The organism is Kribbella sp. NPDC026611, assembly GCF_040638345.1.
In the GTDB taxonomy this organism is placed as follows: domain Bacteria; phylum Actinomycetota; class Actinomycetes; order Propionibacteriales; family Kribbellaceae; genus Kribbella.
Genome location: NZ_JBEZYC010000001.1, coordinates 837,437 through 948,899, shown reverse-complemented (window position 1 = coordinate 948,899; position 111,463 = coordinate 837,437). Strand labels below are relative to the sequence as shown.

Genomic DNA, 111,463 nt, shown 5'->3' with positions numbered 1-111,463 from the left:
GGCGCCGCGAACGTGCTGCCGATCGATTCCGACTACAGCAAGGCGAACGGCTGGCACACCGACGTCACGTTCGTCGACCGGATCCCGTCGATCAGCCTGCTCCGGGCCGTCACGCTGCCGGCGTACGGCGGTGCAACGACGTGGGCCAACACGGTGACGGCGTACGCGAAGTTGCCACCGGCACTGCAGTCGCTCGTGGACCGGCTGTGGGCGGTGCACAGCAACGTGTACGACTACGCCGGGCACGCGGACCAGGGGCGGATCGGTGGGGTCGACGTGAAGTACGAAGAGCACCACCAGCAGTTCGAGTCCAAGCGGTTCGAGATCGAGCACCCCGTGGTCCGCGTGCACCCGGAGACGGGCGAGCGGTCGCTGGTGCTCGGGCACTTCGTCCGGCGCTTCGTCGGCTTCAGCTCCGCCGAGACGACCGCGCTGTTCCAGCTCCTGCAGAACCGGATCACCAATCTCGACAACACGGTCCGCTGGCAGTGGCAGCCGGGCGACCTCGCGATCTGGGACAACCGCGCGACCCAGCACTACGGCGTTGCGGACTACGACGACCAGCCGCGTCGGCTGCACCGGATCACGCTCGCCGGCGAGATCCCGGTCAGCGTCGACGGCGTCCGGAGTACTCCGCGCACCGGTGACGCGTCACACTTCTCGTCACTTGACAACTGATCTTTGACTGTCTGAACAGTTGACATCTGGAGCAAATCTGTAAACCATCGTGCCCATGGACTCGTTCGCCGATCGGACCAAGCGGCGGTTGCGCGACGAGCTGCTGGACGCCGCGCAGCAGGCGATCGAGTCCGGTGGGTACGACGGCCTGCGGATGGCGGACGTGGCTCGGCGCACCGGGGTTTCGCGGCAGACGGTCTACAACGAGTTCGGCGACAAGTGGGGCGTGCTCGAGGCCGTCGCGGCGCGCGAGACCGAGCGGTTCCTGCTGGATGTGAACGCGGCGCTCGCCGAGCAGCCGCACCCGATCGACGGCCTGCGGGCCGCAGTCGAGCGGGCCCTGACACTGGCGGGCGAGAACCCGCTGGTGAAGGCGGCGCTGAGCCAGCCGGGGTCGGACCAGGCCAGTCAGCTGCTGACCACACGGGGGCAGCAGGTGCTGGAGCTGGCCCACCTCCGCCTGGACGCCCACGTCCGGGAGCACTGGCCGGAGGTGCCGGCGGAGGACGCGACCAGCTGCGTCGACGTCGCGCTACGCGTCGTCCTGAGCCACATCGTCACGCCGGGCCCTCCACCGGCGGCCGTGGCCGCGCAGCTGGCTCGCGTCCTGTCACCCTTCCTCACCGAGAGCAGGAGGCAGCACGCATGAACGAGCTCCACCGCACCGGCTTCAACTCGCTCAAGTCCGGCGGCTTCAACTGGGACGCGCTGCCGCTGCGGCTCTTCGACAAGGGGAACCGCAAGTTCTGGAACCCGCGCGATATCGACTTCAGCCAGGACACCAAGGACTGGCAGGAGCTGAGCGACAACGACAAGGACAACGCGTTGATGCTCTGCTCCCAGTTCATCGCCGGCGAGGAGGCGGTGACCGAGGACCTGCAGCCGTTCCTGCAGGCGATGGCGGCCGAGGGCCGGTTCGGCGACGAGATGTATCTCACCCAGTTCTGCTTCGAGGAGGCAAAGCACACCGCGGTCTTCCGGCTCTGGCTGGACGCGGTCGGCGTCACCGAGGACCTGCACCGGTACGTCGAGAACAACCCGGGGTACCGCGCGATCTTCTACGAGGCGCTGCCTGTCTCGCTCAAGTCGCTGGCCGACGACCCGTCACCGGCGAACCAGGTGCGCGCCTCGGTCACCTACAACCACGTGGTGGAAGGGACGTTGGCGCTGACCGGGTACCACGCGTGGAACCTGCTCTGCACGTCCCGCGGCGTACTGCCCGGCATGCAGGAGCTGATCCGGCGGATCGGGGACGACGAGCGCCGGCACATGGCCTGGGGCACGTTCACCTGCCGCCGGCACGTCGCCGCGGACGCGTCGAACTGGAAAGTCGTTACCGACACGATGGAGGAGCTCCTCCCGCACGCGCTGGTGCAGATCCAGTGGGCGCTGGACAATTCCCCCGCCCTCCCGCCGGAGATCAACCCGACCGCACTGATGACGTACGCCGGCGACCGCGCCACGCGGCGACTCGGGGCGATCGAGTCGGCGGTCGGCGCTGACGTGGCCGGGATCGATCTGGACTACTCGCCGGAGCAGCTCGAGGACACCTTCGGCGACGAGGACTCAGCTGCGCTGGCGGCGGTTCGCTAGCAGCACGACCAGAGCCGCAGTCGCCAGTACTGCGGGAAGCCAGGTGACGGTCGTCGTACCGAGGTGGTCGGCGACCTGGCCGCCGGTGAAGGCACCCAGTGCGATGGATCCGTTGTAGACACCAACGAGTACGGCGGATGACGCTTCGGGGGCACTGGGTGCCGCGGCGCGTCCCCAGGCTTGCGTGCTGACGCTGGTGCCGCCGTACGCGAGGCCCCAGAGCAGCAGGAGGACCAGGGCGCTGGCGAGATTGGTGGCGAGCGGCATGGCTGCGGTGGCGACGGCTATGCCGCCCGCGATGAGCATGAGGGCTTTGGACGGTCGCAGAGCGCCGGTCAGGAAGTTGCCGAGGATGCCGGCCACGCCGTACGCGAGGAGCATTGCACCGATCAGCAGTGGGCCGGTGGTCGGCTCCAGCAGCGGGCGGATGTAGGTGTACGCCGCGAAGTGGCCGGTCACGATCAACGCGATCAGGGCGAGGCCGACGCGGAGCTGCTTGAGCTTGAGGACCTGCGCGACGTCTTCGAGGCGCACTGGTTGCTCGGCGGCGAGCGGAGGTAGGTGGAAGGCGACAGCTGCAACTAGTCCGGTTGAAACTAGTCCGATGGTGACAAACGCCCAGCGCCAACCGATGGCCTCGCTGATGTAGACGCCGGCCGGGATGCCAAGCACAGAAGCGATTCCGATGCCGCTGAAGATGAGGCTCGTGGCCGGGCCGGCCGCGTGCTCCGGCACAACGCGACGGGCGAGGCTGACGGTGAAGAGCCAGACGCCGCCGATCGAGATGCCCATCAAGATCCGGGCCAGAAGCAAGATGGTGAAGGACGGGGTGACAGCGGCAACGAACGACGCCACGGCGAGCAGAACCAGCAGTCCGCCCAGGACTGTCCGCCGATCGGTTCGGCCCAGGACCAACGGAAGCACTGGGGCAGCCAGGGCTGAGACGACGCCCGTGGTTGTCAGCGCCAGGCCCGCGGTGCCTTCTGTTACCCGAAGGGATTCGCTCATCGGGGTGAGCAGGCCCACCGGAAGCATCTCAGCAGTCACCACGGTGAAGACTGTTGCGGCCATGGTCAGAGCGGGCGCCCAGCTCCGGGTGCGGACTGCGTAGGTCGTCGTCATACCTCCAGTGAGCGGCACCGCAAGGGTGCGGAACAACGACGATGTGGTCATGCTTGGATTAGCTGAGCTCATCGATCGGAGGTACGCCGTGACGCTCGAGATCCGCGAGCTGGAGTGCTTCCTGGTGCTGGCCGACGAGCTGCACTTCGGGCGTACGGCGGAGCGCCTCTACCTCTCGCAGAGCCGCGTCAGCCAGCTGCTCCAGTCGCTGGAACGCCGGATCGGCGGACCGCTGTTCGACCGCACGAGCCGCCGCGTCGCATTGACGCCGCTCGGCAAGGAGCTGCTCACCGCGGTACGCCCGGCGTACGCGGCGCTGGAGCGAGCGGTGGAGAGCACCCGCGAGTACGCGACCTGTCTGAAGGGCAAGCTCCGGGTCGGGTTCCAGGGTGCGCCGAGCGACGAGTTCCTGACCGCGGTCTCGGTGTTCCAGGCTGCGAATCCCGACTGCCTGATCGAGGTCGCCGAGCTCCCGCTCAACGACCCGTTCGGCGCCCTCCGCCGGGACGAGCTCGACGCGGCGGTCGTGCTGCTGCCGGTCGCCGAGGACGACCTGGTGGTCGGTCCGATCTTCTCGCGGCATCCGCAGACGCTGACCATCTCCACTCGCCACCACCTGGCCGAGCAGGCATCGCTCGACGTCGAGGAGCTGGCCGGCGAGACCCTGATCGCCATCGCCGGACCAGCCCCTGGCTATTGGCGGCACGCACAGGCGCCTACGCAGACTCCAGGCGGCGCGCTCATCCACCGCGGTCCCGAAGTACGCACGCGTCAGGAAGGCCTGTCCCTGGTAGCCGCCGACCGCGGCGGGCTGCTGGTCTGCCGGGCCACGGCCGAGAGCAACCCCCGCGCCGACATCGTCAGCATCCCGATCACCGGTCTCCCCGAGTCAGCACTGGCCCTGGTCTGGCGCCGCAGCGAGGACACCGCGGCACTGAAGGCGTTCGCCGGGCACCTGATCGACACGCCCTAGCAGTTGACGGTGATCGAGAAGCTGCCGGCTACCGGCGGATCCCAGCCCTGGATGTAGAGCGCCACGTCGAGCTCGTTCGTCGGCAGACCGAAGCTGCTGACCGCGCCGTACGAGTCGCCCACCGGGGTGACCTGCGCCGCACACTGGTCGACCGGCCGGTCGAACGTCACCCGGTAGTGGAAGTCCCCTCGGATGAGGGCGCCGGTCACGTGGCGCTGACTGGCGACGGTCACCGTGTACCAGTCGTTGTCGCCGTCCCGTGTCTGTACCTTCCCCCACAACACGTCGTCACCTCCAGCAGGTCCCGCAGGTCCAGCGGGACCGACTGCACCAGCAGGACCGGCTGGACCGACCGGACCGGCTGGACCAGCAACCCCCGCAGGTCCAGCAGGACCGGCAGCCCCCGCGGGGCCTGGGACGCCACGCTGGTTCCAGGTGAGCGGTTTCTCCAGTGTGGTGCAGGTCTGGTTCTTCGTGGGATCGATGACCCGGACCAGCCCGGTCAGCTTGCCGACGCAGGCGCTGATGGTCGGTTCCGGCGCAGCCGCCGACGCCACCGCGCCGATCGTGACGATGGACGCGGCCAGCACACCGACGCCCGTAGCTTTCTTGACGATTGATCGCATGCCGTCGAGCGTGCGGATCGCCCTTCAGAATTCCTTAAAGCGGCGTACTCACGACAGCCCCAGCAACTCCACGGACCGCTCCCGCATCTCGACCTTGCGGATCTTGCCGGTGACCGTCATCGGGAAGTCGTCCACCAGCAGCACGTACTTCGGGATCTTGAAGTGCGCCAGCTTCCCGGTCGCGAACTCGCGGACCGCGGCCGCGTCCAGCGGATCCGCGCCGGCCTTGAGCTTGATCCACGCGCAGAGCTCCTCGCCGTACCGCTCGTCCGGTACGCCGACCACCTGCACGTCGGCGATCGACGGGTGCGTGTAGAGGAACTCCTCGATCTCCCGCGGGTACACGTTCTCGCCGCCGCGGATCACCATGTCCTTGATCCGGCCGACGATGTTCACGTACCCGTCGTCGCGCATGGTCGCGAGATCGCCGGTGTGCATCCAGCGCGCCTGGTCGATCGCCTCGGCGGTCTTCTCCGGCTCGTCCCAGTAGCCGAGCATCACGGAGTACCCACGGGTGCACAGCTCCCCCGGCTCACCCCTCTCGACCACGAGCCCGGTCACCGGGTCGACCAGCTTCACCTCGACATGCGGCATCACCCGGCCGACGGTCGACGTACGCCGGTCGAGGTCGTCGTCGCGGCGCGTCTGCGTGGACACCGGCGACGTCTCCGTCATGCCGTAGCAGATCGCGACCTCGGCCATGTGCATGTCGGCGACGCACCGCTTCATCACCTCGACCGGGCACGGCGATCCGGCCATCACGCCGGTACGCAACGACGTCAGGTCGTACTCGGCGAAATCCGGCAACCCGAGCTCGGCGATGAACATCGTCGGTACGCCGTACAGCCCGGTGCACCGCTCGTCCTGCACCGCCTTCAGCGTCGCCGCCGGGTCGAACGCCGGGCCCGGGATCACCATGCAGGCACCGTGCGTCGTACAGCCGAGGTTGCCCATCACCATGCCGAAGCAGTGGTAGAAGGGCACCGGGATGCAGAGCCGGTCGTCGGCAGTGAACGCGATCGTCTCGGTGACGAAGAAGCCGTTGTTCAGGATGTTGTGGTGGCTGAGGGTCGCCCCCTTCGGGAAGCCCGTTGTACCGCTGGTGTACTGGATGTTGATCGGGTCGTCGAAGGACAGCTCGGCCTCGCGGGCGCTGAGATCCGCGGCGCTGATCCGCGCAGCGTCGTCGCGCAGCGCGTCCCAGTCGCCGGTGCCGAGGTAGACGGTCTCCTCCAGCGCCGGGCAGTCCTTGCGTACCTCGTCGACCATCGCGCGGTAGTTGCTGGTCTTGAACTCGGTCGCGGAGACGAGCATGCGGACGCCGGACTGGTTCAGCGCGTAGGACAGCTCGTGGGTGCGGTACGCCGGGTTGATGTTCACCAGGATCGCGCCGATCAACGCGGTCGCGTACTGCGTGATCGTCCACTCGGCCTGGTTCGGCGCCCAGATGCCGACCCGGTCGCCCTTCGCGATTCCCCGTGCCAGCAGGCCGCGCGCGACCAGTTCGACCTCGGCGCCGAACTCGTCGTACGTCCAGCGCCTTCCGGTCTGGACCTCCACCAGGGCTTCGTGATCGCCGTACGTCGCGATCGTGCGTCTGAGGTTCTGGCCGATCGTTTCGCCCAGCAACGGAACCTCGGACACACCGGACGCGTACGACGGTTGGCTCATGGAAGTCATCGTCACCTCAGGTCCGTAGTGCTGCAAGTCCCTACGTGCTGGGCGGTTCAGCGGTGTGTGCAGGTGCACGTGCGGCAGGAAACAGGGGGTGGACGGCAAGCAATGTCCTTACCAACTCTCCGTCATATCGGTCGCACAGCGTGGTTGGACCGTTACATTGGTTCGGAGAGGTGTGAGGCGATGGGCCGAGCTGTCGAAGGTCACGCGCGCAGCGACCGTCCGCCCGGGCGAACCGCCGAGGCGGCACAACGTACCGCTGCGGTGCAGGAGCGCGTCCGTGTCCTGGGCAACATCCTGGCCGACGCGCTGGCTGTCGATGTCCACGGCACCGATCTGCAGACCCTGAAACGCGCGCCGCGACGGGCGCCACCGACCGGGTCGCCGGCCGATCTCGACGCGCATCCCGGACCTGTCTGGGATGCGTTCGTGCCCCAGCCGCCGGGTCATTTCCGCTGGTGGGGCGCCGAGCGCCGGTTCGCGCGTCGACTCGCCGACGCGGAGGACCGGTTCGCCGAGGCGATCGAGCGGCACCGAGCCGCCGAGGAGACCCGCCGCGAGCGGGTCTCCCGGGCGCTGCGGGAGCAGGTCGAGCACCAGCGCCGGCTGAACGAGGCGACCGCGGAGCAGCACGCGCGGATCGACGCGTACGAACGCGCGGTGGAGAGTCGCGACCGTGCCGCGGTGACGCGGTACTTCACCAAAGCGCTGGACCGGTTGCCGGGGCCGCTCGACTTCCCACAGCGGCGCCGCGTCGGGTACGTGCCCGAGTCGACGTTGCTGGCGGTCGAGTGGGACCTGCCGGACGTGAGCGTCGTACCGGCCGAGGCGTCGTACCGCTATGACCGGTCGGTGGATGCAGTGCTCGCCGTACCGCGGGTTCCGTTGGAGCTGCGGCGGCTCTACCAGCAACTGGTGGCGCAGTTGGCGTTGCGGGCTTTGCATCTGCTGTTCGGCAGCGACCGGTACGGCGTGGTCGACACGGTGGTGTTCAACGGGATGGTCGAGTCGGTGGATCTGACCACCGGGCAGACGGTCCGGCCGTGTCTGATCACGTTGCGGGCAACGCGGGAACAGTTCCAGGCGCTCGTGCTGGACCAGTTGGATCCGGTGGCTTGTGTGCGTCACTACTTCGCCGCGGAGGTGTCGCGGCACCCGGAGGAGCTGCAGCCGGTGGAGCCGGTGCTCGAGTTCGACCTCACCGACCCGCGCACGATCGAGGCGGTCGACGTGATCAGCGAGATCGACGCCCGGCCCAACCTGCTGGAGCTCAGCCCCGAGTCCTTCGAGCACCTGGTCCACAACCTGCTGACCAGGATGGGCCTGGAAACCCGCCTGTTCCGCCGCGGCACCGACGGCGGCATCGACTGCGTCGCCTACGACCCCAGGCCCATCACCGGCGGCAAGTTCGTGGTCCAAGCCAAACTCTGGACCCGCACCGTCCCACCCTCAGCCGTCCGGGACCTCTTCGGCACCGTGGTCGACGCCGGCGCCACCAAAGGCATCCTCATCACCACCAGCGGCTTCGGCCCCACCAGCTACCAGTTCGCCACCGGCAAACCCCTCCAACTCATCGACGGCACCGCCCTCCTCTCCCTCTGCCACCTCCACAACATCCCCGCGCGAATAATCCGCCGCGCTAGCTGAGCGGGGCCTCGTAGGTCTGGAGTTCGGTGCCGCCGGGGTTTTCGCCGTCGTCGGGGGCGGTGAGGAGGCGGAGGGTGGTGGGGGTGGTTTCGAGGTGGACGGGGTTGCGGGTGGCGCTGTGGTTGGTGGTGGGGGAGAAGTAGGGGAAGGGGATCTCGTGCAGGATGCGGTTGGTGTGGAGGTCCAGGAGGGCCAGGCCGCCTAGGTCGTAGGTGGTGTTGTTGGGGCCGGGGAGGGTCGTGACGCCGCCGCAGAGTTGCTTGCCGCGGGCGGCGTAGTCGCAGTCCTGGTAGTCGAGGAGGTGCGACTCGTTGGCTGCCTTCTCCACCTGGCGGCCGGTGGGGGTCCACGCGTACAGGGTGCGGGAGCCCCAACTGACGCCGTGGACCAGGCCGGTGGTGCGGTCGCGGACCAGGCCGCCGACGTGGTCCCGCACCCGGAAGCGCTCGGTGACCTTGAAGGTGTGCGGGTCGACCGTGTAGACCACTGCCCGCGAGTTCGGCCGGTACTCCGCGACCGGGACCCACAGGTCCTTCCCGTCGAAGTCCAGCCCGCCCGGGTGGTACGCCGTACCGTCAGCGAGCCGGATGTCCTTCTTCAGATGCCCCTGGCGGTCCAGCACGAACAGGTGGCCGATCCCCTTGCCAGGGGTCCGGTCGTACCCGTCCACCGGCACCGGGTACTTCGCCGGCGCCTCCAGCACCTCCACGCTGGTCAGGAAGATCAGGTCCCCCACCACCGCGATCCCCTGGGGGTGGTATGTCGGGAACTGCAACGGCACGCGCTCCACCAGTGACCACGGCGTACTGCGGTCAGTGGCCTGGAACGCCCGCGTGACGTCGGAGTCCCGGCCGGCGGCCTCGGCGGTGGTCAGTCCGGTCAGCAACAGACCGGCCAGGGCGGTGGTGATCAGCACTCGACTGCGCATCTGGGTCTCCTCGCGACTAGGTCGTGTCTGGTGATTCCGCGCCGTAGCGAGCATGTGCTCGGTGCGGTAGCTCGGCGTGCTGGGGCGAAGGGTTAGATGCGGAGCATCTTGCCCTTTGCACCAGTGCGCCGAGGTGCCGTGCCGAGTGCAGCGCAGTAGGCGGGGAATCACCAGACACGACCTAAGAATCGACGCTGCAGTCTGCGTTACCCAGGTGACGCCCAGGTGATGTCAGACTGACCAGCATGGACACTGGGGTGAGCGTGGTCGGGTCAGGACAGGTCAGTGCGGCACCGGACGTACTGCGGGTGACGTTCGGCGTCGAGCGGACGGCACCGGACGTGGCGGCGGCTGTCGCCCATGTCGGTGAGCACATGGACGCGGTGATCGCGGCGCTGCAGGCCCAGGGCGTCGAGCGGTCGCAGCTGGGGACCAGTGCGGTCAACGTCTACCAGGAGTACCGGGAGCCGGGCGCGAGCGAGCCGGCGTACCGCGCCTCGCACACGATCACGATCGAGACCAAGGACCTGACCGGGTTCGGCCGGATGCTGAACGCCGCGGTCGATGCCGCCGGCAACAGCCTGTCCCTGCAGGGTCTCCAGTTCGACATCGAGGACAAGACCGCCCTGCTCACCCAGGCCCGCGAACTCGCCTTCCAGCAAGCCCGCGAGAAGGCCGCCGAGCTCGCCGCCCTGGCCGGCTTCTCCCTCGGCTCCGTCAGCGCGATCGAGGAAACCCAAGGCCATTTCCCCATCCGGCTCCAGGCTTCGTCGGCCGGCAAGGGCGCCTACGACTCCGCCCTCAACCTCGCCCCCGGCGACAACACGGTCGAGGTCTCCCTGCAGGTTCACTTCGCCTGGGCCTGACGCGCCGTTGCACGAAAGTTACTCGTCACCGGGCGAAAGCGCCCGTATCCTCCTAGCAGGTGCGCCGGGAAGTCTGGTCGGCAATTTGCCCTGCTATGCCCACTTCCTGGGGAGGAAACCACCATGCGTCCCTTCATCGCTGCTGCCATCACTGCTGGGCTCGCGCTCACTCTGACCGCCTGCAACGGATCCAAGCCGAGCGCCTCCAACAGCCCGAGCTCCACACCTTCGAGTACGCCGGCCACCACGCCGACTCCGAGCACCCCGCCGAGCAGCAGCACGCCAGTGGTCACGCCTTCGCCCGCGCCCAAGGTGCGGACCAAGGCGGAGCTGACCAAGGCGCTGCTCGCGCTGGCAGACCTCCCGCCCGGCTTGGCCATCGACCCGGACAACAGCGACGACGGCAGCCGGCTGTCCTGGTCGAACTCGCGCTGCAAGACGCTGGTCACACTGTTCAACGCGCAGACCCCACCGGGCGCCAAGGCGAGCGTGACCCGGCTGTTCTCGGGTGGCCAGCAGGGACCGTTCGTCGAGGAAGATCTCGCCGCGATGGCGTCACCGGCCGAGGTGACCAAGCTGCTGGCGACGACCAAGGCCGCGATCCGGGCCTGCCACCAGGTCAAGCTGACAATCCCCGGGGAGGGGACCTCGCCGATGCAGGTGGCCGAGGTGTCGGCGCCGGCTGCCGGTACCACGCCCGTCGCCGTCCGCTTCTCGGCGACCAGTGGGCCGCTCGAGGGCCTGGAGGTCACCTTCGCGGTGACCGGACTCGACGACGTCGTACTCGCGGTCAACGTCGACGACCCGTCCGGCCTCGAGGGCGCCACGACGGCCGCGGCCGAGAAGGCGCAGAAGGTGCTGGGGACCGCCAAGGCCGGCGCCTGAGTCTCAAAACCAGAACAGGGCTTGCGTTGTCGGTGCGGTCGTAGAGACTTCTCTCATGTACGCACCGGCACCGCTCAGGCGGCAACTGAACCGGTCCGGGCTGTTACTGCTCGGACCGGCCTTTGTTGCAGCAGTTGCGTACGTCGATCCGGGCAACTTCGCGACCAACATCGCCGCCGGGGCTACCTACGGTTACCTGCTGTGCTGGGTGGTCGTCGGCGCCAACCTGATGGCGGTCCTGGTGCAGTACCTCGCAGCGAAGGCCAGCATCGCCACCGGACGCACGCTGCCGCAGCTGTGCCGCGACCACTTCAAGCCGTCGACCTCAACCGGTCTCTGGGCCCAGGCCGAGCTCGTAGCGGTGGCAACCGACCTCGCTGAGGTCGTTGGTGGTGCGATCGCGCTGAACCTGCTGTTCGACCTCCCGCTGCTGCTAGGCGGTGTGGTCACCGGTGCGGTGTCGTTCGCACTCCTCATCTACCAGTCAAAGCGCGGGCAGCGGCCGTTCGAAGCAGCGATCATCGGACTGCTCGCGGTCGTACTGCTCGGCTTCGTCGTGTCCACGGTGAAGTCCGACCCGTCCGGGAGCGATGTGGTCGCCGGGCTGGTGCCTCGCCTCGACGGGACGCAGTCGCTGGTCCTCGCCGCCGGCATGCTCGGCGCGACCGTCATGCCGCACGCCATCTGGCTGCACGGCGCCCTGGTGACCGACCGTCATTGGAAGACCATCCGCTCCCAGGACGGCAAGTCGCGGGTACTGCGTGCCACCCGCGTGGACGTCGCCGTCGCCATGGCCCTGGCCGGAGCCGTCAACCTGGCCATGGTCGTGCTGGCTGCCGCAGCGCTGAACGGCACCGGCGCTGACTCGCTGGACGCCGCACACGTTGCCATCGGCGACCGGCTCGGCCAGCTCCCCGCCCTGCTGTTCGCGCTCGCCTTGCTGGCCAGCGGGTTCGCCTCGTCCTCCGTGGGGACGTACGCCGGTTCCGTCATCCTGGAAGGGTTCTGGCACCGCCACGTACCGCTTTCGGTCCGCCGGCTGGTCACGCTCGTACCCGCTCTCGTCGTGCTGGCGATCGGTATCGACCCGAGCCGGGCGCTGGTGGTTTCCCAGGTTGTGCTGAGTTTCGGGATCCCGTGTGCGCTGTGGCCGCTGGTGAGATTGACCTCGTCCCGGCGCGTCATGGGCAGCTTCGTCAACCGTGCTGCGACTACTCTCGCGGCATGTCTGGTCGCCACCGCCGTCACGGCCCTGAACGTCGTACTGATCGTGCTGACCGTGCGGGGATGACGTGACCCGGGTGTTCGCCGTGAGCGACATCCACGGCCACCTGGAGAAGCTGGTCCCCGCACTGCACACGGCTGGACTGACCGATGCTGACGGCAACTGGACCGCCGACGACACCCGCCTGTGGTTCCTCGGCGACTTCTTCGACCGCGGCCCGGACGGCATCGGCGTACTGCGCTACGTCCGCGGCCTGTTCGAGCAGGCGCCGGACGACGCGGTCCGGATGCTGCTCGGCAACCATGAGATCCTCGCGCTCGGGATGCACAAGTTCGGCGACGACTTCGTCCCGCACGACGGCATCAGCCTGCGCAGCTTCGAGCGCTCCTGGGCGCTCAACGGTGGCCAGGACCGCGACCAGGAGCTGCTCACCGACGACGACGTCGCCTGGTTGATCGAGCAACCGGTGCTAGGGGCGGACGCCGGCCACCTGCTGATGCACTCCGACACCACGGAGTACGTCGAGTGGGGTGACACGCTCGACGAGATCAACGCCGCGGCGTACGCGGAGCTGCACACCGACGACATCGAGGTGTGGTGGGAGATCTGGCGCCGGATGACGTCCCGCTACGCGTTCCGCGGCGCGAGCGGCCCCGAGGTCGCGCGCAGCCTGCTGCACCACCTCGGCGGCCGCCGCATCGTCCACGGCCACAGCATCGTGGCCGACCAACTGGGGATCGACCCGCGGTTCCTCACCGGCCCGCACCTGTACGCCGACGACCTGGTCCTCGGCATCGACGGCGGCGCCTTCGACGGCGGCCCCTGCCTGGTGGTCGAGCTCGAGCCGTTGAGCTGACTACTTGTCGGCGGTGAGCGTGCCACCCACCGCCCAGCTCTCCGGTGGGGTCTCCTGGATCCAGACCTGGACGCTCTCGGCCGGTACGCCGAGGCTGTCGACGAAGGCGTCGGTGACGCGCTGGACCAGCTCGCGCTTCAGCTCCGGGGTCCGCGGGCCTTGCAGAACGGTGACGACGGGCATCGGATCTTTCCTTTCGCTCGGTGGCTTGTGCCTCCATTCCAGTCGTGCCGGCCGCTGCGAACGAGACAGAGATCCGATGCGGAGCTATCACTCGAACTGATCGGACGCCTTGGCACAGGCGTCGAGCAGTACGGCGAGGTCGCCGCCGATCGTCGTACCGGCGGGCACGGCCAGGCTGGTCGTCAGGCTGAGCGCCGGCCGGGACCTGCGGTAGACCACGCGGCCCTCGCGAAGCAGGCGGGCGTGGGACTCGTAGATGACGGTCCAGCTCGGTGCACCGGCACCGATCGCGGCATGGGTGTCCTGGAGGCTGCTGGAGCGTGGGCCGAGGACCGGCTCGAAGCCTTCCGCGGCGCAGGCGGACATGACCAGGTCGACCAGGGGTGGGTTGGTGCGGCGATCGGTGATGCGGAGCGGGAGGTCGCGCAGGTCGGTCAGTGCGACCTCCTCGGTGGCTACCGAAGCAGGTAGGGCGATGAGGAGCTGGTCATCCCAGACCGGGACGAACTCGAGGCCGGCGGCTTCGTCGATGCCCCGGACGAAGGCTGCGTCCAGCTGGCCGGCTCTGACTCGGTCCAGGCGGCTGCGGGTGGAGGTGCTGACCAGGTCGACGTGCAGTCCCTTTGACGAAAGCTCCGCGACCACGGTCTCCAGTCGCTCCCCCAGTCCGGTGCTGGTGCCTAGGCGGAGGGTTCGACGGGCCGTGCCGGTGGCTGCGGCGCGGGCCTCGTCTGCGGCGCACAGTACCGCGCGGGCTGCGGGGAGGAAGCGTTGGCCGGCTTCGGTGAGGCGGACGGCTCGGGCCGAGCGGTCGAAGAGGAGGACGTCGAGCTCCCGTTCGAGCCGTGCGATCTGCTGGCTGACGCCGGGCTGGCCGATGCCGAGCTGCTCGGCGGCGCGGCCGAAGTTCAGCGCCTCGGCGACGGCGACGAAGTACTGGATCTGCCGTAGCTCCATCTGATGATCATGGCCGATCCGGGGAATGGGTCCGGGCGGCCCCGGGTTGTTGATCGTTATGGCGGACAAGACTGTGAAGATTCCCGGCCCGGACCACCCGATCACCGTCGGGAAGAACCCGGACCGCGTAGTGGTGAAGCTCGGCGACCAGGTGATCGCGGACACCCGGGACGCGCTGTCGCTGCAGGAGGCGAACTATCCGGCGGTGCAGTACATCCCGCGCAAGGACGTCGACTTCACGCAGCTCGAGCGCACGTCCCACGAGACCTACTGCCCCTACAAGGGCGACGCGTCCTACTACAGCCTCCTCCCCGCCGGGGCGGACGGAGAGAACGCGGTGTGGACCTACGAGCAGCCGTACGACGCGGTCGCGGACATCCGCGAGCACGTCGCGTTCTACCCGGACAAGGTGACGATCGAGATCGTCACCGACTGAGGAAGTCCTTGATGACCGGGGCCAGGAGCTCCGGTGGTACTACGTGGTGCTGGTCCGGGAGGTCGGCGTAGCGGGCCGTGGGCAGGATGCTCACGATCCGGTGCGCGGCGTCGACCATGAACGGTGCTGAGGCCGTCCCGGCCAGCACGAGGGTCTCCGGCTTGACGGTCGCGAGCAGCTCGACCGGGGTGCCACCGCCGTTAGTGCCGTGCGCCATGACGGCGAAGTCGTAGGCCAGGGTCGGTGCCAGCTCAGCCACGCCCGGCAGCGCCGCAGTGGCGAGCGCGTCGGGCTTCGGTAAGCCCGTCATCATCAGGAACAGCTCCACGGCCTCCCGGTTGTGGCCCTGCTCGATCAGCTCGAGCACGCGACCGCCGTCCTCGGAGGAGTCGACGTCGTCCGGTCCGTACGGCGGCTCGTGCAGCACGACCTTGCTGAACGGCAGTCCGGTGCTCGCAGCGATCGCAGCGAGCCCTGCACCGGACGAGTGGCCGTAGACGGCCGCCGTACCGCCCACGGCGTCGAGCAGGGCCGCTATGTCGTCCACCTCGCGCTGCACGGAGTACGGCGTGCCGTTGCCGGAGTCGCCGCGGCCGCGGCGGTCGTAGGTGATCGCGGTGAAGTCCGGCGCGAGCTGCTCGGCCAGTGGCCGCAGTGCGCCGCGGTCGCAGAGGGCGCCGCCGGTGAGGATGACCGGCTGCCCGCTGCCGAGGCGCTCGTACGCGATCGTCGTACCGTCGGCCGAGGTGACCTTCTGCATCTGTGGCTCCTTGTTGTCGATGCTGACGGAGGTACGTCGGAGCCGTCGCGGCCGGTTCGACATATCCGCTGGCCGATGAGCCGGTCGGGGTGATTCACTGCGTCGCGATGATCAGCACAGTCGACACCTACCTCCACACGGTCCCGCTGTCCGGTTCTGTTGCCGAGCAGGTCGGTCCGTTCACGTTGTTCCGCAGTACGACGATCTGGCCGTACTACGCGCGCCCGGTCCCCGGCTCCGGGGTCACGATCACTCCTGACGACGTTGCGCTGGTTCGCGACCGGTGTGCCGAGCTGGAGATCCCCTGCAGCTTCGAGTGGGTCGTGGAGACCTGTCCGTCGCTCGGACCGGCCGCTGCGGCAGCCGGCCTGAGCGTGGTCGAGCACCCGCTGCTGGTGCTCGAGCGGGACGACTTCCGCCCGGTCACTGCCGACGCGCGCTGCGAGATCCTCCCTGCCACCGCCGACGCCGTCCGCCAGGCCCGTGCGGTCGCCAACCTGGGCTTCAGCAGCCCGGGCACAGCCATCGGCGAGGCAGGTCCTGCCGAGCGCGACGCTGCCGCGGCCGAGACCTCGGCGGACATGGTGACCGGCCTGCTCGACCGAGCCCAGCGCGGCGTGACCGTCACCGCGGCCGCCTTCACCGAAGACGGCATGGTCGCCAGCGGCTCCCACCAGCCGGTCGACAAGGCCACCGAGGTGGTGGGCGTTGCCACGCTTCCGACCCACCGCCGCCGCGGCCTGGCCGCTGCCGTCACCTCCACCCTGGTCCAGCACGCCTTCGACCACGGCGTAGACCTGGTCCTCCTCAGCGCCGAGTCAGACGCCGTAGCAGCCGTCTACGAACGCGTCGGCTTCCACCGCATAGGCCACGCCGGCGCCGCAGAATGACCGGTAGCCCGACCCCCGCCTGATAGTCCTGCGCGGCAACTCGGGCTCCGGCAAGACCACGACGGCCCGGGCTCTGCGGGAACGCCTGGGCCGCGGCACGGCCTGGGTCGAGCAGGACCACCTCCGCCGCGTCGTGCTGTGGGAGAAGGACGTCGCCGACGGCGTGAACATCGGCTTGATCGACACCAACGTCCGCTACATCCTCGACCGCGGGTACGACGTAGTGCTGGAGGGGATCCTCAACGCGCAGCGGTACGGCGACACGTTGCGTCGGCTGACTGCCGACCATGCCGGGCTGACCCTGCACTACTACTTCGACATCCCCTTCGAGGAGACCGTCCGGCGGCACGGGACTCGGGACATGCCAGGGGTGTCTGCAGGCATGATGCGGGAGTGGTATCGGGAGCGGGATCTGCTGGTTGGGGTGGAGCAGCAGGTGGTCGGTGTGGGTAGCAGTGTGGGGGAGACGGTTGGGCGGATTGTGGGTGATCTTGGGGTGATGGGCTGTGGGGCCGTACCTTTGGAAGGATGAGCACGAGCGAGCAGAACCGCCCACGCACCCTCGCTGAGGCGTTGCGGACCTGGGACGATGCTGCTCTCGGTGAGCTGCTCCGGCGCCGGCCGGACCTGGGCATGCCGATTCCGTCCGACACGAGTCAGCTGGCAGCGCGGGCGACGAGCAATGCGTCGGCTGCGCGGGCGGTGAACCGGCTGGACGAGTTCGGGGTGGACCTGCTCGAGTCGCTGTCCGCACTGCCCGAGCCGGTCGACCTGGAGGCGCTCGCTCGAGGTGTGGACCAACCGGTAGAGGTCGTGCGGCCACGGGTGGCTCAGTTGCTGGACCTCGCGCTCGTGTGGGGCGACGAGGACGACCTGCGCCCGATCCGCGCCGTCCACGAGCTGCTCGGTCCGACCCCGGCCGGGCTCGGTCCGGTGACCACCCGGCACTTCGGCGATCTGGACAAGCTGATCGACGAGGCCGGCCCGGATGCGCGCGCTGTGCTCGAGAAACTGACCTGGGGTCCGCCGACCGGCTCGGTGGAGAAGGCCGAGCGACCGGTGACGATCGCGTCCGCGCGGACGCCGGTGGAACGGTTGCTCGCGCGCGGTCTCGTCGTACCGAAGGATCCGAACACCGTCGTGCTGCCGCGGCAGATCGGTCTGCACCTGCGTGGCGGGCGCGTGCTGGCGTCGACTCGGCCGGTGCCTCCTCCGTTGGACGGCAAGAAGGTGTCGATCGCGGACCGCGCCGCCGCCGGCGCTGCGATCGACCTGCTGGGGCTGGTGGATCGCGGGCTCGAGCAGCTCGGCACCGAGCCTCCACCCGTGCTGCGCACCGGTGGTTTGGGCGTGCGTGAGCTGCGCAGCCTCGCCGGGAAGATCGGGGCCGAAGAGCAGACCGCTGCTGCGGTGCTGGAGCTCGCGTACGCGGCCGGCCTGGTTGCGACGGTCGAGGTCGGGACCAGCGAGGTCTGGTCGCCGACGTCGACGTACGACGACTGGCTCGAGCTGGACCTGGCGCACCGGTGGGCGCAGCTCGTCATCGCGTGGTTCTCCGGACTGCGCGCGATCGGTCTGATCGGTCGCCGCGACAGCGGCGGCGGTACTGCGGCTGCTCGCGAGCGGCTGATCAACGCGCTGGCCCCGGATCTGGAGCGTTTGCTCGCACCAGAGATTCGCACGCTGACGTTGCGGGCGCTGGACGAGGCTGGCGCCGGGACTGCGCCGGCAGCGCAAGCCGTGGTGACCTGGGTGGCGTGGCACCGGCCGCGGCGCGGTGGCCAGTTCCGCGACGACCTAGTCGAGTGGACGCTCACTGAGGCGGCCCTGCTCGGGCTGACTGGCCTTGGGGCGTTGGCGACGCACGCACACCCCTTGCTGAGCGCAGAGCCGGCGGCCGACGACCTGGCCGAGGCGATCGGTCCACTGATGCCGGAGCCCGTGTCTGAGGTACTGCTGCAGGCCGACCTGACTGCGGTCGCTCCTGGTCCGTTGGTGCGGGCAGTGCAGGACGAGCTGTCAGCGATGGCCAACGTCGAGTCACACGGTGGCGCTGCGGTCTACCGGTTCAGCGAGAGCTCGGTGCGACGCGCTTTCGACCTCGGACGGACCGCCTCGCAGCTGCACGCGTGGCTGGCCGAGCACTCGCGTACTCCGGTGCCGCAGCCGCTGACGTACCTGATCGACGACGTTGCCCGACGCCACGGAGTACTGCGGCTCGGTACGGCGTCGACGTACCTGCGCTGTGACGACGAGACCGTGCTGACGGAGCTCCTCAGCTCTAACCTGCCCGGTGTGCGGTTCCAGCGGTTGGCGCCGACGGTCGTGGTGTCGCCGTCGCCACCGGACATCGTGCTGAGCCGGTTGCGTGATGCCGGCCTGGCACCGCTGGCGGAGACCTTCGAGGGTGCCCTGCACGTGACTGGTTCGGCGCGACGTAGCAAGGCAACCCGACGCCGTACTAGCCGGGACTTCTCCGAGAGCGCGTTCGACCTGACGGACGACCAGGTGAAGGCGGTCATCGAACGGGTCCGCGCCGGCGACCGAGTAGCCGCCGACCGCCCCGACGACGAGCCCCTGACCACCCCGTCCGAAACCATCGCGGTCCTCACCAACGCGGCCGAGTCGCACTCCCGCACGTGGATCTCCTACGTGGACCACAACGGCACGGCGTACGAACGCTTCGTCGAACCGGTCCGGGTCGCCGACGGCTGGCTCACCGCCTACGACGAGGCCACCGACCAACCCCGCACCTACGCCCTGCACCGCATCTCCGCAGCCCGCCCCGTCGAGTAGCCGGCTAGGGCCGCCCCGGGGCACGCTTGGTGTTTGGCGGGAGCAGGCACAATGGAGGGTCGGGGCGAGGATTGGAGTGCGGGTGACGGACGGGCCGTTGATCGTTCAGTCGGACAAGACTTTGTTGTTGGAGACCGCGCATGCGGATGCGGGTGACTGCCGGAAGGCGATCGCACCGTTCGCGGAGCTGGAGCGGGCGCCGGAGCATGTGCACACCTACCGGCTGACGCCGCTGGGGTTGTGGAACGCCCGGGCCGCGGGGCACGACGCCGAGCAGGTGATCGACGTGCTGCTGCGCTACAGCCGCTACCCGGTCCCGCACTCGTTGCTGGTGGACATCGCGGAGACGCTGGACCGCTACGGGCGGCTGCGGCTGGAGAAGCACCCGCAGCACGGTCTAGTGCTGGTCACGACCGACCGGCCGGTGCTGGAGGAGGTGCTGCGCAGCAACAAGGTCAAACCGATGCTGGGTGAGCGGCTCGACGACGACACGGTCGTGGTGCACCCGTCCGAGCGCGGCCACCTCAAGCAGACGCTGCTGAAGCTCGGCTGGCCCGCTGAGGACCTGGCTGGGTACGTCGACGGCGAGGCGCACAAGATCGAGCTGAACCATGACGGCTGGGACCTGCGCCCGTACCAGCAGCAGGCGGCCGAGTCGTTCTGGCACGGCGGCTCCGGTGTCGTCGTACTGCCCTGTGGTGCCGGCAAGACGATTGTTGGCGCGGCGGCGATGGCGGAGGCGTCCGCGACGACGCTGATCCTCGTCACGAACACCGTGTCCGCGCGGCAGTGGAAGGACGAGCTGCTCAAGCGGACCACCCTGACCGAGGACGAGATCGGCGAGTACTCCGGTGCGCGCAAGGAGATCCGGCCGGTGACGATCGCGACGTACCAGGTGATGACAACGCGCCGGAAGGGTGTCTACACGCACCTGGAGCTGTTCGACGCCCGCGACTGGGGCCTGATCGTGTACGACGAGGTACACCTGCTGCCCGCGCCGATCTTCCGGATGACCGCGGACCTGCAGACCCGTCGGCGGCTCGGTCTGACCGCGACGCTGGTCCGCGAGGACGGGCGCGAGGGCGACGTGTTCTCGCTGATCGGTCCGAAGCGGTACGACGCACCGTGGAAGGACATCGAGTCGCAGGGCTGGATCGCGCCCGCCGACTGCATCGAGGTGCGGGTGGACCTGGAGCAGACCGAGCGGTTCGTGTACGCGACCGCCGAGCCCGAGGACCGCTATCGGCTGGCCGCGTCCACGCCGGCGAAGTCCCGGCTGGTACGGCGGATCGCCGAGCACCACGCGGGTGAGCCGTTGCTCGTCATCGGCCAGTACATCGACCAGCTGGACGAGCTGGGCGAGCGCCTCGAGTGCCCGGTGATCAAGGGCGAGACCACGGTCCGCGAACGGCAGCGACTGTTCAGTGCGTTCCGCGAGGGCGAGATCGACCGCCTGGTCGTCAGCAAGGTCGCCAACTTCTCCATCGACCTTCCGGAGGCGTCGGTCGCCATCCAGGTCTCCGGCACGTTCGGCTCCCGCCAGGAAGAAGCCCAGCGCCTGGGCCGCGTCCTCCGCCCGAAGAACGACGGCCGCACCGCCCGCTTCTACTCCATCGTCGCCCGCGACACAGTAGACGCCGAATTCGCCGCCCACCGCCAACGCTTCCTCGCCGAACAGGGCTACGCGTACACGATTGTGGACGCCGAAAACCTCTTCGCCTAAAGAAGAAAAGAAGCAGAGGGGTGATCACCAGCGTACGAGCCGGTGATCACCTCCGACCGTCAGCGCTGCACCTCGCCGCCATCGCGGCGACCCTGGTGGCGCGCGTCGTGGCGCTCACCTCGGCCTTCGTCCGCCAAGGCACGGTTACCAGTGTTCTTGCCGTCATCGACCTTCTGCTGTGCCGCCTTGGCTGCGGCGTCGGTCTGGTCACGGTGCAGCCGGGCTGCGTGGTGCGCCTGCTCGTCGTTGTCCGCCATGTCTGGCTGCCGTCCTCTCGTTCGTTCTCCCGTCGTTCCACGGTAGGACGCACGAGGTTGACCGGCCGTTGCCTGCCACAACCTTTTGGTCTGGGTCGAAAGGTGTCAGCTGTCGAGGCGGGTGTGGATGCCTTGGAAGTGGGACTTCATGGAGTGGGCGAAGGCGGCGGGGTCGCCGGATTCGAGGGCTTGCAGGAGGTCTCGGTGCCAGGTGGCGGCGTCGGTGGGGGTGTAGCGGGCGCCGGGGAGGCGGGCGTCGACCTGGGCGAAGGTTCGCCAGAAGACGGACAGTAGGTCGATCACCAGGGCGTTGCCCAACGGCTCGTAGAGCGCCTGGTGGAACGCCCAGTCCTCTTCGGGGAAGTAGTTGCCTTCGGCAGCCTTCGCTTCCATCCGTTGGACGATGGGTTCGAGCGTGTCGTAGCCGTGCTGCTCGAAGTGGCGGACGACCTCGTCGGCCAGGCCGACCTCGATGGCCTGGCGGACCTCCAGGACGTTCTGGACGTCGCGGAGATCGCCGGCCATCGACTGGGACATGCGGAAGGCGAGGCCGTCCTCCAGCGACTGCAGCGAGACCTCGCCGACGTACGTGCCGTACCCGTGCCGGATCTCGATGATCCCAACGGCCTGCAGCGCCTTCATCGCCTCCCGCAGCGGGTGCCGGCCGACTCCCAGCTGCGCCATCAACTCCTGCTCGTTGGGCAGCGGGTCACCCGCCTTCAGCCCGCGCTCGAGGATGTACGACTTCATCGCGTCCCGGATGAAGGTCTGATTCCCCGCCGCACCGCGTGCCCGGCCGAGCCCACCCGTTGTCACGCCGGCCCCTCCCCTTTGACGATGGATCGCTCAGTGTAATCCGGCGCGGTCCAGGTATGGCCGGACGCCGTCGATCTCCGCCTCGCTCAACGGGATACAGGGGTACGCCGTCAGCGGGCAGTCGATCACGCCCAGCAGGTAGAGCCCGGCCTTGAACGCACCGAGCGCCGCCGAGCTCGCACCCATCCGCGACCGGTCCGCGACGTCGATGATCTCGAACAACCTGAACAGCCGGTCCTGCTCGGATCGCGCGGTCGCCGCGTCGCCCGAGGCGGCCGCGTGGAACAACCGCACATAACCGGCCGGGTCGACGTTGCCGAGACCTGGTACGACGCCGTCGACGCCGAAGGCCAGCGCTGAGTCGACCGTGACCTCGGAGCCGGTCATGATCGCGAAATCCAAGCCGGCCTCACGGCGCGACAGCACCAACTCCCGCAACGACGTTTCCTGGCCGGACGAGTCTTTTACTCCAGCGATCACGCCCTGCTCACCCAGAGCTGTGAGGAGAGATGCGGGCAGTTTGGTGCCTACACGCGACGGGATGTCGTAGGCGTAGAGGGGCGTGTCGCCGGCTAGCTCCGACAGGCGGGTGAAGTGGCGTTCGATCTCGGTGGAGTGCGTGGCTGCGTAGAAAGGTGCGGTGGCGACTAAGCCGTCCACGCCGGCCTTCAGTGCTGCAGAAACATGCGGAGCGACCCGGTTGGTGGATGTGTCGATGACGCCGGCCAGCACAGGCACCTGGCCGGCCACCTCTGCCACAGTCGTCTCCAGCACCAGCTGGCGTTGTTCGTCGGTCAGGAAGGTGCCTTCGCCGGAGGTGCCGAGCACGAACACCCCGTCCACACCCCCGGTCAGTTGGTACTCGATCAACCTGGCCAGCGAGGCAGTGTCGATGTCGTACGAAGGGGTGAGCGGCGTGACCAGCGGCGGTACGACGCCGGTCAGCTGGGCGGATGCGGTCAAGGGTTCTCCCAACCTCAAAGGGCGAATGTGGCAAAGCGCAAAGTCGCGAACGACGAGGTCGCACCGGCCTCGTAGAAGATGCCGACCGTCCCGTCATCCATCAGGACCAGGTCCGAGTAACCCGCCATCCCTTCGTGGACGACGAGAGCCGGCTTCCACGTAGCACCGGCGTCGGGGCTCACGAAGACGGTCAGCTCGCGCCGCACCGAAGGATCCACCGGCGTCGACAGCAGCAACCGCCCGTCCGGCAGGCACAGCACGCTCCCCTGGATCCCCGGTGCGGTGACCTCCGGGATCCCGGCGTACGGCGCGTCGAGCGTCAGCCCACCGTTCGACGACCACGCGTGCACGCGCGCCGGACCGGTCCCCTGGTGGTTGCGAGCGTTGAAGTACAACCGCCCGTCCGGCAGCTCGGCCACGGCCGTCTCGTTGGCGTTGATCTCACCACCGTCGTTCCGGTCGACGAAGCCCACGGACCAGCTCACGCCACCGTCGTCGCTGTAGATGCAGTGCCCGCCGTTGAGCCGCACCAGGTCCTCAACAGGCTCGACAGGCACAGACGAGTGGTTCGCAGGTACGACGATCCGTCCGGACCGCAGCGCGATCCCGTGACCAGGACCGGTCGCATACCAGCCCCACTCCCCCGGCTTCACCTTCGCCGTGATCTCCACGGTCGGCGACCAAGTCGCGCCGTCGTCGGACGATCGCTGCACGAACACTCGCCGTCCGTCGACTGGATCGGTACCGCGAGCCAACGACAACTCGTCCGCGTCAGCGCCGTTCTCCACCGAGACCAGCACGATGTCGCCGCTGACCGGGTCGATCACCGGCGACGGATTGCCGCACGTCTTCCCGGCGACCGCGGACACCACCTGCAGCGGCAGCCACGAAGCGCCGCCGTCCAGCGAGCGCCGCAGCACGACCTCGATCTCCCCCGCGTCGCCGGCGCCGTGCAGCCGTCCCTCGCAGAACGCCAGGACCAGCTGTCCCCGGCTCACGACCGCCGGAATGCGGAACGTGTGATAGCCGCCGCCACCGGATTCGAAGACGCCGACCCTTGATGACATAGGACGTACTATGTCATGGTGTGGGCCTCCGACGGAAGTGAGGCCTCATGCCAGTCAGCAGAAGATCATTCCTCGGCGGTGGCCTGGCCGCCGCCGCTGTCGCGGTCACGGGTACGCCGCTGCTGGCGGGGTGCGCGTCGGACAAGAAGAACACCGCCGCGGCGAACGCGGCGGTCAAGCTGCCGACGTACACGAAGTACGGCGAGATCACGCCGGACCTGCCCGGCACCGACGTCGTGCTGGACGGCTTCCTGAAGTACCCGGCGAACCCGGTGCGGGCGATCGCCGAGGCCCCCGGCGACGGCAAGCCGATCACGTTCCTGACCAACATCCCCGGCGCGATCCCACCGGGCGTGGACCGGAACCAGTTCTGGCAGCAGCTGAACCAGCGCCTCGGCTCCGAACTGCAGATCAGCATGGCGTCGAACGACGAGTACAAGGACAAGTTCGCGACCCGGATCGCCGGCGGCGACCTGCCGGACCTCCTGAACATCCCGACCGACACCCCGCAGATCCCCGGCCTGGTGAAGGCCAAGTGCCTGGATCTGACCGAGCACCTGGCCGGCGACGCGGTCAAGAAGTACCCGTTCCTGGCCAACATCCCGGCGGAGTACTGGAAGGGCTGTGTCTTCAACGGCGCGATCTACGGCGTCCCCGTCCCGCGCGGCATGTCGCGTACCTCGCTCGCGCTCTACCGGGAGGACCTGCTCGCCGCGAAGGGCATCAAGAACCCGGCGCCGAAGAACTTCCAGGAGTTCTTCGACCTGGCCAAGGAGCTGACCGCGGCCAAGCAGAACAAGTGGGCGTGGACCCGGGTGCCGATGTCGACGATCCGGATGATGCTGGCCATCCCCAATGTCTGGAAGGAGGAGGGCGGCAAGTTCACCTCGATGTACGAGCACGAGGCACAGCTCGACGCACTCGAGGCCGGACGCAAGATGGTCGCCGCCGGCGTGGTCAACCCGGACGCGTTCAACGACAAGGCCAGCGCGCGCAAGCAGTGGTTCAACGGCGGCATCGCGGCGTTCGACTACGACAGCTTCGTCGCCTGGAACCAGTACTACTCCGACAACACCGCCGGCGACGCGTTCGCGGTCAACATGCTCGACGTACCCGGCTTCGACGGCGGCGAAGGCAGGCCGTGGATGGGCTCGGCGCTGAACAACGTCACGGCGTTCAGCAAGAACAGCCAGCATTCGGCCGAGACGCTGCTGAAGGTCGCCAACTGGATGGCAGCGCCGTTCGGCACCGACGAGTACTTGTTCCGCAAGTACGGCGTGGCCGGCCGGCACTACACCTTGAAGGGCACCGACCCGGTGCCGACCAAGGTCGGTGTCGCGGAGACCGGCATCGGGCTGCAGTACATCAGCGACTCGCCGCTGGCGCTGTACTGGGCCGGCAAGCCGGACGTACCCACCAAGCAGCACGCGATCCAGGAGAAGGTGGCGAAGCGGCTCGTGTACGACGCGTCGTACGGGCTGTACTCCGACACGCTGTCCAAGAAGCAGACCCAGCTGAAGAAGTCGATGGACGACCTGGAGAACCAGATCGTGCAGGGCAAGAAGCCGGTGTCGGACTGGACCGCCGCGGTGCAGACGTGGAAGTCCTCCGGCGGCGACAAGATGCGGTCGGAGCTCGAGCAGGCCCTCGCCGACACGGCAGGGAAGTAGATGTTGCAGAGAACCGCCAGGCGACGCCCGCAGCTGAGCCTCGGGCAACGGTTGCTGCGGGACCGTGTGCTACTGCTGTTCGCGCTGCCCGGTACCGCGTTGATCGTTGGCTTCCACTACGTGCCGCTGCTCGGCAACGTGATCGCGTTCAAGGACTACCAGCCGTTCCTCGGCATCGCCGGCAGCGACTGGTCCGGCTGGGAGAACTTCAGCGTCATCTTCACCGGCGACCCCGCGTTCCTGCGGGCGCTGAAGAACACGCTGATCCTGACCAGCCTGCAGTCGGTGTTCGTGTTCCCGGCGCCGATCCTGCTCGCGCTGCTGCTGAACTCGCTGTTCTCCGAGCGAATCAAACGGATCGCGCAGAGCATCCTCTACCTGCCGCACTTCATGTCGTGGGTGATCGTGGTCGCGCTGTTCCAGCAGATGCTGGGCGGCAGCGGCCTGCTGAACAACTACCTGCGCTCGCACGACCTGGCGACGATCAGCATCATCGGGAACTCCGAGCTGTTCCACGTGCTGCTGACGTCGCAGATCATCTGGAAGGACACCGGCTGGGCGACGATCCTGTTCCTGGCCGCGCTGTCTCAGATCGACGCGCAGCTCTACGAGGCCGCGAGCGTCGACGGCGCGACCCGGATGCGGCAGCTCTGGCACGTCACGCTGCCCGGGCTGCGCGGGATCATCATCCTGCTGTTCATCCTGCGGCTCGGTGACTCGCTGACCGTCGGGTTCGAGCAGATCATCCTGCAGCAACAGGCGGTCGGCCGGGACGTCAGCGAAGTACTCGACACGTACGTCTACAACAACGGTGTGCTCGGCGGCGCCTGGGGCGTTGCCGCGGCCGTGGGCCTGGTCAAGGGCCTCGTCGGCGTTGCCCTCGTGCTGACCGCGAACAAGGTCGCGCACATCTTCGGAGAGCAGGGGGTGTACCAGCGATGAGCCGGAAGATCATCCAGGGCGTGCCGATGCCGTCCTGGCCGATGCGGGCCTTCAAGGGCCTGGTGCTGCTCGTCTTCAGCGCGGTCGTGATCGTCCCGTTCGTCGGGGTGATCTCGACCAGCGTGGCGCCGAACCAGCAGATCAACGAGTCCGGCGGGCTGGTGCTGTTCCCGAAGTCGGTCAACTTCGCGGCGTACGAGTCGCTGTTCGCCGGTGGCGTGGTGACGCAGGCGCTGTTCGTCAGCATCTTCGTGACGGTCGTCGGGACGCTGCTCAGCCTGTTCGTGTCGTGCCTGCTCGCGTACGCGTTGTCGCGACCCGGGTTCGCGGCCGGGCGTCCGATCCTGCTGGTGGTGCTGTTCAGCATGCTGTTCTCGCCCGGCATCATCCCGACGTACCTCACGGTCAAGGGGGTCGGGCTGCTGGACAGCATCTGGGCGCTGATCGTGCCGACGATGGTCAGCGCGTTCAACGTCGTGGTCCTCCGGGCGTTCTTCATGAACCTGCCGGACGAGCTCACCGAGAGCGCGCGGATCGACGGCGCGAGTGAGTTCCGGACGTTCACGCAGATCGTGCTGCCGCTGTCCAAGGCGGTGCTCTCGGTGATCGGCCTGTTCTACGCGGTCGCGTACTGGAACGCGTTCTTCTCCGCGCTGCTCTACCTCAACGACTCCAAACTCTGGCCGCTGCAGCTGGTACTGCGGACCTACGTGATCAACGACACCCAGCTCGGCAGCGCGGAGCTCGGCACCGAACTGCTCCCGCCGCAGGCGTCGATCCAGATGGCGATCCTGGTCGTCTCGATCGTGCCGATCCTGCTCGTCTACCCGTTCCTGCAGCGGCACTTCGCGAAGGGCGTGCTCACCGGCGCTGTGAAGGGCTGATCGCGGCGGCGTTCCAGGTCCGTCTCAAAGGTCACCTCGGGGGTTGCCCAGGGCAACGCCAGGGTTGCGCCTGGGCAAACCCTGTGCGAACGCCAGGTACCTTCGAAGACATGGGGACTCAGGCGCTGGAGCGGGTGGGGCTGGGCGGGGAGACAGAGCAGCAGCGAAGGACACAGACCTTCTGGAGGGTGGTACGGGAAGCAGTCCTGTTGGCCACCCTCTTCCTGGTCTACAGCCTGGGCCGGCAGATCGCCGCCCGGCACACCGGGTCGGCGTTCGGGCACGCGCACCAGGTGCTCTCGTTCCAGAACTGGTTGCACCTGCCGAACGAGGCATCGATCCAGCACTGGGTGCTGCGGTTCCCGGCCATGATCAAGGGCGCCAACCTGTACTACGCGAGTGTGCACGCACCGCTGACCGGTGCCGTCCTGCTCTGGCTGAGCATCTGGCGGCCGCAGGCATACGCACACGTGCGGTGGACGATGGTGTCGCTCACCGGGCTGGCCCTGGCTGGTCACATCGCGTTCCCGCTGGCACCGCCGCGGATGATGCCCGGCTTCGTCGACACCGGGCTGCGCTTCGGTCAGTCCGTGTACGGTCCGGACCACTCCGGCGGTCCGGTGAACCAGTTCGCCGCCATGCCGAGCTTGCATGTCGGTTGGGCCGCCCTGATCGCGCTGTCGATGATCCTCATCACCCGCTCGCGCTGGCGCTGGCTGTGGCTGCTGCACCCGATCATCACGTTCACGGTGGTCGTGGTAACCGCGAACCACTACTGGCTCGACGGACTGGTCGCGCTGGCCCTGCTCGGCATCAGCCTGCCGTTCCTCCTCCGACCAGGCCTGCACGCCGACCGACCACGCCCCCGTAATTCGGTACCGCTGAACAGGGTGCTCAAGTAACGTAGCTAGGCTCCCCACCCTGCTCCGGAGGTTTCAGCATGCCGTCAGACACGTCCGACATCCTCCAGGCCGAGAAGGACTACCTGAAGAGCTCGCGGGCCGCGCTGGCGGTGATGCGGGAGAAGACGGGGGCGCTGGAGATCCACAGCGCCGACCGGGTGAACCAGGAGTTCCTGCAGGCCGCCATCTTCCGGCGGATGAAGGAGCTCGAGGACGACCCCGACGTACCGCTGTTCTTCGGCCGGCTGGACTACCTGGAGCCGACCGACGAGACGTTCCACATCGGCCGCCGGCACGTGAACGACGCCATGGGCGAGCCACTGGTGGTGGACTGGCGAGCAGACATCTCGGTGCCGTTCTACCGGGCCAGCAAGACCGAGCCGATGGGCGTCGGGGTACGGCGCCGATTCGGCTTCACGCACGGCGAGATGACCGCGTTCGAGGATGAGGACCTGACCGCCGGCGGTGCGGCCGACCAGCACAGCGACATCCTGGACGCCGAGATCGAGCGACCCCGCTCCGGTCCGATGCGCGACATCGTGGCGACCATCCAGCCGGAGCAGGACGTAATCGTCCGCGCAGGCGTCGAGGACACCATCTGCGTGCAGGGAGCGCCCGGCACCGGGAAGACCGCGGTCGGGCTGCACCGGGCGGCGTACCTGCTCTATGCGTACCGCGACCAGCTCAGCCGGGCCGGTGTGCTGGTCGTCGGTCCTAACGCGAGCTTCCTGCGCTACATCGGCGACGTCCTCCCCGCGCTGGGTGAGATCGAGGCCAAGCAGACCACGGTCGAGGAGATGGTCGCGCGGGTGAAGGTGGCCGGGCCGGGACCGGCGCTGGTCGACGTACTCAAGGGCGACGCACGGATGGCCGAGGTACTGCACCGGGCCGTCTGGTCGCATGTCAGGCTGCCCGAGGAGTCACTGGTGGTACCGCGCGGCGCCCACCGCTGGCGAGTGGCGGCGTACCAGGCCGAGGAGCTGATCACCGAGCTGCGCAACCGCGGCATCAGGTACGGCGCCGGCCGCGCGATGCTGCCGCAGCGACTCGCCCACGCCGTACTGCTGCGGATGGAAGCGGCAGGTGACTCCCCCGATGACCGCGTGCAGGACTCGGTCGCGCGCAGCCGTCCGGTGAAGCAGTACGCCGACGCGCTCTGGCCGACTGTCGACCCGGCGAAGCTGCTGTTCCGGCTCTTCACCGACCCCGAGTTTCTGGCCGAGCACGCCGACGGCATCCTCAGTGCCGAGGAGCAGGCGCTGCTGATCTGGGACAAGGTGCCCCGGTCGGCCGGTGCGGCCAAGTGGTCCGTTGCCGACGCCACCCTGATCGACGAGATCGCCGATCTGGTCGACCGGACGCCGTCGCTCGGACACGTGGTGCTGGACGAGGCACAGGACCTGTCAGCCATGCAGCTGCGTGCAGTGGGCCGGCGTTGCTCGACCGGCTCGATGACCGTGCTCGGCGACATCGCCCAGGGCACCACACCATGGGCTACGCCGTCCTGGGACGACGCACTGAAACACCTGGGCAAGTCGGGCGCCCACACCGAGGAGCTGACCGCCGGCTTCCGCGTCCCCGGCCAGGTGATCGAGTACGCCGCTCAGCTGCTGCCGTTGATCGCCCCACACCTCAAGCCGCCGACCGCGGTACGACGAGCCCGTGGTGAGCTCGCCATCACCCGCGTGCCGGACAGCCTGGCCGCCGCGATCGACACCGTGGCCGAGGTGTCCGAGCGGCTCGGCTCGATCGGCCTGATCGTGCCCGACGTGCTCGTACCGTCGACCCGCAAGGCGCTGCAGGCTCAGGGCATCGCCTTCTCGGTGCTGGGAGACGAGGACGACGTCGACGCCCACCTGGACGTCGTACCGGCGTCGCTGGCCAAGGGCCTCGAGTTCGACCACGTCGTACTGGTCGAACCGGCCGGCATCGTGGCGGGTGAGGCCGACGAGCGCACCGGACTCCGCCGGTTGTACGTCTGCCTCACCCGTGCCGTCACGTCACTTGCGGTGCTGCACAGCGAAGACCTGCCTGACGTTCTTCAGGCCGTGAGGTAGATGTCCTCCTCGCGCTCGAGCTCCTCGACCCGCTGCAGGTTGGCGTCTCGCCAGAGCACGCAGACCAGGCCGACGACGACCAGGGAGAGTACGGCGGACAGCAGCGGCAGGTAGGCCACGCCGAGGGTGCTGATGACCAGACCGCCGACCACTGCGGACAGTCCGGCGCCCAGGTAGATCGCTGAGGCGTTGAGGGAGATCAGCAGCCCGCCGCCCAGCTCGAGCAGCAGGTTCTGGATCGGTGGGTTGAACGCCCAGGTGAACATGCCCCAGACGAGCAGGGCGGCACCCGCACCGACCGTCGTGGTCAGGGTGACGTCCAGCGTGCCGACCAGCAGGGTGATGCCGATCATCAGCACGATCAGGGTCCGCAGGCTGCCGAAGCGGTCGGTGACCCGGCCGCCGGCGAAGTTGCCGATCACCGCGCCCACGCCGTACAGCAGGAGCAGGATGCCGGTGATGTTGCCGCTCAGACCAGCGGTGTGCTTGAGCAGCGGCACGATGTAGATGTAGACGCTGAACGCGGAGAGCACGGCGAGGACGGTCAGCGCCAGGATGATCTGCACCCGGCGATCGGTCAGGCCGGAGAAGCGCTCGCGCAGGCTGACGACAGGCGGCGCCTCCAGCTTCGGAAGTGCTCCGCGCTCGACGATTGCGACCAGGACCGTGATGGCGGCGAGCAGCGCGAAGACGCCCTTGTAGCCGAGCGTCGGGCCGAGGAACGTGCCGGCCGGTACGCCGAGGACGAGCGCGAAGGTGAGACCGCTGAACACGATAGCGACGGCTTGCCCGCGTTCCTCCGGGCGTTTCAGCGTGGTGGCGAACAGCGTGGCGGCCGGGGTGTAGACGGCGGCACCGAAGGCCGCGACGATCCGGCCGACGATCAGGACCGAGTAGTCGGTGGCGAGCCCGGCGATGAGGTTGCCGAGCGCGGCGAGAACGAGGGCGGCGATCAGCAGGGTACGGCGCTCCCAGCGGCCGGTCAGCGTCGCCAGGATCGGCGCGCCGACGGCGTACGAGAGGGAGAACGCGGTGGCGAGCTGGCCGGCGGCGGTCAGCGAGACGTGCAGCTCGGAGCTGACGTCGGGCAACACACCGGACACGACGTACGAGCTGGTGCCGACCGCGAACGCACCGGCGCCGAGCAGGTAGATCCGTGCGGACATCAGGGGCCTTCCGGACGAGGATTAGTAATTCGACGGTCATCGTACTACGAAGTTCATCGAACTTCGATAGGCGTCGTACTATGAACTCATGGCCACCAAAGTTCTGCCGCAGCCGGCGCCGGAGGAGATCCGGGTCGAGTCCGTGCTGCAGGCGCTGGGCGAGCCGGTCCGGCTGACGATCGTCCGCGCGCTGGCCGCCAACCCGGCGGGCGTCTGCTGCGGCGAGATCGAGCTGCCCGTCACCGCCTCGACCCGGGCGCACCACCTGAAGATCCTCCGCGAGGCCGGCGTGCTCTCCACGCACACCGACGGCACCAAGCGGATCAGCATCCTGCGCAAGGACGACCTGGAGAGCCTGTACCCGGGCCTGCTCAGCGGCGTCCTCGCCGCCAAGCAGTAACCACCCGCGCACTCCTGGTGAACCCGCGCCGCAACCGCAAGCTCGCGGTGGGGTGATCGTGGGCTGGTTGTAGATGTCGGGCTGGCAGACTGTGGCGGTGGTGGAGTTGCGGGCGCGGTGGGGCGACTTGGTGCCCGGCGCTGCCCGGTTGGCGGACGAGCTGATCGCGCGGTACGTCGAGCGCAACCGGCGCGCGTACCGGGACCACTACCTCGACATCGTCCTCACCGCTTTGGACTCACTGATCCAGCTGTCGACCGATCCGACCAGTGTCCGGCTCGCGGCGTGGTTCCACCGAGCGGTCCACGAGCCCGGCGGTACTCCGGTCGACGACGCCGAGGCCTCGGCCCAGTTGGCGGAACGCCTCCTCCCCCAGTACGCCGTACCGCCGATCCGGATCGCCGAGGTGGCCCGGCTGATCCGGCTGACCGGACGGCTCGCCGCACCACCGCCGGACTCGTACGCACCACCCCGCCGGGACGCGAACGGCGACGTACTGCTCGACGCCGTCAACGCGATCCTCGGCTCCGACCCCAGCCGGTACGTCGTCCACACTGCCGAGGTACGCCGCGACGCCACCGACCGTCGGGCCGCACTGGAGCAGCGGTACGACGAAGTCCGCGAGCTGCTCGACGGCCACCTGTACCGCACCCAGCTGGCCCGTCAGCGGCTCGGACCGATCGCCCGCCTCAACCTGGAGACAGAGCTCGCCGGCCTCGACAGCGAACTGCCCGCACCGTGGCGTGGTTGGCAGCAAGCCGCCCTGTCCGCTACCGCCACCTTCACTGCGATCGCCTCCGCAGTGGCCGCGGTCGCAGCGTCTGGAGCGTCCTGGCAGATCCCGACCGCACAGGACGAAGCCGGCTGGCCGCCTGTCGCATTGGCCATCGTGGCGTTCTTCAGCGCACCCGTGCTGTTCCGGTGTGCGCGTAGGGCGAGTCAGACGGCTCGACTGATCGCAGGTGGAGTTGTTGCGGTCGCCGTGACCGGTCTGCTCATCGCCTGGGCCCAGACCCCACGGACCAGCGCAGTAGTAGGGGTAGGCCTCCGAGTGCCGCTGATGATCTCCGCACTGCTCCTCCTGCTCGTGGCCGGTACCGCCGGACTGACCGCAACGCTGCTGCGCACCCGCACCGCCCGCTACCTTCCGACGCGCAACCTGGGCCAGCAGCTCGCATGGCTCGCAGCGCCGGTCGCTGTCGCGCTTGTCCTCCTGCTGATCGTGCAGCCGCTCTCCCGCAACTACGTGCTCAGCTCCAACGAGCGCGTGGACGGGCCGGCGCGCGAGGCCGGCAAGTCCTCGCCGTCAGTCCTCGACGGCAACGTCGCGTGGGTCAGCAAGTCCGTGGCCGGCTCCGGCGCCGAGGAGGCGATCGGCACCCGTTACGGCATCGCCATCCCCCGCCCGAGCGGCGTCGTGGAGATGCTCGACGCGGCCACCGGCGTACTGCGCTGGCGGTACAGCCGGTCCGACTCCGATGAGAAGCCGGTGATCACGGCGACCGGGAACGGCGAGTACGTGCTCGCCCAGTTCGCCGACGTGGGCTACCTGCTGCTCGACGCGAACACTGGCCGGCGCAAAGCAGCCTGGCCCGGCCGCTCGCGCGACCACTTCATCCAGCAGGCCCAGCCGCTGCTGACCGGCGAACGCTCCGGCAAGCTGCACGGTGTCGACCCGGACGGCCACGAGCGCTGGACCTACGAGCCGGGCGGCTGCACCGACGTCGGCGCGATCTCCACCGCGGAGACAGTGGTCGCGTTCATCAGCCACACCTGCACCGACGAGCCGGACCAGATGGCCGCGCTGGACGCACAGTCCGGCAAGAAGCTGTGGACGAAGACCTCCTCCGACACGTACCGCCGTCCGGTTGTGGTGGCCGGCCTGGTCGTGGTGGCCGAGCCCGGCGGCGACTCCGACGTACCGGTCGCGCTGACCGCGATCGAACCGAGCACGGGCGACATCCGGTGGCGGTGGCCGGTGCCGAAGGCTTGGGCGTGCCGGACCCTGCTCAACGCGGCTGGTAAGTACCTGATCGTCGTGGACTGCCCAGGTCCGAGCACGCTGGAGAACCGCAAGACGGTGGTCACCGCGATCGACGCCAACACCGGACAGACCGCCTGGCAGACGCTGGCCCCGATCAGCCCGCGCATGAAGGTCACAGTCACCGCTGACGGCCGGGTGGTCTCGCTCGGCCAGGGCTCCACCGGCTGCGTCGCCACCGTCATCAACCGCGCCGGCTTCCGTCAGGTGGCACTGCCGACCGGCATCGTCTGCGGCCGCGATCCCCGGGCCATCGGCAACCTGGTGCTGACGTCCGGCTCGGACACGGTCATCGCGCTGCGCTGAGCTGCTCCTGCGCAGACGCGAGCAGCTCCACGATCCGGGTACCGAAGGCGACGTCGACCGGGTGCGACTCTCCGGACTCGGCTGCCACGACCAGCTCCTCCGCAGCAAGGCGCAGTGCGTCAGCCGGAGCAGTCTCGCGCGGTGGCAGGAGCGCCGTACCCGCCTCGCCCCACACGCCGGTCTCGAAGCTACTGCCGGCCGGTGGGGCGGACAGGGTGATGCTGGCCGTACTGGTCGCACCGGACTCATGCGTGAGGACCAGGTGGATCAGACCATCGGCTCCACCTACGGCCGTGAGTTCGCCGATCGGGCCGAGCATCGCGGAGAGGTTCGACAGTGCATGCGGGCCGACGTCCCACAGCGAGCCCCACTGCTCGCGCCGCCACGGCGAGTCGGCCCTCGGGTTGCCCGGCCGGTCCAGCGCGGCCAGCATGCGGCTCCAGCCGCCTTTCCACCCGCCGGTCTCCTCCAGCTCGGCGAAGAACCTGCGCATCGGCGGCTCGAACCGCTGGGTGAGGAACACGACCGACGCGATGCCCTCGTCCGCGACCTCCTCGACCACCGCACGGGCGTCGTCGAGCGAGTCGGCCACCGGTTTGTCGAGCAGCAGGTGCTTCCCGATCGCGGCCGCCTCGAGCGCCATCGCCGCCTGCACCTTCGGCGGTACGGCGAACGCGACCGCGTCGACGGACTCGAGTAACTCGGCGTAGTCGTCGTACCCGGGAACGCCCAGGTCACCCGCGAAGACGGCGGTTTTCTCCGGGTGCCGGCCCCAGACGCCCACCAGCTCGACGCCGTCCGCCGCCGTGAGCCCGGGCCCGTGCGTCCGCACCGCCCACGGTCCCGTCCCCACCAACCCGAACCGCATCGCGCCCTCCAGAGCCCGAACTGTGATCTGTACCGCAATTCCACTGGTGGAATTCGATGCTCGGCGCATCCATCGAACCGGTCAGGTGACGAGCCGATATCGCTTTGGCCACGACCCTATCCGGGAACCCCGGATCGGTCGGTGCAGGCTCCCAACCGGTGCCAGACTCATTGGCCATGGACCTGCGCGACCAGTGGAATCGCCTGCTGCCGCACGCGCAGCCGTTGGGCGACGACCTGCTGGCTCGTTACGCAGAGCAACATCGCTCCTATCACAACCAGTTGCACCTGACCGAGGTCCTGCAGACCATCGACGAGCTGGCCGACTACGCCGAGGACGCGGACACCGTCCGGCTGGCGGCCTGGTTCCACGACGCGATCTACGACCCGCAGGCCGATCCCGGTGAGAACGAAGAGGTCTCGGCCCAGCTGGCCGAGCTCGAGCTGGCGGCGTACGGCGTGGAGCCGGAGCGGGTCGAGGAGATCGGCCGGCTGGTCCGGCTGACCGCCAAGCACGACTGCGCGCCGGACGACCGGAACGGCGCGGTCCTCTGCGACGCCGACCTGCGCATCCTCAGCCTGCCGGCAGCGCGGTACGACGACTACGCCGCCGGTATCCGGCAGGAGTACGGGCACATCGCCGACCGGGACTTTTCCCGCGGCCGGATGTCCTTCCTGCAGAGCCTGAGCGAGACCGACCTGTATGCCACCCCAAGGGGACATGCGGAGTGGGAACGGCAGGCCCGGGACAACCTGGCCCGGGAGGTCGACGCGCTGGGCCCTAGAGCGGCCCGACCGATCGGCGGGCTGATCCCGATCATCTACTTCGGTGCTGCCCTCGGCGCGGTCGTCGCTGCCTCGGTCCTCCTGGGCCGCGGGCTCGGTGCAGCCCCCAAGTGGCCTGCTGTGGCTGACGAGGTCAACGGCTTCCCAGCGTGGACGCCAGTGGCTGGTACTGCGCTGGCGGCCGGGCTGGCCTGCGCCTGGTTCCGACGGGCGCAGCAGCGGCTGCTCACGATCCCGGCGATCGTGTTCGGCGTGGTCGGTGCGGTCGCTATCGGCGTCTGCTGGTGGCGCTGGCCGGCTGCACAGCCCGGCGCGGCGATGTCGGAGCGCTGGCCGTACCTGATGCTCGCTTCGGTGGCTCTGGTGCTTGCCGGCGCGTTGCTGGCGTTGGCCAGGCGCCTCCGGCTCGCACCGCCGTACGCGCAGGCTCCGCCGCGGTTGCTGGGTCTCGGAGCGACCGTGGTTTGCGGTGCGCTGCTGGCTTGGGTCGTGGTGTCGGCTGGTGAGCCGTTCGTACAGGCCCGGCTGGAGACCGCCAACACCGTCAGTACGACGACCACCATCGAGCCGAACCAGCTACCGGTCCAGCTCGACGGGACGCTGGCCTGGAGCCGTGAGGTGCCGGCGACCGGTGCGATTGCCGGTACGGCTGGTGGCGTGGCCGAGCTGCGGTCGGACGGGGTGGTGATGTCCGACGCGACCACTGGTCAGATCCGCTGGCGGTACTCGCGGGCCGACGTACAGGACGCCGCGTCGAGTGGTTCCAAGGGGCTGCTGGTGTCTGCGGACGGGCGGACCATTGCCGCGCACCTGCCCGCGTCGTACCGCGAGCCGGCCGGGATCGACCTGCCGACGTACGCCGTACTGGACGCGAAGACCGGCAACATCCTGACCGAGGTGCACACCGACGGCACCGCGCTGGCTGTCGACGACAACCAGCTGCTGGTGGCCGAGGGGAACTACGTCGTGGCGCACGGCGTGAGCAGTCCGACGCACTGGCGGGCACAGCTGCGGTGCACTGTGACGCAGGGCGAGCTGATCGGCGACCAGGCGGTCGTCGTGGACGCGTGTGGTGGCAGCGGTGCCGTAGTACGGGGGCTGGACACCAAGACCGGCGACCAGAAGTGGGAGGTCGACCTTGCCGGCAAGTTCGACCTGAGCGCCCAGCTCGAGCCGACGACGTGGGTGGGCGACCTGGTCGCCGTACCGGACACGCAGGAGGTGTCGGGGCTCATCTGGACCGGCGCTGCGGGCGGGACGCTGTACCAGTGGGCGGTGGACGTCGGCGAGGGGCGCATCCTCTGGACGACGCCGGTGCCGGGTACGCCGCGGCCGCGGCTCGGCTCGTCGTCGTGTGACGCACAGGTGGCTGCGACGCACGCGTCGCTGGTACTGATCACCTGCCGGAGCGCTACCGACCCAGGACAGGCCCAGACGTACGACGTGTCGTCGGTGAACCCGTCGGACGGGACACCGCAGTGGCACCACTTGTTGGCGGTACCACCGAAGCTGCAGCAGCCGGAGTACCCGCGGGACGGGTTCGGACTGCTGCCGGACGGGCGTGTGGTGACACTCATGCCGCAGCCGAACGGCAGCTGCTCGCCGGTGATGATCGGCACCACCGGTGTCCAGCCGCGACCGATCCTGGCCAGCACCCGGGCCGCCCCGGTCGTCCAGTCCGAGGAAGTCACCTGCAACAAGCCCGCGGTCACGGTCGCCTCCGCCCGCCCCGTCTTCTCCGACGGCACCCGCCTCTTCGCGCTGAACTAGACCCTCGGGAATTACGTTGCCGGGGGCAGCGTTGACCCCTACCGTGATCCGCATGTACCGCGTGGTTTTCTTCGAGCACGACCTGTCAGGCACCGGCCTGACGGGCGCTCCCACGTGGGCTGCTTCAGTCGATTGCACCGGCGCGCGACGCTGACCCTCCTCCTGCTCAGCAGGACCCGCGGAGGAGGGTGGCCCGCACCGGCCCCCTCCGCGTGGTGACAGCGCCGCGAGGGCTTGCCGGAGGGTCCTGGCTCGTCAATCCTCTGAACAGCAAGGAAAAACTCATGGCCAAGAGCCAGTTCGTGCGGACCAAGCCGCACCTCAACATCGGCACGATGGGACACGTCGACCACGGCAAGACGACCCTGACCGCCGCGATCACCAAGGTGCTCGCCGAGCGCGACCCGAGCGTCAACCGCTTCGTCGCGTTCGACGGGATCGACCGCGCGCCGGAGGAGATCCAGCGCGGGATCACGATCAACATCTCGCACGTCGAGTACGAGACCGCGACCCGCCACTACGCGCACGTCGACATGCCCGGGCACGCCGACTACGTGAAGAACATGATCACCGGCGCCGCGCAGGTCGACGCCGCGATCCTGGTCGTCTCCGCGCAGGACGGCGCCATGCCGCAGACGCGCGAGCATGTGCTGCTCGCGCGCCGGGTGGGTGTGCCGTACCTGGTGGTCGCGCTGAACAAGGCGGACACCGTCGACGACCCCGAGCTGCTCGACCTGGTCGAGCTGGAGGTTCGCGAGCTCCTGTCGGAGTACGGCTTCCCGGGTGACGACGTACCGGTCGTGCGGGTCTCCGGACTTCGCGCGCTCGAGGGTGACCCGGCCTGGACAGCCGCGATCGGTGAGCTGCTCGACGCGGTCGACAGCTACGTGCCGGTGCCGGACCGGGAGCTCGGGCAGCCGTTCCTGATGCCGATCGAGAACGTGTACACGATCAGTGGACGCGGGACGGTCGTCACGGGTGCGGTCGAGCGCGGTTCGCTCAAGCTCGGGGACGCGGTCGAGGTCGTCGGCCTCGGTCCGACCGTCGTGAGTACGGCGATCGGTCTGGAGACGTTCGGCAAGTCGCTGGAGTCTGCGGACGCGGGCGACAACGCGGCGGTGCTGCTGCGGGGCATCAAGCGCGACGAGGTACGTCGCGGCCAGGTCGTCGCGCTGCCGGGCAGTGTGCGGCCGCACCGGAAGTTCCGGGCCACGCTGCACGCGCTGTCCACGGCCGAGGGCGGTCGGCACACCCCCTTCGCCGCGGACTACCGCCCGCAGTTCTACTTCCGCACCACGGACGTCTCCGGCGGCATCGACCTGGGCGACCTCGCCCTGGTCGTCCCCGGCGACACCATCGAGCTGACGGTCACCCTGGAGAAGCCCATCGCCATGAACACCGGCCTCGGCTTTGCCGTCCGCGAAGGCGGCCACACCGTAGCCGCCGGCACGGTCACCGAACTGCTCGACTGAACAGCGGCCCCCGACCTAACCTGTCGGGGGCCGTTTTCATTGGTAGCTGATCCGGTGCCGTCCACCGGACGCGTGCTGGACGGCCAGGTCGAGCTCGTGCAGCGAAACAACGAGCGTCTCGGGCATCACCTCGATGCCAGTCGATCCGGTCAGCCTGGACATCCGGCAGACCGGGTCTGCCGGCTCGTTCACCCCGAGCGTGCAGCCCGGCCCTGGGGTGACGGTCAGGCAGGCCGTGCCGCGGGCGCCGGTCCAGAAACGTAGTCCCTGCAGGGTGTCCCAGGTGTACGTCGTACCGGCCAGCGGATCCCCTCCGGCCAGCCAGAGACCTCTGGTGGTGACTCGGATGGCGACCGGCGGCGTCGCCCAGGCCTCGGCCCAGTCCGCTGGGCGGCCGTCACCGCGAAGGCCGACGACCACTCCGCCGACGCTGAGCGTCAGCAGCGCCAGCATGACGAGACCGAGGACGACCGCCGCAGCAGGCTCGCTCCACACCGTCGCCAAGAGGCCGATAGTTGCCACGAGCAGGAAGAGGGTCAGGGCGCCGAACGCCACCGCCGCGAACCGGTACGTCGTACGTTGGGCCTTCCGCCGTCGGGACAGCGCGGCCGCATTGAACGGTACGTCGAGGATCACACCGGTCACGTCCGGAATGGTTCCACCTGGTCGGGTCAGGTGCCCTTGCGGTGGCGGAGACCTGCGGCGATCAGGCGGCGGACGAGTTCGCGGCTGGGGACGGGGGTGGCGCCGGCTTTGATGAGGTCTTCGTAGCGGTCGCTGGGGACGTCGTAGTGGTCGCGGTCGAAGCCTCGGGTGGGGATGTTGTTGGCCTTGGCGAAGGCGTGCAGCTCTTCGAGGGACTCGTCGCTGACGAGGTGGGACCAGACTCGGTCCCAGGCCGGCCAGGCGGGCGGGTCGATGAGGATCATCCCGCGTCCTGGGTGCCTTCGCGGGCGTCCTGGGCGTCGAGGAGGTTGCGCCAGGCGCGGACGAAGCGGGAGTTGACGTACGCCTTCGTCCACGAGCCGTCCTGACGCACCGACGAGCCGACGTGGAAGCGCCGTACGCCGGCCTGGTACAGCCACGGCACGTGCTCCGCCTGCAGCCCACCGCCGGCCATCATCACGCCAGCGATCGCCGGGTCGTCCTTGGCCAGCCTGCACAGGTCGTCGAGGCCGTGGCTCACACCGATCGACGAGCCGGCGGTCAGCACGCAGTCCAGACCGGGTAGTGCTTTGAGAGCCCGCCAGGCCGACCGCTGCTCGAGTACGGCGTCGATCGCGCGGTGGAACGTCCACGGCGTACCCGCGAACGTGCTGACCAGTGCCGCCACCGACTCCGTGTCCACCACGTTGTCCGGCGTGAGGAACCCGAGCACGAACCCGTCCGCGCCGGCCGCCAGATAGGACTGCGCGGTCGCGGTCATCCGGTTCAGCTCGGCGCCGTTGGTGGTGAACGAGTCGGACAGCCGCAGCATCACCCGCAACGGCAGGTCGGTCACCCGCCGGATCGCACTGACCGTCGACACCGACGGTGACAGCCCGTCCGCCTCCATCGCCGCGCACAGCTCGAGCCGATCGGCCCCACCCTCCTGCGCCGCCTCCGCATCCGCCGGATGCAACGCGATGACCTCCAGCAGCGAACCCATGGGCACTATCTTCCCTCACTCTTCCTTCACTGCCGGATATTTGGTGTTGCACTCGCCGTCGAGCTTCTGTATCGTTTTTCTAGAACGATCTAGTAGAACGATGCAGAGAAGGTGGTGAGAACGATGGCAGGGGTCACACTGAAGACCGTGGCGAAGGCCGTGGGCGTCTCGCCGTCGACCGTCTCCAACGCGTACAACAAGCCCGACCAGCTCTCCGCGGCACTGCGCGAGCGCATCATGGCAACCGCCCAGGAGCTCGGGTACGCCGGACCTGACGCGTCGGCGCGCGCCCTGCGCAGCGGGAAGGCCGGGGCGATCGGGGTGCTGTTCACCGACAAGCTGGCGTACGCCTTCTCGGACCCCTACGCGGTCGGCTTCCTGGCCGGTCTGGCGGAGGTCGCGGAGGAGTTCACCACCAGCCTGCTGCTGATGCCGCTGAGCTCGACCGACATCGCCGGCGGCAGCAACGCGGTCCAGCAAGCCGCAATCGACGGCGCCGCGATCTTCTGCGTACCGGGCGACCACCCCGGCCTCGAGATTCTCGCCAACCGGGGGATCCCGGCGGTCTCCACCGACCGCGGCGACCACCCGGACCTGTCCTGGGTCGCGATCGACGAGGTCGAGGCGGCCTCCAAGCTGGGCGAGCACCTGGCCCGGCTCGGTCACCGCGAGGTCGTCGTACTGGTCGACAACGCGCAGGCCGCCGGTGGCCGGCCGGTGGAGCTCACGCTGGACGAGGTCGGGTACACCGACTGTGAGCTGCGGATCCGCGGCCTGCAGAAGTCGATGCCGGACGCCCGGCTGCGCATCGTGTCCGGCGGGCACAACGCGTTCGCTTCCGGGGTGAAGGGCGCGGAGTACGTGCTCGACTCGCAGGACCGGCCCACCGCGATCGTCGGGCTGAGCGACGTCCAGGCACTCGGCGCGATGGAGGCGATGAAGGTCCGCGGACTGACACCAGGACGCGATCTGACCGTCTGCGGCTTCGACGACATCCCCGCGGCGGCGACCGCCGGACTGACGACGGTCCGCCAACCGATCAAGGACAAGGGTCGCGCGGTCGGTCGCGTGCTGCTCGACCCCGCCACCACCGAACGCCAACTACTGATGCCGACCGAGCTCGTCGTCCGCTCGAGCAGCGGGCCCGCGCCCAAGCACTGACAACTCCACTCACCAACCGTCCAGGACCGTCCGGTCCCTGGGTTACTACCGCACGCTCTCAGGAGGGAGCAGCACCATGACGTACTTCATCGCCGGCAACACCGCAGTAGAGAACGCCCGCACCCTGTCCCAGTCAGCCCTCCCCAACGCTCCCCAGCAACTGGACGAGGAGCCGCCCCCCCGCACGTTCGCCCTCCGGACCCGCTTCAGCGCCGTACTCCGGTCTGCTGCCGAACGCGAACTGCGCCTGGCCAACCGCCTAGACCCAACCTGCACCGCCAGCTAACCCCAAACCCCACGTCCGCATCGGGCGTGGGGTTTGTACGTCTGACGCAGGCGCCCGTGGGAAGTCGAGCCCACGCGCCCTCCGCGGCCGCTACGTTCGTCGCTGCGCTCCTCACCGCACCCGCTCCAGGCGGCTCCCACCCACCCCCGGCTTAACGCCGTACCTGCCGGCTGGCGCCGGCGAACTGCTCGCTACCGCTCGCGTGCGACCACCGGAAGCTGGTGCCGCCAACTGCTCCTACCCGCGCGAACCGCACACGCGCCAGCGTGCTGCTCGCTGCCGCTCGCGGGTACTACCGGGGGTGGTGACGCGACTGGTGCTACCCCGAGCGAACCGCACATGCGCCGGCTTAGCGCCGTACCAACCGCCCACCGCCGGTGAGCTGCTCGCTGCCGCTCGCGGGCGACTACCGAAGCGTTGTGAGGCCGACCGACGCTGCCCGAGCAGACTGCTGACGCGTCGGCTCGCGTGCTCCTCCGTCGCCCGCTTCCGGCCCTTTCTGAGAGCAGATCGCTGGGCCGACCGCCTGCTTGAACTCGCCGGACAGTCGAACGCTGCTATGCCCCGCGTGTGTTGCTCGCTTGCCTAGGTGAGATGGCCGAGGGGGGCGACTGTGATGCCGGCTCTTTCGCAGACCCAGTGGGGGTTTGGGCCTAGTTCTGGTTCTATGCGGAGCTCGTGGTCGTGGAGGTCGTCGCAGGCGGTGCAGCGGGGCCAGCGGACTCCGGAGTCGACGAGGCGGTCTTGGACATCCTGAGCGACCAGACCGGCGATGTGTTCGGCTCCGTCCGGCCACTGGTCCAGCCACCACTGTCGACCGGCCACGGCGTCCTCCAGCAACGACACCATCACCGCGTCGTCGAATCCCCGCGCGGCCAGGTCGTGCAGGACCATGGCTCGCGCAGTCAGCAACACCCCTGGCTCACTCATCGTCCTTCAGAGTGCCAGACAACACCGACAAAACCCCATCCACAGGTCGGCTCGCGCGTCAGGATGCTTCGAGCACGAAGAAGATGAAGCTGATGAACCGTCTGCGGTCCTTCAGCTCCTCCGGTAGCAGTTCGCTGGGCGTGTCGGGGTCGATCGGCGGCTCACTGATGGACGAGATCCGGAAACCCGCCGCCGTGAAGGCGTCGCTCATCGCCTGCAGCGGGCGGTGCCAGTTCGTGTAGACGACTGTGCGTCCGGCGTGCTCGGCGTCGTACGAGAACTCGACGACGTCGAAGTACTCGCCGTCGGGGTTCAGCGCCTTGTAGAGGAGCGGGTGGTTCACCGACAGGATGAGGCGTCCGCCCGGTTTCAGTACCCGGCGGAGTTCGGCGAGCGGCTCGGTCCAGTCCTCCAGGTAGTGCAGGACAAGTGAGGCGACGACGTCATCGAACGCGGCGTCGCCGTACGGGAGCGGCTTGGCCAGGTCGCCAACGGCCAGGTCGGCGTCCTCGCCCAACCGTCGGCGGGCCAGCTCGATCATCGCCGCGCTGAGGTCGAAACCGGTCATGATCGCGCCCCTGTCACGCAGCGCCGCCGACAGCGGCCCGGCACCACAGCCGACGTCGAGAATGCGCCGACCGGCCACGTCACCAGCAAGGTTGAGCATCGCCGGCCGTTCGTAGTGGCCGTTGAGCAGGTTGCCCTCGTTGTCCGCGGCGTACGCCTCGGCGAACTCGTCGTAATCCATCTTCGGCACCGAGCACTCCTTCGGGTCGGCAGGTACGCACCCGTTGGTGCGACTGGTCAACCACCCGATCACGACAGCGGGTCAGCTGCTGCCGGACTCACAGAAAGCTGGCCGACTGACTAGTCGGTTGCGGCCTGGACGGCGCTGAGGATGCTCGACAGGCTGGCCGGGTGCGCCAGCGTCAGGTCTGCGAGCTCACTGGGCCGGAACCAGCGAAGGTCGTCATGCTCGTCGGGCGCGGCGTTGACAGGTTCCCCATCCCAGCGCGTGACGAGGAACGCCTGCATGTCGAGGGTCGGGTCGCTGATCGTCATGGGGAAGGGCCGAGGGTCGTGGACGTGGACCTTGAGTTCCTCGAGGCATTCCCGGCTGACGGCCTGGTGAGGCAGCTCGCCCGACTCGACATGACCGCCGACGAGATCCCAGCAGTCGGGATACCACCGACGCGACGGATGCCGATGCACCAGAAGCACAAGACCGTCCCGCACAAGCGCAGCGACGGAGATCGGAATCGGGGCGGCCATCACGACACCCTAGTTGCGAACCCACGCTCATGCCGCACCATCCCGTGAGCGCGGCGGTTAGGGTCACGCCGTGACGTTCGAGTTCGATCTTGTCGCAGGAGGCAGCGAGCTTCGGTTCACAGAGCGCGGATTCGAGCAGATTCGATTCCTCTTGTCGGAGTTTCAGCCGGCCACGCGCGTAACCGTGGAAGGCGAGCCTCCGACCCGGATCAGAGTGCAGGCTCAAGGCCGGCCCACGATCATGGCCCCAGGGCTGCTGGCCCAGGTCGAGAAACTCGCCGGCACGACGCTGCGGTTCGAGCTGCGCACCTGACTCGCGGCGATTGCCTATGCCACGATCTTGTGCCTTCTCGCTCCTAACTCGTCGCGGTGCAACACGTCGGGAGGCCAGTTCGAGGCCCTGACATGACGGGAGGGAGACTGCTTCTGAGGACGCGGCGCGAGCGGAATTCCAGGGTGCCGCGTGTTGCCGGACCACGTGCGGCGAGTGAGTGGCGCGCTCCAACTGGCCGGAGGTCAGGTCGTCGTCGACTCACGTCCTGTTCTGGAAATTGCTTGATTCCGCTGGCTGCGGAGTCATGACATTTCCCGAACACTCGCCGGAAGGCCGAGTTCGCGTCGAAGCCCCACCGGGCCCCGATCGGTCCCAGTACGGCGGCCTCCCCCCAGCGAAACACCCGAAGCGCACCCGGAGCGGTCCCGCGGGTTAAGGAACGCAGCGACTAGAGCGGTTGCGTACTGCCCGCAGCTCGACAGCGCGGGAGCACCGGCGTAGCGGGCGACGAAGGAGCTCGCGGAGCCGGCGCGTCTGCGGTCTGCTCGGGTGGTAGCCGTCGGCCTCACCACGCTCCGGTAATCGCCCGCGAGCGGCAGCGAGCAGTTCGCCGGCGCCAGCCGGCAAGTGCGGCGTTAAGCCGGGGGTGGGTGGGAGCGCCTGGAGTGGGCGCGGTGAGGAGCGCAGCGACGAACGTAGCGGCCGCGGAGGCGCGTGGGCTGCAGGTCCCCGGGAGCACCGGCGTAGCGGGCGACGGAGGAGCTCGCGGAGCCGGCGCGTCAGCAGTCCGGGCGGGTCGCAGGAGTCGGCCTCACCACGCTCCGGTAGTCGCCCGCGAGCGGCAGCGAGCAATTCGCCGGCGGCAGCCGGCAGAGTACGGCGCTAAGCCGGGGGTGGGTGGGAGCGCGCGGAGTGGGCGCGGTGAGGAGCGCAGCGACGAACGTAGCAGCCGCGGAGGGCGCGTGGGCTCGACTTCCCGCGGGCGCGTGGGCTCGACTCAGGGAGATACCTGATTGCGCTACATGTAGACAGCCTACTATTGTCTGTCTACATGAAGTCTTTGTGGGTGTTGCGGGTGGTGGCGGTGGTGCATGCCGTGGCGATCTGTCTGCAGCCGGTGTTCATGGGGATCTACCTCGACGGGACGCCGGCCGGGCTCGGGATGCATGAGACCACCGGGTTGAGCCTGGTGTTCGTCGGGTTGACCCAGTTGCTGGTGGCAACGGTTTGGTGGCGGTCCGGGGGCCGGGTCGCGGGGCCACTGGTCAGCCTGATTGTCACCACGGCCGAGGTGTTCCAGGCCGTCTTCGGTTACAGCCGAAGCCTCGCGATTCACATCCCGCTCGGGATCACGCTCGTCGGTACCACGATCGGCTTCGCGCTCTGGACGACACGCCAGCGCCCCACGCCCAAACGCCGTACCAAGAAGCGTCGTACCAAGGAAGAGGCGGTGACCGCATGACCGCGACCACCGAGGAGCAGCAGACCGTACGGCGACCACGCGCAAGCCTCATCGGTCTGCGTATCACCGGCGTGCTCCACACAGCACTCGTGATCGCGCAGCCGATTGCCGCCGGCTACTTCCTGGCCGGCAACGTCGACGCGATGACGAATGTCCACGGTCCGATCGGTGGGTCGATCTGGATGGTCGGGTTGCTCCAGACCGTCGTCGCCGCCGTCTACTGGCTCGTCGGCCGCGGCCGCGCCTGGCCGACGCTCGTCTCGGCCGGTCTGGTGATCGCGGAGTTCGTCCAGCTCACCTACGGCTACCAGCAGAACTTCGCCGTTCATGTACCCCTCGGCGTGGCCATCGTGCTCACCATCATCTGGTTCACGATCTGGTCGTTCCGTCCGACCGCCCGCCTGACTCGCCAGGAGGCCAAGCGATGAAGATCTCCCGCAGAGCAGTCCTGGCCGCCACCGGAGGCGTCGCGCTCCTCACCGCCTGCGGCGAAGAAGCGAAACCGGCGCAAGCCGGCGAACTCCTCCGCAGCAAGGCGCCGCTCCCCCAGCCGTTCCAGGTCCCGCTCCCGATCCCCCCGGTCAAGAAGCCGGTCCGCTCAGACGCGACAGCCGACTACTACCGCGTCGTGCAGCGCAAGGCGAGCCTGGAGATCCTCCCCGGCCTCAAGACCGAGGTGATGGGGTACGACGGGCTTCTGCCCGGCCCCACCTTCGACGTACGCAGCGGCCGCACCACCGTCATCGAACAGGTCAACGAGCTCGACGTCTCAACCGTCGTACACCTGCACGGCGGCCACACGCCCGCTCCGAGCGACGGCTGGCCACTGGACCTGCTCATGCCCCTGCAGGGGGGCCACGGCGAGCACCATATGGGCACCGGCGACATGAAGATGGGCAGCCGCACCTACACCTATCCCAACACCCAGCGCGCAGCCATGCTCTGGTACCACGACCACACGATGGACTACACCGCCCCACAGCTCTACCGAGGCCTGTTCGGCGTCCACCTCATCCGCGACGAGGAAGAGGCGAAGCTCCCGCTCCCCGACGGCGACCGCGAGCTCCCGCTGGTCATCGCGGACCGTGCGTTCAACGCCGACGGCTCGTTCCTCTACCCAGTCGCCAAGGACGGCCACGGCGTCGAGACGAAGTACATGGAAGGCGTTATCGCCGATGTGACGCTGGTGAACGGCGCTCCGTGGCCCGTGCACGAGGTGGACGCCGTCCGCTATCGCCTGCGCATCCTCAACGCCAGCAACGCACGCCGCTACGGGCTGGCCTTCGACAAGGGACCGGCCAAGTTCGTCCAGATCGGTAGCGACGGTGGGTTGCTGGCCGCGCCGGTCGAGCACGACACGTTGGCGATCGCGCCGGCCGAGCGGTTCGACGTGATCGTGGACTTCTCCAAGTACCAGGTCGGCGATGAGGTCACAGTGGTCAACAAGCTCGACAACAACGCCAACGTGATGCGGTTCAAGGTGGCCCGGAAGGCGAACGACGAGAGCAGCATCCCGGCGAAGCTCTCGTCGTACGCCGTCCTCCCACGGCCGACCGGGGTCGTCAAGCGGACCTGGCGGTTCCGCCGCGGCACCGCCGGGGACCACCAGGGCTGGACGATCAACGGCAAGGCCTTCGACCCCAACGTCATGCAGGCGCAGGTGAAGCTGGACCAGCCCGAGATCTGGACCTTCGTCACCGACGTCCATCACCCGGTGCACGTGCACCTCGCGCCGTTCCAGGTACTCAGCCGCGGCGGCAAGGAGAAGCCCGGCGACTACGACCAGGGCTGGAAGGACACGGTCGACATCAGACCCGCCGAGGTGGTCGAGGTGCTGGTCAGATTCACCGCCCACAAGGGCAAGTACCTGATCCACTGCCACAACCTCGAGCACGAGGACATGGCCATGATGGCCGCGTTCGAAACGATCTAAGCGGTACGGCGCAACCGGACGGCGAGCGCCACGGTCCAGCCCCAGCCGACCACCACGGCCAGCCGCTGGAACAGACCACCGACCGCGACCAGTCCCGCAGTCTGGTTGAAACCCGCGCTGGCCAGGAAGAAGCAGGCAACAAATACCATTGCGCTGAGCAACGAATAGACGAACCACCGACGACCGGCACCGCGGGACAGGACGACCTGGGCAGCCGCCAGCGCCAGGAACCCCGGCAACGAGAAGCCGTCGTGCAGCGCGCCGGACGTGGTGTAGTCGACGACCGCCGGCGTACCGAGCGGGAAGCCGCTGACTGGGTCAGTCGTGAACAGACCCGCACCGAGCAGCGCAACTCCCCACACCCCAAGGAGTACGGCGCCGGCCCGGAAGCCGGACCGCCATACGCCGGCGGCGAAGGCGAGGGAGAGCACGCCGGCGACGAGGAAGTTCACGACCTGGATCCAGCCGTTGGCGCCGAGTTCGAGTGAGCTCACGGGATGGCGGAGGGCGTCGTACCCCGAGCCTTTGAAGACGCCTTCGAGGAGGAAGACGACGACGAACAGGGGTCCCGCGACCAGACCACAGGCGACCAAGCGACTGGTCCGCGTGGCGCGGTCGGCCACGGTGGTCATCAGTGGATCCCTTGCGCGAGTGCCTCGAGCGCTCGGTCGCGCAGTGCGAGACGGTCTACACCGGCCGTCTTCAGGGCGCGGGCGACGCGGCTGCGGTCGGAGTCCAGGATGCCGATCAGCAAGCGGGTCGGGCCGATCCGGCCGACGCTCTGCTTCGGCGGTGCGTCCAAGGCTCGGCGGAGGATCGTGATCGCGGACTCGCCGACCTTCGGCGTCCGGCCGTGATCTGGAGTTGCCGTGGGCAACAGTCCGATCTTGACCGCGATACCGGCGACGGCCAGGCTCTGCTCCCACTCCTGGTCCAGCGCCGCGCGGATCGCGTCGACGGTCAGGCCGGCCTCGGCCAGCATCCGGGCCGCTGGGGTGTCGGTCGCGGCCAGCGCAAGCAGCACGTGCTCCGCTTCGACCGTCCGGGATCCGTCCCGCCGGGCCTCGTCTCGCGCCTCGTGCACGAGCAACGTGCGCAGGTCCTTCAGTTCGGTCGACATCAACGCCTCCTCAGGGCAACGCCGGCGGCGACCAGCCGCCGGGCATGTTTCTTGTGCACGGCCTGCCGGGTGACCCCCAGCACCTCGGCCACGTCGGACCAGCTCCAGCCGGCCCGCATCGCGCGCTCCACCTCGCTGTCCTCCAGGCGGTCGGCCAGCCGGCGCAGCGCCACAACCGCAGCCAGCCCGGCCGCGGGGTCCTCGGGATCCACCAACTCCGTCATATAAGCAACTTAGGTTGACACTGCCAGTTTGTCAACCAAAGTTGCTACACCTGGGCCTTGACGACACGCGTCAGGCCTTCCTATAGTCAACACATCGGTTGATCAAGGGAATGGTTGATAAACATGACGGTTGATGACGATCAGTTGGACCGGGCGTTCGCGGCACTCGCCGACCCGGTCCGGCGGGCGATGGTCGCGCGGCTGTCGCGTGGCCCGGCCGGGCTGAACGAGCTGGCCGAACCGTTCCCGATCACCAAGCAGGCGGTGTCGCGGCACATCCAGGTGCTCGAGGCCGCCGGACTGATCACCCGGACCCGCGAGGGTCAGCGCCGGCCGTGCCACCTGGTACCGGCCGTCCTCGAAGCACTGACGAGCTGGATCGACGAGTACCGGCTCGAGACCGAGCGCCGCTTCCGGCGCATGGATGCGGTGCTGGACACCGTGAAGGAGCAGGAGAAATGAACGCGACCACCATCAACACGCCCGCCGGCACCCCGTTCGTCGAGGTCATCCGCGAGTTCGACGCCACGCCGGCGCAGCTGTACCGGATCCTGTCCGACCGCGACCTGGTCGCGCAGTGGCTGGGTCCGCGGGATCTGGACGCGACCGTCGAGGAGTACGACGTACGGCCCGGTGGCAGCTACCGCTACATCCACCGCGACGAGAACAGCGACTACGCCTTCCGCGGGGTCTTCCACACCGTCGAGCCGGAGAAGCTGATCATCCAGACCTTCGAGTGGGAGGGCGCGCCGGGCGAGGTCTGCCTGGAGAAGCTGACCCTCGAGCCGACCGCGAAGGGCGTCCGGCTGCACCAGCAGTCGGTGTTCCCGTCGGTCGAGACGCGGGACCAGTCGATCGAGCACGGGATGGCGTACGGGATCAACGACTCGATGGACCGGCTGGCCGAGCTGCTCGCCAAGGAGGCCTGAGATGAGCCGGGTCGTGGTCGACATCTCGGTGTCGGTGGACGGGTTCGTCACCGGTCCCAACGTTGGTCTCACCAACGGACTCGGGGACGGCGGGATGGCGTTGCACGACTGGGTCTTCCACGGGACCGAGGCGGATCAGGCCGTGCTGGACGCGGCGTTCGAGGCGACCGGCGCGGTGGTCCAGGGGCGCAACCTCTTCGACATCATCGACGGGCCGGACGGCTGGGACGACAACCTCGGGTACGGCGCGAAACCGACCGGTGAGGTGAATCCGCCGATCTTCGTGGTCACGCACACACCGCCGGCGAAGACCCGGCTGGGTGACCGCTTCACCTTCGTCGGCAGTCCGGCGGAAGCAGTCGAGCGGGCGTTGGAAGTTGCCGGGGACAAGGACGTGTGCGTGATGGGTGGCGGGGACATCTGCCACCAGGTGCTCGCGGCCGGGCTGGCCGACGTACTGCGGTTGCACGTGGCAAGCGTCGTACTCGGCGACGGGACGCGGCTGTTCCCAGCCTCGCCCGCGGCGGGGTTCGGGCTGGAATTGGTCGAGGCTGTGTCGACGCCGTCGGCGCAGCACCTTACTTACAAGGTGGTGAAGTAATGATGGGCAAGGTCATTGCGAGCGCGGCGGTATCCCTGGACGGGTTCGTCGCGGACAACGAGGACGCGGTCGGGCCGCTGTTCGACTGGTACAACAACGGCCCGGTGGAGGTGTTCGGGACGGACCAGGGCCGCCCGTTCCACGTCAGCCAGGCGAGCGCGGAATACATGCAGGCGACGTGGCCGAACATCAAGTCGTGCGTGATCGGTCGCCACCTCTTCGACATCACGAACGGCTGGCACGGCGTCCCGTCGGTCGGCGACCATGTCTTCGTCGTCACCCACGAGCCGCCGGACTGGCCCTTCCCCGACGCCCCCTTTACCTTCGTCAACGGCATCGAGGAAGCCATCGCCCAGGCCAAGGCCCACGCCGGCGACCAGGACGTCGTCCTCACCGGCGGCGACCTCACCGGCCAGGCACTCGCCGCCGGCCTGGTCGACGAGATCGCGTACAACTTGGTCCCCGTCGTCTTCGGCACCGGCAAGAAGTTCTTCGGCGACTACGCCGGCCCCCAGGTCCTCCTCACCGACCCCCAGATCGTCCAAGGCGACCGCGTCACCCACCTCCACTACCAGGTCATCCGGTAGAAATGCCCCCATGGGAGCCAAGGACTGGATGCTGCTGTACGCCGACACGGACGCCGCCGCCGTACTCCGCAGCCGACCAGAACCGGACCGCGACGCCACCCATGCACTGGTCGACCGCCTCCATCCCGCCACCACGCTGACTCCCCTCTCTGAGCAGTCTCTGGAGGCGAAGGCAAACCCACCTGACGGCGAGTTCTACGCCGGGGTGTTTCCGGGGCTCACCGTGATCACCAGCGGTCAAGTGGCGTTGGACTATCCCTCGGCCTTGCCGGAGCGGTTCATCGAGGAGGGGCGCGGGCGGACGCTCTACCTGCACGCGATGCACAGCGTCGTCGACTGGTTTGCCTTCGGTGTGTGGGAGGACGGGGTGCTGCGGCGGGCGTTGAGTTTGTCGCCGGACGACGGGGTGCTGGAGAACCTCGGGGAGCCGCTGGAGTTCGAGCGGCCGTACTGGGCGGGTGAGCGGCGGCTGGAGGACGACGGGGACGGAGATGCCTACCCGCTCGACTTCCACCCGTTGGAGCTCGGCGAGGACGCCCTCCGGAACTTGTTCGGCTTCAACTGGGAAGGGGCTGTGCAGGACGACGACCCCGAGTTGGGTGAGGTTATGTTGCTTGGTTATCGCCTGAGCTGAGGGTGGTCGGCGACGACGGTTCGCGATCCCGGCTCGACCTCGGTGAAGCCTGCGTCCTGCACGACAGGCAGCCTGCTGGACAGCAGTTCCTTCCACTGTGCGGCGCTTGCGGTGCGGACTGCCAGCGCGAAGTCGTTCGCCTCCCACTCCTTGCGCGCTTGTGACGAGAGCGCCCACCACGCCAGCTGGGCCGCGTGACCGCACTGCGCCATCGCCTTCCCGCTGGACATCTCGAGCGCCGGGTTGACCCACAGCACCGGTACGCCGGGCAACAGCGCAGGCAACTCGTCGACGTCCTCGAAGTCGGTGCCGGTGACCTGGAGGTTCGCGAGCTCGACCGGTACGGCGTCGACCGCGGTCGGCGGGAAGACCCGGACCTCCGCCGTACCGCCAACCACGGTGATCCCCGGAACGGACTCCGTACGCCGCCACTCCACACCCCGAGCCCGCTTCACGATCTTGCGGATCCGGTTGTCCTGCCACGCACTCATCGCCGCCGCCCACTCGCCGTCACCACCCGACCGCTCGTCGGCAAGGATCGCGAGCACCGCCCGAGCCGCCGTCTCGAGCGCGTCCGTCTGCGCCGGCCGCGCGTTCTTCTCGACGCGCACGACCAGGGTGAGCACCTGTTCCACGCCGCGAGTCTGCCAGGGCGGTAGGTTGAACTCATGCAGCAGTACCTGGATCTCTTGCGGCACGTACTGGACAACGGGGTCGAGAAGGGTGACCGGACCGGGACGGGCACTTTGAGTGTGTTCGGGTACCAGTCGCGCTACGACCTCCGGGACGGGTTCCCGGCGGTGACGACGAAGAAGCTGCACCTGCGGTCCGTGATCGGGGAACTGATCTGGTTCCTCTCCGGGTCGACCAACGTCAAGTGGCTGCACGAGAACAACATTTCGATCTGGGACGAGTGGGCCGACGCCGACGGCGAGCTGGGTCCGGTCTACGGCTACCAGTGGCGCTCCTGGCCGACTCCTGACGGCCGGCACGTCGACCAGATCACGAACGTGATCGACTCGATCAAGACCAACCCGAACTCGCGCCGCCACATCGTCAACGCGTGGAACGTCGCGGACGTGGACGACATGGCGTTGCCGCCGTGTCACACCATGTTCCAGTTCTACGTCGCGGAGGGCCGGCTCTCCTGCCAGCTGTACCAGCGCTCGGCCGACATCTTCCTCGGCGTCCCGTTCAACATCGCGTCGTACGCGCTGCTCACGCACATGGTCGCGCAGCAGACCGGGCTGGAGGTGGGCGACTTCGTCCACACCCTCGGCGACGCGCACCTGTACCTGAACCACCTCGACCAGGCCCGCGTGCAACTCACCCGCGAGCCGCGGCCGCTCCCGACGCTCCGGCTCGCGCACCGCGATTCGATCGACAGCTACGAGATCGCCGACGTCGAACTGGTCGGCTACGACCCCCACCCCGGCATCAAGGCGCCCATTGCCGTCTGATCGTTTCTCTCGTAGCTAACAACGAGTAGCTAACGACTGGGCCAGGGAGACCTGGAACCGCGTAGATTGTGTGCGCGTCACGGAGGTACCAGGGGCCTCTCGGAGGGGAAGACGACGATGACTGAAGCTGACAACACCGCAGCTGGTGCTGCCGCCGCGCAGCCGGCGATGGCACCGCTGCAGCCGCCGACCGCGACTGCGCCGGGGCTGATACTGACCGCTCCACCGCCGTCACAGCCTGTTGCCGCCACCGCGGCGCCGAGCCTCGCGCCGGCCGTCGACCCGGCCGCGCTGCCGGGGCTCGACTCGAAGGTGGACACCTTCCTCAGCTCGCTGATGGCGGCCGAGCCGCGGTCGCCGGAGTTCGCGGCCAAGGCGAGCGACGTCCGCAGCATGGGCGACGTCGACATCCGCGCCGCCGCCGACAGCTCCAACCGGCTGCTCAAGTCGCCGGTCCGCGCGCTCCAGGAGGGCGGGCTGTCCGAGGGGTCGACGGTCGGCAAGACGCTGCTCGAGCTCCGCCGTACGGTCGAGAACCTCGACCCGAAGGACGCGACCGGCCCGCGCAAGCTGCTCGGGATGATCCCGTTCGGCGACAAGATCGAGGACTACTTCCGCAAGTACCAGAGCGCGCAGAGCCACCTCGAGGGCATCCTGCACGCGCTGCGCAACGGCCAGGACGAGCTCGGCAAGGACAACGCCGCGCTCAACCTGGAGAAGCAGCAGCTCTGGGACGCGATGACACGGCTGAACCAGTACGTGTACGTCGCCGAGCGGCTGGACGCCCGGCTGTCCGCGGCGATCTCCGAGCTCGAGGCGACGAACCCGGACAAGGCGAAGGCGTTCCGCGAGGACGTGCTGTTCTACGTCCGGCAGAAGCACCAGGACCTGCTCACCCAGCTCGCCGTGTCGATCCAGAACTACCTGGCCATCGACATCGTGATCAAGAACAACATCGAGCTGATCAAGGGCGTCGACCGGGCGTCGACGACCACGGTGTCCGCGCTGCGTACGGCGGTCATCGTCGCGCAGGCGCTGAGCAACCAGAAGCTCGTGCTGGACCAGATCAGCGCGCTGAACACCACCACCAGCAACATGATCGAGCGGACCTCGCAGATGATGCGGGACAACTCGGTGGCGATCCAGCAGCAGGCCGCGTCCGCGACGATCGGGCTGCCGCAACTGCAGGCCGCGTTCGCGAACATCTACGCGACCATGGACGCGATCGACACGTTCAAGGTGGAGGCGCTGGACAACATGGCCGCGACCATCGGCACGCTGGAGACCGAGGTGACCAAGTCCCGGGCGTACCTGGACCGCGTCGCGCAGCAGAACCAGCAGGTGGTCCACGGCAGCCTCGACCTCGACCTGGGTCGCTGACAAACACCACTAGCTGGGGGGACGGGGTACTGCATGGCGCTCGGTGACTTCTTCGCGCGGCTGACCGGTCGCAAGGAGGAGCCCGAGCCTGCCCCGATCCCCCGAGCACCGACGAACGAGGACCTGCTCGCCGCGCTCGTCCGCGTCGAGCAGCTGGTCGCGGAGGGCGCCGTACCGGCTGTCGTCGCGTCGCGGGTCGGACGGGTCGTGCGGGTGGTCCGGGAGACGATCCCGCGGCTCGGGAACGTGGCCGGCAGCCTGCAGGCGTACTCCGTGATGGCTACGGCGACGGACTACTTGCCGGAGGCGATCGGCGGGTACCTGCGGCTGCCGCGGCAGTGGGCGGACACGCGTCCGGTGGACCGGGGCAAGACGTCGCTGATGATCCTGATCGATCAGTTGGACCTCTTGGCCGCGACGATGGACAAGGTCTTCGACGCGGTGAACCGGGCGGACGCGGCGGCGCTGATCGCGCACGGGCGGTTCCTGCAGGAGAAGTTCGGCACCGGATCCACCGGTGGGGGTCTGGCGCTCGGTCCGACCGAGTCCACGCCACCACCGGACACCGGCCCGCTGCAACCACCACCAGGCCGAGGAGGGTCATGAGCGGCACGGGGGGCCTCGAAGAAGCACTGGCTGCGCTCGCAGCGGTCGCCTCGCGTGCTGGGGTAGCCGAGGACAGGGCCCGTACGGAGGCGCTGTCCCTTGCCGCTGCACTGGCTGAGTCCGCACCGGGCGCACCGGCCGCTTGGTCGGAGGCAGTCAAGGGCGCAACGACGCAGGACTTCTTCGACGCCGCCGTCCGCGGTCGTCGCTGGCGGGGCGCTCCTACTGGCGTCCTGACCGAGCTGGTAGCAGCTGGCTCGAGCGAGAAGGGCGCGTATGCCGAAGCACTCGCCGAGGTCGCATCCGCCGCCTGCACGCTGGGCGAGCCGACCATGCGGGTCGTAGGAAACGCATCCGTGGCAGCCGCCGCACAACTGCAGGCGGCCGGCGCTCGTCCGCTTCCAACGACGCCAACCCCTCAACCTGCTGAGCCGGCAGTTGAGTCCGCACCCCAGCCCGAGCCAGAGCCAGAGAAGTCGGTTGAGGAGTTGCTGGCCGAGCTGGATGAGTTGACCGGGTTGAGTCGGGTCAAGCGGGAGGTGCACCGGCAGGTCGCAGTACTGCGGGTGGAGAAGCTGCGGAGTGAGGCGGGGTTGAAGAGCCCGACCATTACTCGGCACCTGGTGTTCGTGGGCAACCCCGGCACTGGCAAGACGACCGTGGCTCGGTTGGTGAGCGGGATCTACAAGGCGCTCGGGTTGCTGTCCAAGGGGCAGCTGGTCGAGGTGGACCGGTCGGAGCTGGTGGCTGGGTACCTCGGGCAGACGGCGACCAAGACCGCTGAGGTGGTGGCGTCGGCGGCCGGTGGCGTGCTGTTCATCGACGAGGCCTACAGCCTGACCGCGGGTGACAACGGCGCCGACCAGTACGGGCGGGAAGCCGTGGACACGCTGGTGAAGGAGATGGAGGACCGGCGCGACGACCTGGTCGTGATCGTCGCCGGATACCCTGCGCCGATGGCGGACTTCATCGCCGCGAACCCGGGCCTGGCCAGTCGGTTCCGGACCACGATCGAGTTCGAGAACTACACCGACGACGAGCTCACCGACATCCTCACCGGCCTCGCCGCGGCCGCCGACTACGAGCTGGTCCCGGAGGCGATGGACCGCTTCCAGGAGATCCTCACGGCGACGCCGCGGAACAGCTCGTTCGGCAACGGCCGGTTCGCCCGCAACGTGCTCGAGGCCGCCATCGGCCGGCACGCCTGGCGGCTCCGCGACGTCACGGCACCGACCACCGACCAACTGCGTCAGATCCTCGCCACCGACCTCGACGACGAACCAGAAGAACCAGAACACTCAGAAGACCCAGAACAGTCCGAAGCTGAGGGTGCGCCCGAGGACCGGTCCGAGCAAGGAGGAGAGGCGTGACCCAAACCCAGAGTGCGCCCCCAGCAACCTGGTCGCCCCCGGCCGCACCCGTCGGTACGACGCAACCCGCGCCGCCGGCCCAGAGCCGCCGGAACGCGATCGCCGGCTGGTTCGAAGGCACGCCCGGCCGGATGCGCGCCTTCCTGATCCTCGGCGCCGCACTGAGCGTGGTCTTCGGCGTCGCTGCGGCCCAGGGCTTCCAGCAGTCCGACGGCTCCCTGAACCGCGCCCAGGCCAACGCCGCCCAGCTCGTCCGCATCCAGGCGATCCACACCAACCTGGTCAGCGCGAACGCCGACGCCACCAACGCCTTCCTCGTCGGCGGCCTGGAGCCACCGCAGGAACGCCAGCACTTCGTCGACTCGATGGCCGCAGCGGCAGGCCTGATCGCCGAGGCCAGCACCGCGCAGCCCGCAGACCGCGACGCGCTCGGTGCACTCAACAAGACCCTGATCACGTACAGCGGCCTCATCGAGCAGGCCCGCGCCAACAACCGCCAGGGCCTCCCGATCGGCTCGCAGTACCTGAAAGACGCGAACTCTGTTCTCCAGGACGACTCGCTGCCGTTGGTCACGAAGCTGGTGCAGGCGAACGAGTCCCGCGTCGACACCGAGTTCGACGGCATCAAGTACGGCACGATCTGGGTGCTGGTCGGCGGCCTGCTCGCACTGGTCGTGCTCGTCTTCACCCTTCGCTGGCTGGCCAGACGCACCCACCGCTATCTGAACCTGCCGATCGCGGCCGGGGCTGCGCTGGTCCTGCTGACCACAATCGTCGGCGGCGTCGCGCTGTCGTCCGCCTCCGGTAGCGCGAACGACACGCGCGGCTTCGAGTACGACCGGACACTCGCGCTGTCCCGGGCCCGGATCGCGGCGTACGACGCCCGCTCGAACGAGAGCCTGACGCTGATCGCGCGCGGCTCGGGCGACGCGTTCGACCAGGCGTACACCAAGGCGGCACAAGAGGTCGACAACCAGCTCGGCAAGCTCGGCACGACCGACCTCGCACTGCACAACGCCTGGGCCAACTACGAAGCGGTGCATGCCAAGGTGCGCGACGCCGATGCGAAGAAGGGCGACTGGGACAGCGCGGTCGCGATGGCGGTCGGCGCCAACCAGACCTCCAGCTCGGTCGCGGCCTTCGACCAGTTCGACCAGGCATCGAGCCAGCAGCTGAACGACACGAGCGGCGCCGTCCAGACCAAGCTCCAGGACGCCCGCGACGGGCTGCCGCCGATCGGCTGGCTCGGTATCCCGCTCGGCATCGTGGCCGCCCTGCTCGTCGCCTGGGGCTTCTCCCAGCGTCTGGAGGAGTACCGATGAAGAAGCTCGTTCCCGCGGTCGTAGCCGCCGCGCTTCTCCTCACCGCCTGCGGTTCCGGCAACTACGCCGCCACGCAACTCCCGGCCGCGCCCCAGCCGGCCCAGTCCTCGGCGGCCCCGGCTGCCCCCGCGCAGTGCGACGAGTCGACCGCCCTGCAGTCCTATGCGCCGCTCAACCCACTCCCCGCGCCGGGCGGCGCGATGCCGGCGGGTATGGCGACGATTGTCCAGCGCGGCCGGCTGATCGCCGGTGTCTCCGCGGACAGCCTGCACCTCGGTGCGCGGAACCCGCTGACCGGCGCGATCGAAGGCTTCGACATCGACATGGTCAAGGCCGTCGCGACCGCGATCTTCGGCACCTGGAAGGGGCACCTCGAACTGCGGGTGATCTCCAGCCCGGCCCGGATCCCGTCGCTGCAGAACAACTCGGTCGACATCGTCGCCCGGAACATGACCATCAACTGTGCTCGCTGGCAGAAGATCGCGTTCTCCGCCGAGTACTACCACTCGGGCCAGAAGACGCTCGTCCAGCGCCAGCCGGACTCCACGCCGAAGTACACGAGTCTCGCGCAGATGTCCGGCAAGACGGTCTGCGCACCGGCCGGATCGACCAGCCTGGACAACCTCAAGAAGAAGAACCCGGCGATCAAGACGGTCACCGCCGACAGCGACACCGGGTGCCTGGTGCTCTTCCAGCAGGGGAAGGCGGACGGGATCAGCGGCGACGACACCGTGCTGGCCGGCGACGCCGCGCAGGACCCGTACGCCAAGGTGATCACGGAGCGGATCAGCGAGGAGCCGTACGGTCTCGGCATCAACCAGGACAACATCGACTTCGTGAAGTTCGTCAACGGGGTGCTCGCGCAGATGAAGGCCCCCGCCCCCGGTGGTGGACCGTCGGCGTGGCAGGTCTCCTACGGCAAATGGCTCCAGCCTGACCTCGGGCCGGCGACCCCACCGACTCCGCAGTACGGCCGCAAATGACCGTTCGTACGCCGACCGTCTCGGCACCGCCGCCGCCGGGGAAGATGGGGAGCAGCGTTCCGGCGACGGAGCTGCTCTCCTTCCTCAACCTGCTCGGCGAGTGGCGGGATCGGCGGAAGGCGGAGCTCGACGAGCTGGACCAGGCTGCCCTGCACTCCCCCGACGCGGACGAGCTGAGCGCGGACGTCGTGCTCTGCATGGCAGTTTGGAAGGCCGTCTCGGATCGCTACGAACTGATCCTGGTCACCTGGGACTCCGGGCGGGTCGGCCAGCAGGAGACCGAGCGGATCTCCAGCCTGATCTGGGGTGGCCTGAACACCGGCGGCGCTGGTGGCTCGCTCGCGGTATCGTTGCCTGAGGCATGCAAGCTGTCGGACGCGCTGGCGTCCAGCCTGCGCGCCAAGCTCGCGATCGACCCCGACGACGCCGACCTCGTCGCCCGGCTGCGACAGCTCCGAGCGCAGGTCGAGCGGATCAGCGACCTGGTCAAGCAAGAGCCGGCCAACGCCCGCAACAAGGCGCTGGCCGAGCACCACGACCTGGACCGGCGGCTCACCGACCTTGCCGACCGCAACAAACGCGGCGCGGACATCGGCGGCCTGATCGGCCCGCTCGAGCAGGACGCGGCGAACGCCGAACGCGACCTGATCGTCGGCGCCGCCACCCGCAAGGAACGCGCCGCCGACGTGGCCCGGGCCCGGTCCCTGCGCGGCGAGCTCGAGGCGCAAGGTACGGCGGTCCGCGCACTGGCCGACAAGACGGTCGCGGCCGTGTCGCCGGCGCCGCGTCTCGCCGTACCCGATGTGACCGCGCTCGGACCGGTGCCGAACACGCCGGCGGAGCTGGCGCACTACCTGACCCGGCTGGACGCCGTACGGCGGGCGCTCGGTCAGGCGCAGGCGGCGTACGGCGCCGCGCTGGCGCGCCGGGACGAGCTGTCCGCTCTGCTCGACGCGTACCAGGTGAAGGCGGCAACGATTGCCGCAGGCAACGAAGATCTCGCGGAGCTGTACCGCCGGGGACACGCCACGCTCGAGGCGGAACCGGTGGACCTGCTGCGGCTCGGTTCGCTGGTCGCGGCGTACCAGGCTTACCTGGAAGGGGCGAAATGACGACCTGCACCCAGCCCGGCTGCACGGGCACCTATGTGGACGGGTACTGCGACGTGTGCGGCTCCCCGGAGACCGCGGCGGCACCAGCAGCCACGGCGACCGGCGCCTGCACCCAGCCCGGCTGCACCGGCACCTACGTCGACGGGTACTGCGACGTCTGCGGCTCCCCCGCCGGCACCACCAGCTCGGCGAGCCATGACCCCGACCCGATCAGCACCCCGTCGACCGTCTCCCGCGCGTCCAACCGGCTGGCCTCCACGCCGCTCGGCTCGGCCCGCGCCGGCGCCGCCGGTTCGAAGCTGACCCGCAAGCTCGGTACGTCGTCCACCCGCCTGCGTGGTGCGCGGCTCGGCGCCGGTCTGACCCACGTCCCGTCGATCCCCGCGATCGACGCGAGCAAGGCGATCCTGGCCAACCCGATGGTCCCGGAGGACCGCCGGAACTGCCCCAGCTGCGGCAACCCGGTCGGCCGCTCCCGGAACGGACAGCCCGGCCGGATGGAAGGCTTCTGCCCGAAGTGCCGCAACCGGTTCTCGTTCTCGCCGAAGCTGCAGGCCGGTGACCTGGTCGGCGGGCAGTACCTGGTCCGCGGTTGCCTGGCACACGGTGGTTTCGGCTGGATCTACCTGGCCCAGGACCAGAACGTGTCCGACCGCTGGGTCGTCCTCAAGGGCCTGCTGAACTCCGAGGACCCGGACGCGGTCGCCGCCGCGATCGCCGAGCAGCAGTTCCTGGCCCGCGTCGAGCACCCGCTGATCGTCGAGATCTACAACTTTGTCACCCACGACGGCGCCGGCTACATCGTGATGGAGTACGTCGGCGGCACCTCGCTGAAGACGCTGCTCAAGCAGCGGATGGCGGACAACCACGGCCAGTACAACGCGCTGCCGATCGACCAGGCGATCGCGTACCTGCTGGAGATCCTGCCCGCGTTCTCGTACCTGCACGACCTCGGTCTGGTGTACTGCGACTTCAAGCCGGACAACATCATCCAGGTCGGCGACGCGGTCAAGCTGATCGACCTCGGCGGCGTCCGCCGGATCGACGACCTGGACTCGGCGATCTACGGCACGGTCGGGTTCCAGGCCCCCGAGGTGGCCGAGGTCGGCCCGTCGGTGGCCTCCGACATCTACACGCTCGGCCGGACGCTGTGCGTGCTCGCGATGGAGTTCCGCGGGTACCAGTCGAAGTACGTCGCCTCGCTGCCGCCGGTGGGCGAGGTACCGCTGTTCCAGAAGTACGACTCGGTGTACCGCCTGCTGGCCAAGGCATGCGCGCCGGACCCGGCCGACCGGTTCCAGTCGGCGGATGAGTTCCGCGTGCAGCTGCTCGGCGTACTGCGGGAGATCGTCGCCGACAAGCAGGGCGTCAAGGCAGCCCAGCACTCGGCCTCGTCGTTGCTGTTCGGTACTCCGGGCGACAAGTCGGTCGGACTGGGGGACGCGGCCGCTCCGTGGCAGCAGCTGCCGTCGCTGGCAGCAGACGACGGCGACAAGATGGCGGGCTGGCTGAAGACGGTCAGCGTGCCGGACGCGGCCAAGCGGATCGAGCTGCTCGTCGACGCGCCCGAGCAGTCGCCGCAGACGCTCCTGGAGATCGCGGAGGCCGCGCTGGAGGTCGGCCCGGAGCGGTACGACATGGTTGACACCGCGGTGTCCGACCTGCTCAACGACGACCCGTGGGAGTGGCGCGCGGTCTGGATGGCCGGACTGGTCGCGCTCGCTCGCGGCGACTCGAAGGGCGCGCAGTCCGCGTTCAACGCCGTCTACGGCCAGGTGCCGGGCGAGCTGGGCCCGAAGCTGGCCCTGGCGATCGCCTGTGAGCAGAGCGGCGAGTACGACGTTGCCGAGGGCCTCTACCTGACCTGTGCCCGGACCGACGCCAACTACATCGCCCCCTCCGCATTCGGCCTGGCGGCGATCCGGACCGCGCGGAAAGACCTCGACGGAGCGCTCGACGCGCTCGACCTGGTCCCGCGGACCAGCGGCGCGTACGTGCGGGCTCGTCGCCAGCGAGCCGGACTCCTGGCAGGATCGGGGCGTGGCCTCCCCGCGCTCGCCCAGGCGATGGACAGTATCGAGACCCTGACCATCGACCCGGTCGACCGGGCCAACCTGGCCGCGGACGTGTTCCGGACAGCGCTGGCGGAGGTTCAGCGGTCCGGTCCGCAGGAAACGCTCCGGATCGACGGGCGGGCAGCGACCGAGCCGGCCCTGCGGGACGGGCTCGAGGCCACCTATCGGCTGCTCGCCGACCAGGCCGCGACCCGGCCGGAGCGGATCGCCCTGGTCGACCAGGCCAACGAGGTTCGAGGATGGACGTTGCGATGACGAGTACGACCGAGACGGTCTGCCCCAGCTGTGGTGGGCCGGTGTCCGAGGCCGACCGCTTCTGCGAGGCCTGCGGCGCCGAGCTGAGCCCTGGCAACTCCACCAACCCCAGCACGCCCGCCTTGGACACCGACACCGAGCCGACAGTGGAGATCGCTGCGGCTGCAATGGACCAGGCCGGTCCCTGCCAGTCCTGCGGCGGCACGATCGGCCCAGAGGGGTACTGCGACACCTGTGGCGCCAAGGCCGCCAAACCGCGCGACCACTTCGAGGAGCAGCCCGCACCGTGGGTCGCTGGGGTCTGCGACCGCGGTATCCGGCACAGCCGCAACGAAGACGCCATGGCGATCGCCGCTGAGGCGGAGCCGGGCAGCAGGGCGCTCCTGGTCGTCTGCGACGGCGTCAGCTCGTCACTCGACTCCGACGTCGCGTCGCTTGCGGCCGCTCGGGCTGCGTGCCAGGTGCTGTCGGCCGGTCACGCCCAGGGCCTCGGCACCGAGTCGTCACACAGCGCCGCGGTCGCCAACCGGCTGAAGGCGGCGGCCGACGCCGCGAACGACGCCGTACTGGACAGCACGAGCCCTGACAGTCCGAACCCGGCCTCGTGCACGTTTGTCGCCGCGGTCCTGGAGGACGGGCTGCTGGTGGCCGGCAACGTCGGCGACAGCCGCGCGTACTGGTTACCCGACAACGAGGAGGCCGTCCCGCTGACGGTCGACGACTCATGGGCGGCCGAGCTGATCGCGACCGGGATCTCCCGCGCGGAGGCCGAGTCCGGCCCGCACGCGCACGCGATCACCCGGTGGCTCGGCAAGGACGCACCGGACCACACCCCGCGGACGACCACCCTCCGCGTCACCGGCCCGGGCTGGCTGCTGGTCTGCTCGGACGGCCTGTGGAACTACTGCTCCGAGGCGGCACCGCTGGCCGACCTCGTACGTCAGACCGCAGCGGGCTGTGGTGGCGAGCCGAAGGCCACCGCGTCCGCCCTGGTCGACTGGGCCAACGCCCAGGGCGGCCAGGACAACATCACCGTAGCTCTCGCGCGCATCTGAGACTGCGCCTATCTGAGAAGAGGACCAGAGATGGCCGACTTCACCGCCACCGTCTACCAGAACGAGTTCCTGCCGGACGGCGGGACCGACGTGCACGCCATCGTCACGGTGAACTGCACCGGGGCCGGTGCCGCCGGGCAGTCCGGCAGCGGTGACGCGGGCGAGATCATCATCGTCGACACCTCCGGCTCGATGGGCAAGGACGGCGTCCGGGCCGCCGCGTTCGCGGCGCAGACCGCGCTCGACCAGATCCTCGACGGGGTCTGGTTCGCGGTCATCTCCGGCAACGACCGGGCCCAGCTCGCGTTCCCGCCGTCGGCCGAGCCGGTGATGGTCAAGATGGACCCGTACACCCGGCAGGCCGCCAAGGACGCCGTCGCCCGCTTCTACGCCGACGGCGGTACGGCGATGGGCACCTGGCTGCGGCTGGCCGGACGCGTGTTCGCGACCGTCCCGTCGCTGTCGCAGAAGCACGCGATCCTGCTCACCGACGGCGAGAACCAGCACGAGACGCCGGAGGCGCTGACCCAGGCGATCACCTCGGTGACGGGTCAGTTCCAGTGCGACACCCGCGGTGTCGGCGTCGCCTGGCAGGTCGACGAGGTACGGCGGATCGCGCAGGCGCTGCTCGGTACCGTCGACATCATCCCGGCGCCGGACCAGCTGGCCGCCGAGTTCTCCAAGCTGATCCAGAACGCGATGAGCCGGGGCGTCGCCCAGGCCGATCTGCGGGTCTGGGCGCCGCAGGGTGCCGAGGTGCTGTTCGTCCGGCAGGTCGCGCCGACGGTCGAGGACCTGACGTCCCGCCGCGCGGCGATCAACCCGCTGACCGGCTCGTACCCGACCGGCTCGTGGGGCGACGAGTCCCGTGACTACCACGTGGCGATTCGACTGGCCGCGAAGGGCGTCGGCCAGGAGCAGCTGGCCGCGCGCGTGCAGCTGGTGATCGGCGACAACGTGGTCGCCCAGGGTCTGGTCAAGGCGCTCTGGTCGGCCGACGAGGCGCTGACCACACGGATCAGCCCGGAGGTCGCGCACTACACCGGCCAGACCGAGCTGGCGCAGGCGATCCAGGACGGTCTGGCCGCCAAGGCCGCCGGCGACACCGCGACCGCGACCACCAAGCTCGGCCGCGCGGTCCAGCTCGCTGCCCAGACCGGCAACGAGGAGGCGACCACCCGGCTGCGGAAGGTCGTGGAGATCGACGACCAGGAAACGGGTACGGTGCGACTCAAGCGCACGGTCGAAAAGGCCGACGAGATGGCGCTGGACACGGCCTCCACAAAGACCACCCGGGTGAAGAAATGACCGTCAACTGTCCGAGTGGGCACCCGTCCACCTCGACCGACTACTGCGACGTCTGCGGCCTCCCGATCGGCGCCGCCGCGACCCCCGCGGGCGCGGCGGTTCCGGCCCCGGGCGTACCGGCCCCAGGCCCGGCCACTCCGGGCACACCGGATGGCCCAACACCCGGCGCGCCGGACGCCGCTGTACCCGCGCCCGGCGGTCAGATCTGTCCCAACTGCCAGGATGCGGCGTCGGTCGACGCCCTCTTCTGCGAGAACTGCGGCTACGACTTCACGACCGGCACCATGCCGCGCGCTGCCTCGGCGCTCGACCTGCCCGGCACCCCGGTCCCGCCACCTCCGGCGGCGATCGCCGAGTGGGTGGTCGAGCGCTGGGTCGACCCCGACTGGTACGCCGTACAGCAGAGCGACGACCCGTGTCCGTCACCGGGACTCCCGGCCGTCATCCCGCTGGTCGAGAAGAGCGTGCTGATCGGCCGGCCGTCCCGCAGCCGCGGCATCTCCCCGGAGGTCGACTGCGGCGACGACACCGGCGTCAGCCGCCGCCAGGCCCAGCTGACCACGGACGGCCAGCGCTGGTGGGTCGAGGACCTGCAGTCCTCCAACGGCACGTACGTCGCGAACGCGGCCGGCCCGCTCCCCGAAGACCCGATCGTCCCCGGCCAGCGCCAAGAGCTGAACCCGGACGACCGCATCTACGTCGGAGCCTGGACCCGCTTGGTCGTCCGCAAGGCAACGCCCGAGGAGCAGGCCGGACAGGCTTGAGCCGGCACGTCTGTCAGGCGTGCGGGAGCAGGACAAGCTTGCCGCCGGCTCCACCCGTAGCCAGCAGGTCGAGCGCCTGCTGCGCATCGGTGAGCGGGAACGTCTTGGCCACCGCAGTGGTCAGCTCGCCGGCCGCGGCTGCCCGGCTGAGGATGCTCAGCCGGGCACCACTGGGCTCGGCCCGAACGAGCTGCGGCGTGATCCCGCGAGCCGCGGTGAACTGGCCACCAGGCACCCAAAACTCCGGGACCGTGGTGACATAGGAACCTCCGTCGCGCACAGCCGCAAAGGCAGCGAGAGCCCGTGCCCCACCGACCACGTCCAGCGCGCCATCTACCGGCCCGAGGACCGAGGCGCCGGCGTCCTGCACGTCTTTGGCACCGGCGAAGGCGTCGCGGCCGGCTTCGATGACGGTGAGGCCGGCTGCGCGGGCCAGTTGGATCGCGAAGCGGCCGACCGCGCTGCGGGGGCTGTTGACGAGCAGGGACTGGCCCGGTTGTAGGGCCAGTGCCTCCAGCGCCTGGTGGGCGGTGAGACCGGCGAGCGGCAGAGTGGCGGCGTGAGTCCAATCCAGGTTCGCCGGTGCGGGAGCGACGTACGACGCGGGCAGTGTGACGTACTCGGCGTACCCGCCGACCTGGGTCCGCGAGTGGCCGGTGCTGGCGATCACCGCCGTACCGGTCGGCCAAGCGCCCGCCTCCACGACGCCGGCCACGTCGTACCCGGGGACGAGCGGCAGTCGGAGCTCGTCGTACCAGCGGTAGCGTCCGGCGACCATGCCGAGGTCGGCGGGGTTGACCGCCACCGCCATCACTTTGATCAGGACCTCATCGGCATCAGGCTCCCGCACCGGCAGGCTGTGCGGCCGCAGAGTTGCCTCAGGCCCGACTACCTCGGTCGCCATTGCGCGCATTGTCGTCATGCCCAGCACGGTAGGCGGGCGCGGTGGCACCGTCGTTGATCGAGATCAATCGGCGCCGGATCCGGCTCAGCGCCTCGGGTGTCACCCCGACGTACGACGCGATCTGCCGCTGCGTGAGCCGCGCGGCGAGCGCCGGGTGCTCGGTGACGAACCTGGTGTACCGGTCCGCGGCGTCGGTGAGCAACAAGTCGCTCTGCCGGCGTTCGAGCGCCAGGTACAGCGCCTCGGTGAGCCGTCCGACCAGCTGCTGCCAGCCCGGGTTCGCCGCGACCATCGCGTCGTACTCCGGCCGCTGCGCCACCATCAGCCACGATGGCTCGAGGGCCTCGATCGCAATCCTGGAAGGCTCCCGGCGCAGCGCCGCGCTGTACGCGCAGACCAGCTCGCCCTCGGCCCGGAACGCCAGCGTCCGCTCGGTGCCGGCGTCGTCGGTCCCGTACAGCCGGAACAGTCCCTGCTCGACGAAGGCGACCCGATCGGGTGGATCGCCGACGCGCACGACCAGCTCGCCACGATCCACCCGCCGGCGCCTGAACACCTGCCGGCCGCGCTCCGCGTCCTGGTCCGGCAGTTGCCGCAGGAACCGCTCGAACTCCGTCACCGCTCAATCCTCGCACCGCCGCCCACAGCGACCTCAGAGGTACTTCGCCAGCCAGTCCCGGACGGCGGTGTGCCACAGGCGGGAGTTGGCCGGCTTGAGGACGTGGTGGCCTTCGTCCGGGAAGGACAGGAACGCGGACTCGACGCCCTTGCGCTGGAGGTCGTTGAAGAGGTGGAGTCCCTCCCCGACCGGCACGCGGTGGTCGGCGCTGCCGTGGACGACCAGCATCGGCGTGGTGATGTTCGCCAGGCCGCGGACGGGTGAGCGGTCGGCGTACCGCTCCGGCCGCTCCTCGGGGTAGCCGAACTGGCGGCCGAAGTACCCGGGGTAGTCCGCGATCGAGTTCTGGCTGACGAACGACCAGATGCCGGCATGGCTGACCAGGCAGCGGAAACGGTCGGTCTGACCGGCGATCCAGTTGACCAGGTAGCCCCCGAACGAGCCACCGACCGCTGCGGTCCGGTCGGCGTCGATGTCCGGACGCTGCACGACCGCATCGGTGATCGCCATCAGGTCGTCGTACGCGGTGGCGCCCCAGCCCTCCCAGCCACGCTCGATGAACGCGCGGCCGTAGCCGACGGACAGCGAGTAGTCCGGCTGCAGGACGGCGTACCCGGCGTCGAGGAAGACCGTGTTGTTCCATCGCCAGTTCCAGCTGCCGGCGCTCAGGTGTGGGCCGCCGTGGATGCTGACGACGAGCGGCGCCGGCTCCGTGGTGTCTGGAAGCAGCAGCCAGCCCTCGACCCGCACACCGTCGGCCATGGTGACGCCAACTCGCTCCAGCTTGCCCACTGTGGTCTGCGGCAGCAGGTGGACGACCTGACCGGTGCTGAGGTCGACCCGGACCGGGCTGGGCGGTGAGTCGACGCGGTGCCGCACTGCGTTGATCGCATCAGCTGCTGGCTGCAGGTTCGCGTAGCAACCGTCGTCCGTGACTCGCGTCAGCTCACCGGTCTGCAGATCGACACACATGATCGGCCGGTCTCCGTGGTCGTCGGCGAGGAAGTACACCGCACTGTCGTCGGTGGCGAACCGGATGTCAGCCGGCTCGGACACCCACAGGTCTGGGTCGTTCACCAGGTCCCGAAGGTCGCCGGTGGCCAGGTCGATCACCACCAGCGCGCCGGACGGAGGTACGTCGGGCTGCGGGTCCACGTGACGCCGTGCGGCGACGTACCGGCCGTCGTGGGACACGGCCACGTCGTAGAACCCCGCGGTGGGGTCGTCGGCGAGCACTCGCCGTACACCGGTGGTCGTGTCGATCGCGACCAGCTGCACCTGCGGCCAGCCCGGCCTGGCGACCGCCCACGTCGCGATCACCGTCCTCCCGTCCGGCGTGACCGCGAACTCCATCTCCTCGAGGGCGTGCTCGGGCTCCGGCGTGAGGTCGATCCCGTCGACAACCTGCAGCCGGAGCTCGTCCGGTCCGAGCTCGTGATCCCAGATGCGGGTCGGTGATGCGGTGTGCAGAATGCCGCTGGTCTTCCGCTCCTCCCGGAGCTTCACGTCGGCCTCGACGTCGGCCGCACCACGCATCACCGAGGTCGTCACCACCACGGTCTTGCCGCCGGTGTGTACGGCGTCGATGCCACCGGGCCGGCTCAGCACCTTCTCGGCCTCACCAACCGCAGGCAACCGCCAGAGCGCGGCCTTGTCGTCGTTGGCACGGCTCGAGACGAAGTACAGCGAGCCGTCGTCGTGGAAGACCGGCTTGCTCTCCCCCTCCGCCGAATGGGTCAGCCGGCGCGCCTCAGCAGCACCCGTCGGGTCCAGCTCCCACAAAGACGGCACCAGCTTGCCGGACTCGTCGTCGTACTGCGAGATCGTCGCAACCAGCCGCGAGCCGTCTCGGGAAAGAGCCAGGTCGGTCACCCGGCCCAGCATTAAAGAACTGTCGTAATCCACGCGCGGAGGCTAACCCCGCCCAAGGGTCTCCCGGTACTTCAGCTGTTTGGTTGGGCTTGCTGGGTCCAGCTGCGGGACGGCCGGAAGCAGAGCCATTCGATGATGGTGGAGCCCACGACGATGGGGATCGCCCAGGCCCAGGGCTGGTGCGGGAGGCTGACGATCGCGACGGCGGTCCAGAGCGCGATCCAGCCGCCGCCGTACCCGCGCAGCACGCCGCGGTACCAGAGGCCGCCGGGTGCTTCGGCGGCGCGCTGGCCGAGGTACACGAACAGGTACGACGCGATCGTGATCGGCCAGAAGTACCAGAGCCGGCCCCAGTCGTACGGGATCATCACCAGCGCGGTCAGGCAGACCAGTGCGATCGCCCAGTGGTAGACCTCGCCGGCCCAGTTCAGGCCGCGGCGGCGCAGCGTGAGGACGATCGCGAGCGGGCCGAACAGCACGGCCAGCACCCCAGCCAGGACGTGCAGGATCAGAGCGATATCGCGCATCGCCGCCCCCGGCTCCCTCCGGAGCTGTCTGACATGTCAGGGAGCATAGGGGCCCGATCGTCCTTCGTCTGCCCCTCGGCACACCCGTTTTCCGATGCGTTCCGGATGCCTTCCGGGTGTGCCGAGGGAACTGGTCAGACGGCCGGGAAGGACAGCACGCGACGGACTGCGAAGTTCCGGTAACCCTGGCGCTCGAAGCTCTTCGCCATCGGCACGTTGCCGAAGTCGGTGTCGGCGGCGATCCGCTGCGCGTCCTGCTCGGCGAACAGGTGCGTGATCTCCGCCAGCAGGTCGTCGATGTACCGGTGCCCGCGGTGCTCCGGCAGGACGCCGAGGTACCCGACCACCGGACCGCCGGCGTTGGCGGACGGGATCGCGAACCCGATCAGCTTGCCGGCGTCGTCGTACGCCAGCCGCCACCAACCGCGGTCGCCCGGCATCGACTTGTAGAGCTCGAGCTCCTCGCGGGCCGCGGCCTCGGCGCCTACCCGGGCGATCTCCCGAGCGGTGTGCGCGTCCAGACTGCCTTGGCTGACCTGCATGAACACATCCACGAAGGCCTCGTCGTCGGCCGGTTCGAAGCGCAGCCGGGTGGACCTTGCCGGCAGTCCGTACTCCGGCTTCCACTCGTAGCGAAGCCGGTCGGTGAGCTCGGTCATCCCGGCCGCCTCGGCGGCCTTGGCGCGGGGTTCGAGGCCCGCGACCGCCTCCGGCTGGTCCTGCCAGTCGCTGTCCAGGAAGAAGTGGTACTCCGGCTTTTCGACGCCGGCCGGCCGGATGGCGACGACGTGCTTGATCAGCTCGGTCCAGACCGGCACCGGGTCCCCGTCGCCGGTGTAGTAGAGGCCCTCGATGCTGTACGGGTGGTCGTCGGCGGGCATCCCCCACCAGACGGCCGCGGCGAGGATCTCGCCGTCCTCCTCGGCGATCCACATCCAGTCGGTGCGGAAGTAGCCGCGGGCAAGGTAGTCGTGGAAGCGCTCGACGGTCGCGATGTTGACGGACTGCTGCTGCTCGATCAGAGCGGCAAGGGTGCCGAGGTCGGCCTCGGCGGCGGTGCGGATGTTCACGAATCCTCCAGCAGGAGGCGCGGCTCTCCGCTCAGTGCGAGCTGGGCGAGCGGAACGGACGCGCCGGGAAACAAGTCTGAGTGCTCATCGGTCGCTCCTTCCATTCCGGTTCATTCTCGCCGTCGCAGACTCTAGGTGCGGGTCGGGGTCATCGTCCAATGGATTGGAGGTTCGGACTCGTCGCCTGCCGCCTTCGTACGACGACAGCCGGGGGGCTCTGCGTTGAAGGCGAGCGTCGCCGACCAGCCGATGGCGAGGTGGTTCGGCGCGTGGAGCGGGGACGTGAAGCCTGCGGTGACGGCGTACACGACCGCTTCGCCGTCAACACGTCGAACTACTACACGACCGCCGAGTCCACCACCCGCGCGACCGAGCTCCTCCAGGCGTTAGGCGGCGGTCTTCACTACCTCATCGACACCAGCCGCAACGGCAACGGCTCCGACGGCAGCTCGTGTAACCCGGTCGGCGCCAAAGTCGGCACCCCCGCCCAGCCCGGCCCGTCCCCTGCGGACCTCTTCCTCTGGGTCCACACCCCCGGCGAATCCGACGGGGCCTGCGGCGTCACCCCGGACCTCCCACCCCGCACCTTCTCCGCCCTGCTCGCCCACCACCTCATCACCGGCACCTGAGAGGATTGCGGGAGGCATCGTCGCACCACACGACTTTTCCTGCCGCCTGCGCGGGTCGCCCAGGCGGCAGCAACAGACTGAGATACTGGCCAGGGATTTAGCAGTACACCCAGTGGGTGCCGACTTTGGTCACATCGGTTCGGCCCCAGAGGACTCCGTACGTCCACGTCGTGTCCCACCCGGTCCGATTGATCTTCTGACCACTTCCTACAGTGCCCAATATGGCACCGCTCACACTGAAGAAATAGATACGCGAGCCGTCTGTGTAGATGGTGCAGGTTTCGAATTCGGGCGTTGCCTTTGCCAGCCTGGCGGCTTCGCCGTTGATCGGGCTCGCATTCGCGGCTCCTACCGACAGGACCGAGACGGAGCCAGAGCAGCCACGGCGACGACGGCGCGCGTACACGTCCGGGCAAGTTTCGAGCTGTACATGAGTCTCCTCCGTTGTTGGCGACAGCAGAGGAAAGTCTGCTCGACCCGCACGAGCGCATCAAACCTTTCCAGCGCTGTGAAATGGCGGTTCGACGCTCACGGCGACCTTCAATACCCGTCACGGCGAAAATGTCGCAGGCAATCCGCGCACGGCCACCACTCCAAACTCTTACTTTGTCCTCTCTTTATCTCTCTTCCTTATTTCTGCGCCACCCTTCTGATCCTTCCGGTGGATAAAGCACAGCAGGTCCCGGGCTGGGCCCGGGACCTGCTGTGGGTACTGCGTGTGCTGTCGGACTACTGGATCAGAAGTCCATGCCGCCCATGTCGGGCGCGCCGCCCGGAGCGGCTGCTGCCTTCTCCGGCTTGTCGGCGATGACGGCCTCGGTGGTGAGGAACAGGGCCGCGATGGACGCTGCGTTCTGCAGCGCCGAGCGCGTCACCTTGGCCGGGTCGATGATGCCGGTGGCGATCAGGTCGACGTACTCGCCGGTCGCGGCGTTCAGACCGTGACCCGGCTCGAGGTTGCGAACCTTCTCCACCACGACGCCGCCCTCGAGGCCGGCGTTCACGGCGATCTGCTTCAGCGGGGCCTCGACGGCGGAACGCACGATCTGCGCACCGGTCGCCTCGTCACCCTCGAGCTCCAGCTTCTCGAACGCCGCCACGGACGCCTGCAGAAGAGCGACGCCACCACCGGCGACGATGCCCTCCTCGACGGCCGCCTTCGCGTTGCGAACGGCGTCCTCGATGCGGTGCTTGCGCTCCTTCAGCTCGACCTCGGTGGCCGCGCCGACCTTGATCACCGCAACACCGCCGGCCAGCTTGGCCAGGCGCTCCTGCAGCTTCTCGCGGTCGTAGTCGGAGTCCGACTTCTCGATCTCGGCGCGGATCTGGTTGACCCGGCCGCCGATCTGGTCCGCGTCGCCCGAGCCCTCGACGATGGTCGTCTCGTCCTTGGTGACGACGATCTTGCGGGCCTGGCCGAGCAGCTCCAGGTCGACGGTGTCGAGCTTGAGGCCGACCTCCTCGGAGATCACCTCGCCGCCGGTGAGGACGGCGATGTCGACCAGCATGGCCTTGCGGCGGTCACCGAAGCCCGGCGCCTTGACGGCGACGGCCTTGAAGGTGCCCTTGATCTTGTTCACGACCAGGGTCGCCAGCGCCTCGCCCTCGATGTCCTCGGCGATGATGGCCAGCGGCTTGCCGGTCTGCATGACCTTCTCCAGCACCGGGACGAGGTCCTTGATGCTCGAGATCTTGCTGTTCACCACGAGGATGTACGGGTCGTCGAGGACCGCTTCCATCCGCTCGGTGTCGGTCACGAAGTACGGCGAGATGTAACCCTTGTCGAAGCGCATACCCTCGGTGAGCTCGAGCTCGAGGCCGAAGGTGTTGCTCTCCTCGACGGTGATGACGCCTTCCTTGCCGACCTTGTCCATCGCCTCGGCGATGATCTGGCCGACCTGGGTGTCCGCGGCGGAGATCGACGCCGTCGACGCGATCTGCTCCCGGGTCGTGACGTCCTTGGCCAGCGACAGCAGCTGCTCGCTGATGGCCTCGGTCGCCTTCTCGATGCCCTTCTTCAGGCTCATCGGGTTGGCGCCGGCCGCAACGTTCCGCAGACCCTCGCGCACCAGCGCCTGGGCCAGCACGGTGGCGGTCGTCGTACCGTCACCCGCGACGTCGTCGGTCTTCTTGGCAACTTCCTTGACGAGCTCGGCCCCGATCTTCTCGTACGGGTCCTCGAGCTCGATCTCCTTGGCGATGGAGACACCGTCGTTGGTGATCGTGGGGGCGCCCCACTTCTTCTCCAGCACGACGTTGCGGCCCTTCGGGCCGAGCGTCACCTTGACGGCGTCGGCGAGGGTGTTCATTCCCCGCTCGAGGCCGCGGCGCGCCTCTTCATCGAAAGCAATCAGCTTGGGCATTCTCCGCGAGTCCTCCCGCGTCGAGTCTTGGTGGTCCAGCCGGCCAGGATGCCCGCGACGGACGGCACCGGCCGCGACGCTCATGTCCCGCCGCGCTCGGCACCTCATCGAGGCCGTCTTTCGTGCGGCACACCGGGACGAAATCTTGTCACTCTCGCCCTCGGAGTGCTAACCAAGTATTAGCACTCGACCCAAACGAGTGCAAGCCAGCCCCCCGGACCGCACCGCGGCCACGGCCTCAGGCCAGCTGGGCGATCAGGTACTTCGGGGCTGTCAGGCGCCAGGCTTCGGTGATGAGTTCCTGGACCTCCTCGTCGTCGGCCGGCTCCAGGTGGACCAGGACCCAGGCGAACCGGCCGCCGTCCCAGGACGGGGCGTAGACGTCGGGGCTCTCCGCGACCAGGGCCTCCTGTTCCTCACGGAGGGACTTCAGGTGCAGGCGGGACTCGTCCTCGGACATGTACGCGAAACTCTTCTTCCGCACCTTGAAGACGGGCTGCCCGGCCCACCCCTCGTGCTCCTCCGCCCCCGGCAACCCCTGCACCACCTTCAGCACCGCCCGCGCGTCCATCCCTCGACGGTAACCACCCCCACCGACAGTTCAGCGCTCGAGAGCACTGCCCGGCTTGGGCGGGTGGGGCACGTCAGAGGCTGGTGGCTCCGCTGCGTTGCTGACCGAGCGCGGGACCACCAGGCCACTGGACGCCAACCTGCGTGCGTCCCAGGCGGTGTCGCCCGCCTGGAGACATTCGTCGATCCGCATCAGCCGCTCAGCCGAGCCGACCACCGGCATCCCGCGGTCCTTGAGCCGAGCCATGGCATGCAGCACGGCCCCCCGTACCTCGCGTTTCATCAGGTCTGCCGGGTCCCGCCCGGTCAGCAAGCGGTCCGCCGTGTACCAGAAGTGCTCGTACTCCTCCTGCGTCTGCGGACGCGCACGCCCGTCGACGATCGCCGCCCCGACGCCGGAGCGCTCGAACCGACCGTCCCGACGATGGTTCTCGTAGAGCACGTTGCCCTCGCGATCGACGACATACAGGTCGTCCACCAGCCCTTCGTCCTCGAGCAGCTGTGCTGTGACCGGGATCAGTTCGTAGAACTGGTCATGGGTGGAGAGGTCGATCCAGCGACCGAATCCCTGCTGGTCGACCGGGTCCTGATAGCGCTGGGCGAGCCCGAGGGTGCTGTTGGCCCAGTGCATGGCGATGTAAACCACGCTGACCCGGTAGCCGTGTTCAGTGAAGCCGCCGACCCACTGCCGGGCCCGGTCTGCGTCTGCGAGTGGCTGGCTGGCCAGTACGTCGTACTGGTGGTCACCGGCGCGGAGGCGGTCGAGGCACTTGAGGTGCAACTCGGGGTGCAGGACGGCGTCGATCGCCTGGTAGTGCCCCTCCAACGGGTCTGCCCGGAGCAGCGCCTCGTACCGCGGGTGGACCAGCGCGTTGTCGTCGCCGTCGTACCTGGCCAGGCTGCCGTCGTCGAGGACCAGGAAGAGCCGGTCCTGCAGCCGGGTCTTGCCTACCGCCTGCTGGCCACCGATGAGGATCAGCCGCGGCCGGCGGCCCGCGGACCGGGACGGGAGCCTTGCTGGGACCAGCTGTGCCAGCCGTGTCCGGTGTGCGAGCTCGAGCTCGGCACGGGTCAGCCTCGCGATGCGCCTGTCGGGCAAGCACCCCTCCTCTGGTCAGAACTCGCAGAATAGGGCCCGGCCGGTTCGCGGGTGACGGAAGTTGTCAGGGGGACGGGGCCGGGGAGCCAGGGGTCGGGTCAGGGGTTGATCGGTACCGATCCCGATGTTGTGACGGCCCCGGAAACGGGAGAGTTGAGCCATGACGAACTCCAACTCTCCGTTCTCCAACCTGTCCGGCAAGATCCTCCGTCGTTCCGCCAACCAGCGGATGCTGTCCGGTGTTTCCGGCGGCCTCGCGGAGTACCTGAACGTCGACGTCACCCTGGTCCGCCTCGGCTGGGTCGGCCTGACCCTGATCACCGGTGGCGCCGCGCTCATCGGCTACGCGGTGGCGTGGATCGTGATCCCCGAGTCCGACGGCAAGGCGGTCTGGCAGAACGTCCAGCAGTCGGTGAACCAGCAGCAGCAGTCCCCCGAGGCGGACATCGCCTCCCGCATCTACGACGACAACACCAAGCCCCCGGCGGCATGATCGCCCCTGCGCCGCACCAAGGCGCAGCAAAGCAGCAGTACGCAGTAGTCCCGGCCGAAGCGGCAGGGTGACCGGTAGGGGGTCACCCTGCCCGCTCAGACGTTCAGAGCCGGCTTCTTGAGGGCAGCGACCGCCTGGTCCGGGTGGTCCGAGAAGACCCCCTGGAGCCCCAGAGCGGCATAGCGGGTCAGCTCGGTCGGGAAATCAGTAGCGGTCGGCAGGAAGCGCCGCTCCGCACGGAACGTCCATGCCTGGACCGCCAGACCGACGCGGTGCGCCTGGTCGACCAGCCGAGTCGGCTCACCCAGCCGTCCGTCTGCGGCGCGCGGGATGATCAGGTCCTTGTGCGGCGCCAGCACGTGCGCGTACGTCGCGACCTCGCGTAGCCCGTTCGGCTCGATCAGGTCGGCGTACGTCCGCCCGTCCCCGGTGCGCAGGAAGTCGTTCGGCGCGCTCTCCGAGTCGATCAGCTGGACCAGCGGCACCCGCGTCATCACCGACAGCCGGCGCAGGCTGGTCGGTTCGAACGACTGGACCATGATCTCGTCCGCGCGCAGGCCCAGCGCCAGGATCCGCTCGGTCAGCAGCTCCTCCAGCGGCAGTCCGAGCCGCCGGAAGTACGCCGGGTGCTTGATCTCCGGGATCACCCCGATCGACCGGCCGAGCCGGGCCGACTCCCGCCGGGCCAGCGCCACCACCGCGTCGAAGGTGGGGATCTCCTCGTGCCCGTCGTACGCCGTGTTGTTCGCGCGCAGCCCGGGCATCCGCTCGCGGGTCCGCAGCGTCCGCAGCTCGGCGTACGTGAAGTCCTCGGCGAACCACCCGGTGACCGCGGTGCCGTCGACGATCTTGGTGATCCTCCGGTCCGCGAAGACCGGGTGCTCGGCGACGTCCGTCGTACCGGAGATCTCGTTCTCGTGCCGGCAGACCAGGACCCCGTCGAGGGTCGGGACCAGGTCGGGCTCGAGATAGTCCGCTCCCTGGGCCGCGGCCAGCCGGTACGCCGCCGGCGTGTGTTCCGGGCGGTACCCACTGGCTCCCCGATGCGCGATCACCAACATGGATCCAGGACAGGAGACCGACATTGCCCAGCGGGAACCCGTTGCCCAACGCAAGGTGAAGGTCTACCGACCGTCACCGAATCAGCCGGGGCCTCACATTCCTGACCAGCAGGTACTGCGCGAGGCAGTACGTCGCCATCACGAGGTAACCACGCGCCGTGAAGTCATGTCCTGCCAAACCCACCCCGATGAGGGCGTCGGAGACCAGGAAGAGCGCACCACCCAGACCGGGCCGCCAGCCGTTCCAGCCGCTGGTCACCGCGGTGGCTGTCACCAGCAGCGCGTACACCGCGACCGGGATCCGGTCGTCGCCCAGCCCGGACCACAGCAGCACCAGCGCGACCGCCCAGATCACGCCGTACGCCGCTAGCACCACCAGCGACCGGCGCTGCGCGCGACGGACGAACAGAACGACGTAGCAGACATGCGCGACGCCGAACGCAGCCATGCCAGGCAGCAGGTGGTCCAGCTGCAGCAGGACGTCACCGACCCACGACGCGACCAGTGCGACGAGCACCGCGACCGGTCCGCCGGTCAGCCGGGCCCACACCGCGAGCGTGGGCATCAGCAGAGCCACCGAGACGAGCTGCAACCAGCTGATGTCGAGCGCGATCGTGATCAGCTGCGCCACGGACAGCACGGCGTAGGCGGCGCGCCAGCCGTTTGCTCTCTTCATGAGGCCGATAGTGGCGGTCCAGGGGGCCACCGGAGGTTGTCCACAGGTGCGCTTAATTCGCAGGCGACTGTCGGACGACCGACATAGCCTGAAGTCACCATGAGACAGCTTCCGATCGCCGATCCCGGCGTCCCCGACCACCGCTCGCCGACCCGCTACCTGTGGTGGGTCGCGCGGGGTCAGGCGCGCACGCTCCTGGGCGGGATGACGTTCGGCATCCTGTGGATGGCGGCGCAGGCGTTCATCCCGGCGATCCTCGGGCGGGCGATCGACGAGGGCATCGCGGGGCAGGACGGAGAGCGACTGCTGCGGTGGACCGCGCTGCTGTTCGTGGTCGGGGTGGTTCAGGCGGCGGCCGGCATCATGCGGCACCGGTTCGCGGTGACCAACTGGCTGACGGCGGCGTACCGGACGGTCCAGGTGGTGACGCGGAAGTCGGCCGAGCTCGGCGCGACGCTCCCGAAGCACCTGGCGACCGGTGAGGTGGTCAGCGTCGGTGCCGGCGACCTGTCGTACATCGGCAACCTGATGGAGATCTCGGCCCGGTTCGCCGGCGCGATCGTGGCGTTCGCCGTGGTCGCGTCGATCCTGCTGTCGTCGTCGACGGCGCTCGGCCTGGTGGTGCTGATCGGCGTACCGGTGATGCTGTTCGCGCTCGGGCCGATGCTGCGGCCGCTGCACCGGCGGCAGTCCGCGCAGCGCGAGGCAGTCGGCGAGCTGAACTCGCTCGGCTCCGACATCGTGGCCGGTCTGCGCGTGCTGCGCGGGATCGGGGGCGAGGACTCGTTCTCCCAGCGGTACCGGCGCGAGTCGCAGGAGGTGCGGCAGGCCGGCGTGCGGGTAGCCGGCATCCAGTCGGTGCTGGACGCGGCGCAGGTGCTGCTGCCCGGCGTCTTCGTGGTGCTGGTTGTTGGCCTGGGCGCACACTTCGCGCTGCACGGTCAGCTCAGCGCAGGTTCGCTGGTCGCGTTCTACGGCTACGCGACCTTCCTGGTGCTCCCGTTGCGGACCGCGACCGAGTTCGCCAACCAACTGATGCGCGGTCTGGTCGCTGCGCGTCGGGTGATCCGCGTGCTGGCGCTCCAGCCGGACATCACCGAGCCGACCGCACCAGTCCGGCTACCCGAGCGCGGTGACCTGGTCGACCCGATCTCCGGCGTACGAGCGCGGGACGGCCTGTTCACCGCGATCGTCTCGGCCGAGCCGGACAGCTACGGACCACTGGCCGACCGCCTGGGTCGGTATGACGACAGCAGCGAGGTCCGGTACGGCGGGGTCACGCTGGCCAGCGCTACCCGCGCCGACGTCCGCGAGCGGATCCTGGTGAGCGACACGGGCTCTCAGCTGTTCACGGGCACGCTGCGCTCGGAGCTGGACCCGGAGGGCCGCCGTACCGACGACGAGCTGACCGCCGCGATCCGGACGGCGTCCGCCGAAGACGTGCTGGTCGCCCTGACCGACGGGCTCGACTCCGAGGTCGAGGAGAAGGGCCGGTCGTTCTCGGGTGGCCAGCGGCAGCGATTGGTGCTGGTCCGGGCGCTGCTGGCCGACCCGTCCGTGCTGGTCCTGGTCGAGCCGACCTCGGCGGTCGACGCCCACACCGAGGCGCGGATCGCGGACCGGCTGCGCGACCACCGCTCCGGGCGGACCACCGTCGTGCTGACGGCGAGCCCGCTGCTGCTGGACCACGTCGACGAGGTCATCTTCGTCGCCGCCGGCCGAGTGGCTGCCTCAGGCAAGCACAGGGACCTGCTCGCGAGCGAGCCGCAGTACCGCCGGACCGTGACCCGTCAGATCGAGGAAGAGGAGGCCGTGCGATGAGGCAGATCCTGCCCGTGGCCGGACCGGCCGAGATCCGGCGGCACACCCGGCGGCTGGCCCGCCAGCACCCGCGGAACCTGACCATCGCGATCGTGCTGCACGCGGTCGCTGCGGTGACCGGGCTGGCGGCGCCGCGGCTGATCGGTGACCTGGTCGAGGACGTCCAGCGCGGCACGACCGCCGCGAAGGTCAACGAGGTGATCCTCGTGATCGCGGTCTTCGTGGTCATGCAGTCGCTGCTGACCCGCTGGGCGCGGTACCGGTCGTTCGCGCTGGGCGAGGAGGTGCTGGCCGACCTGCGCGAGGACTTCGTCGACAACGCGCTGGCGCTGCCGATCGGGACGGTCGAGCGGGCCGGCACCGGCGACCTGCTGACCCGGACGTCGCGGGACGTGGACACGCTGGCGCGGACGGTGCGGTTCGCCGTACCGGAGACGATCATCGCGCTCGTGACCGTGGTGTTCTCGGTCGTCGCGACGGTCCTGGTCGGCGTGTGGGTGCTGGTGCCGCTGGTCGCGATGGTGCCACTGCTCTGGCTGAGCACGAAGTGGTACCTGCGCCGCGCGAAGGACGGCTACCTCCGCGAGAACGCGGCGTACGCGCAGATGACCAGCTCCCTGGCGGAGACGGTCGAGGGCGCGCGGACGGTCGAGGCCCTCCGGCGGTACGACGACCGCGTGCGGCGCGGTGACGCGGACATCCGCGGCTCGTACCTGGCCGAGCGGTACACGCTGTTCCTCCGGACCATCTACTTCCCGGCGGCCGAGCTCGGGTACCTCGTGCCAGTCGTGGGCACGCTGCTGTTCGGCGGCTGGCTGCACCTCAACGGACACGTGTCCCTGGGCGCGGTGACGGCCGCGGTCCTGTACGTGAACCAGCTGATCGACCCGGTCGACCGGCTGCTGTCCTGGCTGGACGAGCTGCAGTCCGGCGGTGCCGCGTTCGCCCGGTTGCTGGGCATCAGCGACGTACCGGACGACCGGACGCCGTCAGGGCGCTCGCCGGATGGCGAGGTCGTGGCTGCGCGCGACGTGCGGTTCTCGTACGTCGAGGGCCGGGACGTGCTGCACGGTGTGGATCTGGTCGTCCAGCCGGGTGAGCGAATCGCGATGGTCGGACCTTCAGGTGCCGGCAAGTCGACACTGGGCCGACTGGTCGCGGGGATCCACCCGCCGCGAACCGGGTCGGTGACGGTCGGCGGCGTGGGGATGACCGAGCTGCCGCTGGACGAGCTGCGCAAGCAGGTCGCGCTGGTGACGCAGGAGCACCACGTGTTCGTCGGCACGCTGCGGGACAACCTGTCCATGGCGCGTCCGTCGGCGTCGGACGACGAACTACTGGAGGCGCTGGCGGCAGTCGACGCCCGCGAGTGGGCGCTGGCCTTGCCAGAGCGGCTGGACACGCGAGTCGGGTCCGGGCAGCTCTCGCTGACACCGGCGCAGGCGCAGCAGCTCGCGCTGGCTCGGTTGGTGCTGGCTGATCCGCACACGCTGGTGCTCGACGAGGCCACGTCGCTGATCGACCCACGTGCTGCTCGGCACATGGAGCGTTCGCTGGCTGCCGTACTGGAAGGCCGGACGGTGATCGCGATCGCGCACCGGCTCTACACCGCGCACGACGCGGACCGGGTCGCGGTGGTCGAGGACGGCCGGATCAGCGAGTTGGGCAGCCACGACGAGCTGGTCGCGCGGCAGGGGTCGTACGCCGCGCTGTGGAACTCCTGGCACGGCTGAGGGCAGACCCGCGGGGGTCTGCCCTCAGTCAGCGCTTTCGTAGTTGGAGGACTGCTGAATCGACGTGGGGTGGTGGGGTGAACGCCTTGCGCGGCAGACGTAGGCCGATCGACGGGTCGTAGTAGCGGAACCACCGGTTCGCGCCGGGCGCATCACCGCGAGCCCACCGGTTCGCCACCTGCCGCTGCAGCACCAGATCGGCCGACACCAGGCGGGAGCCCGGCGCCAGCAAGCGCTTCAGCAGCACGGTGGAGAGGTTGTACGGCGGACTCGACACCACCCGGAACGGCCGCGACGGCAACCGGAGGTCACCGGCGTCGACCTGGACCACCGTCACCGGTGCGTCCGCGAACCGCCGGCGCAACCGGTCGGCACGGCCTGGATGGAGCTCTACGGCAATCACGCGGGCGCCGGTCTGGACCAGCGGCGCGGTCAGCGCACCCAGTCCGGCCCCGACGTCGAGGACGAGCTCACCGGGTCTGATCCCGGCCGCGTCCACGACCCGTTGGGCCCAACGACTATCGAGCGGATGCCATCCCCAGGCACCCCGCGCCTGCCCGGAGGCGGGCACGACGGACCATCACGAAGTACGTAATCATGGCGCGACCCTAGACCGCCGTCGGGCTTGTTCTCAAAGCATTTTCGGCCGTGCGCCCAGGGACAGGACGGTTTCCGTCGTCCGCTCCTGGGCCAGCTCGAGCCGGCTCTTCTTCGCCACGGACCGGTCCTTGGCGAGTTCACGCCGTACGTCGAGGACCCGGACCGGGAGCACGTCGGTCATCAGAAGCGGCGCGTACTCGGCCTGCTCGGTCTTCCAGCGGTCACCGTCGCGGGTGAAGGTGAAGCGGGTCAAGAGCCCTTCCGCCTTGGTGGTGCTGGGCTCGCGGTGCGCGGCGACCAGGTTGCCGTGGCCGTAGGCGATCCACTTGCCGTCGATCTCCTGCATCGGCTGGACCACGTGCGCGTGGTGGCCGATCACCAGATCGATGTTGCTGTCGGCAAGCAGTTGCGGGCCGACCTCGCGCTGCTGGTCGTCGAGCTTGTTCGAGTACTCCGTACCCCAGTGGCAGCTGACGATCACCAGGTCCGCTCCCCTGTCGCGGGCCTCCTGCGCCTTCAGCTTGATCGTCTTGGTGCTGATCTTGGTCGCTCGCCAGGTCTCGCCCCGCGGGTACGGCAATCCGTTGAAACCAAAGGTGAAACTGAGCGAGGCGACCTTCACGCCGCCGACGTCGACGATCGTCGGCGCCTCGGCCTCGGCTCGCGTCCGCGCCGTACCCGCGTGCTTCAGACCCAGCTGGTCCAGCGTGTCGAGGGTCCGGTCGACGCCGGCGGCGCCGCCGTCGAAGCTGTGGTTGCTCGCGGTGGTGCAGAGGTCGTAGCCGGTCTGCTTGAGGGCCTTGGCGATCTGCGGCGGGCTTTGGAAGAGCGGGTAGCCGTGGTACGGACCGCCGAGCGGTGCGAGGGGTGTCTCGAGGTGGGCGATGGCCAGATCCGCCTTCTGGACAAGGGGTTTGACGCTGCTCATCAGCGGCGCGAAGTCCCAGTCGCCGTCCATCTTGGCCGTTGTCCACAAGCGTTCGTGCAGAAGTACGTCGCCGGTCGCGACCACGGTGAGCCGGTCCTTGATCGGGCCTTTGGCTTTGGCCTGTTCCTTCGCCGGGCGGGTGCCCGTGTCCGCGTACGTATCCGCGATGCACCCTGAGGTCGCGAGTGCCGCGGCCCCGGCGAGCATCCCGCCGAGTACCGCGCGTCGTCGTACCGCCATCCCAGTCCCCCAGTCCTCATCCCCCACTTGCTCTTGGAGACGCGGGTGAGGTCTGGCTGGTTGGGACGGTGATCTTTTCGTGTCCTACGCGATCAGCCCGGGTTTGCCTTCCTGGCTGTCGGCGCAGGCCTCGACGATCGCGTCGAGGGACAGGTCGAGCGTCGCGGCGACGGCGGCGACGGTGAACAGGGCCGGCGTCGGGATCCGGCCGGTCTCGATCTTGCGGAGGGTGTCGACGGAGACACCGCAGGCCGCGGCCACGTCGACCATGCTGCGCTCCCCACGGGCTTCGCGCAGCAGACGGCCGAGCTGGCGGCCGCGTTCGCGGTCCCAGCTGGACAAGGGTGGTCGGACCATGAGTGTGATAATAGTACCGGTATAACTATCCGGGAAAGTCGAGGAACCATGGTTGAGCTGAAGACGCCGGCGGAGATCGAACTGATGCGCGAGGCCGGACGGGTCGTGGGCAACGCGCTGGCCGCCGTGAAGAAGTCTGCCGCGGCCGGAGTCTCGCTGCGCGAGCTCGACGAGGTCGCCCGCGAGGTACTGCGCTCCGCCGGCGCCGAATCGACCTTCGAGGGGTACCAGCCCGGGTTCGCGACCACGCCGTTCAGCGGGGTGATCTGCACGTCGGTGAACGACGCCGTACTGCACGGTCTCCCGACGGACTACCGGCTGCAGGACGGCGACCTGCTCAACGTGGACTGTGGTGTCTCGCTCGACGGGTGGTGTGGGGATGCCGCCACCAGCTTCTGCATCGGTACGCCGCGACCGGAGGACCTCGACCTGATCGCGACCGCCGAGGAGGCGCTCGCCGCCGGGATCGCCGCGGCCGTCGAGGGGAACCGCATCGGCGACATCGGCGCCGCGATCGGACGGATCGGGAAGCGAGCCGGCGTGGGGACGAACCTCGACTTCGGTGGACACGGGATCGGCCACCGGATGCACGAGGACCCGCACATCCCGAACGGGAGCCGCCCTGGGCGAGGACTCAAGTTGCGGGCCGGGCATGTGTTCGCGATCGAGCCGTGGTTCTGGGCCGGGCCGGGGTCGACGTACGTGATCGACGAAGACGGATGGACTCTGCGGTCCGCCGATCACACTCGGGGCGTGCACGCCGAGCACACGGTGGCGATCACCTCCGAGGGCCCGCGGATCCTGACCTTGCCTTAGCCGGTTTAGCCGGTTTAGCTGGTTTGGCCGGTTTGGCTGGTTTGCGATCTGATCGAACATGTGTTCGACTGTGAATATGAGGTGGGCCGGTCAGCAGCTGGACGCGGAGACCCCGGGGACGTTGCCGGGGCTCGGGTTGATCGCGGGGCTGGTGCGGTCGGTGACGACGCCGGAGTTCAAGGGGATCACGTTTCACGAGGTGGTGGCGCGATCCGCGCTGAACTCGGTGCCGGGCACAGGCCTGCCGTTCAACTGGACGGTCAACCCGTACCGCGGCTGCACGCACGCCTGCCGGTACTGCTTCGCCCGGCCGACCCACAAGTACCTCGAGCTCGACCAGGGCCTGGACTTCGACCAGCAGATCGTCGTGAAGACGAACGTGGCCGACGTACTGCGCCGCGAGCTGGCCCGGCCCTCGTGGTCTCACGAACAGGTTGCCCTCGGCACCAATACCGATCCATACCAACGTGCCGAGGGACGGTACCGGCTGATGCCGGGGATCATCGAGGCGCTGGCCGGGTCGGGAACGCCGCTGTCCGTGCTCACCAAGGGCACTCTGCTCCGCCGCGACCTCGACTTGCTGACGGCCGCCGCCGCGGAGGTGCGGGTCGGTATCGGCATCTCGCTGGCGCTGGGTGACGAGGAGTTGCGCAAGCGGCTCGAGCCCGGCGTACCGTCCGTTCGCGGCCGCCTGGATCTGATCCGCGCTATCCGTGACGCGGGTCTGCCGTGCGGGGTGATGGTTGCGCCGGTTCTCCCCTGGCTCACCGACTCTGCCGACCAACTGGACGAGCTGTTCGCGCAGCTGTCCGAGGCCGGCGCGACGGGCGTCACCACGCTGATCCTGCACCTACGCCCGGGCGTGAAGGAGTGGTTCATGCAGTGGCTCGAGCACGACCACCCGGACCTGGTCGCCCGCTACAAGTCGCTCTATGCCCACGGTTCTTACGCGTCGCCGAGCTACCGCAAGTCTTTCGAGGACAAGGCCCGCCCGCTCCTCGACAAACACGGCTTCGGCCGATCCTCCCGCCATCGCTCGTCCGTCGCCGTCGACGCCGCCAAGACCGGCTGGGGCGACCCCGACCCGGCCCGCTTCCGGCCACCACCTCGCCGCCGATCGGAGGCGCCGCAGACACCACCTCAGGACGCTTTGTTTTAAAGCACAATTAGTTGCCTGCACTCCGCTTTTCTGGTGGGAACCGCCCGGCGGACGCTCGCGTCAGACCCCACGCTGACCAAGTGCTCCACTCGGGGGCGCCAGCAGATCAAGGGGAGATCATGCGAAAGATCACGAAGGTTCTGTCCGGCGCCGTAGCCGCCGTAGGTGCACTCACCGCGCTGGCTGTAACGGCTCCCGCCGCGCAGGCCGCCGGCACCTACCAGGGCTGCCCGTACGGCGCCGTCTGCGTCTACCCCCAGAACACCGACTGGAACAACGGCCACCCGTCCCAGATCCTCTGGAGCTACGGCGTCCACAAGCTCTCCAACCAGTACGGCCAGCACATGGTCTTCAACAACCAGTACGGCGGCGCCAAAGCCAAACTCTGCAAGGGCTGGGACGGCTCCAACTGCGTCTGGTACTACGACATGTACACCGCCAACAACTACGACCTAGGCCCCATCAACACAATCGTCATCTCCCCCACCTGGTAACAACCAGACGGCGATGGGTGGGAGTGGTCCACCCCACGCGGCCCTACGCGCGACTCCTCCGTCGCCGTGCTACGCCCCACTCCCACCCACCCTCCGGCTTACCGCCGGCCGTCTGCCAGCTAGCGCTGGCAAGTTGCGAGCTGCCGCCTGCCCCAGGCTGACGTCCACTCGTTAACGGACGGTGGTGAGTGTTGGAAATGGTCCGCCCGCCCTACGCGCCGCCGGCCCATGGATGTTCCCGCAGCACCGACGGATGGCACCGGCTTGATGCTATCGGTGCCGCGCGCGAACACAGCCAGGCGGACTTGCTAGGGCACGATTCGTACAGCTGGTCGCAGGGCTCATCTACCGGCCGGAGGTCGGTTGGTGTCCTCCGGGGAGAGATTCGCTTCATGACCGCAAGAGAACTCAGCTGCTCAGGCAAGCAGCGCCGAACCGCGTCCATATCCAACGTTCAAGCGAAACGTTGCGAGGTGGGGAACGAGGTCGGCGAGCGCGACACGGAGGCTCGAAAATACCTACCACTCAACAGGACGACTATGGGCGTAGGTTTGGATTATCCGTCCAGCTTTGAGCTACCCCAGCTCATGTCCCCGGCACCCGAGTTCCGCGGTCGCGCAGCCTCTCGCCGATCTCCTCACTCGCCGGTCGAGGCTTATCCGCCAGTACAGCATCCTTGTACGCGTCCTGAACCGCGGCACGGATGTCGGCAAAAGAGAGGCCATTCGCGGCAGCTTCGAGCTTATCCGTGACCCTCAGACGCCAGGGCCGCAGGAGGTGACCGAGCAGCTCGGCCCGTTGCCGCGGGCTCGGCTCCGGCAGCTCTAGCACATCGTCGAATCGGCGAAACAGGGCTGCGTCCAGCACGTGGCTTGTATTCGTGGCGGCTACCAGGACGCTGTTGCTCTGGTCAGCATCCAAGAGTTGCAGGAACGTAGTGACCACACGCTTGACCTCGCCAACGTCGCTGTCGTCCAGCCGCGTCCGTCCCAAGGCATCAAACTCATCGAACAGGTACACGCCGCGGACTCTTGCTGCTTCGGCGAACACATCTGTGAGAGTGGTCGCTGTCTCCCCCAGGTACTTACTAAACACAACTTCCAAGCGCACCCGCACGAGCGGCAACCTGAGCTCGCCGGCTAGCGCCTGCGCTGTCATCGTCTTGCCGCAACCAGGCGGGCCATGAAGAAGCAGCCGTCGCCGAGGCTCCAGACCATGCGCAGCCAATACCTCGGCGCGGCGATGCTCGACGATGTATCGCTGCAAAGCCTGTCGATTGCCTTCGCCGAGCACAAGGTCGTTCAGCTTTACATCGCTGTAGCTGACCGAGAGAACCTGCTCAAGGTTGCGGGGCGCTCGCGCCAATGGTGTCGCTTGGGGCGAGTTGTCGTTGCGTGTCCCTTCGATCCGCAGCTCGCGAAGTCGCTCAGCTAGACGGGAGTGACCTGCACGGGACTCGGCCGCGATGACCTGATTAAGGAGATTGGAGAAGCGCCGATCGTCGCCCGCATAGTGCGCACGAACCAGTTCTGCCAAGTACTCGGCGTTCGCCATGGTCCCACCTCCTACACCGTAGGGTACGACGAAGCTCGGACAAGTATTATTTTAGCTATATGGCGGAACGCGGACGACCAAGTCGTACGGCGAGGCGTCGAGAAGATCTGGCGCGCGCTGTGGTCACGGTGCTCGCGAGGGCACGGCAAGAGGCCGGCCTGACGAGGGCAGCACTCGCTGAGGCAAGCGGCGTCTCGTTTCATACAATCGCGAAGATTGAACAGACGGCGGTAACCGACCCTGGCTTCACCGTGGTTGCGACACTCGCTAACACACTTGATCTATCGCTTGACGAACTCGCGCGACGTGCACGTAGTGAGCTCTCGGATCCAAGCCACGCCGGGCCTTTGAGTAACAGCCTGGATCCGAGACAATCGGATTCGTGATCGTCGAAGGTTTGCCCCTCCTGGGGCTACACCAGGCCCTGCAAGAGCGTTTCAGTACCGTGCGGAGGGGCCAGCTCCCGCCCCCACCTGAGCGGAACAGGTCGCAGCATGCAGCAGACGTCCTCTCGCAGCTCGATGATCTAGCGAACCGCCTCGCAGCAGCACGCGAAGGTGCCAATCAAGGAAGATCAGCGTTCGTAGTGACCGCGGTCGGCCCCGAGCTGAATGATCCGGCGGTCGCAGCCGGTCTCGCACCACGGGCCGCAGGCTCTGAACTGCTGGTGAGCGATGCGGGACGCGTTGTTTTTCGTGTCACCGACGATCTGGCATCAGTGCGGGACAAGGCCGTTGCCTACGCGAACGAAGAAACCGCGCGGGGCAAACCCCGATATAACAACCTGATCGCGCGCATCGAAGAGATCGATGTTGCAACGATCGCTGATCTGAGTCTCGGGGAGATCTCCAACGATATCCCAGACAACGAACGCGTCTGGGTGGAGATCTGGACCCGCGGCGGCGTTCGCCTTAGCGCCACCGAGCACCAGGGCATCGAGGAATCAGTCGCCGCGCTCGCTGCGCTGACACCGGATGGATCCGATGCGATTCCGGTGTTTCGCGGCCCCGAGCGTGACGTCCACGTCATCCTGGCCACAGGCGCGATGTTGAAGAGTCTTCCCGGTCTACTTCCAGACGTAGCCGAGGTCCACCTTGCGCCAGTAGTCTTTCCCATCGTTCTCGCCGAGGCTCTCGACGAGTCCGGGGAGCTCGCTGAGGTTGCCCCAACGCCTGACGGTTCTGTCGTGGTCGCCATCCACGACACTGGCATCGACGCGACTCATCCCTATGTCGAACCGCTATTGGCTGGAGCCGAGAGTGTAGTTCCGGGAGAACTCGGCACCTCGGACCTCGACGGACACGGCACGCAAATGGCAGGCATAGCGGCCTACTCATCGCTTGCGGACGATATTGGTGGCGGCACTCTGCACCCGGACGCTCGACTTGTGTCGGTCCGGTTACTGGAGACGAAGTTCGAGGCCGGCGGCGATCCTGAGCGTGGAGTTATGTGGGCCGAACGCACAACAGAAGCCGTCGCGGCCGCAGAGAATATGGCCAATGGCACCCCCGTCGTCCACAACCTCAGCATCGGTGCGGACAACACCACACCGGGCGGAGTCGGACGCACGGCTTGGTCCGTTGCCGCCGACCTTCTCGGCTGGCGAGAAGGCCGCGGCCGACTGTTGGTCGTTGCAACAGGCAACGCGGAAACGATCACCGACCGAGACAGCTACCCGTATATCAATCTCAGCCCACCGTTCATCCAACAGCCTGGCCAGGCGTGGAATGTGCTGACTGTTGGCGGCTATACCAAGCTCGATGCGCTGACTGCGGCCGACCAACAGGAGGGCTACCCCGAGCCACTCGCAGTCGGCGGCGAGCTTAGCCCTCATAGTCGTTCAGGTGCGGTCGCTCGGCTCCCTATCAAACCCGACATCGTAATGGAGGCCGGGAATACTGCGCCGGGTGGCGGCCTCGAGAATCCCGAGGCGCAAGGGCTCAGCATCCTGACGCTCCGTTCCACTGCGTCGGGTGGAAGCTCCTTACTTCGGCGGACCTACAAGACCAGCCCCGCAGCCGCCGCGGCCTCGAACGCGCTCGCACGAATCGCCGCGGCACATCCCACGCTGCGTCCCGCCACATGGAAAGCGTTACTAACGCACACTGCAGTTTGGCCCAACGCCGCAACCGAGCAATTTCATGACGCACGCGACCTTCTTCGGACCTTCGGCTATGGCGTGCCTACGCCCGAGCGCGCACTCGGCAGCGCATCCAACCGGCCGGTCATGGTCTACGAGGGAAGCCTGAAACCGAGTCAGCGACTCCGTGGGAAGCCAGATCGGCACGCTGACTTCATCGAGATTCCGTTTCCTGAGCAGGAGTTACATTCGATCGGTGAGGCACGGGTCCGGCTGGCCGTGACACTGTCCTACTTCGTCGAACCAACCGATAACCTCACCAGACGCGCGTATGCTGGCGGTCGCCTTCGCTGGGATCTACAGGGACCCACAGAGACATCGGACAGCTTTCGCGCTCGCATCAACAAGCTAGTGCGTGACGAAGGCATAGAACCGGGCGGTGGATCCTACAGGTGGGCAATTCCGCCGGACATCAGATCGCGCGGAGCCCTCCAGCATGATTTCGCTGACGTTTCCGCGGCAGCTCTGGCTGACGCCCGACTGCTCGCTGTATATCCGGTGGTCGGATGGTGGGAGGACGCGACACAAACCCGTGATCGAGACCTCCCCTACTCCGTGGTGGTTAGCGTCGACCTCGGTGATGTTGACATCGATCTTCATTCGCTCATTTCGCAAGCGCTGGTTGTCGTACCGCCGATCTCTGCCACCACTTAAAGCGGCAGCGCCTCCCAATCCGCCGCTCGCCTCCGGCGAAGCGGTCAATTCTGTGCATTTGCCGTCCTTCCGTTGGCGCTCCCTCTCGCAGACCCACCTTCGATTTAGTCCGCAGCCGGGTGGTTCAGAGCCACTCGAGGGGCCCGCGCAGCGTGAAGCAAGCTTCACAATCACCACCGATTCAGTGACGACGAACGCCCGCATGAGGTAGTCATCGCTGAGCGGTAGCTCGCGAAGTGGATGGGGTGGCCAGGAAGAAGCCGTGTACTGCAGGGCAGGGATCGACGCCTTAACCACTCAACGCAGTCAGATGAAGCGTGCGCCAGCCCGACTCGGTCATCTGCCGGCGGTAGCACGCGACCCGCCAGCGCCAGCTGGCGGGACCCCGGCGGTAAGCGGAGAGCGGGGTAGCACGGCGATGGAGGAGCTGCGCGTAGCACCGCGTGGGGCGGACCACCCCACCCGTCACCACCATCCATCCACGAACGGACGGCAGCCCGCAGTAGTCACCCGCGAGCTGCTCCCGGCGACAGCCGGAGACCGCGGCGGCAGCCCCAGCGCGCCAGGAGCAGCTGGCAGCAGGCCGGCGTTTAGCCGGAGGGTGGGTGGGAGCGCGCGTAGTGGGCGCGGAGGAGGAGCGTAGCGACGACAGAGCGGCCGCGTAGCGCGCGTGGGGGTGACTGGGTGGGGGGACTACTCCCACTCGATGGTGCCGGGGGGTTTGCTGGTGATGTCTACGGTTACTCGGTTGATTTCGTCGACCTCGTTGGTGATTCTGGTGGAGATTTTTTCGAGGACTTCGTACGGGAGGCGGGCCCAGTCGGCGGTCATGGCGTCTTCGCTGGTGACGGGGCGGAGTACTACCGGGTGACCATAGGTGCGGCCGTCGCCTTGGACGCCTACTGAGCGGACGTCGGCGAGGAGCACGACGGGGAACTGCCAGATGTCGCGGTCGAGGCCGGCGGCGGTGAGCTCGGTGCGGGCGATGAGGTCGGCGGCGCGGAGGATGTCTAGGCGTTCGCGGGTGACCTCGCCGATGATGCGGATGCTCAGGCCGGGGCCGGGGAACGGATGGCGGTAGACCATCGTCTCCGGCAGGCCCAGAGCCAGCCCGAGCTCGCGGACCTCGTCCTTGAAGAGAGTCCGCAGCGGCTCGATCAGGCTGAACTCGAGGTCGTCAGGCAGACCGCCGACGTTGTGGTGCGACTTGATGTTCGCCGCCCCGGCACCCCCGCCGGACTCGACCACGTCCGGGTACAGCGTGCCCTGGACCAGGAACTCGATGTGCCGCTCGGCGTCCACCTTCCGGGCGGTCGCCTCGAAAGTGCGGATGAACTCCCGCCCGACGATCTTCCGCTTCTGCTCTGGGTCGGTCACCCCGGCCAGCGCGGACAGGAACTGGTCCTCGGCGTCGACCGCCTCGAGCCGGATCCCGGTCGCGGCGACGAAGTCCTTCTCGATCTGCTCCGACTCACCGGCCCGCTGCAGGCCGTGGTCGACGTACACACACGTCAGCTGGTCACCGATCGCGCGATGCACGAGTGCTGCGGCCACCGCGGAGTCCACGCCGCCGGACAGCGCGCACAGCACCTGCTTGTCGCCGACCTGCTGACGGATCAGCTCGACCTGCTCTTCCACGACGTTCGTGGTGGTCCAGTCGCCCTTGCACCCGGCGATCTCGTACAGGAAGTGCTCCAGCACCGCCTGACCAGCCTGCGAGTGCAGCACCTCCGGGTGCCACTGCACGCCGGCCAGCCGCCGGTCCAGGTCCTCGAACGCCGCGACCGGGGCGCCCTCGGACGCTGCGAGTACGGCGAAACCGGCCGGCGGAGCGTGTACGGCGTCGCCGTGGGACATCCATACGTTGAGGTCCTCGGGAATGTCCGCGAGCAGCGTCCCGGGCTCACTCACCGTCACCGGAGTACGGCCGAACTCGCGCAGCCCGGTACGGCGTACCTCGCCGCCCAGCGTCTGCGCCATCGCCTGGAACCCGTAGCAGATCCCGAAGGCCGGTACGCCGGCGTCGAACAGGCCGGAGTCGACCCGCGGCGCGCCCTCGGCGTACACAGACTGCGGGCCGCCGGACAGGATGATCGCCTTCGGCCCGCGGGCCAGCATCTCCTCGACCGGCATCGAGTGCGGCACGATCTCGGAGTACACCTTCGCCTCGCGCACCCGGCGGGCGATCAGCTGCGCGTACTGCGCCCCGAAGTCGACGACCAGTACCAGCTCATGCTCAGTCACGATGAAAGGGTATCGGTGCAGGTCAGCCGGGTCCTAACCAGCAACCGCCGAGGCGCCCGGAACGACAGCAGGTCGATCATCGGCGGCTCCTCGACGAGCCGTACGTCACGCAGCAGGTCGGCCGCGCACTCCAGCGCGACCCGGGCCTCCAGCCGGGCCAAACCGGCGCCGAGGCAGCGGTGGATGCCGACACCGAACGCAAGGTCGGCCGGACCGCCGTGGCCGGTCAAGCCCAGCAGCACAGGTGCGTTTGCCGGCAGCTCAGTGTCGCCAATTGTCGTCGGCGCGGCAGTCACTCTGCGCCACGTCGGTACGGACGACGCCTCCCGCAGTACTGCCTCGACCTCTGCGGAAGCGTCGAACGTCCGTCCAAGGGTTCGCTGGAAGGCGGTGGAGATCAGCTGGGTGGTCGTCTCCTGGCCGGCGATCAGCAGGAAGTACGTGACGGCGCACACCTCCTCCTCGCTCAGCCCCAGGTCGACCAGTACGCCGAAGAGACCAGCCGCCTCACGAGTGCGCGCCCGCAACCAGGTGTAGAACTCCGCGGCACTGTGCGCGAGCTCCAGCTGACGGTCCTCGTCCGGCCAGCCCCAGAACAGCTCGAGCGAGTCAAGGCTCCACCCCTTCAGCGCTGGTACGTCGGCCGCTAGCCCGAGCAGATGCAGTACGACGAGAGCCGGAGGCTCCGCGGCGACCGCCTGCACCAGGTCGACCCGCTCCCCCGCCGCTAGCCGCTCCTGAGCAGCCGCGACTCGCTCCGCGTTCAACGAACGCGCCAGCGGCTCCACCGCGGCCACCCGAGCCGGACTGAAGAACCGCGCTACGGCCGCCCGGATCGCGCGGTGGGACGAGCCACCGTTGTTGGCCAGCGTCGGCGGCAGCGCAAAGCCAACCGCCGACAGCACCCGCAGCGCCTTGATCGAGAGCGGGGTGTGCGCAACGAGCGCGTTGTCCGGCCGAAATGTCCCCGGATCGAGCATCACCTGCCGCGCCAGCTCCGGATCCGCCACAACCCAGTACCCCACCCCCTCCTCAAACCGCACCGGACAGCCGCGAGGCACACCCGGCTCGGCGGGGTCCGTCACTTGAACCAGCTCGGAGCGGCTTCCACAAATACCTTCTGGTCGAGGGAGTCGGCGCCGGCGGGGATACGGCCGAGGATCGGCACCCCGGTCACAGCAGGCAGATCCTCGAGGTTGCACTCCTCGGCCAGCCCCGGCTCGGCCGGCCACGACCCGATCACCACCCCGTCGATCGGCAGACCGCGCGACCGCAGCGCCTCGACCGTCAGCCCGGTGTGGTTCAACGTCCCGAGCCCGGCCCGAGCCACCACCACGAAACCGAACGGTGTCGTCAGGTGCGAGGCCAGATCGGCCAGGTTGTTGCCATCAGCATCCAACCCGACCAGGATCCCGCCGGCCCCCTCCACCAGCACCGTCTCGTACTTCGCCGCCAACTCGTCGATCGCCTTCGCATGCGAAGCCACCGGCGGCAGCACCACCCCTTCCCGGCGAGCAGCAGTTGTCGCCGCCAACGGATCCCGCAGCCGCACCCCCTCATGCAGCTTCGTCAGCCCGGTCAGCCGATGCACATCGTCCAGATCCCCCGGCTCGTCGACCGCCACCCCGGTCTGCGTCGGCTTCACGACCACGACCGGCCCACCGCGCTCCTCCACCGGAGCTGACCCAGCGCCGTACCGCACGGCCAACGCCGCAGTGGTAATGGTCTTACCGACACCCGTATCTGTGCCGGTGACGAGGACGATCCGCACGGAGCTGAGTCTAGATGCCTGATCAGGCACCCTCGGGTCACCCTAGGGATTGGCCCCAGGGTGTGTAGCGCCTCGATCACGCATGGTGGTGGGACCGCTCACCTGGGGAGGAACGATGGGCCTTCGCGTCCCTGTGCATGTGTACTCGTCCGACTCGATCTCCCGCGCCGGACTGGAGAGCCAGCTCCGGTTCCAGCCCGACATCCATATCGTCGGCGTGGAGCAGCTGGCCAGCGAAGTCGTGGCGGTGGTGGCCGCCGAGACCCCGGACGCGGCCACGCTCGACGCCGTCGCCGAGCTCCGCCGCCGGGGGGTCGACAAGGTGATCCTGGTCGTTGCGACGCTCAACGACGCCGACCTGATCGCGGTCATCGAGGCGGGGATCTGCGCTCTCATCCGGCGCCACGAGGTCAGTCCGGAACGTCTGACCACGCTGATCCGGCGGGCGTCTGACGGGGAGTCCGAGCTGCCGGCCGACCTGCTGACGCGGCTCTTCCGCCAGGTGTCGCACATGCAGAACGACGTACTCACCCCGCGCGGTCTACGCCTCGCCGGGCTGTCACCACGGGAGACAGCGATCCTGAAGCTGGTCGCGGAAGGGTACGACACCGATGAGATCGCCGCGCGGCTCAGCTACTCGCCGCGGACCGTCAAGAACGTCCTGCACGGGGTGACGACCCGTTTCCAGCTGCGGAACCGCTCGCACGCTGTGGCGTACGCCCTCAAGGAGGGGCTGATCTAGGCGAGCTGCCCGGAGAAGGAGACCGACGGTGTGCAGCGGTCGAAGCCTGCGCCCGGTGCAGTGCAGTTGACGGACACCCCGACCGGCTGGCCCGGTGCTGCGGTCAGTGCCTGCAGGTAGTGGTAGTCCAGGTCGCGGAAGTTGGCCAGACCCGTTTCCAGTACGACGTTCTTGCCGATGAGGATGCGCAAGATGCCGGAGTCGCCGCGGGGGTTCTGCAGGACCAGGTCGGAGATGCGGGTGCTCTTGCCGGCCGGCGCGGAGTACGTGAACGCCTGGAACGAGCCGTCGGTCACCGCTTTCGCCTGCGTGGCGATCCGGAAGCTCAACGGCGCCGGACCCGTCTTCCCGGGTGGTGCCTTGGTGGCTGGTGTCTTGGCCGGGGCGGTCGTCGGCTTGCTTCCAACTGTGCTGCCGCTCGGCGTGGGCGCCGTGGTCGGCTTGGCGACCGAGGCAGGCTCGGTCGGTGTCGGACTGATCCCTGCCGCCTGCTGCGCGACGGTCGCCGCGCTGCTGGCCTTGCCTGCCTCGGTACTCGCTTTGGACGCAGCCGATTCCGCCCGCGCGACCTGTTGCTGGGTCTGCTCGGTCGCCACCGACTTCACAGCCGGCTTCAGCAAGGCGTACCAGGCGCCGATGGCAGCCACCACCAGCACGGCCGCCGCGGCGAGCGCCGGCAGCAGCCACTTCGGCATCAGCTGCTCCTGCTGCACCACACCGGTCGTCTTGACCTCCTCCGCACCCTCAGCCGGCGTGGCGACGACCTCGAACGGCAGCATCTTCGGCTGCCCGCGCCAGAACCGCCGGTGCGGCGCAGCGGTCAACTTGACGATGGTTGCGGTGCCAGGTGCCGTGGTGATCGTCGGGTGGTCCGCGCCCAGCTTCAGCTCGTCGTCGGGATCGCGCAGACCGATCGTGACCACGGTCTCCGCGTTGCCGAGGTTGTCGACGGCCAGCCGGTACTTGGCTCGCCGCCGCGCGCGCCGCTTGCCGGGGACCAGTTCCGCGGCGATCTCCCGGTACGGCGCAACCTCGACGGCTCCCTCGGTCACGACCGAGTCCGCGGGATCCTCGCGCGACTGCACCCGTACTCCGAACTCGTGCCGCCCGGCTGTAGCGACCGCGGACTTCGGCGGCGCGAAGCGGACCGCCGCGGTACCCGTCGTACCGGGCATCAGGTTGACGCTGGCGGGCTCCAGCGTCACCCAGTCCCCATCGGCACCGACCAGGCCCAGCGAGAACTGGTCGACCAGCCGCCCGGTGTTGGTCACGGCAACCTCACAGCTGGTGGTTTCCCCCGGCACCACGCTGAGCGACTCACTCGACAAGCTGACGCTGGCTCCCATGCCGACCAGGGTCAACCCCACAGGTCCGGCCGGGCAGCCTCAGCAGGCCAGCCCCCAGCATCACGATCCCTGCCCGATCGGGCCACTGCGACAGCCCCTTGTCTCCGTCCATCGGGCACCGCACAAACTGCCACCACTCCTACGCTCGATCCGCACGACCGAGGGGAGACCGCCGTGAGCCGCCGTCCGACCACCCTGCTCCTGCTGATCGGGCTGCTCACGATCGCAAGTACCTTGGCCACCCGGCCGGCTGGGGCAGTGCCGCCCGGAGCCACCGAGGTTGTCTCAGTGGGTGCTGCGGGCAACCAATCGGCCGGCGTGGCGAGTTCGCCGGTGGTGTCGGCGGACGGGAGCCAGGTGGCGTTCGAGTCGCAGACAGCGCTCGATCCGGTGGTGCAGGCTGGTACGGCGTACAACGTCTACGTCCGCGATCGCCGCGCACCCGGACGGACCGTCCTGATCAGCCGCGCCCTCGCGATGACGTACCTCGGCGCGCGCGGGTACGCCGTACCGCTGCGAACCACCGCCGCCCTGGAACAAGGCGGCAACGGCGACAGCCTGCACCCGTCGATCTCCGCGACCGGCCGGTACGTCGCGTTCGACAGTGTGGCGACCGACCTACGCGACGGCAACGCCGAGCCGGTGCGGCGGATCGTCCTCTGCGACCGCGACCCGGACAACGACGGCGTCTTCGACGAGCTCCGGCCCGACGGCCTGATGGACTTCACCTACCTCGACCTCAGCTCCACCCCGGGAGCGACCGGCTCCGACCCGAGTCTGTCCGCGGCCGGCACCGTCGTCGCCTGGCGCGAACAATTGCCCGGGACAACCAACGCCATCACCGGTGCCCGCCTCACCCTCGATCCGCAGGGCCGCCCACTGCCGCCCGACCTCACGTCGTACTTCCGCCCCGAGACCGACGCTGACGCCGGCGCACCCGAACTCTCCGCGGACGGGCACGAAGTCGTCTTCAGCACCGGCTCCTGCCCTGCCTTCGCCAGCTGCTCAGATCCCATCGGCTCCCTCCAGCTGTACGACATCCCCAGCGACCGGCTGACCCGTGTCGACCACCTCCCCGACGGCACGCTGTCCGGTGCCGCTGCTCACCCGACGATCTCTGCCAACGGCCGAACCATCGCCTACGAACACCTTGTCCCCAACGGTCCTCGGGTCGTCGTCGTGACGGACTCCAACACAGCCGGCGCCTCGTTCGCATCCCGCGACAGCTCAGGGCGCGCGGCCGACGGCGCCGCACCGGCCATCTCGGCAGACGCACGGTACCTGGCGTTCGTGAGCACGGCCGACGGAATGCACGACGATGCCCAGGGCACCGATCGACCGGCGATCGTCCTGCGCGACCTGACCCTCGACGCCGCGCGAGAACGGTCGGGCCTCCCGCGACTCCCTGGCGATCTCGGCAACCCTGCAGCCGAACCGTGCTCGGACAGAACCTGCCCTGCCACCGGGCCGAGCGGCTCACCCCGCCTGTCCGCGACCGGCTCCGTCCTCGTGTTCACGAGCGCAAGCAACGACCTGACCACTCCACCCTGCTGCGCCGGCGCAGTCTTCGCCCGAGTCTTCCAACCGCGCGTCACCGCCCAGCCAGTCGTCTTCGGCTCGGTCGAAACCGGTAGTACGACGGCCCGGACCGTCACCCTGCAACACACCGGCTTCGGCCCGCTCACCATCGACTCGATGCACATCGAAGGCGACATCGCGTTCGCACTGAACACCACAGGCAACTGCACCGGAGCAACCCTGCACACCGAAGCGTCGTGTGCCCTCTCGGTCGAGGTCCACCCGTCGTCGACCGGCCAAAAACAAGCCGTCCTCCGCATCACCCAGTCCGACGGCACCACCGTCGACATCGACCTCCGGGCTGACGCCATACCGGTCCCGCCCGGAGCATCGCCAACCCCCTCTGGCGGGCTGATCATCACCCCGGACCCCATCGAATTCGGCGGCACCCAGCCCGCCCTGGTTGCCCTGAGCAACCGAACGGCGGAGGTGCACAACAGCGCGACGACTCCGATCACGATCTCGGCTGTCGGCATCCTCAGCGGTCCGCACTTCGCCGCCGGCGACTTCACGGTACGGACGACGACCTGCGCGGCCCGCCGACTCGGCCCTGGCGAGGGCTGCACCGTCCAGCTCGGAGCGACACCGCAGCTCCCCGGACCACGATCGGGTGTCCTCGCGATCACCACCACAGACCCGACCTACAGCGCACTGATCCCGCTCGTGAGCCAGGCGACCTACCCCACACTGATAGTCAACCCCGCCGTCGTCCGGGCGAACCGCGTCACCACTGTCACCGCGCAGAACTTCCCGCCCGATCGAGCCGTCACCATCACGGTCCCGGGCACTGCCCTGCGAGCCGCGGCGACCACCGATCACACCGGCCGGCTGTCGGCCCCTTTGCTCGTCTTCCCCCAGACCAGCGCAGGCAGCTGGTACGTCGTCGCGTCGGTCACCGGTACGCGGATCCAGGCCCAGAGCACGATCCTCGTCGTACCGGGGAGCTACCAGCCGCCGGACTTCACCTCGCGGCGCTGACCGTCACCTCATGCGCCACGTGCGCCGGCTTGGCCGCATCGACGGCCGCGAGCAGAGCGGTCTCTCCAATCCTGTTCCCATAGACAACGACCCTGACGCGCGGCGGCGGTTGGGACCCGTGGTCTTCAGTCGGCTCGGCGGACCAGGTGACACCGCCGTTGTCGGTCACCTCGACGTCGCCGCCGGTGAACAGCTGCAGGTGCCGGCGCAACCCGCCGAGAGTCCCTCGGTCCCGGTGCAGCTCGACTGCGCCGGCTACCGCGGCACGCTGCAGCTCGACCAGCCAGGTCTCGTCAAGGTCCGCTCCGACCCAGCTGGCCAGCCAGGGAAGGAAGTCGGGCGGCGTCAACGCTGCATCGATGTACGCCTCCAGACAGTCGAGCGAGCTGATCGCCGGCGCCGGCAGGTGGTCGATCGCCTCCGTCAGCCGGGTCAGGAGCTCGTCCTCCTGCAGGACGGACGGCAGCACGGTGCTGAGTGGGTACGGCGTGGTCAGGCCGGTCGACGTACCTCGCATGCTTCCTCCTCGGAACTGGTTGGTCAGCCGATGCCGAACAGCTCGATCTCCGACACCGCGAGATCGTGGGCGCCCTGGGCCGGGTAGACCGTGATCACGGTGATCGTGAACTGACTGACGCCGACCGCGTCGTGCAACGCGATCTCCTGCGGCTCCGGACTGTCCGCGAGCGTGACGCTCTCGGACTTCTCGTTGGAGTACTGGAGCTCGAGAGCGGCCGGACGGGAGTGCCCGGCGTAGTTCTTGGCGTCCCCGTTGCGCACGATGAGCTTGCGCAAGGCAACGGCGTGGTCGAGTCGGACGGTCAGCCGAGTGGTGGCCTTCTCGCTCCACGGCGCGATCCAGGCCGTGTTGCTGAACGTGTCGAAGGCGGCTCGCGCGGGGTGCCCGGGGCCGGCGGTGCCTTGGACCGCGGCCGGGCGGACCGGGGTCAGCGCGGAGTCGGCGACACCTCGCACCTTTTGCTTGACGTTGCTCGCCTGCTGGACGACGTACGTACGCAGCGGCGGGTAGATGCCGCACAGGACGGCGAACGTCACCAGGAGGACCGAGACCGCGGCGCGGAGCCGGCGGACGGTGCTCGTCGCGGCATGCTTCACCCGGCTGTCGCCTGGCCGGGACGGCCGCGAGCCCGCCTGCATCGTCCGGGGTCCACGCCGGAACCGCAGCCGGTGCCACCAGCGGACCTTGACGGTTTGCGCGGCAGCGAGCGACTCACCGCAGCGGCTGCAGAACTTGCGGGTCGGCGGGTTGCCGGTGCCGCACTCCGGGCAGACGAGGTCGCCGGGGCGCAGCTTCTCGGTCGGCGCGGTACGCCGGATCGGGGCCGGCCGCTCCTTCACTTGTTGGGGTTCGATCTCCGGGACCTCGCTCGGCTGCACCGGAACCACCAGCTTCGCCGCGTCCGTCGAGCGAGGTGCGGCCACCTGCGCAGGGGCCGACGGCGCCGGCCGCGGCGCAACCCCAGCGCTGGGCGGCGGCACCGCGGCGCTGGGCTGCGGCGGAGCCGCGCCGTGCGGAGGAGGAGGTGGCGGGGAAGGCGGCGGTGGCGGCGGTGGCGGAGGAGGAGGTGGCGGGGAAGGCGGCGGTGGCGGCGGTGGCGGTGGCGGTGGTGGCGGGGGTGGCGGGGGTGGCGGGGGTGGCGGTGGTGGCGGGGGTGGCGGGGGTGCTGCGCGGGGAGGGAGCGGTGGCGGGGGAGGTGGTGGCGCCGGGCGGGCGCCGTTGGGCAGCGGCGGGACGGGTGGGCGGCCGGGGAATGGCGGGAAGCCAGGGGGCAGCGGCGGCCGGGGCGGTGGCGCGTCAGCGGGGTCAGCTTTGTCGAACGGGGTGCCGCCCACCAGTTCCATCGTGGCGCGCTGGATCCGGGTGAGCAGGCCGGGCTTCGGCGGCAAGGGTTCCAGTTGCTCAGGGGTAGCGACCGGCGTCGGCGCGATCCGCTCGGCGTTCCACTCCAGGAACGTGCCGCACGAACCGCAGAACGTATCCCGATCCGCGTTGTGATGACCGCACTCGCCACAGATCAGCATCAGTGGTCCTCCACCTTCACCAGGTGCTCGAACGAGAACACCAAGCTGTTCCGCTCCAGCTCGACCCGCGTCTGCTCGGCACCGCGCTCGCCCGTCACCGGGTTCGCGCTGAACAGCCGGATGTCCTCCACCGCCTGCACCCCGCTCACTTCCTGGAGTACGGCGTACACGTCTCCCGACCGCACCGGCCGTCCGAACTCCCACCCGGCACCACCGGATCCACCGCCGGGCAGGGGATTCAGGAACCGGTACAACCGGCTCAGCGCGTCCCGCCGTACCCGCTCCCGATCCACACGCGGCCGAGCCACCAGCCGCGCCACGACCGTCACCCCGCGGTACCGCGGCGGCTCCACCGACACCCGTGCCCCGATCAGCCGGACCTGCTCCAGCCGGGCCGCCAGCCGCTCGAGCAGCGCCACCGGCGGCACCAGGTCGGCGAACGCGATCACACCGTCGTGCTGCGCCGCGGCCGGGACGACCAGCACCCGCACCGTCCCCGCCGCGGTCTCGTCGTCGCCACCGGTGATGCAGCGAATCCGGGCCGCCTCCGGGACCGCCTCCCGCGCGAGCGCCTCGTAGTCCTCGGCAGTCACCGCTCGTCCGCGCGTCCGGAGCAGGATCGGCGCCCGGCGGACCGCCTCGTCGACCGTCTCCCCCTCGGTCCCACCGCGGGCCGCGACCCGGTTCTCGACGGCGGAGACGAACGGGACCGAGGACTTCAGGGTCGCGATTGCCGCCGCGGGAACGTTGCCGTGTACCCCGCCACCGACGGCGTACCGGCGGATCCGGACCGTCTCCCCCTTCGCCGGAACTTCGCCGTACCGGCGCAACCCACCGTCGGCCAGCCGGACGACGGGACCGAACGAGACCTCCCCCGGTACGGCGTCCAGCCGGAAGTGCCGGTCGTCCAGCCCGCTCGCAGCAAAGTCATCCACCAGGGTCCACTCCTGCCATCCGTCAGCCGAGCTGACCTCGACAACCGGGTCGCCCAGGCCACCGAGCACCGGCGCGGACCGGACCGCGAACACCTGTCCGGGCGCGCCGTCCGAGGTCCCCAGCACCTCGTCGTCCACCAGCTCCGCCTGGATCGCCTCGACGGTCCCGCCGACACTCGTTGCCGCCAGCGACCGCACCTGTGGCGGCGCGGAGTACGCCGCCTGCGCTGCCGCCGCCGCAACGACGCGCGCCCGAAGCCAGCCGGCCGGCTGTCCGCCGATCACGCTGGTCTGATGACCGTCGGGCACGTGCAGGACCAGCGAACCGGACCGGTTCAACCCGCCGCTCTCGTCCCGTTCAACCCCGCAGGCCGTCCACTCCACGCCGGTCCAGGCCTCCCATACCAGCGGCGGGTCCTTCGGGTCGATGCCGAGGCCCTCGGTCTGCCCGGAATAGTCCAGCCGGACCGCGATCGAGGGTACGGCGCCGTCGAGCCCGATCAGCAACTCGTCGCCGGCCACCGGCGAGGCGGAGAACGCCGTGAACACCCCGCCGGCGCGCTCGACCGGATCCGGATCGTCCGCGCCGCGGGTCATGACCAGGTCGACCGTGCACGGCGGAACCGTCAGCTCCGCCCGCGTCGTGAACACCACGGAGGGCGTGCTCTCGGTCCGGACCGTACCAACTTCGGTGCCCTGGGCAACCGTCAGCACCGACCGGGCTGGTGCCGAGAGCCAGAAGGTGACCGGTACGACGGCCGGCGTCGGCGGTACCAGCCGGAGCCCGATCAGGTCGAAGAACTTCAGCCGGACCCGATCCGGGACCTGGTTCAGCCGCTGGAAGAGGTTGCCGGTGAGGAACGCGTATGCCTCGATCAGCGCGAGTCCGAAGTCGGCCGGGTGCTCACCGGTCCAGCCCGGGCAGGAGCGCCGTACCAGCTCGACCGCGTCTGCCACCAGGTCGTCGTACTGCCGGTCGTCGAGGTTGGGTGCGGGTAGCGCCATCAGTCGTCGCCTCCCGCCGTACCCGCGCGGTCGGTCCGCAGGTCGACCGTCAACTCGCGTTGGCTCCCGCCGTCCACCGGTCGGTAGCCGATGACCAGGTGGACCAGACCGTCGATTCCCTGGTCCGGTACGACGTCCACCTGGTCGACCTCGGCTCGTGGCTCACAGGCGCGCAATGCCCCTCGTACCTCGTCCGCCAGCCAGACCTGTGTCGCCGGCGTTACCGTTTCGAAGACGAAGTCGCGCAGTCGGCAGCCGAAGTCCGGACGCAGCACCCGCTCTCCCGGGTAGGTGAGCAGCACCATCCGCAGGCTCTGCTCGAGCTCGTCGGTACCGTCGACCACCGCGAAGCCGCCGGCCACGCAGTGCAGCGGGTACTGGAGTCCAGTCGTCATCGTCGCCTCCGGTCAGTTGAGCTTGATCGGCTTGCCCTTGACCTCGACCGGCCCGCTGCCGTCGACGCTGATCCGGGTGCCCTGCAGGGTGAGCTGCTCGGCCTTCAGCGTCAGCTCGCGGCCGCCGTCGATGGTCATCACGCCGCCACTGCCGGCGACCAGGTCGATCGCGCCACCGGGCCCGCACTCGATCACGATCCGGCCCTTCTCCCCGGGCCGGGTCGCGGTCCCGGGCAGGCAGCGCAGGGCAACCGTCCCGGCCACCTGGTCGATCCGCAGCGACAGGTTGCCGTCGCCGCTGCCGAGCAGGATCTCGGCCTGCTCAACCCGGCCAGGTGCGGGTGCGTCGTCGTGGAACGCGAGCCGGCCGCCGGACGGGGACACCAGCCCGCGCCACTGCACTGCCGCGCTGTTGCCGTTGGCCCGTACCGCGGGCCCGCCGAGCGTGTAGGCGCTGCGGTTGGTCACGATGCCGCCGAGTACGTACGGAGACTGCGGGTCGCCGTACTCGAAGCCAACCAGCACCTCGTCGCCCACTTCGGGCAGCAGAACCGCACCGCTGTGCTCGCCCGCCCCGGCCTGCACCACCGACGCCCAGTCCGACTCGTAGTTGGGCGACAGCCACGGCAGCACGACCTTCACCCGGCTCTTCCCCAGCGGATCGAGGTTGTTGCTGACGATCCCGCAGACGACGCCGGGGATCCGGTCGTCCGGACGGCCGCGGGTCAGGCCGAGCAACGACCGGTCCTGCCGTCCGGTCGCCTCGAACGTGGTCAGGTATCGGCCGTCGGTGATCTCGTGCCGGGCGCGGGTGACCAGCCACTGACCGGCGAACGGGTCCGCCACCCCGGAGACCTCGGCGATCCGGCCGGCCGACAACCACGGATCTCCGACAGACTCCCCCACGGCCTCCGCGAACGTGTCGGCCATCCGCTCCGCCAGTCCGGACACCAGGCTCCGTGCCGCGGGCCGCAGTGCGGTGGCACCGCCTGCTGCCCACTCGATCATTGCCTCGACGGAAGGGGCCGGTCCCATCCCGGCGCCGGCCGGCGGAGGATGCGCAGCACCGGCCGCCGACCCGTTGCTTTTGGCAACTTCCTGAGCCAGGCCGAGGCCGACGACAGTATCGCTCGCCGCGAGCCTCGTGCGTTCGCTCACCACGGACGCGGCGAGCGGGTCCCAGCGCCGGACCTCGGCCTCGGCCGGCAAGTTCCCGGTGCTGACCCGCGGGGCGAACGTCAGCAGGTTGTCCCGCAACCGCAACGGACACGGGCCCTGCACTTCCCGGCGCCCGAAGAAGAACTCGCCGTACTCGACACCGGCCTCGAACCCCAGCGCCCGGGCTCGCGCCGAGAGGAACTCCCAATCGGTCTGGTTGACCTGCCCGACGTGCTCGTGTACCACCGGCGTCGTGGTGACCGTACCGACGGCGAGCTGTGCCTCCCTCGCGAGCCGCAGCGCGATGTCGCTGTCCGACATGTTCACGAAGGTCCGGGTACGCCGGGCCCGTTGCAGCCGGTGCTCTTCGGTGTAGCCACGGACCAGCAGTAGATCGGCCTCGCCGTACTCCGCCTCGAGCGCCGTGACCTCACCGGTCAGCAGCAACCGTGGATCGCCGGGCCGCTCGGGCGACGCGGCGGCGATCCCGACCGCGGTCCCGATGCCGAGCGACGTCGTCACCGCGGCGGTCGCCGTACCGGCCACGAAGACGAGCTCGAACATCCCCGGCAAACCCAGGCTCTGGTCGACCACCACCCGGACGATCGAGTCCGCGGCCGCGGCCGCCAACGGTTGCCGGGCGGGGCCGACGTACACGATCGGTACGGTCTCGACCTCGGCCCAGGCGCCGGCGGTCATCCGGCCTTCCCCCGGTGGTCGCCGATCCGGACCCCGCCGGGGCGGCGGACGGGCGTGTACTCCTGCAGGGTGAGGTCGGCCATCGCCCGGCTCGGCCGGCCGTCGGTGGTGAACCTGACCAGGTCGAGGTCGAACTGCCTCAGGATCATCGTCTCCGGCATGCCGCCGCGCGAGGAACCCCAGACGATCCGCAGCTCCTTCGGCGTTCCCGGCGACTCCGCGGGCGGCGACATCGTCTTGCCGCACGCGTTGCACGTCGGCTTCTCCTGAGGTTTGCGGGCCAGGGTCGGTCGCGCCGCCGTCCACTTGCCCGGGTCGGGGACGAACTCCAGCCAGTCCCGCAGCAGCCCGCCGGCTCGTTCGACCGCCGTGCAGCCCTCGATCGGTAGCTGGCTGAGCTTGATCGACAGGGCGTTCGCGTCGATCACCTCCGCGCCGGTCGAGAAACGCTTCTTGCCATTGGCCGCCTCACGCGACTTGGAGATGCGGATCTTCGCCGGGTTGTACTCGAAGGTCAGCTCCCGCTGCTGCGCATCGACCAGCCGCAACTCGTGCCCGGGCGGTGGTGTCGTCGGCTTCAGGAAACCGCTGTGCTGGATCGTCAGCCGCTCGATCGCGAACCCCTCGCTGCCCCGGGTGGAGAACGGTGGCACGGCCCACGCGACCGGCACCGGATCGGCGAGCTCCCAGGTATGGATCTTGGTCGCCTGCCGGCCGATGCCGCTGAACAGCGTGATCACGATCGGCGACCGGGACGCACTGACGGATGCCCGGCCCGACGTCCACTCCCGGGACAGCTGCTCGAGCCAGCGGCGTACCTTGGCGCTGCCGTCCGCGGTCATCGCCCGTTCCAGCGTGACCGGCTTGTAGCCGATCCGGCCCGGGAGGTAGTGCGGCGTGGTGTAGTTGCCGCCTTCCGCGAACGGGCCTTCGGGCGTCAGGTCCACCTCGAGGCCGCCACAACCGGACCAGGCGCCGAGCCAGGCCGGCTCGCCGAAGTCGAGCCGGGGAACACTCACGCTGAACCACATGGTCATTCCGAGCTGCGGCGGGCCGGACGGGCGGTGGACGTCCGGTCGGGTCGCCGCACCGATCAGCTGGCCGGGGTTCGTCAGCTCCTGCAGGCCGGGCACTCTCATCGGACCGTGCCTTCCGCGTTCAGGAAGCCGGTGTGCGCCAGCTCCAGGGTCTCGATCGCGGGCCTTGAACCGGTCGAGTCGAACTCGGTCAGCCGCCAGGAGATCGGGAAGAACTCCCGCAGCTCCCAGGTCACGACCGGCAGGCCGAGGAAGTCGACCAGGTGGATCGCGCCGCTCAACGGTTTCCAGTCCTGGGTCAGCGTGGCCAGCCAGCGCTGCACCACGGCGGAGTCCGCGCCGGCGGCGCGGGACAGCGCGATGTCCGCGTAGATAACGTTGCCCGGAGCAATTGTCTCGCCGGCGTGCGCACCGGCGCGGTACGTGTGCTTCTGCCACTTCACTCCGAGGCCGGCCGCCTTCGTCCAGGCGCCCAGCTGGTACTCCGTCTTGTCGAGCTCGACGACGTACCGGTGCGACATCCCCACTTGTCCGGTGAGCTGCTCGAGCCCCTTCCCCGGCATCCGCATCCGCGCGGCAGACGGTAACGACGGCATCCCACTCCTCCTCAGCGCAAGTCCGCGAGCACCCCACGGCGCTCCCGGTCCACCAGCAACTCCCCCCGCAACCGCCGCCGCACGCCTGGATAGACCCACTCCACCAGCCGCGCCACCACCCCGGAGTCCTCCAGCCACCCCAGCCACTCGTCCACCCCGAACCGACCACCCGCCGCTGGCTCGTCCGCGTCCTCCGCGTCCCAGGCGGCGTCCCTGGCCCGCCCGATGGCCGCAACCCGCTCCCCGAGCTCCCGCACCACCACCCCCAACCGCCGGACCTCCAGATAGGCGGCCGCCCCGGTCTCATCAAGCGATCCGGCCGCCACCTCACCGTCGAGCCCGCGGTCCATCCCGCCAACATCCCAAGCCAGGTCGCCATCCCCACCGTCCAGCCATCCGTTCCCCCCACCCGCACCACCCAGGCCGATCACGCCCGCACCACCCAAGCCCGTCCCACCCACTTCACCCATGCCCGTCCCGCGCACCTCACTCGCGCTTGTCCAGCCCACTTCACCCGCGCTTGTCCAGCCCGTGGCGCCGACGTCCGGCCGCGCCGGCCAGGGCTCAGCTCCCCGCATCTCCGGCCGGTGCACCAAACCCTCCAACCACGAAGCCGCGCCCCCAGCTGACAGCCCGCCAACGGCGGAGCCGGCTATCCCGATCGCGCCCGGGGCCGCACCACTCGCACCACGCACCGTCCGTGCCATCAGACCCGGCACGGCAAGGCGCGTACTCCGCGGAGACCTCACGACCGGCACCACCTCACCCGCACCACTCCCCGGCCGTGCACCATCCAGCACGTCGCCCGACGGGACGCCTCCGAGCGCGACCTCTCCGAACGCCGACCATCCGATCGCTCCGCCCGTCTGGGCGCCCCACTCGGACACCGGCCCGGCAGCCGGGTCCTCCATCGGCTCACGCGCACGAGCGGCCGGCCCAGCACCGCCTGCCGCACTGGCGGGAGCTACCTGTCCGAGACGTGGGTTCGCAATGGCTGCGTCGGCCAGGCCGACCTCGGCTGCGTCGTCGGGGACCGCCGCGGCCCCGCCGCCTTCGAGTGGGTCATCGGGGACCGCCCCGACCCAGCCACCTTCGAGTGCGTCGTCGGGTAGCGTCTCGTCGGGTGTCCCGTCGTCCCGTCTCCCCTCGCGCGGTGAGCCGGGGGATGCTGCGGTTCCCGCGTCGGGCGGTGACGGGCCTTCGTCGGCCACGTTTGCAGGTGGATCGTCGTCAGGTGCCGGTGCGTCGGGTGTCGAGGTGACAGGCGTGTCCGGAGATTCCGCGAGTGCGGGCTGCGCGAAGCTGGCGGCGCGGAGGCCGTGGCGGCGGGACTCGGCGAGGGTGTGGCGTTGGGTCGGTACGACGGGGCGACCGGGCGGTGGTTCAGGTGCCTGCGCCGGCGGCGGTACTGCTACAGACGAAAACCCACCGAAGGCCGCCAGACCCACCGCGTCTCTAGCCTCGTACTCCGCGATCATCCGCTCGAACGGGCCAATACTCCGGAACGGCTGCTCCGGCTCCTGCGCCACCAGTTCCCCAGTGACCGTCGTCAACGGCAACGAACCCGCCCGTTCCCGTTCAACCACCGGAGCACTCCACCGCTCGACCCCCGGCTCTCCCGGCACCGTCTCCCGCACCGGCGCACCCCCACCCGCCCGCACCACACTCGCGCCCACCCCCTCAACGCCGGGCCCCCTGACGCCAAACCCCTCCGCGGCAGACGTCCTCGTGCCAACCCCCTCAGCCCCAGACACCCCCGTGCCAAATCCCTCAGCGCCGGGCCCCCTCACGCCAAGCCCCTCCCCGGCACCCTGGGCCCCAGACACCCTCGCGGGGACCTCCCTTGCCCCAGACGCGCTCGTGCCGGCCTGTTCCGGGCTGGGCGCGACCGCCCGCACCGGACCCGCAACAGTCCTCTCGACCTGTGCCGGTGAGACTGTCTCTACCTGTGCAGCCCTGGCCACTGCCACGTCGTCCGCCGTCGGCTCGGGTACGGCCGTCTCACCCTGCGCCGCCATCGTCGCGTCCACCTGCACCGGCGTTTCCAGTCCTGCCCCCAGCTCCACCCGAGGCTGCCCCTGCATGTCAAGCCCGGCCATGATCGACTCCACCCCCAACCCAGCCACCGACTCCAGCCCTGCGTCCTGCTGCATCGGAAGCTCCGCCCGGAGCGGCTGCGTCTCCGCCTCCGGTCGTGGCTGGCGGGTAATGGCCGGGCTGCGGCGCAGTGCGCGGAGCAACGTGAGGCGGCGGGGCGCTTCGGCGGGCGCACGCCGTACCGCGCCCACCACGACCCCGCGCAACGGCTCCACCACAACCGCCGGCGGCGCCGACCGATCCAACAGGTCTCGCGTGCCGGATACGTCTGGACCGGACATGAGCGGTGCAAGAACCGGCGCCCGCGGATCGACGACCGGAGCGAGCGTGGGAATCCCCGCCCACTCCCGCCCGCTCGCCGGCGCCGCCCCTCGAGCCGTGCGCAAGGCAACCCGGCGACCCGCCCGCCGGCGGAAGAAACGCGGCATGATTCACCTCCCGGATTCGCCCAGCTGTTGGTGGATTCGTGCGATTCCCGAGATCACCCGGGCCCGGTCCGGATGTTCGAGGTCGAGGATCTCGGCGTGCGACCAGTGCAGGTAGTAGGCGACGTACACGACCTCGTCCCAGAGCCGTTCGGCCGGGTACGTCGTCAGGCTTCCCCCGGACCACCACCCAACTCGACCGCAAACCCGTGCCCGCAGGCTGGGCAGGTCACGTCGACCTCGGTGTGACCGAGCTGGTTCACCCGCCGGTACAGGTCCTGCAGGAAGGCGAGATCCGAAGCGAACAGGCACTCGACGACCAGCGTGTCCACCTCAGGCAGCGTCCCGAGCCGCACCAAGGTCCGCTCCAGGAGCAGTACGGTGAGGTACGCCGGGTTCTGCCGGACCCGCGGATCGGTCTGGGTACCGATCTCGTCCCGAGCCGTGGCCAGCCGCATCACCCCGTCCCGGTGTACGGTGCCGTGCTCGTCCACGAATCCCCGCGGTAGCACGAACGGGTACTCCGTCCGCAATCCGTTGCCCGTAGCAACGCCTGCCGCGGTCACTGCTTCTCGCCGCTGGAGATGGCGTCACAGGTGAGCTTGATCTCGATCATCGCGACCTCCGACGACCCGGCCTTCATCTGCGTGATGCTCAGCTCGGAGATCCACGCGTTGTCGATGAAGTACACGACCTTGGTCTGTCCGCTCGGATCGGTGATCGTCAGCCGGCCGTCGGCGCGCGCCCCGCTCAGCCCGCGCCGCGCCGCGTCGTGCCAGGCGAGCAGCTTGTTGTTCCCGGTCCGGTCGAGAGCCCGCCGCAACACGACCGTCGGCGGGTCGGTCTTGCCGAACTGTTTGCTGTGCACGGTCGCGCCGACATGGTCGTTGTAGATGTACTCCGAGCTCGCGACCTTCGAATTGATCCCGCCGAGCTCCGAGAACGCCATCCGCCCGATCGCGGTCGGGAAGTCGGCCAGGAACCGTACCGCGCTGATCACCTGCTCGATGGGGGCTGTGGTCATCTCGTCCGTCCTGTTCGTGTCTGGTGGTGGTCGCGGGTCAGACCTGCAGGATCGCGTCGCACACGATCGTGACCCGCATCATGAGTACGGCGGACGCGCCGGCCTGGACCGCGTCGAGCTCGAGCTTCGCGCACCACGCGTTCTCGAGCAGGCAGGCGAGGGCCGGCGTACCGGCCTTGTCGCAGATGTCGAACGAGGCCGGCAGCTTCGCCAGCGGATTGTTGCTGCGGGCAAGCAAATGCCAGCCGTAGAGCTGGGCGAAACCGTTCCGGTCGGCGCCGCGCTCCAGCACGATCGTGGGCGCCTTGGTGCGGCCGAACTGCTTGGTGTGCACGTTGCCGATCCGGCTGTTGTACGAGAACTCCTGGAACTCCACCTCGGAGGTGAACCCGGCCAGCTTGGAGAAACCGATCCCGGCGGTCCAGCCCTCGCACATCACGAAGAACCGGGGCGAGCTGACCACCGGCGGATCGAGCACCTGCTGGACCGCCGCGGCGCCGGTCATTCCTGCAGCTCCGTCCCCTGCGCGAACTGGGAGAGCCGGAACACCACGAACTCGGCCGGTTTCACCGGCGCGACCCCGATGTCGACGGTGAGGACGCCGGCGTCGCGGTTCTCCGGCGGGTTGTTCTCGGCGTCGCACTTGACGTAGAACGCCTCCTCGGGCGTCCGGCCGAACAACGCCCCGGTGCGCCAGACCCGGCGCAGGAACATGCTGACCGTGCGCTCGACCGATGCCCACAGGAACTCGTCGTTCGGTTCGAACACCACCCATTGGGTGCCGCCGAGGATGGATTTCTCCAGGTAGTTGAACAGCCGGCGGACGTTCAGGTACCGCCACTCGCCGTCGCTCGACAGCGTCCGCGCACCCCACACCCGAATACCCTGGCCCGGGAAGAACCGCAGGCAGTTGACACCGATCGGGTTGAGCTGGTCGTGGTCGCGCCGGGTCAGCGCGGACTCCAGGTCGAGCACGCCGCGAACCACCTCGTTCGCGGGGGCCTTGTGCACGCCCCGGGTGTCGTCGGTCCGCGCCCAGATCCCGGCCAGGTGCCCACTCGGCGGCATCGCCA

At 69.0% G+C, this 111,463-nt stretch carries 110 protein-coding genes (1 of these 110 only partly in view); 56 read left to right on the top strand and 54 right to left on the bottom strand.

Features of this window, described 5'->3' with window-relative positions; genetic code table 11:
- The first annotated feature begins 12 nt into the window (after positions 1-12).
- Genes AB0E69_RS04760 through AB0E69_RS04750 form a run of 3 tightly spaced genes read left to right on the top strand, consistent with a single transcriptional unit; the run spans position 13 to position 2,271 of the window.
- Entirely contained in the window at positions 13-678 is a 666-nt protein-coding gene (locus AB0E69_RS04760; protein WP_360139530.1) for a TauD/TfdA family dioxygenase, read from the top strand.
- Positions 679-733: 55 nt separating this feature from the next.
- Complete coding sequence (locus tag AB0E69_RS04755) at positions 734-1,327, top strand: TetR family transcriptional regulator (RefSeq protein WP_360139527.1); 594 nt, start codon at positions 734-736, stop codon at positions 1,325-1,327.
- Complete coding sequence (locus AB0E69_RS04750) at positions 1,324-2,271, top strand: R2-like ligand-binding oxidase (protein ID WP_360139524.1); 948 nt, start codon at positions 1,324-1,326, stop codon at positions 2,269-2,271. The genes AB0E69_RS04755 and AB0E69_RS04750 overlap by 4 nt, the downstream gene beginning before the upstream one ends.
- Here AB0E69_RS04750 and AB0E69_RS04745 read toward each other — a convergent pair.
- Complete coding sequence (locus tag AB0E69_RS04745; RefSeq protein ID WP_360139521.1) at positions 2,245-3,393, bottom strand: MFS transporter; 1,149 nt, start codon at positions 3,391-3,393, stop codon at positions 2,245-2,247. The genes AB0E69_RS04750 and AB0E69_RS04745 overlap by 27 nt on opposite strands.
- Positions 3,394-3,442: 49 nt before the next feature.
- Here AB0E69_RS04745 and AB0E69_RS04740 point away from each other — a divergent pair, with 49 nt between their 5' ends.
- Positions 3,443-4,366 carry a LysR family transcriptional regulator gene (locus tag AB0E69_RS04740; RefSeq protein WP_360139518.1) on the top strand — a complete coding sequence of 308 codons (924 nt, stop codon included), beginning with the start codon at positions 3,443-3,445 and terminating at the stop codon, positions 4,364-4,366.
- Here the strand turns inward: AB0E69_RS04740 and AB0E69_RS04735 are convergent.
- Together AB0E69_RS04735 and AB0E69_RS04730 are read right to left on the bottom strand one after the other, a co-directional pair.
- Entirely contained in the window at positions 4,363-4,992 is a 630-nt protein-coding gene (locus AB0E69_RS04735) for a hypothetical protein (protein ID WP_360139515.1), read from the bottom strand. The two genes, AB0E69_RS04740 and AB0E69_RS04735, sit on opposite strands and share 4 nt — an antisense overlap.
- 48 nt (positions 4,993-5,040) lie before the next feature.
- Entirely contained in the window at positions 5,041-6,672 is a 1,632-nt protein-coding gene (locus AB0E69_RS04730; RefSeq protein ID WP_360140405.1) for an AMP-binding protein, read from the bottom strand.
- Positions 6,673-6,852: 180 nt separating this feature from the next.
- Between AB0E69_RS04730 and AB0E69_RS04725 the strand changes: the two genes are divergently transcribed.
- Positions 6,853-8,316: a restriction endonuclease gene (locus AB0E69_RS04725; RefSeq protein WP_360139512.1), complete on the top strand. Its 1,464-nt coding sequence runs from the start codon at positions 6,853-6,855 to the stop codon at positions 8,314-8,316.
- Here the strand turns inward: AB0E69_RS04725 and AB0E69_RS04720 are convergent.
- Positions 8,309-9,244, bottom strand: a complete 936-nt coding sequence (locus tag AB0E69_RS04720; RefSeq protein WP_360139509.1) for a DUF6454 family protein — start codon at positions 9,242-9,244, stop codon at positions 8,309-8,311. The genes AB0E69_RS04725 and AB0E69_RS04720 overlap by 8 nt on opposite strands.
- A 245-nt stretch (positions 9,245-9,489) precedes the next feature.
- Between AB0E69_RS04720 and AB0E69_RS04715 the strand changes: the two genes are divergently transcribed.
- From AB0E69_RS04715 to AB0E69_RS04700, 4 genes are all read left to right on the top strand, one after another.
- Complete coding sequence (locus AB0E69_RS04715) at positions 9,490-10,110, top strand: SIMPL domain-containing protein (protein WP_360139506.1); 621 nt, start codon at positions 9,490-9,492, stop codon at positions 10,108-10,110.
- A gap of 123 nt (positions 10,111-10,233) precedes the next feature.
- Positions 10,234-10,995 (top strand): hypothetical protein, encoded by a 762-nt coding sequence (locus AB0E69_RS04710; protein WP_360139503.1) that lies wholly within the window; start codon positions 10,234-10,236, stop codon positions 10,993-10,995.
- 55 nt (positions 10,996-11,050) lie between these two features.
- Complete coding sequence (locus AB0E69_RS04705) at positions 11,051-12,286, top strand: Nramp family divalent metal transporter (RefSeq protein ID WP_360139500.1); 1,236 nt, start codon at positions 11,051-11,053, stop codon at positions 12,284-12,286.
- 19 nt (positions 12,287-12,305) lie between these two features.
- Entirely contained in the window at positions 12,306-13,076 is a 771-nt protein-coding gene (locus tag AB0E69_RS04700) for a metallophosphoesterase (protein ID WP_360139497.1), read from the top strand.
- Here the strand turns inward: AB0E69_RS04700 and dmpI are convergent, their stop codons facing one another.
- On the bottom strand, positions 13,077-13,301 hold the full coding sequence (dmpI, locus tag AB0E69_RS04695) for a 4-oxalocrotonate tautomerase DmpI (RefSeq protein WP_360140402.1): 225 nt from the start codon (positions 13,299-13,301) through the stop codon (positions 13,077-13,079).
- A gap of 45 nt (positions 13,302-13,346) precedes the next feature.
- On the bottom strand, positions 13,347-14,216 hold the full coding sequence (locus AB0E69_RS04690; RefSeq protein ID WP_360139494.1) for a LysR family transcriptional regulator: 870 nt from the start codon (positions 14,214-14,216) through the stop codon (positions 13,347-13,349).
- 58 nt (positions 14,217-14,274) lie between these two features.
- On the opposite strand from AB0E69_RS04690, the gene AB0E69_RS04685 reads away from it, so the two are divergent.
- Complete coding sequence (locus AB0E69_RS04685; RefSeq protein WP_360139491.1) at positions 14,275-14,652, top strand: DUF427 domain-containing protein; 378 nt, start codon at positions 14,275-14,277, stop codon at positions 14,650-14,652.
- On the opposite strand, the gene AB0E69_RS04680 is transcribed toward AB0E69_RS04685, so the two are convergent.
- Positions 14,642-15,412 carry an alpha/beta hydrolase gene (locus AB0E69_RS04680; protein WP_360139488.1) on the bottom strand — a complete coding sequence of 257 codons (771 nt, stop codon included), beginning with the start codon at positions 15,410-15,412 and terminating at the stop codon, positions 14,642-14,644. The two genes, AB0E69_RS04685 and AB0E69_RS04680, sit on opposite strands and share 11 nt — an antisense overlap.
- 107 nt (positions 15,413-15,519) lie before the next feature.
- Between AB0E69_RS04680 and AB0E69_RS04675 the strand changes: the two genes are divergently transcribed.
- The 4 genes from AB0E69_RS04675 (at position 15,520) to AB0E69_RS04660 (ending at position 20,821) form a co-directional block, all read left to right on the top strand.
- The gene (locus AB0E69_RS04675) at positions 15,520-16,302 is read left to right on the top strand and encodes a GNAT family N-acetyltransferase (protein ID WP_360139485.1); all 783 of its coding nucleotides are present in this window, start codon (positions 15,520-15,522) and stop codon (positions 16,300-16,302) included.
- A gap of 19 nt (positions 16,303-16,321) precedes the next feature.
- Positions 16,322-16,834, top strand: coding sequence for an AAA family ATPase (locus AB0E69_RS04670; RefSeq protein ID WP_360140399.1), 513 nt, complete (start codon positions 16,322-16,324; stop codon positions 16,832-16,834).
- Positions 16,831-19,098, top strand: coding sequence for a helicase-associated domain-containing protein (locus AB0E69_RS04665; RefSeq protein WP_360139482.1), 2,268 nt, complete (start codon positions 16,831-16,833; stop codon positions 19,096-19,098). Before AB0E69_RS04670 ends, AB0E69_RS04665 begins: the two co-directional genes overlap by 4 nt.
- Before the next feature lie 82 nt (positions 19,099-19,180).
- Positions 19,181-20,821, top strand: a complete 1,641-nt coding sequence (locus tag AB0E69_RS04660) for a DNA repair helicase XPB (protein ID WP_360139479.1) — start codon at positions 19,181-19,183, stop codon at positions 20,819-20,821.
- Between the two features lie 59 nt (positions 20,822-20,880).
- On the opposite strand, the gene AB0E69_RS04655 is transcribed toward AB0E69_RS04660, so the two are convergent.
- The 4 genes from AB0E69_RS04655 to AB0E69_RS04640 all read right to left on the bottom strand — a co-directional run bounded on the left by AB0E69_RS04655 (position 20,881) and on the right by AB0E69_RS04640 (position 23,924).
- Positions 20,881-21,078 carry a hypothetical protein gene (locus AB0E69_RS04655; protein ID WP_360139476.1) on the bottom strand — a complete coding sequence of 66 codons (198 nt, stop codon included), beginning with the start codon at positions 21,076-21,078 and terminating at the stop codon, positions 20,881-20,883.
- A 105-nt stretch (positions 21,079-21,183) separates the two neighbouring features.
- Complete coding sequence (locus tag AB0E69_RS04650; RefSeq protein ID WP_360139473.1) at positions 21,184-21,894, bottom strand: FCD domain-containing protein; 711 nt, start codon at positions 21,892-21,894, stop codon at positions 21,184-21,186.
- Positions 21,895-21,924: 30 nt separating this feature from the next.
- Entirely contained in the window at positions 21,925-22,857 is a 933-nt protein-coding gene (locus AB0E69_RS04645; protein ID WP_360139470.1) for a dihydrodipicolinate synthase family protein, read from the bottom strand.
- Positions 22,858-22,871: 14 nt separating this feature from the next.
- On the bottom strand, positions 22,872-23,924 hold the full coding sequence (locus AB0E69_RS04640) for a sialidase family protein (protein ID WP_360139467.1): 1,053 nt from the start codon (positions 23,922-23,924) through the stop codon (positions 22,872-22,874).
- A gap of 47 nt (positions 23,925-23,971) precedes the next feature.
- Here AB0E69_RS04640 and AB0E69_RS04635 point away from each other — a divergent pair, with 47 nt between their 5' ends.
- From AB0E69_RS04635 to AB0E69_RS04615, 5 genes are all read left to right on the top strand, one after another.
- Positions 23,972-25,594, top strand: coding sequence for an extracellular solute-binding protein (locus tag AB0E69_RS04635; RefSeq protein ID WP_360139464.1), 1,623 nt, complete (start codon positions 23,972-23,974; stop codon positions 25,592-25,594).
- Positions 25,595-26,536 (top strand): ABC transporter permease subunit, encoded by a 942-nt coding sequence (locus AB0E69_RS04630; RefSeq protein ID WP_360139461.1) that lies wholly within the window; start codon positions 25,595-25,597, stop codon positions 26,534-26,536.
- On the top strand, positions 26,533-27,420 hold the full coding sequence (locus AB0E69_RS04625) for a carbohydrate ABC transporter permease (protein ID WP_360139458.1): 888 nt from the start codon (positions 26,533-26,535) through the stop codon (positions 27,418-27,420). Before AB0E69_RS04630 ends, AB0E69_RS04625 begins: the two co-directional genes overlap by 4 nt.
- A 110-nt stretch (positions 27,421-27,530) precedes the next feature.
- On the top strand, positions 27,531-28,322 hold the full coding sequence (locus AB0E69_RS04620) for a phosphatase PAP2 family protein (RefSeq protein ID WP_360139455.1): 792 nt from the start codon (positions 27,531-27,533) through the stop codon (positions 28,320-28,322).
- 38 nt (positions 28,323-28,360) lie between these two features.
- Entirely contained in the window at positions 28,361-30,379 is a 2,019-nt protein-coding gene (locus AB0E69_RS04615) for an AAA family ATPase (protein WP_360139452.1), read from the top strand.
- Here AB0E69_RS04615 and AB0E69_RS04610 read toward each other — a convergent pair.
- Positions 30,364-31,545: an MFS transporter gene (locus tag AB0E69_RS04610; RefSeq protein ID WP_360139450.1), complete on the bottom strand. Its 1,182-nt coding sequence runs from the start codon at positions 31,543-31,545 to the stop codon at positions 30,364-30,366. The two genes, AB0E69_RS04615 and AB0E69_RS04610, sit on opposite strands and share 16 nt — an antisense overlap.
- A gap of 88 nt (positions 31,546-31,633) precedes the next feature.
- Here AB0E69_RS04610 and AB0E69_RS04605 point away from each other — a divergent pair, with 88 nt between their 5' ends.
- Together AB0E69_RS04605 and AB0E69_RS04600 are read left to right on the top strand one after the other, a co-directional pair.
- Positions 31,634-31,945 carry a helix-turn-helix domain-containing protein gene (locus AB0E69_RS04605; RefSeq protein ID WP_360139447.1) on the top strand — a complete coding sequence of 104 codons (312 nt, stop codon included), beginning with the start codon at positions 31,634-31,636 and terminating at the stop codon, positions 31,943-31,945.
- A 97-nt stretch (positions 31,946-32,042) separates the two neighbouring features.
- Positions 32,043-34,292: a PQQ-binding-like beta-propeller repeat protein gene (locus AB0E69_RS04600; protein WP_360139444.1), complete on the top strand. Its 2,250-nt coding sequence runs from the start codon at positions 32,043-32,045 to the stop codon at positions 34,290-34,292.
- On the opposite strand, the gene AB0E69_RS04595 is transcribed toward AB0E69_RS04600, so the two are convergent.
- Complete coding sequence (locus tag AB0E69_RS04595; protein ID WP_360139441.1) at positions 34,276-35,160, bottom strand: Gfo/Idh/MocA family oxidoreductase; 885 nt, start codon at positions 35,158-35,160, stop codon at positions 34,276-34,278. The two genes, AB0E69_RS04600 and AB0E69_RS04595, sit on opposite strands and share 17 nt — an antisense overlap.
- Before the next feature lie 176 nt (positions 35,161-35,336).
- Between AB0E69_RS04595 and AB0E69_RS04590 the strand changes: the two genes are divergently transcribed.
- Both AB0E69_RS04590 and tuf read left to right on the top strand, forming a co-directional pair.
- A complete protein-coding gene (locus AB0E69_RS04590) occupies positions 35,337-37,715 on the top strand; it encodes a hypothetical protein (protein ID WP_360139438.1) in 2,379 nt (792 codons plus the stop codon).
- A gap of 284 nt (positions 37,716-37,999) precedes the next feature.
- The gene (tuf, locus tag AB0E69_RS04585; RefSeq protein ID WP_360139435.1) at positions 38,000-39,187 is read left to right on the top strand and encodes an elongation factor Tu; all 1,188 of its coding nucleotides are present in this window, start codon (positions 38,000-38,002) and stop codon (positions 39,185-39,187) included.
- A gap of 36 nt (positions 39,188-39,223) precedes the next feature.
- Here the strand turns inward: tuf and AB0E69_RS04580 are convergent, their stop codons facing one another.
- From AB0E69_RS04580 to AB0E69_RS04570, 3 genes are read right to left on the bottom strand one after another with little or no spacing between them, the layout of a single operon-like run.
- Positions 39,224-39,832, bottom strand: a complete 609-nt coding sequence (locus tag AB0E69_RS04580; RefSeq protein WP_360139432.1) for a hypothetical protein — start codon at positions 39,830-39,832, stop codon at positions 39,224-39,226.
- Positions 39,833-39,858: 26 nt separating this feature from the next.
- Complete coding sequence (locus AB0E69_RS04575; protein ID WP_360139429.1) at positions 39,859-40,116, bottom strand: DUF4031 domain-containing protein; 258 nt, start codon at positions 40,114-40,116, stop codon at positions 39,859-39,861.
- Positions 40,113-40,835, bottom strand: a complete 723-nt coding sequence (locus tag AB0E69_RS04570; protein ID WP_360139426.1) for a copper homeostasis protein CutC — start codon at positions 40,833-40,835, stop codon at positions 40,113-40,115. Before AB0E69_RS04570 ends, AB0E69_RS04575 begins: the two co-directional genes overlap by 4 nt.
- Positions 40,836-40,958: 123 nt before the next feature.
- Between AB0E69_RS04570 and AB0E69_RS04565 the strand changes: the two genes are divergently transcribed.
- On the top strand, positions 40,959-41,996 hold the full coding sequence (locus tag AB0E69_RS04565) for a LacI family DNA-binding transcriptional regulator (RefSeq protein WP_360139423.1): 1,038 nt from the start codon (positions 40,959-40,961) through the stop codon (positions 41,994-41,996).
- 76 nt (positions 41,997-42,072) lie between these two features.
- Positions 42,073-42,282 (top strand): hypothetical protein, encoded by a 210-nt coding sequence (locus AB0E69_RS04560; RefSeq protein WP_360139421.1) that lies wholly within the window; start codon positions 42,073-42,075, stop codon positions 42,280-42,282.
- Positions 42,283-42,867: 585 nt separating this feature from the next.
- Here AB0E69_RS04560 and AB0E69_RS04555 read toward each other — a convergent pair.
- From AB0E69_RS04555 to AB0E69_RS04545, 3 genes are all read right to left on the bottom strand, one after another.
- On the bottom strand, positions 42,868-43,212 hold the full coding sequence (locus AB0E69_RS04555) for a hypothetical protein (protein WP_360139418.1): 345 nt from the start codon (positions 43,210-43,212) through the stop codon (positions 42,868-42,870).
- Positions 43,213-43,270: 58 nt separating this feature from the next.
- A complete protein-coding gene (locus AB0E69_RS04550; RefSeq protein ID WP_360140396.1) occupies positions 43,271-43,960 on the bottom strand; it encodes a class I SAM-dependent methyltransferase in 690 nt (229 codons plus the stop codon).
- A gap of 119 nt (positions 43,961-44,079) precedes the next feature.
- Positions 44,080-44,484 carry an NUDIX domain-containing protein gene (locus tag AB0E69_RS04545; RefSeq protein ID WP_360139415.1) on the bottom strand — a complete coding sequence of 135 codons (405 nt, stop codon included), beginning with the start codon at positions 44,482-44,484 and terminating at the stop codon, positions 44,080-44,082.
- 70 nt (positions 44,485-44,554) lie between these two features.
- On the opposite strand from AB0E69_RS04545, the gene AB0E69_RS04540 reads away from it, so the two are divergent.
- From AB0E69_RS04540 to AB0E69_RS04525, 4 genes are all read left to right on the top strand, one after another.
- Positions 44,555-44,797, top strand: a complete 243-nt coding sequence (locus AB0E69_RS04540; RefSeq protein ID WP_360139412.1) for a hypothetical protein — start codon at positions 44,555-44,557, stop codon at positions 44,795-44,797.
- Between the two features lie 1,012 nt (positions 44,798-45,809).
- Positions 45,810-46,220: a hypothetical protein gene (locus AB0E69_RS04535; protein WP_360139409.1), complete on the top strand. Its 411-nt coding sequence runs from the start codon at positions 45,810-45,812 to the stop codon at positions 46,218-46,220.
- Positions 46,217-46,648, top strand: a complete 432-nt coding sequence (locus AB0E69_RS04530) for a hypothetical protein (protein ID WP_360139406.1) — start codon at positions 46,217-46,219, stop codon at positions 46,646-46,648. Before AB0E69_RS04535 ends, AB0E69_RS04530 begins: the two co-directional genes overlap by 4 nt.
- Complete coding sequence (locus AB0E69_RS04525; protein WP_360139403.1) at positions 46,645-48,153, top strand: multicopper oxidase domain-containing protein; 1,509 nt, start codon at positions 46,645-46,647, stop codon at positions 48,151-48,153. The genes AB0E69_RS04530 and AB0E69_RS04525 overlap by 4 nt, the downstream gene beginning before the upstream one ends.
- On the opposite strand, the gene AB0E69_RS04520 is transcribed toward AB0E69_RS04525, so the two are convergent.
- Genes AB0E69_RS04520 through AB0E69_RS04510 form a run of 3 tightly spaced genes read right to left on the bottom strand, consistent with a single transcriptional unit; the run spans position 48,150 to position 49,497 of the window.
- Positions 48,150-48,785, bottom strand: coding sequence for a DUF998 domain-containing protein (locus AB0E69_RS04520; RefSeq protein ID WP_360139400.1), 636 nt, complete (start codon positions 48,783-48,785; stop codon positions 48,150-48,152). The genes AB0E69_RS04525 and AB0E69_RS04520 overlap by 4 nt on opposite strands.
- On the bottom strand, positions 48,785-49,273 hold the full coding sequence (locus AB0E69_RS04515) for a Clp protease N-terminal domain-containing protein (protein ID WP_360139397.1): 489 nt from the start codon (positions 49,271-49,273) through the stop codon (positions 48,785-48,787). The genes AB0E69_RS04520 and AB0E69_RS04515 overlap by 1 nt, the downstream gene beginning before the upstream one ends.
- Entirely contained in the window at positions 49,273-49,497 is a 225-nt protein-coding gene (locus tag AB0E69_RS04510) for a hypothetical protein (protein WP_360139394.1), read from the bottom strand. Before AB0E69_RS04510 ends, AB0E69_RS04515 begins: the two co-directional genes overlap by 1 nt.
- A 123-nt stretch (positions 49,498-49,620) precedes the next feature.
- Here AB0E69_RS04510 and AB0E69_RS04505 point away from each other — a divergent pair, with 123 nt between their 5' ends.
- From AB0E69_RS04505 to AB0E69_RS04485, 5 genes are read left to right on the top strand one after another with little or no spacing between them, the layout of a single operon-like run.
- Complete coding sequence (locus AB0E69_RS04505) at positions 49,621-49,959, top strand: metalloregulator ArsR/SmtB family transcription factor (RefSeq protein WP_360139392.1); 339 nt, start codon at positions 49,621-49,623, stop codon at positions 49,957-49,959.
- Positions 49,956-50,426, top strand: coding sequence for an SRPBCC domain-containing protein (locus AB0E69_RS04500; RefSeq protein WP_360139389.1), 471 nt, complete (start codon positions 49,956-49,958; stop codon positions 50,424-50,426). Before AB0E69_RS04505 ends, AB0E69_RS04500 begins: the two co-directional genes overlap by 4 nt.
- Before the next feature lies 1 nt (position 50,427).
- On the top strand, positions 50,428-51,027 hold the full coding sequence (locus AB0E69_RS04495) for a dihydrofolate reductase family protein (RefSeq protein WP_360139386.1): 600 nt from the start codon (positions 50,428-50,430) through the stop codon (positions 51,025-51,027).
- 2 nt (positions 51,028-51,029) lie between these two features.
- On the top strand, positions 51,030-51,614 hold the full coding sequence (locus tag AB0E69_RS04490) for a dihydrofolate reductase family protein (RefSeq protein WP_360139383.1): 585 nt from the start codon (positions 51,030-51,032) through the stop codon (positions 51,612-51,614).
- A 10-nt stretch (positions 51,615-51,624) separates the two neighbouring features.
- A complete protein-coding gene (locus AB0E69_RS04485) occupies positions 51,625-52,248 on the top strand; it encodes a hypothetical protein (protein WP_360139380.1) in 624 nt (207 codons plus the stop codon).
- On the opposite strand, the gene AB0E69_RS04480 is transcribed toward AB0E69_RS04485, so the two are convergent.
- On the bottom strand, positions 52,233-52,883 hold the full coding sequence (locus tag AB0E69_RS04480; protein WP_360139377.1) for an aminoacyl-tRNA hydrolase: 651 nt from the start codon (positions 52,881-52,883) through the stop codon (positions 52,233-52,235). The genes AB0E69_RS04485 and AB0E69_RS04480 overlap by 16 nt on opposite strands.
- A gap of 33 nt (positions 52,884-52,916) precedes the next feature.
- Between AB0E69_RS04480 and AB0E69_RS04475 the strand changes: the two genes are divergently transcribed.
- The 11 genes from AB0E69_RS04475 (at position 52,917) to AB0E69_RS04425 (ending at position 65,938) form a co-directional block, all read left to right on the top strand.
- The gene (locus AB0E69_RS04475) at positions 52,917-53,708 is read left to right on the top strand and encodes a thymidylate synthase (protein WP_360139374.1); all 792 of its coding nucleotides are present in this window, start codon (positions 52,917-52,919) and stop codon (positions 53,706-53,708) included.
- Between the two features lie 117 nt (positions 53,709-53,825).
- The gene (locus AB0E69_RS04470; RefSeq protein ID WP_360139371.1) at positions 53,826-55,088 is read left to right on the top strand and encodes a toxic anion resistance protein; all 1,263 of its coding nucleotides are present in this window, start codon (positions 53,826-53,828) and stop codon (positions 55,086-55,088) included.
- 33 nt (positions 55,089-55,121) lie between these two features.
- Positions 55,122-55,694 (top strand): hypothetical protein, encoded by a 573-nt coding sequence (locus tag AB0E69_RS04465; protein WP_360139368.1) that lies wholly within the window; start codon positions 55,122-55,124, stop codon positions 55,692-55,694.
- On the top strand, positions 55,691-57,064 hold the full coding sequence (locus AB0E69_RS04460; protein ID WP_360139365.1) for an AAA family ATPase: 1,374 nt from the start codon (positions 55,691-55,693) through the stop codon (positions 57,062-57,064). Before AB0E69_RS04465 ends, AB0E69_RS04460 begins: the two co-directional genes overlap by 4 nt.
- Positions 57,061-58,386 carry a hypothetical protein gene (locus AB0E69_RS04455; protein ID WP_360139362.1) on the top strand — a complete coding sequence of 442 codons (1,326 nt, stop codon included), beginning with the start codon at positions 57,061-57,063 and terminating at the stop codon, positions 58,384-58,386. Before AB0E69_RS04460 ends, AB0E69_RS04455 begins: the two co-directional genes overlap by 4 nt.
- On the top strand, positions 58,383-59,369 hold the full coding sequence (locus tag AB0E69_RS04450) for a glutamate ABC transporter substrate-binding protein (RefSeq protein ID WP_360139359.1): 987 nt from the start codon (positions 58,383-58,385) through the stop codon (positions 59,367-59,369). Before AB0E69_RS04455 ends, AB0E69_RS04450 begins: the two co-directional genes overlap by 4 nt.
- Positions 59,366-60,481, top strand: coding sequence for a hypothetical protein (locus AB0E69_RS04445; protein ID WP_360139356.1), 1,116 nt, complete (start codon positions 59,366-59,368; stop codon positions 60,479-60,481). Before AB0E69_RS04450 ends, AB0E69_RS04445 begins: the two co-directional genes overlap by 4 nt.
- A complete protein-coding gene (locus AB0E69_RS04440) occupies positions 60,478-62,811 on the top strand; it encodes a tetratricopeptide repeat protein (RefSeq protein WP_360139353.1) in 2,334 nt (777 codons plus the stop codon). The genes AB0E69_RS04445 and AB0E69_RS04440 overlap by 4 nt, the downstream gene beginning before the upstream one ends.
- Positions 62,796-63,866 (top strand): PP2C family serine/threonine-protein phosphatase, encoded by a 1,071-nt coding sequence (locus tag AB0E69_RS04435; protein ID WP_360139350.1) that lies wholly within the window; start codon positions 62,796-62,798, stop codon positions 63,864-63,866. The genes AB0E69_RS04440 and AB0E69_RS04435 overlap by 16 nt, the downstream gene beginning before the upstream one ends.
- Positions 63,867-63,896: 30 nt before the next feature.
- Positions 63,897-65,174, top strand: a complete 1,278-nt coding sequence (locus AB0E69_RS04430; protein ID WP_360139347.1) for a VWA domain-containing protein — start codon at positions 63,897-63,899, stop codon at positions 65,172-65,174.
- Positions 65,171-65,938 (top strand): FHA domain-containing protein, encoded by a 768-nt coding sequence (locus AB0E69_RS04425; RefSeq protein ID WP_360139344.1) that lies wholly within the window; start codon positions 65,171-65,173, stop codon positions 65,936-65,938. The genes AB0E69_RS04430 and AB0E69_RS04425 overlap by 4 nt, the downstream gene beginning before the upstream one ends.
- Before the next feature lie 13 nt (positions 65,939-65,951).
- On the opposite strand, the gene AB0E69_RS04420 is transcribed toward AB0E69_RS04425, so the two are convergent.
- The 5 genes from AB0E69_RS04420 to AB0E69_RS04400 all read right to left on the bottom strand — a co-directional run bounded on the left by AB0E69_RS04420 (position 65,952) and on the right by AB0E69_RS04400 (position 70,930).
- Entirely contained in the window at positions 65,952-66,860 is a 909-nt protein-coding gene (locus tag AB0E69_RS04420) for an NADP-dependent oxidoreductase (protein ID WP_360139341.1), read from the bottom strand.
- Positions 66,817-67,461 carry a Crp/Fnr family transcriptional regulator gene (locus AB0E69_RS04415; RefSeq protein ID WP_360139338.1) on the bottom strand — a complete coding sequence of 215 codons (645 nt, stop codon included), beginning with the start codon at positions 67,459-67,461 and terminating at the stop codon, positions 66,817-66,819. Before AB0E69_RS04415 ends, AB0E69_RS04420 begins: the two co-directional genes overlap by 44 nt.
- Positions 67,462-67,494: 33 nt before the next feature.
- Positions 67,495-69,333 carry a S9 family peptidase gene (locus AB0E69_RS04410; RefSeq protein ID WP_360139335.1) on the bottom strand — a complete coding sequence of 613 codons (1,839 nt, stop codon included), beginning with the start codon at positions 69,331-69,333 and terminating at the stop codon, positions 67,495-67,497.
- Between the two features lie 71 nt (positions 69,334-69,404).
- A complete protein-coding gene (locus tag AB0E69_RS04405) occupies positions 69,405-69,860 on the bottom strand; it encodes a hypothetical protein (RefSeq protein ID WP_360139332.1) in 456 nt (151 codons plus the stop codon).
- A 134-nt stretch (positions 69,861-69,994) separates the two neighbouring features.
- On the bottom strand, positions 69,995-70,930 hold the full coding sequence (locus AB0E69_RS04400; RefSeq protein WP_360139329.1) for a GNAT family N-acetyltransferase: 936 nt from the start codon (positions 70,928-70,930) through the stop codon (positions 69,995-69,997).
- Between the two features lie 269 nt (positions 70,931-71,199).
- Between AB0E69_RS04400 and AB0E69_RS04395 the strand changes: the two genes are divergently transcribed.
- Complete coding sequence (locus AB0E69_RS04395) at positions 71,200-71,559, top strand: glycoside hydrolase family 6 protein (protein ID WP_360139326.1); 360 nt, start codon at positions 71,200-71,202, stop codon at positions 71,557-71,559.
- 737 nt (positions 71,560-72,296) lie between these two features.
- Here AB0E69_RS04395 and groL read toward each other — a convergent pair.
- From groL to AB0E69_RS04380, 3 genes are all read right to left on the bottom strand, one after another.
- Complete coding sequence (groL, locus tag AB0E69_RS04390) at positions 72,297-73,922, bottom strand: chaperonin GroEL (RefSeq protein WP_360139323.1); 1,626 nt, start codon at positions 73,920-73,922, stop codon at positions 72,297-72,299.
- A gap of 238 nt (positions 73,923-74,160) precedes the next feature.
- Positions 74,161-74,493 carry an MmcQ/YjbR family DNA-binding protein gene (locus AB0E69_RS04385; protein ID WP_360139320.1) on the bottom strand — a complete coding sequence of 111 codons (333 nt, stop codon included), beginning with the start codon at positions 74,491-74,493 and terminating at the stop codon, positions 74,161-74,163.
- Between the two features lie 30 nt (positions 74,494-74,523).
- Positions 74,524-75,591 (bottom strand): zeta toxin family protein, encoded by a 1,068-nt coding sequence (locus AB0E69_RS04380; protein WP_360139317.1) that lies wholly within the window; start codon positions 75,589-75,591, stop codon positions 74,524-74,526.
- 160 nt (positions 75,592-75,751) lie between these two features.
- On the opposite strand from AB0E69_RS04380, the gene AB0E69_RS04375 reads away from it, so the two are divergent.
- Positions 75,752-76,084, top strand: a complete 333-nt coding sequence (locus AB0E69_RS04375; protein ID WP_360139314.1) for a PspC domain-containing protein — start codon at positions 75,752-75,754, stop codon at positions 76,082-76,084.
- Positions 76,085-76,179: 95 nt separating this feature from the next.
- Here AB0E69_RS04375 and AB0E69_RS04370 read toward each other — a convergent pair whose 3' ends face one another.
- Together AB0E69_RS04370 and AB0E69_RS04365 are read right to left on the bottom strand one after the other, a co-directional pair.
- The gene (locus tag AB0E69_RS04370; RefSeq protein ID WP_360139311.1) at positions 76,180-77,145 is read right to left on the bottom strand and encodes a glycerophosphodiester phosphodiesterase; all 966 of its coding nucleotides are present in this window, start codon (positions 77,143-77,145) and stop codon (positions 76,180-76,182) included.
- Positions 77,146-77,218: 73 nt separating this feature from the next.
- Positions 77,219-77,821 carry a lysoplasmalogenase gene (locus AB0E69_RS04365; protein ID WP_360139308.1) on the bottom strand — a complete coding sequence of 201 codons (603 nt, stop codon included), beginning with the start codon at positions 77,819-77,821 and terminating at the stop codon, positions 77,219-77,221.
- Between the two features lie 99 nt (positions 77,822-77,920).
- On the opposite strand from AB0E69_RS04365, the gene AB0E69_RS04360 reads away from it, so the two are divergent.
- Both AB0E69_RS04360 and AB0E69_RS04355 read left to right on the top strand, forming a co-directional pair.
- The gene (locus tag AB0E69_RS04360; RefSeq protein WP_360139305.1) at positions 77,921-79,642 is read left to right on the top strand and encodes an ABC transporter ATP-binding protein; all 1,722 of its coding nucleotides are present in this window, start codon (positions 77,921-77,923) and stop codon (positions 79,640-79,642) included.
- The gene (locus AB0E69_RS04355) at positions 79,639-81,375 is read left to right on the top strand and encodes an ABC transporter ATP-binding protein (protein WP_360139302.1); all 1,737 of its coding nucleotides are present in this window, start codon (positions 79,639-79,641) and stop codon (positions 81,373-81,375) included. Before AB0E69_RS04360 ends, AB0E69_RS04355 begins: the two co-directional genes overlap by 4 nt.
- A 28-nt stretch (positions 81,376-81,403) precedes the next feature.
- Here AB0E69_RS04355 and AB0E69_RS04350 read toward each other — a convergent pair whose 3' ends face one another.
- From AB0E69_RS04350 to AB0E69_RS04340, 3 genes are all read right to left on the bottom strand, one after another.
- The gene (locus AB0E69_RS04350; RefSeq protein ID WP_360139299.1) at positions 81,404-81,946 is read right to left on the bottom strand and encodes an rRNA adenine N(6)-methyltransferase family protein; all 543 of its coding nucleotides are present in this window, start codon (positions 81,944-81,946) and stop codon (positions 81,404-81,406) included.
- 60 nt (positions 81,947-82,006) lie between these two features.
- The gene (locus AB0E69_RS04345) at positions 82,007-83,143 is read right to left on the bottom strand and encodes a CapA family protein (protein ID WP_360139296.1); all 1,137 of its coding nucleotides are present in this window, start codon (positions 83,141-83,143) and stop codon (positions 82,007-82,009) included.
- An 84-nt stretch (positions 83,144-83,227) separates the two neighbouring features.
- Complete coding sequence (locus AB0E69_RS04340) at positions 83,228-83,500, bottom strand: helix-turn-helix transcriptional regulator (RefSeq protein ID WP_360139293.1); 273 nt, start codon at positions 83,498-83,500, stop codon at positions 83,228-83,230.
- A gap of 48 nt (positions 83,501-83,548) precedes the next feature.
- Between AB0E69_RS04340 and map the strand changes: the two genes are divergently transcribed.
- From map to AB0E69_RS04325, 3 genes are all read left to right on the top strand, one after another.
- On the top strand, positions 83,549-84,316 hold the full coding sequence (gene map / locus AB0E69_RS04335) for a type I methionyl aminopeptidase (protein ID WP_360139290.1): 768 nt from the start codon (positions 83,549-83,551) through the stop codon (positions 84,314-84,316).
- 76 nt (positions 84,317-84,392) lie between these two features.
- Positions 84,393-85,475: an Rv2578c family radical SAM protein gene (locus tag AB0E69_RS04330; protein ID WP_360139287.1), complete on the top strand. Its 1,083-nt coding sequence runs from the start codon at positions 84,393-84,395 to the stop codon at positions 85,473-85,475.
- 119 nt (positions 85,476-85,594) lie between these two features.
- The gene (locus AB0E69_RS04325) at positions 85,595-85,969 is read left to right on the top strand and encodes a hypothetical protein (RefSeq protein ID WP_360139284.1); all 375 of its coding nucleotides are present in this window, start codon (positions 85,595-85,597) and stop codon (positions 85,967-85,969) included.
- 585 nt (positions 85,970-86,554) lie between these two features.
- Here the strand turns inward: AB0E69_RS04325 and AB0E69_RS04320 are convergent.
- Positions 86,555-87,523, bottom strand: coding sequence for an ATP-binding protein (locus AB0E69_RS04320; RefSeq protein WP_360139281.1), 969 nt, complete (start codon positions 87,521-87,523; stop codon positions 86,555-86,557).
- Positions 87,524-87,582: 59 nt separating this feature from the next.
- Between AB0E69_RS04320 and AB0E69_RS04315 the strand changes: the two genes are divergently transcribed.
- Both AB0E69_RS04315 and AB0E69_RS04310 read left to right on the top strand, forming a co-directional pair.
- Entirely contained in the window at positions 87,583-87,909 is a 327-nt protein-coding gene (locus AB0E69_RS04315; RefSeq protein WP_360139278.1) for a helix-turn-helix transcriptional regulator, read from the top strand.
- Positions 87,906-90,317, top strand: coding sequence for a S8 family serine peptidase (locus AB0E69_RS04310; RefSeq protein ID WP_360139275.1), 2,412 nt, complete (start codon positions 87,906-87,908; stop codon positions 90,315-90,317). Before AB0E69_RS04315 ends, AB0E69_RS04310 begins: the two co-directional genes overlap by 4 nt.
- A 693-nt stretch (positions 90,318-91,010) precedes the next feature.
- Here AB0E69_RS04310 and guaA read toward each other — a convergent pair.
- Genes guaA through bioD form a run of 3 tightly spaced genes read right to left on the bottom strand, consistent with a single transcriptional unit; the run spans position 91,011 to position 94,332 of the window.
- Positions 91,011-92,561 (bottom strand): glutamine-hydrolyzing GMP synthase, encoded by a 1,551-nt coding sequence (gene guaA, locus AB0E69_RS04305; protein ID WP_360139272.1) that lies wholly within the window; start codon positions 92,559-92,561, stop codon positions 91,011-91,013.
- Positions 92,558-93,586: a hypothetical protein gene (locus tag AB0E69_RS04300; RefSeq protein ID WP_360139269.1), complete on the bottom strand. Its 1,029-nt coding sequence runs from the start codon at positions 93,584-93,586 to the stop codon at positions 92,558-92,560. The genes guaA and AB0E69_RS04300 overlap by 4 nt, the downstream gene beginning before the upstream one ends.
- Before the next feature lie 56 nt (positions 93,587-93,642).
- Positions 93,643-94,332, bottom strand: a complete 690-nt coding sequence (gene bioD, locus AB0E69_RS04295) for a dethiobiotin synthase (RefSeq protein WP_360139266.1) — start codon at positions 94,330-94,332, stop codon at positions 93,643-93,645.
- A 115-nt stretch (positions 94,333-94,447) separates the two neighbouring features.
- On the opposite strand from bioD, the gene AB0E69_RS04290 reads away from it, so the two are divergent.
- Positions 94,448-95,074, top strand: coding sequence for a response regulator transcription factor (locus tag AB0E69_RS04290; protein WP_360139263.1), 627 nt, complete (start codon positions 94,448-94,450; stop codon positions 95,072-95,074).
- On the opposite strand, the gene AB0E69_RS04285 is transcribed toward AB0E69_RS04290, so the two are convergent.
- Positions 95,071-96,420, bottom strand: a complete 1,350-nt coding sequence (locus tag AB0E69_RS04285; RefSeq protein WP_360139260.1) for a hypothetical protein — start codon at positions 96,418-96,420, stop codon at positions 95,071-95,073. The genes AB0E69_RS04290 and AB0E69_RS04285 overlap by 4 nt on opposite strands.
- A gap of 174 nt (positions 96,421-96,594) precedes the next feature.
- On the opposite strand from AB0E69_RS04285, the gene AB0E69_RS04280 reads away from it, so the two are divergent.
- Positions 96,595-98,976 carry a choice-of-anchor D domain-containing protein gene (locus tag AB0E69_RS04280; protein ID WP_360139257.1) on the top strand — a complete coding sequence of 794 codons (2,382 nt, stop codon included), beginning with the start codon at positions 96,595-96,597 and terminating at the stop codon, positions 98,974-98,976.
- Here AB0E69_RS04280 and AB0E69_RS04275 read toward each other — a convergent pair.
- The 13 genes from AB0E69_RS04275 to AB0E69_RS04215 form a co-directional block, all read right to left on the bottom strand.
- Positions 98,960-99,493: a phage tail protein I gene (locus AB0E69_RS04275; RefSeq protein ID WP_360139255.1), complete on the bottom strand. Its 534-nt coding sequence runs from the start codon at positions 99,491-99,493 to the stop codon at positions 98,960-98,962. The genes AB0E69_RS04280 and AB0E69_RS04275 overlap by 17 nt on opposite strands.
- A gap of 23 nt (positions 99,494-99,516) precedes the next feature.
- On the bottom strand, positions 99,517-100,419 hold the full coding sequence (locus AB0E69_RS04270; RefSeq protein WP_360139252.1) for a zinc ribbon domain-containing protein: 903 nt from the start codon (positions 100,417-100,419) through the stop codon (positions 99,517-99,519).
- Between the two features lie 599 nt (positions 100,420-101,018).
- Positions 101,019-102,959: a putative baseplate assembly protein gene (locus AB0E69_RS04265; RefSeq protein WP_360139249.1), complete on the bottom strand. Its 1,941-nt coding sequence runs from the start codon at positions 102,957-102,959 to the stop codon at positions 101,019-101,021.
- Positions 102,959-103,354, bottom strand: a complete 396-nt coding sequence (locus AB0E69_RS04260) for a GPW/gp25 family protein (protein WP_360139246.1) — start codon at positions 103,352-103,354, stop codon at positions 102,959-102,961. Before AB0E69_RS04260 ends, AB0E69_RS04265 begins: the two co-directional genes overlap by 1 nt.
- 12 nt (positions 103,355-103,366) lie before the next feature.
- Positions 103,367-105,211 (bottom strand): VgrG-related protein, encoded by a 1,845-nt coding sequence (locus AB0E69_RS04255; RefSeq protein WP_360139243.1) that lies wholly within the window; start codon positions 105,209-105,211, stop codon positions 103,367-103,369.
- On the bottom strand, positions 105,208-106,350 hold the full coding sequence (locus AB0E69_RS04250) for a phage tail protein (RefSeq protein ID WP_360139240.1): 1,143 nt from the start codon (positions 106,348-106,350) through the stop codon (positions 105,208-105,210). The genes AB0E69_RS04255 and AB0E69_RS04250 overlap by 4 nt, the downstream gene beginning before the upstream one ends.
- Positions 106,347-106,844: a phage tail protein gene (locus AB0E69_RS04245; RefSeq protein WP_360139237.1), complete on the bottom strand. Its 498-nt coding sequence runs from the start codon at positions 106,842-106,844 to the stop codon at positions 106,347-106,349. Before AB0E69_RS04245 ends, AB0E69_RS04250 begins: the two co-directional genes overlap by 4 nt.
- An 11-nt stretch (positions 106,845-106,855) precedes the next feature.
- A complete protein-coding gene (locus AB0E69_RS04240) occupies positions 106,856-108,430 on the bottom strand; it encodes a hypothetical protein (RefSeq protein WP_360139234.1) in 1,575 nt (524 codons plus the stop codon).
- Positions 108,431-109,372: 942 nt separating this feature from the next.
- Positions 109,373-109,537, bottom strand: a complete 165-nt coding sequence (locus tag AB0E69_RS04235) for a DUF6760 family protein (protein ID WP_360140393.1) — start codon at positions 109,535-109,537, stop codon at positions 109,373-109,375.
- The gene (locus tag AB0E69_RS04230) at positions 109,534-109,932 is read right to left on the bottom strand and encodes a hypothetical protein (RefSeq protein WP_360140435.1); all 399 of its coding nucleotides are present in this window, start codon (positions 109,930-109,932) and stop codon (positions 109,534-109,536) included. Before AB0E69_RS04230 ends, AB0E69_RS04235 begins: the two co-directional genes overlap by 4 nt.
- A complete protein-coding gene (locus AB0E69_RS04225; RefSeq protein WP_360139231.1) occupies positions 109,929-110,390 on the bottom strand; it encodes a phage tail protein in 462 nt (153 codons plus the stop codon). Before AB0E69_RS04225 ends, AB0E69_RS04230 begins: the two co-directional genes overlap by 4 nt.
- A gap of 37 nt (positions 110,391-110,427) precedes the next feature.
- On the bottom strand, positions 110,428-110,895 hold the full coding sequence (locus tag AB0E69_RS04220; RefSeq protein WP_360139228.1) for a phage tail protein: 468 nt from the start codon (positions 110,893-110,895) through the stop codon (positions 110,428-110,430).
- On the bottom strand, positions 110,892-111,463 hold the 3' end of the coding sequence (locus AB0E69_RS04215; protein ID WP_360139225.1) for a phage tail sheath subtilisin-like domain-containing protein. 952 nt of this gene lie beyond the right edge of the window; 572 of the gene's 1,524 nt are visible here — the last part of the coding sequence; the start codon falls outside the window, past its right edge; the stop codon is at positions 110,892-110,894. The genes AB0E69_RS04220 and AB0E69_RS04215 overlap by 4 nt, the downstream gene beginning before the upstream one ends.

Excerpts from the sequence above, each read along its gene's own strand:
- AB0E69_RS04505 (WP_360139392.1), top strand. The coding sequence starts at position 49,621 with ATGACGGTTGATGACGATCAGTTGGACCGGGCGTTCGCGGCACTCGCC.
- AB0E69_RS04690 (WP_360139494.1), bottom strand. The coding sequence starts at position 14,216 with ATGGAGCTACGGCAGATCCAGTACTTCGTCGCCGTCGCCGAGGCGCTG.
- AB0E69_RS04355 (WP_360139302.1), top strand. The coding sequence starts at position 79,639 with ATGAGGCAGATCCTGCCCGTGGCCGGACCGGCCGAGATCCGGCGGCAC.
- AB0E69_RS04500 (WP_360139389.1), top strand. The coding sequence starts at position 49,956 with ATGAACGCGACCACCATCAACACGCCCGCCGGCACCCCGTTCGTCGAG.
- AB0E69_RS04655 (WP_360139476.1), bottom strand. The coding sequence starts at position 21,078 with ATGGCGGACAACGACGAGCAGGCGCACCACGCAGCCCGGCTGCACCGT.
- AB0E69_RS04470 (WP_360139371.1), top strand. The coding sequence starts at position 53,826 with ATGACTGAAGCTGACAACACCGCAGCTGGTGCTGCCGCCGCGCAGCCG.
- AB0E69_RS04725 (WP_360139512.1), top strand. The coding sequence starts at position 6,853 with ATGGGCCGAGCTGTCGAAGGTCACGCGCGCAGCGACCGTCCGCCCGGG.
- AB0E69_RS04495 (WP_360139386.1), top strand. The coding sequence starts at position 50,428 with ATGAGCCGGGTCGTGGTCGACATCTCGGTGTCGGTGGACGGGTTCGTC.
- AB0E69_RS04730 (WP_360140405.1), bottom strand. The coding sequence starts at position 6,672 with ATGACTTCCATGAGCCAACCGTCGTACGCGTCCGGTGTGTCCGAGGTT.
- AB0E69_RS04260 (WP_360139246.1), bottom strand. The coding sequence starts at position 103,354 with ATGACGACTGGACTCCAGTACCCGCTGCACTGCGTGGCCGGCGGCTTC.
- AB0E69_RS04530 (WP_360139406.1), top strand. The coding sequence starts at position 46,217 with ATGACCGCGACCACCGAGGAGCAGCAGACCGTACGGCGACCACGCGCA.
- AB0E69_RS04525 (WP_360139403.1), top strand. The coding sequence starts at position 46,645 with ATGAAGATCTCCCGCAGAGCAGTCCTGGCCGCCACCGGAGGCGTCGCG.
- AB0E69_RS04515 (WP_360139397.1), bottom strand. The coding sequence starts at position 49,273 with ATGTCGACCGAACTGAAGGACCTGCGCACGTTGCTCGTGCACGAGGCG.
- groL (WP_360139323.1), bottom strand. The coding sequence starts at position 73,922 with ATGCCCAAGCTGATTGCTTTCGATGAAGAGGCGCGCCGCGGCCTCGAG.
- AB0E69_RS04220 (WP_360139228.1), bottom strand. The coding sequence starts at position 110,895 with ATGACCGGCGCCGCGGCGGTCCAGCAGGTGCTCGATCCGCCGGTGGTC.
- AB0E69_RS04375 (WP_360139314.1), top strand. The coding sequence starts at position 75,752 with ATGACGAACTCCAACTCTCCGTTCTCCAACCTGTCCGGCAAGATCCTC.
- AB0E69_RS04715 (WP_360139506.1), top strand. The coding sequence starts at position 9,490 with ATGGACACTGGGGTGAGCGTGGTCGGGTCAGGACAGGTCAGTGCGGCA.
- AB0E69_RS04620 (WP_360139455.1), top strand. The coding sequence starts at position 27,531 with ATGGGGACTCAGGCGCTGGAGCGGGTGGGGCTGGGCGGGGAGACAGAG.
- AB0E69_RS04245 (WP_360139237.1), bottom strand. The coding sequence starts at position 106,844 with ATGCCGTCGTTACCGTCTGCCGCGCGGATGCGGATGCCGGGGAAGGGG.
- AB0E69_RS04685 (WP_360139491.1), top strand. The coding sequence starts at position 14,275 with ATGGCGGACAAGACTGTGAAGATTCCCGGCCCGGACCACCCGATCACC.
- AB0E69_RS04225 (WP_360139231.1), bottom strand. The coding sequence starts at position 110,390 with ATGACCACAGCCCCCATCGAGCAGGTGATCAGCGCGGTACGGTTCCTG.
- AB0E69_RS04420 (WP_360139341.1), bottom strand. The coding sequence starts at position 66,860 with ATGACGACAATGCGCGCAATGGCGACCGAGGTAGTCGGGCCTGAGGCA.
- AB0E69_RS04315 (WP_360139278.1), top strand. The coding sequence starts at position 87,583 with ATGGCGGAACGCGGACGACCAAGTCGTACGGCGAGGCGTCGAGAAGAT.
- AB0E69_RS04510 (WP_360139394.1), bottom strand. The coding sequence starts at position 49,497 with ATGACGGAGTTGGTGGATCCCGAGGACCCCGCGGCCGGGCTGGCTGCG.
- AB0E69_RS04520 (WP_360139400.1), bottom strand. The coding sequence starts at position 48,785 with ATGACCACCGTGGCCGACCGCGCCACGCGGACCAGTCGCTTGGTCGCC.
- map (WP_360139290.1), top strand. The coding sequence starts at position 83,549 with ATGGTTGAGCTGAAGACGCCGGCGGAGATCGAACTGATGCGCGAGGCC.
- AB0E69_RS04605 (WP_360139447.1), top strand. The coding sequence starts at position 31,634 with ATGGCCACCAAAGTTCTGCCGCAGCCGGCGCCGGAGGAGATCCGGGTC.
- AB0E69_RS04265 (WP_360139249.1), bottom strand. The coding sequence starts at position 102,959 with ATGGCGCTACCCGCACCCAACCTCGACGACCGGCAGTACGACGACCTG.
- AB0E69_RS04475 (WP_360139374.1), top strand. The coding sequence starts at position 52,917 with ATGCAGCAGTACCTGGATCTCTTGCGGCACGTACTGGACAACGGGGTC.
- AB0E69_RS04570 (WP_360139426.1), bottom strand. The coding sequence starts at position 40,835 with ATGGGTTCGCTGCTGGAGGTCATCGCGTTGCATCCGGCGGATGCGGAG.
- AB0E69_RS04720 (WP_360139509.1), bottom strand. The coding sequence starts at position 9,244 with ATGCGCAGTCGAGTGCTGATCACCACCGCCCTGGCCGGTCTGTTGCTG.
- AB0E69_RS04365 (WP_360139308.1), bottom strand. The coding sequence starts at position 77,821 with ATGAAGAGAGCAAACGGCTGGCGCGCCGCCTACGCCGTGCTGTCCGTG.
- AB0E69_RS04485 (WP_360139380.1), top strand. The coding sequence starts at position 51,625 with ATGGGAGCCAAGGACTGGATGCTGCTGTACGCCGACACGGACGCCGCC.
- AB0E69_RS04555 (WP_360139418.1), bottom strand. The coding sequence starts at position 43,212 with ATGAGTGAGCCAGGGGTGTTGCTGACTGCGCGAGCCATGGTCCTGCAC.
- AB0E69_RS04360 (WP_360139305.1), top strand. The coding sequence starts at position 77,921 with ATGAGACAGCTTCCGATCGCCGATCCCGGCGTCCCCGACCACCGCTCG.
- AB0E69_RS04735 (WP_360139515.1), bottom strand. The coding sequence starts at position 4,992 with ATGCGATCAATCGTCAAGAAAGCTACGGGCGTCGGTGTGCTGGCCGCG.
- AB0E69_RS04625 (WP_360139458.1), top strand. The coding sequence starts at position 26,533 with ATGAGCCGGAAGATCATCCAGGGCGTGCCGATGCCGTCCTGGCCGATG.
- AB0E69_RS04290 (WP_360139263.1), top strand. The coding sequence starts at position 94,448 with ATGGGCCTTCGCGTCCCTGTGCATGTGTACTCGTCCGACTCGATCTCC.
- AB0E69_RS04320 (WP_360139281.1), bottom strand. The coding sequence starts at position 87,523 with ATGGCGAACGCCGAGTACTTGGCAGAACTGGTTCGTGCGCACTATGCG.
- AB0E69_RS04610 (WP_360139450.1), bottom strand. The coding sequence starts at position 31,545 with ATGTCCGCACGGATCTACCTGCTCGGCGCCGGTGCGTTCGCGGTCGGC.
- AB0E69_RS04450 (WP_360139359.1), top strand. The coding sequence starts at position 58,383 with ATGAAGAAGCTCGTTCCCGCGGTCGTAGCCGCCGCGCTTCTCCTCACC.
- AB0E69_RS04430 (WP_360139347.1), top strand. The coding sequence starts at position 63,897 with ATGGCCGACTTCACCGCCACCGTCTACCAGAACGAGTTCCTGCCGGAC.
- AB0E69_RS04595 (WP_360139441.1), bottom strand. The coding sequence starts at position 35,160 with ATGCGGTTCGGGTTGGTGGGGACGGGACCGTGGGCGGTGCGGACGCAC.
- AB0E69_RS04345 (WP_360139296.1), bottom strand. The coding sequence starts at position 83,143 with ATGGCGGTACGACGACGCGCGGTACTCGGCGGGATGCTCGCCGGGGCC.
- AB0E69_RS04255 (WP_360139243.1), bottom strand. The coding sequence starts at position 105,211 with ATGACCGCCGGCGCCTGGGCCGAGGTCGAGACCGTACCGATCGTGTAC.
- AB0E69_RS04675 (WP_360139485.1), top strand. The coding sequence starts at position 15,520 with ATGATCAGCACAGTCGACACCTACCTCCACACGGTCCCGCTGTCCGGT.
- AB0E69_RS04575 (WP_360139429.1), bottom strand. The coding sequence starts at position 40,116 with ATGATCCTCATCGACCCGCCCGCCTGGCCGGCCTGGGACCGAGTCTGG.
- AB0E69_RS04340 (WP_360139293.1), bottom strand. The coding sequence starts at position 83,500 with ATGGTCCGACCACCCTTGTCCAGCTGGGACCGCGAACGCGGCCGCCAG.
- AB0E69_RS04615 (WP_360139452.1), top strand. The coding sequence starts at position 28,361 with ATGCCGTCAGACACGTCCGACATCCTCCAGGCCGAGAAGGACTACCTG.
- AB0E69_RS04490 (WP_360139383.1), top strand. The coding sequence starts at position 51,030 with ATGGGCAAGGTCATTGCGAGCGCGGCGGTATCCCTGGACGGGTTCGTC.
- AB0E69_RS04405 (WP_360139332.1), bottom strand. The coding sequence starts at position 69,860 with ATGCGCGATATCGCTCTGATCCTGCACGTCCTGGCTGGGGTGCTGGCC.
- AB0E69_RS04630 (WP_360139461.1), top strand. The coding sequence starts at position 25,595 with ATGTTGCAGAGAACCGCCAGGCGACGCCCGCAGCTGAGCCTCGGGCAA.
- AB0E69_RS04755 (WP_360139527.1), top strand. The coding sequence starts at position 734 with ATGGACTCGTTCGCCGATCGGACCAAGCGGCGGTTGCGCGACGAGCTG.
- AB0E69_RS04745 (WP_360139521.1), bottom strand. The coding sequence starts at position 3,393 with ATGACGACGACCTACGCAGTCCGCACCCGGAGCTGGGCGCCCGCTCTG.
- AB0E69_RS04440 (WP_360139353.1), top strand. The coding sequence starts at position 60,478 with ATGACGACCTGCACCCAGCCCGGCTGCACGGGCACCTATGTGGACGGG.
- AB0E69_RS04740 (WP_360139518.1), top strand. The coding sequence starts at position 3,443 with ATGCTTGGATTAGCTGAGCTCATCGATCGGAGGTACGCCGTGACGCTC.
- AB0E69_RS04435 (WP_360139350.1), top strand. The coding sequence starts at position 62,796 with ATGGACGTTGCGATGACGAGTACGACCGAGACGGTCTGCCCCAGCTGT.
- AB0E69_RS04275 (WP_360139255.1), bottom strand. The coding sequence starts at position 99,493 with ATGCGAGGTACGTCGACCGGCCTGACCACGCCGTACCCACTCAGCACC.
- AB0E69_RS04550 (WP_360140396.1), bottom strand. The coding sequence starts at position 43,960 with ATGGATTACGACGAGTTCGCCGAGGCGTACGCCGCGGACAACGAGGGC.
- AB0E69_RS04705 (WP_360139500.1), top strand. The coding sequence starts at position 11,051 with ATGTACGCACCGGCACCGCTCAGGCGGCAACTGAACCGGTCCGGGCTG.
- AB0E69_RS04445 (WP_360139356.1), top strand. The coding sequence starts at position 59,366 with ATGACCGTTCGTACGCCGACCGTCTCGGCACCGCCGCCGCCGGGGAAG.
- AB0E69_RS04370 (WP_360139311.1), bottom strand. The coding sequence starts at position 77,145 with ATGTTGGTGATCGCGCATCGGGGAGCCAGTGGGTACCGCCCGGAACAC.
- AB0E69_RS04460 (WP_360139365.1), top strand. The coding sequence starts at position 55,691 with ATGAGCGGCACGGGGGGCCTCGAAGAAGCACTGGCTGCGCTCGCAGCG.
- AB0E69_RS04680 (WP_360139488.1), bottom strand. The coding sequence starts at position 15,412 with ATGCAGAAGGTCACCTCGGCCGACGGTACGACGATCGCGTACGAGCGC.
- tuf (WP_360139435.1), top strand. The coding sequence starts at position 38,000 with ATGGCCAAGAGCCAGTTCGTGCGGACCAAGCCGCACCTCAACATCGGC.
- AB0E69_RS04385 (WP_360139320.1), bottom strand. The coding sequence starts at position 74,493 with ATGGACGCGCGGGCGGTGCTGAAGGTGGTGCAGGGGTTGCCGGGGGCG.
- AB0E69_RS04325 (WP_360139284.1), top strand. The coding sequence starts at position 85,595 with ATGCGAAAGATCACGAAGGTTCTGTCCGGCGCCGTAGCCGCCGTAGGT.
- AB0E69_RS04565 (WP_360139423.1), top strand. The coding sequence starts at position 40,959 with ATGGCAGGGGTCACACTGAAGACCGTGGCGAAGGCCGTGGGCGTCTCG.
- AB0E69_RS04545 (WP_360139415.1), bottom strand. The coding sequence starts at position 44,484 with ATGGCCGCCCCGATTCCGATCTCCGTCGCTGCGCTTGTGCGGGACGGT.
- AB0E69_RS04640 (WP_360139467.1), bottom strand. The coding sequence starts at position 23,924 with ATGTCATCAAGGGTCGGCGTCTTCGAATCCGGTGGCGGCGGCTATCAC.
- AB0E69_RS04425 (WP_360139344.1), top strand. The coding sequence starts at position 65,171 with ATGACCGTCAACTGTCCGAGTGGGCACCCGTCCACCTCGACCGACTAC.
- AB0E69_RS04750 (WP_360139524.1), top strand. The coding sequence starts at position 1,324 with ATGAACGAGCTCCACCGCACCGGCTTCAACTCGCTCAAGTCCGGCGGC.
- AB0E69_RS04285 (WP_360139260.1), bottom strand. The coding sequence starts at position 96,420 with ATGGGAGCCAGCGTCAGCTTGTCGAGTGAGTCGCTCAGCGTGGTGCCG.
- AB0E69_RS04560 (WP_360139421.1), top strand. The coding sequence starts at position 42,073 with ATGACGTACTTCATCGCCGGCAACACCGCAGTAGAGAACGCCCGCACC.
- AB0E69_RS04465 (WP_360139368.1), top strand. The coding sequence starts at position 55,122 with ATGGCGCTCGGTGACTTCTTCGCGCGGCTGACCGGTCGCAAGGAGGAG.
- AB0E69_RS04250 (WP_360139240.1), bottom strand. The coding sequence starts at position 106,350 with ATGAGAGTGCCCGGCCTGCAGGAGCTGACGAACCCCGGCCAGCTGATC.
- AB0E69_RS04665 (WP_360139482.1), top strand. The coding sequence starts at position 16,831 with ATGAGCACGAGCGAGCAGAACCGCCCACGCACCCTCGCTGAGGCGTTG.
- AB0E69_RS04635 (WP_360139464.1), top strand. The coding sequence starts at position 23,972 with ATGCCAGTCAGCAGAAGATCATTCCTCGGCGGTGGCCTGGCCGCCGCC.
- AB0E69_RS04710 (WP_360139503.1), top strand. The coding sequence starts at position 10,234 with ATGCGTCCCTTCATCGCTGCTGCCATCACTGCTGGGCTCGCGCTCACT.
- AB0E69_RS04535 (WP_360139409.1), top strand. The coding sequence starts at position 45,810 with ATGAAGTCTTTGTGGGTGTTGCGGGTGGTGGCGGTGGTGCATGCCGTG.
- AB0E69_RS04590 (WP_360139438.1), top strand. The coding sequence starts at position 35,337 with ATGGACCTGCGCGACCAGTGGAATCGCCTGCTGCCGCACGCGCAGCCG.
- AB0E69_RS04330 (WP_360139287.1), top strand. The coding sequence starts at position 84,393 with ATGAGGTGGGCCGGTCAGCAGCTGGACGCGGAGACCCCGGGGACGTTG.